Consider the following 113160-nt stretch of genomic DNA (forward strand, 5'->3'; position numbering starts at 1 on the left):
CACCTCCGCGGTTCCGCACTAGGGTTCCGGAACTTGGCCAACTACATCGCCAGATCCCTACTCGAGACCGGCGGATTCAGACCCCAGCTACACCCTCGATTGTGAAGAGCCGGTTTACTAATCACAGGGATGTGATTACTATCTGTAGTGCTGGTTCATTGCCTAGCCCACAACATGTTGTGGTCAGGGTGGTGAGACAACAGGGAACCCGGTGTGAATCCGGGACTGCCCCGCAGCGGTGAGAGGGAACGACCGGCGGCAACAGCACTGGCCAACTGGCTGGGAAGCGTCGCCCAGTAGGACCACGCCACACAGGCGCCCGCCCTCGAGTCCGAATACCTGCCAGCGGCCGGGTCCGCCCGGTTCGTCCGACCAACGGTCTCGCGGGAAGACCGGGCGCACCTGCCGTGCTCCCTCTCCTCGCAAGTCCCTGCTTCGAGGAGAGAGCAAGTGTCAATCACCGTCTACACCAAGCCGTCGTGCGTCCAGTGCACGGCCACCCACCGAGCGCTCGACAAGTTCGGACTCGACTACGAGGTGGTCGACCTCGCCGAGGACGAGTCCGCCCTGCTGGAAGTGATGGCCATGGGGTACCAGCAGGCCCCCGTCGTCGTCGCCGGCGAGGAGAACTGGTCCGGCTTCCGCCCGGACCTGATCCGGGCCGCCGCCGCCCGCGCCCGGGCCGCCTGAGGCGTGCGCCTGGTCTACTTCTCCTCGGCGTCGGAGAACACCCACCGCTTCGTCCAGAAGTTGGACCTGGACGCCGTCCGCATCCCGCTGCGCCGCGCCGACGAACCACTCACCGTCAGCGAGCCGTACGTGCTGCTCCTGCCCACCTACGGCGGCGGCGCCACCGGCGGAGCGGTCCCCAAGCAGGTGATCCGGTTCCTGAACTACCCGGACAACCGTGCCCTGATCCGCGGCGTGATCTCCGCGGGCAACACCAACTTCGGCGAGGCCTACTGCCTGGCCGGTGACATCGTCGCCGCCAAGTGCCGGGTGCCCCACCTCGACCGCTTCGAACTCCTCGGAACGCCCGACGACGTCGCGCGCATCCGCGAAAGGCTCACCACACCATGACCATCCTCACCGACACCGGCGCCGAGACCCTCGGCGACCGGGCCGACTACCACGCCCTGAACGCGATGCTGAACCTCTACGACGCGGAGGGCAGGATCCAGTTCGACGCCGACCGCCGCGCCGCGCACCAGTACTTCCGGCAGCACGTGAACCGCAACACCGTCTTCTTCCACTCGCTCGCCGAGAAGCTCGACTTCCTCGTCGCCGAGGGCTACTACGAGGCCGACGTCCTTGCGCGCTACGACTTCGAGTTCACCAAGAGCCTGTTCAAGCGGGCCTACGCCGTCAAGTTCCGGTTCCCGACGTTCATGGGGGCCTTCAAGTACTACACCTCCTACACGCTGAAGACCTTCGATGGCACCCGCTACCTGGAGCGCTTCGAGGACCGGGTCTGCATGGTGGCCCTGACGCTGGCCGCAGGTGACCGGACCCTCGCCGAACACATCGTCGACGAGATCCTCTCCGGCCGGTTCCAGCCCGCAACCCCCACGTTCCTCAACGCAGGCAAGGCGCAGCGGGGCGAGCTGGTCTCCTGCTTCCTGCTGCGGGTGGAGGACAACATGGAGTCAATCGCGCGCGCCATCAACTCCTCGCTGCAGCTGTCGAAGCGGGGTGGCGGGGTGGCGCTGTCGCTGACGAACGTCCGCGAGTCGGGGGCGCCCATCAAGCAGATCCAGAACCAGTCCTCGGGTGTTAACCCGGTGATGAAGCTGCTCGAGGACTCCTTCAGCTACGCCAACCAGCTCGGCGCGCGGCAGGGCGCGGGTGCCGTCTACCTGAACGCGCACCACCCCGACATCCTGTCCTTCCTGGACACCAAGCGGGAGAACGCGGACGAGAAGATCCGAATCAAGACCCTCTCACTCGGCGTCGTCGTCCCGGACATCACATTCGAACTCGCCCGTGCGGACGAGGACATGTACCTGTTCAGCCCCTACGACGTGGAGCGCGTCCACGGCGTCGCGCTCAGCGAGATCTCGGTGACGCAGATGTACCGGGAGCTGGTCGACGACAAGCGCATCACGAAGAAGAAGATCAACGCCCGCAGGTTCTTCCAGACACTCGCGGAGATCCAGTTCGAGTCGGGCTACCCGTACCTGGTGTTCGAGGACACGGTGAACCGGGCCAACCCGATCGACGGCCGGATCACCATGTCCAACCTGTGCTCGGAGATCCTGCAGGTCTCGACCCCGTCGACCTACAACGAGGACCTGTCCTACGACCACGTCGGCAAGGACATCTCCTGCAACCTCGGTTCGCTCAACATCGCCAGGACCATGGACTCGCCGGACCTCGCGCACACCGTCGAGACCGCGGTGCGGGCCCTGACGGCGGTCTCCGACCAGTCGAACATCGCCTGCGCGCCCAGCATCGAGCACGGCAACGACCGCAGCCACGCCATCGGGCTCGGACAGATGAACCTGCACGGCTACCTGGCACGAGAGGCCATCCACTACGGCTCCGACGAGGGCCTGGACTTCACCAACATGTACTTCTACACCGTCACCTTCCACGCGGTGGCGGCCTCCTGCAGGATCGCGCGGGAGCGCGGCGTCCGGTTCGAGGGATTCGAGCGCAGCCAGTACGCCACAGGTGAGTACTTCGCCAAGTACGTCGAGGGGGAGTGGCTGCCCCGCACCCCTCGCGTGGCCGAGCTGTTCGACGTCGCGGGCATCGCGATCCCCACCCGCGACGACTGGCGGGCGCTCGCCGCAGAGGTGGCCGAGCACGGTCTCTACAACCAGAACCTGCAGGCCGTGCCGCCCACCGGTTCGATCAGCTACATCAACCACTCGACCAGCTCGATCCACCCGATCGTCGCGAAGGTGGAGATCCGCAAGGAGGGCAAGCTCGGCCGCGTCTACTACCCGGCGCCCTACATGACCAACGAGAACCTCCAGTACTACGCCGACGCCTACGAGATCGGCCCCGAGAAGATCATCGACACCTACGCCGAGGCCACCAAGCACGTCGACCAGGGGCTGTCGCTGACGCTGTTCTTCCCCGACACCGCCACCACCCGGGACATCAACAAGGCCCAGATCCGCGCCTGGCGCAAGGGGATCAAGACCCTCTACTACATCCGGCTGCGGCAGCTTGCGCTCGCCGGCACCGAGGTCGACGGCTGCGTCAGCTGCATGCTCTGACACGAGAAAGCGAGAACGAACAACATGACACAGGCAATCCCGCTGCTGCGCAGCATCCAGGCCATCAACTGGAACCGGGTCACCGACGAAGTGGACCAGGACGTCTGGGACCGGCTCACCAGCAACTTCTGGCTGCCGGAGAAGATCCCGTTGAGCAACGACATCCCGTCGTGGCGAACCCTGAAGCCGCTCGAGCAGCTCATGACCACGCGGGTGTTCACGGGGCTGACGATGCTTGACACCATCCAGGGCACTGTCGGCGCCGTCTCCCTGATCCCGGACGCCAGCACCCCGCACGAGGAGGCGGTCTACACCAACATCGCGTTCATGGAGTCCGTGCACGCGAAGAGCTACAGCTCGATCTTCTCGACGCTCATCTCCACCGCCGAGATCGACGACGCGTTCCGCTGGAGCGAGGAGAACGAGCACCTGCAGCGCAAGGGCCGCATCATCCTGGACCACTACCACGGAGACGACCCCGCCAAGCGCAAGGTGGCCTCCACGATGCTGGAGTCGTTCCTGTTCTACTCGGGCTTCTACGCGCCGATGTACTGGTCGAGCCGGGCGAAGCTCACCAACACCGCAGACCTGATCCGGCTGATCATCCGCGACGAGGCCGTCCACGGCTACTACATCGGCTACAAGTACCAGCGGGCCCTGGCCTCGACCTCCGCCGAGCGGCGCGCCGAGCTGAAGGACTACACGTTCTCGCTGTTGTACGAGCTCTACGACAACGAGGAGGCCTACACCGAGGACCTCTACGACCCGCTCGGGCTGACCGAGGACGTCAAGATGTTCCTGCGCTACAACGCCAACAAGGCGCTGATGAACCTGGGCTACGAGGCGCTGTTCCCCAAGGACGCCACCGCCGTCTCGCCCGCGATCCTGTCGGCCCTGTCCCCGAACGCGGACGAGAACCACGACTTCTTCTCCGGCTCCGGTTCCTCCTACGTGATGGGCAAGGCCGTGAACACCGAGGACGAGGACTGGGAGTTCTGACCGCTCCAGCCATCGGACCGATCGATGGGCCCAGCGTGACCTTGTTGCGCACGGACGGGGCGATCCCGGCGGTCATGAGTGTGACTGACCAATGACTGCATGCGCTTGCAGTCGCACCAAATGTCAGTTGACAAGGTATTCAAGGCGGCATGGAGGGAGGGGTGGATGACGATAGTTGTCTGACGTCACGAATCGGTCACTCCCATTGACCTCACCTGCAAGCGCATGTAGCGTTTCGGTCACCGCACAGGGCAGTGCGGAAAATGAAACGCACGGGGAGGTGTGTTCACTTGGCAGCCACTGCAGACGACGTGGCCCGCGCAGCGGGCGTCTCGGTTTCCACCGTCTCGCGTGCCCTCTCGGCGCCGCAGAAGGTCGCCCCGGACACCCGGCTGCGAGTCGTGCAGGCCGCGGAGACACTGCGCTACCGCCCCAGCCGTGCGGCGCGGGACCTGGCCACGGGGCGCACGAACAACATCGGCCTCGTGATCCCTGACCTCGAGAACCCGTACTTCTCCTCGCTCACCAAGGCGTTCCAGTCGGGGGCCCACATGCAGGGCTACCAACTGTTCGTCATCGACACCGACGAGGACGCCACCCGGGAGCCCGAGGTCCTCGGGAGGCTCGCGGGCGACGTCGACGGCATCATCCTGTGCTCGCCGCGGGCCGCCGACGACCAGCTGCTCGCGGTGGCATCCGAGGTGCGTGTGGTGACCACCAACCGCAGGATCCCCGGCATCGCGTCGGTCCTGATCGACGAGGCCGGCAGCATGGGCCAGGCCATGCGCCACCTGGTGGCGCTCGGGCACCGCCAGATCGCCTACGCCGGCGGCCCCCTCACCTCCTGGTCCGACCAGCACCGCCGGGCGGCCTTCACCGCCTTCGGGGAGGCGGACGACGGCGTCGCCCTCCACGACCTCGGCTCGTTCCTGCCCTACTTCTCCGGCGGGGTGGCGGCGGCAGACCTGCTGCTGGCCACACCAGCGACCGCGGTCATCGCGTTCAACGACCTGATGGCCCTCGGACTGCTGGACCGCATCAAGAGCCGTGGCGTCGAGGTGCCCCGGCAGATGTCCATCGCGTCCTTCGACAACACCATGTTCGCCTCCGCGGTGACCCCGCACCTGACCTCGGTGGACTTCCCGAGGCGGATGCTGGCCCGCCACGCCCTCGAACTGCTCCTGTCCCGAGGCCGCCCGGCCGCGGGAAGCGCCGGGGAAGAGTCCCCGAGCAAGACCCTGACCACCCAACTCACCATCCGGGCCAGCAGTGGCCCTGCACCAGAAACCACCCGGAGCCCACGCACCGAAGCGTGAGCCGACGAAAGGTTGTCCTGAAATGACTCGTCCATCAATCCTGCGGTTCGCAGCCATCGCGTCCGCCTTCACCCTGGCCCTCACGGCCTGCTCCGCGCCGGACACCGGCGGGGGCGACACCGAGCCCGACACCGGCGGGGAGACCACCTCCGCCACCACCGCCGACGGCGTCGACACCGGCGGCGAGGTGCCCGAGGCCCCGTCGGAGCCGGTGACCCTGAACATCCTCGACGTCGCGGGCAACATCAAGCTCACCGAGGGCATGATCGACAAGTTCGTCGAGGAGCACTCCGACGTCATCTCCGCCGTCACCTGGGAGTCCGGTGGCGCACCGGACCTCGTCGGCGCGGTCAAGCCGCAGGTGGACTCCGGCAACCTCTCGATCGACCTCGTCCTGACCGGCAACGACGGCCTCTCCGCCGGGCTCGACCAGGACCTGTGGATCCCGCTCGTCGACGAGTACGGAGACCGCCTGACCAACCAGGAGAACTACCTCGAGCCCGCCGCCGCGATGCAGGAGCTCGCCCAGGGCCACGGCGTCGTCGTCACCTACTACCCGTCCGGCCCCCTGCTCCAGTACGACCCGGAGGTCGTCACCGACGTCCCCAGCACGCCCGAGGAGCTCCTCGCCTGGGCTGAGGCCAACCCCGGCAAGTTCGGCTACGCCCGCCCGGCCAACTCCGGACCGGGCCGCACCTTCCTGATGGGCCTGCCCCACATGCTGGGCGACGAGGACCCGGGTGACCCGGAGAACGGCTGGGACAAGACCTGGGAGTACCTCAAGGAGCTCAACCAGTACGTCGACAACTACCCGACGGGCACCGGCCAGGTCATCACCAACATGGCCGACGGCACCTGGAGCCTGATCCCGACCACCACGGGCTGGGACATCGAGCCCCGCGCCGACGGCCGCGAGCCCGCAGGCATCGAGGCGGCCGCGTTCGACGACTTCACCTGGGTCACCGACGCGCACTACGCCGTCATCCCCAAGGGTCAGAGCCCGGACAAGATCGCCGCGATCCTGCAGCTGCTGCAGTACATGCTGACGCCCGAGATCAACGCAATCGCCTACGACAACGGCTACTTCTACCCCGGGCCCGCCGTCGAGGGTGCCACCCTGGACCTCGCCCCGCAGGACTCGCAGGACGCGATCGCCGAGTACGGGCGCGACTGGTACGACGCCCTCATCGAGGAGAAGCCCAAGACGACGCCGCTGCCGCCGGACCAGATGGTGCTCGCCTTCGACATCTGGGACCGCGAGATCGGCGCCGGAAAGTACTGACATGGCAATTCAGGCAGGATCGTTCCGGACCCTGGAGCTGACGGACGTGGGCCGCAGCTTCGGTGGGCACAACGCCCTGACCGACCTCAACCTGACGATCCGGGCGGGCGAGTTCATCGCCCTGCTCGGACCGTCGGGCTGCGGGAAGTCGACAGCACTCAACTGTCTGGCAGGGCTGCTGCCCCTCACCCACGGCACCATCAGGATCGACGACGAGCGCATCGACACGCTGCCCGCAGAGAAGCGTGGCTTCGGGATGGTGTTCCAGAACTACGCCCTCTTCCCGCACCTGTCGGTCGAGAAGAACGTCGCCTTCGGGCTCCAGATGCGCAACGTCCCGAAGGCCGAGCTCAAGAAACGGGTGGCCGAGGCCATCGCGCTGGTCAAGCTCGAGGACCACGCCAGGAAGCTGCCCGGGCAGCTCTCAGGCGGCCAGCAGCAGCGCGTGGCGATCGCCCGCGCCATCGTCCTGGAGCCCCGGCTCGTGCTGATGGACGAGCCGCTGTCCAACCTCGACGCGAAACTGCGCCTCGACATGCGCACCGAGATCCGCAGGATCCACCAGAACCTCGGCCTGACCACGGTCTACGTCACGCACGACCAGGAGGAGGCGCTGTCCATGGCCGACCGCCTCGTGGTGCTGCGCGAGGGCCGGGTGCAGCAGGTGGGCAGCCCCGAGGAGGTGCACACCTCGCCGGTCAACTGGCACGTCGCCGACTTCATGGGCTACCGCAACATGCTGGACCTCGAGGTGGCCTCGGCCGACGCGGACCGTGTGGTGGTCGCCGGCAGCGGCCTGAGACTGCGCGCCACCGCGGTGGAACGCGTCGCCGTCGGGGACAAGGTCCGGCTCGCGATGCGCCCGGAGGACGTCAGGATCGCGCCCGACGGTGCGGCCCCGGCCGAGTCGATCCCCGCGACGGTGGCGGTGGTGGAGTACCACGGCCGCGAGTTCGCCGTCGGGGTGAGCACGGCGTCGGGGCTGACGCTGCACGTGCGCAGCGACCACGCGCCGCAGGTGGGCCAGGAGGTCGCCCTCGTGGTCGCGCCCGAGCGTGCGCTGGTGTTCCGCTCCTCCCTGGACGCCGCGGACCTCTCCGAGGTCGAGCGGGACCTGGAGGAGGTCCGGACATGAGCACCGTCGCCCCCGCGCGGACCCCCGGGTCCCGTAAGGACGGGCGCAGCACGGCCAGCCTGCAGCACAGGCTCGCCGAACGCGGGATCGACCGCTCCCTGCTGATGCTGCTGCCCGCAGTGCTGTTCACGTTCGCCCTGTTCGTCTACCCGTTCGCCTACGGCATCGGGCTGACGGTGCAGCCGAACCCGGACGTCGTCGAGAAGTGGGGCGGCGGGATCTTCGCAAACTACGTCGCCTTCTTCTCCGACCCGTTCTTCCGCGACTCCGTGTGGATCACCATGCGGCTCGCGCTGCCGGCTGCGCTGTTCAACGTGCTGGCCTCGGTGCCCGTTGCGTTCAAGCTGCGGGGCAAGTTCCGCGGCAAGCGCGCGCTGACCACGCTGCTGGTGCTGCCCATCACGCTCGGCACCGTCCTGACCGCCCAGGGCCTGCTGATCTTCGCCGGTCGGCAGGGCTGGCTCAACCGGTTCCTGATGGACGTCGGCCTGATCCAGGAGCCGTTCCAACTCGTCATGAACTACACGGGCGTGTTCCTCTCGCTGGTCATCTCCGGCTTCCCGTTCGCGTTCCTGCTGATCTCCTCCTACCTCTCGGGCATCGACCCGTCCCTCGAGGCGGCTGCGACGACACTGGGCGCGAGCTGGTTCCAGCGGTTCCGCAGGATCATCCTGCCGCTGCTGGCGCCCGGGCTGGCCACCACCTTCATCCTCACGTTCGTGCTGGCGTTCTCGGTGTTCCCGTCCGCCCGCCTCGTGGGTGACGCCACCGGCGAGACGCGCGTGATGGCGCTGATGGCCTACCGCGCCTTCGGCGAGCAGATCGACTACCCGATGGCCTCCACCGTCGCCATCCTCATGGGCGTCATCGAGCTGGCCGTCATCGCGCTGGTGCTGCTGTGGCGATCCACTTTCTACAAGGGTTCGACTGGAGGCAAGGGCTGATGGCAACCATCGAGAAGGTCGAGACCCCCGAGGGCACCCGCCGCAGGGTGGCCGCGAAGCCGAGCACGTGGGTGGTCTGGTTCCTGGTGGCCGTGTTCTTCGTGTTCCTCGTGGGGATCCTGAGCTCCGTCGTCGTGGACTCGTTCGCCAAGCAGTGGTTCGGCACCTGGCTCCCGCCGGAGTTCACCGCCGACTGGTACGCGGCGGCCTGGGACCGCTTCGACCTCACCCACGTCATGGGGGTCACCCTGTTGGTGGCAGTGGCCGTCGTGGTGCTGTCGGTGCTGATCGGTGTGCCGGCCGCGTACCTGCTCGCGAGGCGAAACTTCCCCGGCAAGCGGCTGATCACGCTGCTGTTCCTGATGCCGATCATCATCCCGCCCATCACCTACGGAATCCCACTGGCGACGGTGATGTACAACTTCGGGCTGGGACGCACCGTGCTGGCGGTGGTGCTGGTGAACCTCGTGCCGTCGGTGCCGTTCGTGATCATGACGATGACCCCGTTCATCGAGCAGATCAACCCCGCCATCGAGAACGCCGCCCGGATGTGCGGGGCGACGATGAAGGACGTGTTCCTGCGCATCCTCGCGCCGCTGCTGATCCCCGGGATCCTCGCCGCGGCAATCCTGGTGCTGGTGCGCACCGTGGGCATGTTCGAGTTGACGTTCCTCGTCTCGGGGCCCCGCTCGGACACCCTGGTGGTGGCGATCTACCGGGCCATGACCTCGGCCGGTGGTGCCGAGGCGCGGCAGCTCGTGTCGTCGATGGCCGTGCTCTACACCGCCACGATGCTGGTGATCCTGGTGATCGCGCTGCGGTTCATCAACCCTACCCAGCTGGTGGCTCGGGTGAAGGACAGCAGCGACGACTGACCGCGACGTGGCGACCGACGCCCTCACCCGAACAGGGAGGCCGCGTGCCCGCCACCGCTCCGGGGGACCTGCCCGAAGCGGTGGAGGGTGCGGCTGACGGACTGTTCCCTGAGCAGGCCCAGCAGTTCCCTGTGGCCGTTCGCGAGCACCGGTCCGGTCCGGGTGTCGACGCCCAGCGCCGCCAGTTCGTCGGGCAGGGCGCCGGGCTCGCCGACGATCCGGACACGGGTGCCGACCACGGCGGCGGCCACCCAGCCGGTGATCGGACCCTCCGGGACCCGGAGCAGGGGCTCCAACTCGTCCCGCAGCCGGCGTCCCGGGCCGGTCGCGGCCAGTCGGCGCTCCAGCGCCGCCGAGACCGACGGCGAGAGCGAGATCCGCGTCGTCGTGCCCGTCAGCTCCGCCGCGAGCAGCAGGCGGGCGATCTCGACGGGTCTGGTCCCCTCCGCGCAGTGGAGCACCAGCAGCGGCACGCTGCGGCAGCGGAACTCGTTGCGCTCCGAGCGCAGCCCGGCCTGCTCGTGCACGAGGCCGAGATCTGTCTCCCAGGCGAAGGCGTCGCTGCCGATGGCGGCCTCCAACCAGTCCCGGGCGGCGTCGTCGACCAGCGGCGCCAACCGGGCGGCGAGCTCGCGCACCCGCGGCCGGGGCGTGCGTCGCATCCGGGGGAGGCCGTCGGGCACCCAGCTGCCAAGGCTCGCCACGTAGTTCGGGCCGCCGGCCTTCGCGCCCGGCCCGACGGCGGAGTCCTTCCAGCCGCCGAACGGCTGTCGGCCCACGACGGCACCCGTGGTCACCCGGTTGACGTACGCGTTGCCCACGTCCACCCGCTCCAGCCAGGTGGCGACCTCGTCCTCGTCGAGGCTGTGGATGCCGCCGGTCAGGCCGAACCGTGTGGCGTTCTGCCAGTCGAGCGCCTCGTCCAGGCTGCGCGCCCGCATCAGACCCAGCACCGGGCCGAACACCTCCGTGTTGTGGAGGAACGAGCCCGGCCGCACCCCGGTGCGCACCCCCGGGCGCCAGAGCCGGCCGGTGTCGTCGAGCGGCGCCGGTTCGACGAGCCAGCGCTCGCCGGGCTCCAGACTGGTCAGGGCGCGCCGCAGCTTCCCGGTGGGGGCCTCGATGAGGGGGCCGACGGCGGCACCCAGGTCGTCGGGCCAGCCCACGCGCAGCGAGCGGACGGCGTCGACCAGTTGCCGCTCGAACCTCTCCGACTCCCCGACGGAGCCGACGAGGATCCCGAGCGAGGCCGCCGAGCACTTCTGGCCGGCGTGGCCGAAGGCGGACCTGACAAGGTCGGCCACCGCCAGGTCGAGGTCCGCCGCAGGGGCGATGACCAGGGCGTTCTTGCCGGAGGTCTCGGCGTGCACCGCGGGGCCGTCGGGCCGGCCGGTGCGCCAGGACTGGAACAGGCGGGCGGTCTCGATGGCGCCGGTCAGCACCACCAGGTCGACGTCGGCGTGGGACACCAGGCGCCTGCCGGCCTCGCCCTCGTCCGTGCGCACCACCTGCACCACGTCGTCGGGGACACCCGCTGCCCACAACGCCTCCACCGCCACCTCGGTGCACCGCTCGACGCCGGGCGCGGGCTTGATGACCACGGCCGAGCCCGCGGCCAGTGCGGCGAGGACGCCGCCGATCGGGATGGCGACGGGGAAGTTCCACGGCGGTGTCACGAGGGTGACCCGCGGTGGGACGAACACGGCGCCGTCGGTCATCGCACGGCCCCGGGCGAGGTCCTCGGCCGCATCTGCGTACCAGCGGGCGAAGTCGACGGCCTCGCTGACCTCGGGGTCCGACTGCTCGATGGTCTTTCCGCCCTCGGCCGCCATGGCAGCGACGAGTTCCCCGCGGCGCGCCTCCAGTTCTCTCGCCGCCCTGCGCAGGTGGTCGGCCCGGCGGGTTGAGGACTCGGCCGCCCAACCGGCGGCTGCGGCCCGGGCCGTCGCCACCACGGCGTCGACCCCTTCCGGTCCCGTCTCGGGGCTCATGGGCTCGCCCGGGTCGCCCAGCACCGCCTCCCGGCCCCACTGCCTGGTGGTCTCGAGGGCCGGGTCCGAGTCCGGGGTGTTCGCGAACCGTTCCCCGATCTCGGGTCGCTGCGCGGTCCGGCGTGGCGTCGACGGGGTTTCTGTGATGGCGGCCAAGGACTCGCGGAACCGGGCCTCCTGCCGCGCGATCGGCGAGTCCGCCCCCGCGTCCTGGCTGAAGGCGGCGTGCAGGTAGTTCTGGGGCTGCGCATTCTCCTCCAGCCGTCGCACCAGGTAGGCGACGGCGACGTCGAAGTCCGCGGGCGCCACGATCGGCGTGTAGAGCACCATCGACCCGACGTCGTCGCGCACCACCCGCGCCTGGGCCGGCGCCATGCCCTGCAGCATCTCCGCGTCCATCCGGTCGGCGACGCCACGGCGCCGGGCCAGCAGGTGGGCCGCCGCGACGTCGAACAAGTTGTGGCTGGCGACCCCGATCCTGAGCACAGACGTGGCGTCGGGGCGCAGGAGCCGCTCCACCAGGCGCAGGTAGTTGGCGTCCACGTCCGCCTTCGAGTCGTAGGGGGCCTGCTGCCAGCCGTGCACCTCGGCCTCGACCGCCTCCATGGCGAGGTTGGCACCCTTCACGAGCCGGACCTTGATCCCCGCCTGCCCGGCGGCGCGGCGTCGGGTCGCGAGGTCGACCAGGCGCTCGGCGGCGGCCACCGAGTCCGGCAGGTAGGCCTGCAGCACGATCCCGGCCTCGAGCCTGGCGAACTCCGGCTCGCCGAGCAGCTCCTCGAAGACCCCGAGCGTGACGTCGAGGTCGCGGTACTCCTCCATGTCGAGGTTCACGAACGCGTGTGGCCGACTGCTCGCGGCGGCACGCAGCACCGGCCGCAGCCGCTCGGCCACGCGGGCCACGCTGCCCGGCAGGTCCCAGGCGGAGATCTGCGAGGCAAGGGCGGAGACCTTGACCGAGACGTAGTCGACGTCGTCGCGCTCCAGCAGCGCGACGATGCGCGCCGCCCGGTCCGCAGCCTCCGACTCGCCCAGCACGGCCTCCCCGAGCAGGTTCACGTTCAGGCGGAAGCCGTCGCGGCGCGCCCCGGCCAGGTGGCGTGCCAGGGCCGGGTCACGAGCGTCCACCACCAGGTGGCCCACCAACTGCCGCAGCCGGCGGCGGGCCAGCGGCACCACGATCCGGGGAGCGAGCGGCGCCAGCCTCGCGCCCAGGCCGAGCAGCAGGCGGTCGAGCGGCGGCAGGAACCCGGCGTCGGGCAACCGGAGACCCGCGAGGGCCTTCGCGGCGGCACCCACGTCCTCGGGGCGGGCGACCTCGTCGACGAACTTCACGGCCAGCGCCAGCCCGGACGGGTCCCGCAACAGGTCTGCCAACCGGGCACCCGTGGCCCGTTCGCGCTCGGTCTCGCCGGCCGCCGCGCGCTCCCGCCACCGCGTCGCGAGCCGAACGGCGTCGTCGGCCAACTGCGTCAGCTCCGTTGCCTCCATGCCTCCAGTCTCACCCCAACTGGGACCTGTCGGTGGGGACTGGCAAAGTTGGTCCGTGGACTGGAACTGGCTGCTCGAGCGCGACGAGGTGGTTTCGTCGCGCCGTCGCGAGGCCACCGGCGGCGCCACGGGGCAGTGGCCGGACTGGCTGCCTGCGGCAGCGAGGGAGGGCATCCGCGCGGCCGGGATCGACAGTCCGTGGCAGCACCAGACCGACTTCGCGGAGCTCGCGTTCGCCGGCCGACACGCGGCCATCTGCACCCCGACGGGCTCCGGCAAGTCGTTGGCGTACCTGATGCCGGTCCTCGCCGCCACGACCGAGGGCCGTTTCGGGTGGGAACTGCCCGAGGCGCGCAGCTTCGCCAAGCCCCGCCACACCGCGCTCTACCTGGCTCCCACCAAGGCGCTCGCGCACGACCAGCTCCGCGCCGCACGGGAACTCGCGCCCAAGGGCTGGCGCGTCGGGGCGCTGGACGGCGACTCCGAGCAGGGCGAGCGTCGCTTCGCCCGCGAGCACGCGCAGTTCCTGCTCTCCAACCCGGACATGCTGCACTTCTCCGTGCTCGCGAACCACGAGAAGTGGGCGCGGTTCCTCGGCGGGCTGCGCTACGTCGTCGTCGACGAGGCGCACCGCTACCAGGGCGTCTTCGGCGCGCACGTCGCCGCGGTCCTGCGGCGGCTGCGCAGGCTGTGCGCCCTCTACGGCACCAACCCGACGATGCTGCTGTGCTCGGCCACCGCCCCCAACGCCGCCGAGTTCGGGGGCGCGCTCATCGGGGAGGAGACGGTCGAAGTCGTGGACGTCTCCACCGCGCCCGCCGCCGCGCGCACCGTCGCGCTATGGCAGCCGAAGGGTTCACTCAACCACGACACCTCGCAGCTGCTCGCCGGGCTCTCCGACGAAGGTGCCCAGACCCTGGCGTTCGTGCCCAGCCGCGCGGGCGCCGAACTGGTGGCCGTGGGCGCCCAGGAGGAGGCACTCGAACCCGAGCGGATCGCGTCCTACAGGGCCGGCTACCTGGCGTCGGACCGCCGAGCCCTGGAGGCCGCCCTCCAGTCCGGCCAGCTGCGAGGGCTGGCCACCACCAACGCGCTCGAGCTCGGGGTGGACGTCTCCGGGGTCGAGGCCGTCCTGGTCTCCGGGTACCCGGGCAAGCTCTCGTCCTTCTGGCAGCAGGCGGGCCGCGCCGGGCGTGCCGGGCAGGAGTCCCTGGTGGTGCTGCTGGCACGGGAGAACCCCCTCGACACGTACCTGCTGGCGCACCCCGAGCTCATCTTCGACGCACCCGTGGAGCACGCCGTCTGCCACCCGGGCAACCCGCACGTCCTGGGCCCCCACCTGGCCGCCGCCGCGCAGGAACACCCGCTGACGAGGGAGGACGAGCGTTGGTTCGGGCCGCAGACGCTGCCGCTGCTGGAGCAGCTCACCGCGCAGGGGGTGCTGCGCGACCGTGGCGGCCGATGGTTCTGGACCCGCCCGGACCGGGCCGTGGACTTCATCAACCTGCGCGCCACGGGGCCGGCGCCCATCGAGATCATCGAGCGCGAGACGGGCCGGGTGCTGGGCGTGGTCAGCGACGAGGCCGCGGACCGCACCGTGCACCCCGAGGCCGTCTACCTGCACCAGGGCGAGACCTGGGCCGTCACCGACCTGGACCGCGCGGAGGGGCAGGCGCTGGTCACGGCCGTGCGGCCCCACTACTACACGCAGGCCCAGTCCACCTTCGACATCGAGATCCTGCGCCAGGCCGGCCGCCGGGACCTCGGTGTGACCGAGGCGGGCTTCGGTGACGTCCTGATCACCTCTCGGGTGGTTGGCTACCTGCGCCGCGACGAGGTCACCCACGACGTCCTCGACGCCTCCGAACTCGACATGCCCAAGCGGCAGCTGCGCACCCAGGCGGTCTGGTGGACGGTCCCGCAGGAGCTGGAGCGCGTGCTGCGCTGGCCCGCGCTGCGGATGGGGGCGGCGGCCCATGCGATGGAGCACACCGCCATCGGGCTGCTGCCCGTGTTCGCGCCCTGCGACCGCTGGGACATCGGCGGCGTCAGCACCGCCGCCCACCCGGACACCGGCCTCCCCACGATCTTCGTCCACGACGGGATGGACGGCGGCTCCGGCTTCGCCGCGCGGGGGTTCGAGGTGCTCGACGAGTGGCTGGCCGCCACACTGGAGCGGCTCGAGACCTGCCGCTGCGACGACGGCTGCCCGGCCTGCGTCGTCTCGCCCAAGTGCGGCAACGCCAACCAGGTCCTGGACAAGGCCGACGCCACCTCCCTGTTGCGACAGCTGCTCGCCGCCAACTGAGGCACCGCCCCGCGATTTCGCCCCCTCCCCGGGCACTTCTCCACAGCCCCAGGTCGCCGTGACGGATCACCCGTCCCCACAACCAGAGTGTGGGTTGCCGGCGGGTGATGGGCACCCGGGCACCTTGGAGAAAGGGCATCACAATGACCAACCACAACATCGACGACGAGGCGGGCGCCCTCGAGGCCGCACCCCGCAGGGCAGCGGTTCGCAGGCTCGCCGAGCGGGGCCTGACCACCATCGAGTACGCCATCGGGCTCGTGGCGGCGGCCACCGTCGCACTCACGCTGCTGCGCATCTTCAACGACAACCGGTTCTTCGAGATCCTCTGGGAATGGGTCGTCGGCATCTTCGACATGCTGGCCGCATGAGCACCGGGCCCGGGGAGGCGCCGGTGGGCGTCGCCCCACGCCGCCTCCCCGGGCTCCGCGAGCGGGGGCTGGTCACCGTGGAACTCGCAGTGGGTTTCGTGACGGCCACCCTGCTCGCGGCGGTGCTCGTCGGGGTGGTGCTGCTCGGGGTCTCGCAGGCCGCGGCCGCGCGCACCAGCTCCGAGGTCGCGCGGCAGTTGGCCCGCGGTGACGCCGTCGCCGCGCGGCTCGCGGAGGCGCAGGCCCCGGACGGGGCGAGCGTGGCGGTCCGCGACGTCGACGACGGCGTGGAGGTAGCCGTCGCGATCCCCGTTGACGTCTTCGGCATCGGTGTGGTCGACGTCACGGACAAGTCGTGGGCCCGCTACGAGACGGGGGCTGGGTCGTGAGCGGCGATGACGAGCGGGGCGTCGGCACCGTGCTGACCGCCGGCGTCGCCATGGTGCTAGTGGTGGCGGCAACCGCGGCGTCCATCCTCGCCACCTGGCTGGCGCAGGTGACCGCCACACAGGACGCCGCCGACCTGGCGGCGCTGGCCGGTGCCTCGGCGATGGCGGAAGGATTCGACGGCTGTGCCGCAGCCGACGTTGCCGCCGACGCGAACCAGGCGACCCTGATGGAATGCGACGTGCGCGGTGACGAGCGCGCGTTCGTGCTGGAGGTCAGCGTCCGCGCGGTCCTACAGCCGCGCCTTCCCGGGCTCCCCGAGGAGGTGGTGCGCACCGCGACGGCGGGCACCGGCTGAGGCGGTTCAGCTCCAGTCGATGCGCACCACACCGGCGGCCGCGTTCCCGGCCTGCTCGAGCAGGTGCGCGAACTGGTCGTAGCCCTCGAACATCTTGCGGTGGGTGCCGATGCCGAGCTCGTAGATGATGCGCTCGTCCGCCTTGGTGAGGATCTTGGCCGAGCGGTTGATGAACTCGCCCGGCGGCTTGATTTGGATCACCTTGAGTTCGGAGTAGTTGAAGGAGCGGTCGTCGAATGCCACCCAGGTGGGTGCGACGACGATCTGGCTCGGCAGCTTCGCGGCGCGTCGCCGCATGACCAGCAGGGGGGTGAGGACCAGCAGGGCGAACAGGATGAACGCGCCCAGCACCAGCCACGCGACGTACGCCTCGGTGTCGGGGTCAGTGCTGATGCCCCAGGCCGCGAGGGCGCCCAGCAACACGAGCACCGCCGCGACTACCCAGAGCGTGACGTAGAACTTGCGCAACGGCGCCCGGGTGATCTCGAAGCGCTGCGGCTGGAACTCCAGCGGCCGCCGAGCGGCAACGCCGGGCACGGGGGAGGGGGCGCCGGGAGCCTGCGGGGACGCGGGTGGTACCCCCATCGAGCGGCCGGTCAGCCGGTGGATGAGTTCGTTGAACTCGTCGGCCTCGAATCCGATGACGTGCGTGTCGGTGCCGTGCGGGCCCATCACCTCGAGCGCTCGGGTGGTGCCGACGTGCTGTCCCCGGTTCATCTGGTGCGTGACCTTGGGCGCGAACTGGTTCTCGCCCAGGCGGTACTCCTTCGTCGCCCCCGAGAGCAGGTGGATGCGCAGCGACTGGTCGTCGAGTTCGATGCGCTTGATGGTGCCGAACAGCGTGTTGAGCACCATGGCCACGGCCACCACGGCCCCGATGCCGAGGGCGAGCGGCATCACCCGGGTGGCGGTCCAGTTGCTGAACTGGCTGATCAGGCCGTAGCTGACGAGCACGGCAGCCAGGCCCACCCCGACGGCGACGGCGAAGCCGAGGGCGATCCTGCCGGGCTTGGCGACGAGTTCGAACGTGTTCACCGCGGCATTGTGGCATCCGGCGGGTTCGCCGTGCGGAGCGCCGAAAGCGGGCGGGGCTGCAACTAGTGTGTGGCCCATGCAACTGGACACCACCTCCCTGCGCGAGCGACTCACCGCGGCCGGCTACACCGTCGACTCTGTCCTGGACCGGATCGGCGAGGCCGGCCAGGAGGCACTGGGACGCAACACGACCGTCGCCGCCGACGTCGCGCTGGCCGGAGCGATGGACCCGCTGGCCGTGCTGGTCCGCCTGTTCCTGCTGCAACAGGCCGTGCCAGCGGCGCGGGCCGAGGCCGCCCTCGACGTCGAGGACCTGGTGGCCGGCGGGGTGCTGCGCCGCGACGGCGACGACGTGGTGGCGCTGCTTGACCTTCGGCCCTACGACTCGCCCGACGACGGCGCCTCTGGCTTCCTCGCCAGCGACCTCACCCCCGGGATGGACGCGGCCACCTCGGCCACCCGGTCCGACTACGTGCTTGGCGCCTCCCCGGCGTCGCTCACCCTCGCGCAGCTGGTCGTGCGTGACGAGGTGGGCTCCGCCCTGGATCTCGGCACCGGCTGCGGCGTGCAGGCGCTGCACCTGGCGCGGCACTGCGAGCGCGTGGTCGGCACCGACCTCAACGAGCGCGCGCTCGAGTGCGCCCGGTTGACCGCCGAGCTGTCCGGTGTCGAGGTGGACCTGCGGCACGGCTCCCTGTACGAGCCGGTGGCGGGGGAGCGGTTCGACCTGATCGTGTCCAACCCGCCCTACGTGATGAGCCCGCCCAGTGGGGGCGACGCGCGCCTCACCTACCGCGAGGGCACCCACACCGCGGACGGTCTCGTCGAGGCCGTCGTCCGCGGTTCGGCCGACCACCTCAACCCCGGCGGCACCGCCCAGTTCCTCGTCAACTGGGCGGTCACGGCCGACCAGCCCTGGCAGGAGCGGCTGCGCGGCTGGGTGGAGGGCACCGGCCTGGACTGCTGGGTGATCGAGCGCGAGCGCCTCGACCGGTACTCCTACATCGAGCTGTGGCTCACCGACGCCGGTCTCGCCGGCTCCGAGGAGTGGCTGCCCGCCTACCGACGCTGGCTGGACTACTTCGACGAGCTCGGGATCGAGGAGGTGGGCATGGGCTGGATCATGCTCACGGCTGCCGGGCGCGCCGAGCCGCAGCTCCGGTTCGAGAGCTGGCCCCACGCCGTCGTCCAGCCCGTCGGGATCGCCTTCGCGCAGGCCCGCGACGCGATCGATGCCTCGCTGCTCCCGCTCGACGAGCTGCTCGCCGCCGCACCGCGCCTGGCCGACGTCAAGCAGGAGACCATCGGCGAGCCCGGCGCAGCGGACCCCCAGCACATCGTGCTGCGTCAGCGCAGCGGACTGCTCCGGGCCATCGAGGTGGACACCGCCGAGGCCGCCGCCCTGGGCGCGCTCGACGGCGACCTCACCGTCGGCCAGGTGCTGGCGGCGGTGGCCCAGGTCCTCGATCTGGACCCCGCCGAGCTGGCCGCCGGCGTGATTCCTGTCATCCGCGACGCCCTGCGCGACCAGCTGCTCGTGCTCGGCGGGTCGGGGGAGGCCGTCGAGGAGGAACCACACGTCGTCGGCGCTCTCAATTAAGTCTTGACTTAAATAAGTCGCTGCTTAACAATGGTTCCATGCACGCTCTGGACGTCCTCGGTGACCCGGTGCGGCGGCGGATCCTCGAACTGCTCGCCGACGGTGAGCTCGGCGCGGGCGACGTCGGCCGGAGCGTTGGCGACGAGTTCGGCATCAGCCAGCCCGCGGTCTCGCAACACCTGAAGGTGCTCCGGGACAACGGGTTCGCGAGCGTGCGGGCACAGGGGACCCGTCGGCTGTACTCGGTCGACGGTCGTGGGCCAGAGGAGGCGCGGCAGTGGCTGAGCGCCTTCGAGCGCTTCTGGGTGCCCAAGCTGGACGCGCTCGGCACCGAGCTGGCAAGAGGGCGACGCAGGCGTCGCCAGGACGAACAGGACAAGGAGAACTGACATGGTCGACGTGATCACACAACTTGGAGCCGTCTCCCGGGCAGTGGCGGAGGAGGAGCGCGAGGGTGAGCCCTCCCGCGTGCAGAGCCTCGAACAGACCTATCCGTCGCCGATCGACGACGTCTGGGAGGCCGTCACCAGCGCCGAGCGCATCGAGCGCTGGTTCATGCCCGTCGAGGGCGAGCTCGCGCTGGGCGGGCGATACCAACTGGTCGGCAACGCCGGCGGCAAGGTGCTCGAGTGCGAGCCGCCGTCGGAGGGGACCGCCCGCTACCGGATCACCTGGGAGTTCGGCGGCGGCATGAGCTGGGTCACGGTCAGTCTGGCCGAGCAGGGCGCGGAGACCCGCCTCGTGCTGGAGCACGTGGCCCGCGTCGCCGACGTGCCCCAGGAGATGTGGGACACCTTCGGCCCGGGCGCCACCGGCGTCGGCTGGGACGGCGGCCTGCTCGGGCTGTCGCTCCACCTCGGAGGCATCCACGGCAAGCTCGCCCCAGAGGAGGCGGAGGCCTGGGCGGCAACCGCCGAGGGCAGGCAGTTCTACCGGGGAGCCGCCGACGCGTGGGCGGCCGCGCACGTCGCCTCCGGGGCCGACGCCGGCGTGGCGGCCCGCAACGCCGACGCCACCTTCGGCTTCTACACGGGCGAGCCCGGCTGATCCCTGCGCAACAGTGTCGCGCCGGGCGCCGAGTGCCGCGCCCAGCGCAGCATTGTTTGCGCTGGCGCCACGGTCTCGCCGGGCCCGGTGGGCAAGGACCCGGTCGGTGGAGTGCGAGACGTCGGCTAGCATTCCAATCGTCCTGCTCCCACGAATGGAAGAAGTTGCATGGCCGACAAGCTGAAGCGACTCGTGATCGTCGAGTCGCCCACGAAGGCGACCAAGATCGCCGGATACCTCGGTGACGGGTACATCGTGGAGTCCAGCCGCGGCCACGTCCGTGACCTGCCGACCGGTGCCGCGGAGGTGCCCGCCAAGTACAAGGGCCAGCCGTGGGCGCGGACCGGGGTCAACGTCGACGAGGGGTTCCAGCCCCTCTACGTGGTGGCGGCCGACAAGAAGGCGACCATCAAGGACCTGAAGTCCAAGCTCGCAGGGGTCGACGAACTCCTGCTCGCCACCGATGGTGACCGCGAGGGCGAGGCCATCGCGTGGCACCTCCTGGAGGAGCTGAAGCCGAAGGTCCCCGCGCTGCGGATGGTGTTCCACGAGATCACCCCCAGCGCCATCGAGGAGGCCGTGAAGAACCCGCGTGCCCTGGACACTGACCTGGTGGACGCGCAGGAGACGCGCCGGATCCTGGACCGCCTCTACGGCTACGAGGTCTCCCCGGTGCTGTGGAAGAAGGTCATGCCGCGCCTGTCCGCCGGCCGCGTGCAGTCCGTGGCCACCCGCCTGGTGGTGGACCGCGAGCGCGAGCGGATCGCGTTCGTGCCGGCCTCCTACTGGGACCTCGACGCGGTCCTCGACGGCGGAGCCGAGGCCGATCCCCGCAGCTTCCCCGCCCGCCTGACGACCGTCGGCGGCAGCAAGATCGCCCAGGGCCGTGACTTCGACGCCTCCGGCCGGGTCACCAACCAGACCGCCGTGATCCTCGACGAGGCGGGTGCCAAGTCCCTGGCCGAGGCCATCGAGGGCGGCAGCCTGGCCGTCGCCTCGGTGGAGGCCAAGCCCTACACCCGCCGCCCGTACGAGCCCTTCCGCACCACCACCATGCAGCAGGAGGCCGGCCGCAAGCTCGGATTCACCGCGCAGCGTGCGATGTCGGTGGCGCAGGAGCTGTACGAGAAGGGCTTCATCACCTACATGCGTACCGACTCGGTGACACTGGCGGCCTCGGCCATCCAGGCCGCGCGGGCGCAGGTCGCGGAGCTGTTCGGCGAGTCCTACCTGCCGGAGAAGCCTCGCTACTACGCGTCGAAGGTCAAGAACGCCCAGGAGGCCCACGAGGCCATCCGCCCCGCCGGTGACGCATTCCAGCACCCGGACCGCACCGGTCTGGTGGGCGACGCGTTCAAGCTCTACCAGCTGATCTGGCGTCGCACGCTCGCCTCCCAGATGGCCGACGCGCGCGGCGAGCAGATGACCGTCCGGATCGACGCCAGGCTGGCGGCGCCGGTCGAGCTGGCCACGGGCACGGTCACCGAGGCCGAGCTGACGGCGTCGGGGCGCACCATCGTGTTCCACGGCTTCCTGAAGGCCTACGTCGCCGGTTCCGACGACGCGGCCGCGGCCTCCGACGACTCCCAGGCGCGCCTGCCGCAGTTGACGCAGGGCCAAGAGGTGCACGCCGAGTCCGTGACCGCCGCCGGCCACGAGACCAAGCCGCCGGCGCGCTACACCGAGCCGTCGCTGGTGGCCAAGCTCGAGGAGCTGGAGATCGGCCGCCCGTCCACCTACGCGTCGATCATCCGCACCATCACGGCCCGGGACTACGTGTTCAAGAAGGGTTCGGCGCTGGTGCCGACGTGGCTGGCGTTCGCCGTCACGCGCCTGCTGGAGGAGCACTTCTCCAAGCTCGTCGACTACAAGTTCACCGCAGAGTTGGAAGAGCTCCTCGACGAGATCGCCGCAGGTGACGCCGACCGGCTGGAGGTCCTCACCGAGTTCTATCGGGGCCCGGACGGCTCCGAGCACCAGGGGCTGCACGCGCTGGTGAACGAACTCGGTGAAATCGACGCCCGCGAGCTGTCCACCTTCCCCATCGCCGACTCCGGCATCAACGTGCGGGTGGGACGCTACGGCACCTACGTCGAGGACTCCGAGGGCAAGCGGGCCAACGTCCCGGAGGACGTCGCCCCCGACGGCCTCACCGTCGAGTACGCGCAGGAGCTGTTGAGCCAGCCCCTCGACGCCGAGCACGAGCTGGGCGTCGACCCCGACACCGGGCTGATGGTGGTCGCCAAGAACGGCCGCTACGGGCCCTACGTCACCGAGGTGCTGCCGGAGGACGCGCCGAAGTCGCGCAAGCCGCGCACCGGTTCGCTGTTCAAGTCGATGTCGCTGGACAGCGTCGACCTCGAGACCGCCAAGAAGCTGATGGGCCTGCCGCGGGTGGTCGGCGCCGATGCCGAGGGCGTGGAGATCACGGCCCAGAACGGCCGCTACGGCCCGTACCTGAAGAAGGGCACGGACTCGCGTTCGCTGACGTCGGAGGAGCAGATCTTCGACATCACCCTCGACGAGGCGCTGGCGATCTACGCCCAGCCCAAGCAGCGGGGGCGCGCGGCCGCGGCGCCGCCGCTCAAGGAGTTCGGCGAGGACCCGGTCTCGGGCAAGCCCACGGTGCTCAAGTCGGGCCGCTTCGGCCCCTACGTCACCGACGGCGAGACCAACGCCACCCTGCGCCGGGACGACGACCCCGACGCGGTGACGCCGCAGCGTGCGTTCGAGCTGCTGGCGGAGAAGCGCGCCAAGGGACCTGCCAAGAAGCCGGTGCGCAAGAAGGCACCCGCCAAGAAGGCGCCGGCGAAGAAGGCCACCACTCGGAAGACGCCGGCCAAGAAGACCACCACCGAGTGAGCTGAGGACCTCGCATGGGCAAGAAGCACAAGTCAGCGATGCGGTTCCACGTCCCGTTCACGGCGACTGCGCCGCCCATGACCTCGAGGGCCGTCGGCATCGTGCGGCTGACCCAGCGTCGCGCAAGCGGGACCTCCACCGACGTCACCATCATCGACTCGCCGGACAACCGGCTCCTGCGTTCCGGGGTGACGGTCTCCCACCGCGTCTGTGAGGGCTTGGGCCACTGGGTGCTCGAGGCGCCCGCCTGGGCGCCCAGGCTCCCCGCCCACCGCAGCGAGCCCGTAGGGGCGACGGCTGAGCTCCCGCTCGAGTACGCCATGCTCGTGCGCCCGATCGCGCGCGGAGCCGTGCTCGGGCCGGTCGCGGCCCTCGACATCGAGCGCACCGAGTACACGATGCTCGGGCCCGAGGACGCCCCAGTGGCCGCCATCGTCGACGAGCAGGTCGCGGTCCGGCGCGGCGGCGTCACCACCGCCCGCTACCGCGAGACCACCATCACCCCCACCGTTGAGTTCACGCCGCAGCAGCGCGAGTTCGTGCTCTCCTCCATGCTCTCGGTCTCCGCCACCCCGGTGGACTCGTTCCCGTCGCTGCAGCAGCGCCTCGGGCCGCCCGCCACGGGCATGACCGACTTCCCACAGCCGCAGCCCGTGCGGCGGGACTCGACGCTGGAGGAGCTGGTCACCGCCGTCTTCGCGCGGGACCTGCACGACCTCGTCGACACGCTGCTCGACCTCGCCTCCGCCCGCCCCGACGACGTCGCCGTCCTGAACTCGCAGCTCGCCACCGTGGCCCGCGACGTCCGCGGCTTCGCGCACGCCCTGGACCCACAGTGGTGCAGGTCCGTCCAGGAGCTCGTCTCCGGTGCCCCGTTCGGCAGCATCGGCGACGCCGTCCCCGTCGCCCTGCGGGTGGCCGACACCCTGGTCGGCGCGGTGCACGCGCCCCGGCTCGGCGACACCTCGCACGACCTGGCTGCGCCGCTGCTCCACCGCCGCGCCCAGCAGGGGGTCTACATCCTCGCCGACCGCTGCCGCGCACTGGAGGAGTCCTCACCCGACAAGCAGTGGGAGGGCGCGCTCCAGGCGGCCGAGCAGTTGGCCGTTTCCGCCGCCGTCGCGTCGCTGCTGCCGGGCAAGCCCCTGACCAAGATCGTGCGCCTGCTCGACGAACTGAGCACCCACCTCAGGTCCTGCGTGGCGCCCCCCGACGAGCCGGTCGCGCTGGAGGGGTTGACGCTGGAGGAGGCGTTCCGCGAGGGCGCCCGCGCCGAGCGGCGACGCTTCACCATGGTCAATTCCCGCGCCCGGTTCGTGGCGCAGTGGCCCGAGCGGATCGCCAAGCTCCGCAAGTACCAGGAGAAGGCGAAGAAGAAGCGATGACGGGAGCCTTCATCGTCCTCGAGGGTGGCGACGGCGTCGGCAAGTCCACGCAGGCGGCCGCGCTCGTCGAGTGGCTGACCGCCCGCGGCACGCCCCACGTCCACACCCGGCAGCCGGGCGGCACCCCACTCGGCGCGAGCCTGCGCAGCCTCGTCCTCGACCCGGCGACCGGCGACGTCGCGCCCCGCGCCGAGGCCCTCATCTATGCTGCTGACAAGGCCCAGCACCTGATGCAGGTGGTCGAGCCCGCACTCGCCGAGGGGCTCGTGGTGGTGTGCGACCGCTACGTCGACTCGATGATCGCCTACCAGGGAGCCGGCCGCGCACTCGACGTCGCCGAGGTGGAGCAGGTGGCCGACTGGGCCACCGCCGGGCGCCGCCCCGAACTGACGATCCTGCTCGACGCGGCCCCCGGCGACGCCGTGGCGCAGATCGCCGAGAAGGACCGGCTCGAGGGCGCAGGGGACGAGTTCCACCGCCGCGTCCGGGCACACTTCCTGCACCTGGCCGAGGCCGCTCCGGAGCGCTACCTGGTGGTTGACGCCCGGCTCCCGATCACCGAGGTCACCAGCGCCATCACCGCCCGGGTCGAGCAGTTGCTCGACGGTGACTGAGCCGGTTGTCGGTGCCTGCTGGCAGGATGGGCACCGTGACTGTTTGGGATGAGCTGATCGGCCAGCACAAGGCCGTCGAGGTGCTGCAACGCGCCACCTCCGGCGGCCGCCACGCGATGACGCACGCGTGGCTGTTCGTCGGCCCTCCCGGATCCGGCCGCTCCAACGCTGCCAAGGCCTTCGCTGCGGCGCTGCAGTGCGAACGCGGCGGCTGCGGCGAGTGCAACGACTGCCGCACCTCCCTGTCCGGCGCGCACCCGGACGTGACGCTGCTGCGCACCGAACAGCTCTCCATCGGCGTGGAGGAGGTCCGCCAGTTGGTCGGCCGGGCCAACGTCTCGCCCGTCAACCGGCGCTGGCAGGTGGTCATCGTCGAGGACGCTGACCGAGTCACCGAGCGTGGCGCCGACGCCCTGCTGAAGGCGATCGAGGAGCCGGCCCCCCGAACGGTGTGGCTGCTGTGCGCGCCCAGCGCCGACGACGTAATCGTCACCATCCGCTCCCGCTGCCGCAAGCTGCAACTGGTCACCCCCGGGATCGACGCCGTCGCCGACCTGCTCGTCACGCGCGACGGGATCTCGCCGGCGCTCGCAGCCCACTGCGCCCGCGCCGCCCAGGGCCACGTCGGACGCGCCAGGATGCTGGCCCGCTCCGACTCCGCCCGCATCCGGCGCAACGAGATCCTCACGCTCCCGGGCAGGCTCCGCTGCCTCACCGACTGCCTGACCGCCGCGGAGAACCTCGTCGCCGCCAGCGCCGACGAGGCCGCGCAGGCCACCGCCGACGTCGACGCAAAGGAGCTCGCGGAGCTGCAGGCCGCGATGGGCATGGGCGGACGCGGCGCCAAGCCCCGCTCCGCGCAGGCGGCCGTCAGGGAACTCGAGGACCAGCAGAAGATGCGTGCCAAGCGGATGCAGCGCGATGCCCTGGACAACGTCCTGACCGAGCTGACGGGCTTCTACCGCGATGTGCTCGCCCTCCAGACCGCACCCGGGGTGGAGCTCATCAATGCGGACCTGACGGACCAGATCAGTCCGATCGCGCGGCGCTCCACCGGCGAGCAGACCATCCACGCGCTCGACGCGATCCTCGAGGCGCGCACGGCGCTGGAGACCAACGTCGCTCCACAGTTGGCGATGGAGGCGCTGATGGTGAGCCTGGCCGAGGCCGGCCGCACCACTGTCTGAGCCCCGCAGGCGTGCCGCACCACCCGCGCGACCCGCCGACGGCGTGTGCCGCCGCCGCTGTGGCCGCTCGGATGGGAGGATGATCCCAACTCACCCGGAGAAGGAACCACCATGTCCACACCAGAAGAACCCGATTGGGTGCGTCAGGGAACGCCCCGCGACGTCGATGCCGAATGGAACGATGAGCAGAGCGAGTACGGGACCACAGTGAGCCCGGTCGAGTGGGACGACTACTCCAGCGAGCAGTCCGTGCCTGTCGAGCGGCCGCGCCCAGTCGCGCAGCCTCCGGTAACTGACCAGGGCGCCGCGGCGGGGGCGGAGACGGCCGAGGACGACTTCGCGGCACAGCCCCAGGCCACCCCGCCCTCCGAGGACGGTCTTCCCGAGACCCCGCAGGAGCCCATTGACACCTCCGACGACGCCGCCGTCATGGGTGCGCCGATCGAGGACCAGCCCGTTCTCCCAGAGGACGACGCCGATGCAGGGCTGGAGCCGGCCGTCACCGACGAGCCCGACGTCGAACCCGTCGACGCTCCCGTTGCCGGCACGACCGACACCGGTCGGCCGGTCGCCGCCGAGGAGCCGACGGCGGAGGAGTTCGGCGCCTCCGAGCCGCGCGAGGGCCTCGCCCCCGGCACCGACATCCCCGCACCGGTCCCGGCCGGCTCGAGCGACCTCGAGGACTCCGAGGAGGAGTCATTCGAGGAGGAGAGCCTCGACGAGCCCTCGATCGACGACTACGACGAGCCCCATGACGACGAGACCGTCGCCGCGGTGCCCGAGGACGACGTCCGGGACGAGGAGTACGACCCGGACGCCACCCGGGTGAGCCCCGCCGTCGGCTCGGACGCCGACGCCACCGACGACACCCTCGCCCGGGACGACCGGGTGGCCGACGACGACGCGACGCGCGTTGTCCCCGTCGCTGTGGGCGCGGCCGGAGCCACGGCGGTGGCCGGCTCCTCACCGCTGCCGGACGACCTCTACCGCACCGGCGAGACCGCGGTGATCGACGACCGTGAGGCGCTCGCCGCCCGTGCCCGTGAGGCCGACGAGGCCGAGGCCAGGGAGCGCGAGCTCCAGGCCCAGCTCGACGCCGAACGCCGCGCCCGTGACGAGCGGCTCGGGGTGGTCGCCACCTCCTCGGAGAACGAGGTGCGTGACCCCGCAACCGCCTACAAGGTCTCCACGGACCGCTTCTTCGGCAGCCTCGGGCTGTTCGTCCTGCGCCTCGTGACGGCCACCATCCTGGGCGTAACCGGCTACCAGGTGCTCACCAACGTGGACCGCACCACGGAGTTCCTCTCCCAGACAGCCATCCCCGAGCCGCGGCTCGTGACTTGGATCGTCGGCTTCACGCTGGGGACCCTGGCGCTCCTGCTCGTGATCGGACTGGTCCAGCGGGCGGTCGGCGTCGTCCTGCTGCTGCTGAGCATCGGGTCGCTGGTGTTCATCCGCTGGGGTGCGTTCAGCCCCTTCGTCCAAGGCCGCGAGGGCTTCCTGGGTGACAAGACGCTGCTGCTCGCCGCCGTCGGCTTCGTGCTGATCGGCGTCGGGGGCGGCCTGTGGGGCGTCGACGGCGCCTTCCGCCGCGCCCGTGCCGCAGCCAGGGCTGACAAGGGCTGAGCCAGGCCACAGCCACCCCCGTGAACCCGCCCGTCGTCACTCGCGACGGGCGGGTTCCCGCATCCACCGGCCCTGAGTGCCTGTGACGAATCAACAAGTGGTTCGGAGCCCGTTCTCGGGCACTGAACCACTTCTCCGGCTGGGAGCCCCGTCTGGGAGGGCGGGCGGTGGTTGAGTCGTCGGGCAGAATGAACACGGACGCGACGCCTGCCATGGGAGAGCAATGAAGAAACGACGCAACTGGGTGAACTGGGCACAGGTGCTGTGCGTCGTGATCGCCGTCGGTCTGGTTGCGTCATTCTTCGTCGGCGGCCTCTTCACCGGCGGGACCCCCGCCGACGAGCCCGTGGAGCCGCAGGAACCCACCACCCAGGCGGGCGAGCCAGTCGACGAGGGGGACCCGCAGCCGGGCGTCCCCGCCGTCCCCGTGGCGGAGCACGAGGTCTGGGAGCTCGAGGAAGAGGTGAACCCGGACCGGCAGCTCGACTACCAGCCCGAGGGCGAGCCCGACGTCGAGTTCCAGGACGCCCCCGGGGAGGATCTGGCCGGCTACTGGACGCAGAGCATCGACTGGCAGCCGTGCCACGACGGCGACCTCTGCGCCACCGTCCTGACCCCCCTCGACTGGGAGGACCCAGGCACCGCCGCCATCCAGCTGAAGGTGCGCAGGTCTCCCGTGGAGGACCCGACGCAGGACCCGATGTTCCTCAACCCGGGTGGTCCCGGCATCGGCGGCCAGTACATGGTCGACAGCGTCGGGGACCGCTGGCCCAGCTACGACAAGATCGCATGGGACCCCCGGGGCACGGGCGAGTCCACGGCCGTCCAGTGCGGCACCACCGAGGAGATCGACGAGGCCTACGAGCTCGACGGCTCGCCGGACGACGCAGCCGAGGAGGAGGCACTCGAGGCCGGTTGGGGCGAGTTCGCCCAGGACTGCCGGGACGCCTCCGGGGCGCTGCTGGACCACCTGAGCACCATCGAGGTAGTGCGGGACCTGGACCTGCTGCGCCACCTCGTCGGGGCGGAGAAGCTCAACTATCTCGGCGTCTCCTACGGCACCTACCTGGGCGCGATGTACGCGGAGCTGTTCCCGGAGCGCACCGGCCGGATGGTGCTCGACTCGGCGGTCAACATCACCGACGACGAGGGCGCCCCGAACCAGATCGAGGGCTTCGAGCTGGCACTGCGCAACTACGCCGAGTGGTGTGCCGGTGAGGACCGCTGCGTCTTCGGCGAGTCCCGCGACGAGGTCATGGCAACCATCGGGGACTGGCTGTCCGGACTGGACGCGAACCCGATCACGGTGGGGGAGCGGGAGCTGACCCAGACCCTCGCGACGGTGGGTGTGCTGTTGTTCCTCTACTCCGACGAGGAGGCCTACGAGGGCCTGACGTACGTGGTCATGGAGGCCATGGAGGGCCGCGCCGAGGAACTCCTCAAGGCCGCCGACAGCCTCAACATGCGCGGTGACCCGGCCATCGGAGCATTCCCGGCGATGCGCTGCGCCGACTGGCCCGACGAGGGCGTCGACGCGGCCTACGAGTGGTTCGAGGAGGTCAAGCCCCTCGCGCCCACCCTCGCCCCGAACTCGGGCATGGACCTGGTCTGCGAGACCTGGACCGCGGACTCCGCGCCGCCGCTCAAGCTGACCGGCCAGGGGGCCGCCCCGCTGTTGGTCATCGGGACCACGGGCGACTCCGCCACCCCCTACGAGCACGCCGTCGCAATGGCCGAGCAGCTCGACTCAGGGGTGCTGGTCACGTTGGACGGCGCCGGTCACGGCTCCGCCACCGGTGACAACGAGTGCCTCCAGGACGTCCTGACCGCGTTCTACGAGGATGGCACCGTCCCGGACGAGGGCGTCACCTGCAGCTGAGGGCGCCTGGGCGGAGTTTCTTTCCTGCGCCCGGCGCCGCTATAGTTTCTGCGTGCTGCCGCCCTAGCTCAGTAGGCAGAGCGACGCTCTCGTAAAGCGTAGGTCAGGAGTTCGATTCTCCTGGGCGGCTCCAGAACCGGAGAACCCCGGCCCCTCGTGGGTCGGGGGTTTTCCATCTTCCGGCGTTGTCAGCCCAGTTCAGGTGGGTGGGTCGGGATGTGCGTCAGGACGTTTGCTGCGAGTAGGGTGGTTCGTCCGTGTCCGAACCGAGGGGCGGCTTCGGCGGGTCGGGACCCGCCTTGTACTCTGGTTGGGTCAGTGCGGATGTCGCACCGGTGCTCTAAACGAGGAGGGGACATGTTCGACTGCGCCATCATCGGGGCTGGTCTGGCGGGCCTGACTGCGGCCCGGGATCTTGTCCGGCGTGGCCTGGACGTCGTCGTCATCGAAGCCAGGGACCGCGTTGGGGGACGGGTCGAGAACGGGATCCTCGCCGACGGACAGTACGTCGAGCTCGGTGGCCAGTGGATCGGCAGCGGCCACGACTCGATCGCCGAACTCGTGAACCACTACGGGCTCAAGACCATCGGCAACCCCTCCACCGGACACCTCATGGTTCGCCTGCGCGGCAAGGCCAAGGCGCTGCCGTCGTCCGAGGAGACCTCAGAGCTCACCCCGTTCGAGGTCGCTGACCTCGGCAGCGGGCTGGTCAGGCTGCGCCGCCTCGGCCAGCGCCTCCGGGAGGACGAGGCCTGGGCCAAGGCCAACCACGTCTGGTTGTCGCAGGACCTCACCCGCTGGGTGAAGACCAACCTGCGCACCGTCGGCGCACAGAAGCGATTCAAGAAGGTCTACCAGACCGCCTTCGGTCCGCTCGAGGAGGGGACCACCCTCCAGGAGGGACTGATGGAGGTCAACTCCGGTCCCGACCTCGAGGGCATGCTGGCCTCCAACGGCGGCCTCAACCAGCTGCGCGTCGAGGGCGGCGTCCACGCCCTCACCGAAGCCATGGCCGACGAGCTCGGCGACCGCGTCCGACTGGGCAGCCCCGTCGTCAGGGTCGAGCACGGCCCCGAGTCGGGCACCCTCGTGCTGGCCGACGGCGAGCGCGTCGAGGCCCGCCACATCATCTCCACCCTGCCGCCGAAGCTCGCGGTCAAGCTCGAGCACGAGCCCCCGCTGGCGCCGTGGCGCGCCGAGACCGCGGAGAAGGTTGCCAGCGGCAACGTCATCAAGGCCTACCTCGTCTACGACCACCCGTTCTGGCGCGAGGGCGGCCTGTCCGGCCAGTCCAGCGCCGACGACGGCCCCGTCCGCGTGACGTTCGACACCACCACCGGCGAGAACCGCCGCGGCCTCCTGATGGGATTCTTCGAGGGCGCCGACGCCGACTCGCTGTCCAAGCGCTCGATCACCCTGCGCAAGCGCGCGTTCGTGGACTCCGTGGTGCGGACCTTCGGCGACGTCGCGGCCGAGCCGCTCGAGTACGTCGAGCGGGACTGGTCCGCCGAGGACTACACCGGCGGCTGTCACGGCGCGCACTTCGCTCCGGGCGTGTGGACCGCAAACGGTCCCGTTCTCTCGGAGTCGGAGGGTGTCCTGCACTGGGCGGGTGCCGAGTACTCCGGGCGCTTCAACGGCTACATGGAGGGGGCGGTCCGCTCGGGCCTCGACGCCGCAGCCGTGGTGGCGCTCCACCTGGCCTGAGTCGTCGCGCTCAGTCGCTGACGAAGGGGAAGGCGTCGAACAGGCGCGCCAGTTGGGGCCGCAGGTCGTCGGGGACGGGCGAGAACTCGGTCAGTTCCAACTGCCGATTCGAGGGTCTCCCGCCGCGCTTCCACACCCCGAGCACGACACCGTCGACCACGAGGCTGCGCCCGAACACCCCGTTGTTGCCAGGGACCAGTCGCTGGTGCTCCTCGGCTGACATGGCGAACAGGCGGTCCTGGTAGCCCAGGATGAACTCGTCGAACCCCGGCAGGAGCAGGGGATTGGCGACGGCGTCGCCAAGCGCCGCCACCTCGTCGCGCAGCCCGGGGCGCCAGTAGGTGGGATCGGCCTCGTTTCCCTCCTCGAACTCGTCGGCCACCAGGTCAAGCGCCGCACGGGCCTCCCGCAGGGTGAGCTTGGTCCACCAGCCGAAGTCGCGGATGGTGGCGGGACCGTGGCTGCACAGGTAGCGCCGCAGGAGCTCGGCCGCTGCCGCGATCCGATCGCCGTTGAATCGGCCCTCCAGCCCCGAGCCCACCGGCACCCAGCCCTCGGCGAGGACCACGTTCTGGTCCTGGCCGTTCCAGGGGCCGAAGAACAGGAAGGTCTCCGAGATCATCCGTGCCAGCAGGTGGTAGCCGGGGCCGCCCTTGGTGGGCTGGCCGTCGGCCTCCCAGAGCGCGAACAGGTCCGCGCGGGACAGCCCCTGCGGCGACCGGGAGAGCGCCTCGAAAGCCACCTCCCGCGCCCTGGCCATTCGGGCGTCGTCGAGCCCGAGTTGGTGCTGCCGGCTGCGGGCCGCCCTCAGCGCCGGCGCCGCGCACAGCTGCCCCATCCACGACGCGTCGGCTGCGGGCAGCAGCAACAGCGTCCCACGCATCGGGTAGCCGCGCACCACCAGACCCGCGTCCATCGCGTCAGTGACGGCCGAGACCGAGTTCGACGGCGTCCGCAGCGCGGTCGACGCGATCACCCCGGGCAGGTCCTGGCCCTGCATCGCACCCTGGGCCGTGACCACGGCCAGCGGATCGGCGTGCGGGCGGGTCAGGAGGCCCTGGGCGACGAGGCGGGCGCGGCCGAGCAGCTTGTCAGTCATGGGAGTACCTAACCAGAGGAAGGGGACACCCCCCGTCCGCCACCCGCCCTGCGCGACGCTGTCACGCTGGCGCGGACCGCCCCACGCCGTCGCCGGGGTCTGCCAGACTTGCCCCGTGACCCAGAACACCGCCGCCAGGCGCGCAGCAGGTGAAATCACCGTCCGCGAGCGGCTGACGTTCGCGGCAGGTGACGTCTTCGCGGGAGGCGCGTCGTCGCTGATCGCCGTCATGTACCTGATCTTCCTCACCGACGTCATCCGGCTCGCCCCCGGACTGGCAGGCACCGCGGTGCTGGTGGCGAAGCTCTGGGACGCGGTCAACGACCCCCTCATGGGCGCCATCTCGGACAGGGTGCGCACGCGCATGGGTCGACGCCGCCCGTTCATCCTGGGCGGGGCCGTACTCCTGATCCCCATCATGGCGCTGCTGTGGCTGCCGTTCCCGGTCCTCGACTCCCAGTTGGGCAAGATGGCGTGGGCGATGCTGTCCTACATCGGCTACAACACCGTCCAGACCGTGATGGCCGTGCCCTACGCGTCCATGTCGACCGAGATCACCACCGACTACGACGAGCGCAACAAGGTCAACACCACCCGACTGCTGTTCTCGACGGTGGCCTCGGCGACGGTGACGCTGCTCGGCGCCTGGCTGTTCGACCAGTACCGCAGCGGCGAGATCGGGCTGTGGCCGATGTACCTGGCCATCGTCCTGGGCTTCGGGACGGTGTTCATGCTCGTCATGCTGGGGGTGGCGCTGTTCACGCGAGAGCGAGCCCCCATCCCGCCGCGGGCGCAGCGCTTCGAGGTGCGCACGTTCGTCGCACCGCTTCGGACGAGTTCCTTCCGCAAGCTGCTGGGCATGTACCTGAGTCAGGCGCTGGCTTTCGACATCATCTCCGCGACGGTCCTCTACTACGCCCTCTACGTGGTGGTGGGCGCCAACTCGCAGGTGTTCCTCGGCATCTTCATCGGGGTCAACGTGATCGCCTACCCGATCGTCACCTGGCTGGTGGGGCGAGTCTCCAAGCACCGCGTCTACATGCGGCTGATCCCGCTGGCACTGGTCGGCGCGGCGGCGGTCGCGGTATTCCCGGGCGACGGTCCGGTGCCGCTGGTCTACGTGTTCGCCTTCATGCTGGCCGCGGGCATGGCCGGCGCCCAGCTGATGTGCTGGGTGATGTTCCCCGACGTCCTCGACGATGCCGAGCTGGCCACCGGGCAGCGCAACGCGGGCTCCTACTCCGGCCTGATGACCTTCACCCGCGGCATCGCCTCGGCCATCGTGATCCAGGCGCTCGGGCTCGTGCTGCAGTTCAGCGGCTACGTGGCACCGGTGACCAACGAGGTACCCCTCCAGCCCGACTCGGCGGTGCTCGGCATCCGCCTGTTCATGTGGATCGGCATCACGGCCCTGCTGGTCCTCGGTTGGACCATCGCGCGCCGCTACCCGCTCACCCGGACCGTCGCCCTGTCCAACCAGGCCGAACTGGACCGTCGGCGTGGAAAAGTCGTCTCCGGGGAGGAGCTCGCATGATCACTTCGCTGACACTGTGGCTGCGCTCGCTCGGTCGCGAGACGACGCCGCCGCAGCCCGACGACCCGGGCATGGCCGTGAAGATGTCCCCCTCGGGCATCCGGGACCTCGACAAGCTGGTGGCGGGCGAGCCCATCGACGAGGCCCCCGTCCACACCATCTGCGACTTCGTCGACATCCGGTTCGACTGCGCGGACTTCCGAGTCCTGACACTGCTGCGGATCGCCTACTCGGACAACCCCAACGTCTCCGACGACCTCCGCAAGCGCATCCGCACCAGCCTGCTCGGTTTCCGGTACTGGATGGACGAGCAGGGCGAGGACTCGATGTGCTTCTGGTCCGAGAACCACCAGGTGATCTTCGCCGCGTGCGAGTACCTCGCCGGGCGGCTCTACCCCGACGAGGAGTTCACCAACCCCGGACCCGACGGCCGGCGGCTCACCGGCCGCGAGCGGGAGGCGCGCGGGCGACGTCGGCTCGAGACCTGGTTCGACCACCGCTTCCGCTACGGCTTCACCGAGTGGAACTCCAACACCTACTACGAGGAGGACGTCGCCCCGCTGGCGCTGCTCGTGGACCTCTCCGGCGAACAGGAGATGGTGCGGCGCGCCACGACGATGCTGGACCTGCTGCTGCTGGACATGGCCCTCCACCGGTTCGAGCGCTACTTCATCTCCTCGGCCGGCCGCGCCTACGAGGCGCAGAAGAAGGATCCCCGCCGCGCCGACGTCAACGACATCGTCGACCACGCCTTCGGCCGCGACTTCCGCCCAACGCTCGACAAGGCCGGCGGGTTCTTCGTCGTCAGCTCCTACGAGACCCCCGAGGTGCTGCGCCGCATCGCCGCGGCCCCGGGGGAGCTGCTGCTCAAGGAGTCGTTCGGGCTGGACGTCGACGAGGTGGTAGGGGAGGTCGGGCCCGCCCGCGACGTCGAGACCACGGGGCTGTTCTTCTGGTTGATGGAGGCGTTCACCACACCGGAGTCCATCAGGATCACGGTGGACATGGTCGAGCGCTGGCGGATGCACACCAACCGCTTCCTCGAGCCCCTCGGGGCGTTCCGGCGGCTGCCGCGCGCCCTGCTGCCGGGGCTCGTGAGACTGCTCAACCCTGCGACCCAGGGCGTGGCGATCCAGCGCGCCGACGTCCAGACCTTCCGCACCCCGCACCACCTCCTCACCAGCGCGCAGGGCTACCAGCCGGGTGGTTTCGGTGACCAGCAGCACCTCTGGCAGGCGATCCTGCCCGGCGGCGTGCCGGTCTTCGCCGTGCACCCCGGCGCCCCCATGTTCGACGAGACGGCGCGCAACTTCTCACCCGCCTCCTGGGTGGGCAACGGCATCAACCCGCAGGTGGGGCAGGACCGCGGCCTGCTGATCGCCCTCCACGACCTGCGGCTGCGCGGCGGTTTCCTCGAGCGAGAACGCCTCCGCTTCACCCACCTGTTCTGGCCCACCGAGCGCTTCGACGAGCACACCATGGGCCTCCACCCCGGCGGCGGCAACTGGCTGGCGGCGCGCTGCGGCGAGGGCTTCATCGGCGTCGTCTCCATGCGACCCCTGCAACTCGGGGCCGAGCCCGAGCCCCAGTCCGTGGTGCAATCGGGCGACGTCACGGGCTGGGTGGTCCTGATGGGCTCTGCCGACGAGGGCAGCTTCGCGGCGTTCTGCGAGCGCGTCCGCACCATGCCCGTGACCCACACCGTCGGTCGCAGGCCGCGCGAGGGCAGCATCACAGCCACCCTCGACGGCGTCGCCCACGAACTGCGCTGGGACGGCGGCCTCCACCGCGACGGCGTGCGCCTCGCCACCGACTACCCCCGCCTCGACACCCCCTTCGTCAGGGCCGAACGGTTCCCGACGCGGCTGCACGTCAGCCACGACGGCCACACCCTCGACCTGGACTGGGGCGCCGGCACCCGGGTGGTCGGGGCCGACGCGGACGCGACGCAGGAGGTGGCCTCATGACAGCCCTCGAGGTTGCCGTCGAGTTGTGCGACGACATCGCCGCCATCCACCGCGACCGGCGGGTGCTGCCCTGGATGTGGGGCCCGGCCCTGCTCGGGTTCGCGCTCGCGAAGCTGGACGAGCACTTGGGCGAGGACCGCTACCTCAGCTGTCTGGAGCGCTACGGCGACCACTACCTCGCCAACCCGCCGTCCATCACCTACTCCGACCACGTGGCCCCCGCCCTGGTCACGTGGACGCTGGAGCGCAAGGGGATGGACCGGTTCGCGCCCCTGACCGCGCGCGCCGTCGACTACATCCGCAACGCTCCGCGCGCCGTCGACGATGCGGTCAACCACCTCGGAAGATCACCCTGGAACTGGATCTACCCGCGCTCTGTCTGGGTGGACTCGCTGATGATGTTCTCCGTCTTCCCCGCCATGTACGGCAGGATCGAGGGCGACCGCTACCTGCTCGACGTCGCCGCCCGACAGCCGGCGCAGTACGCCAGGCGCATGTTCGACGAGGAGAGCGGCCTGTGGCACCACGCCTACTGGGTGCGCTTCGGACCGTTCCCCAACGTGTTCTGGGGCCGCGGCAACGGCTGGGTGGTCGCGGCACTGCCGATGATCCTCGACCAGCTTCCCGACGACCATCCCGAGCGGGAGCAGATCCTCGGCCTCCTCGGCCGCACCAGTGCCGCGCTGCTGCCGCTGCAGTCCGAGGACGGCACCTGGAAGACCGTCCTGAAGGACCGTCGCCGCTGGTTCAAGTCGCGCGGTGGCTACCGTGAGCTCTCCGCGACGGCCCTGGTGGCCTCGGGTTGGTTGCACGGCGTCAGGGTCGGCTACCTGGGTGAGGAGTACCTCGACCCGGCCCAACGGGCGCTGGCCGCGGTCACGGGCGCGGTCCGACGGCGCGGCGGGCACGTCGAGCTGCCTGAGATCTCCGGCCCCACCATCCCGCTGCCGTTCGCCCCGCGACTGGGATACCTGATGACGCCCAAGGGCTCGAACCATCCCTACGGCGTGGCGGCGTTCGTGCTCGCCGCCATCAACCAGGACCTGCTGGAACGGGCCTGAACCCGTCCACCGCGAGGCTCAGGACGGATCCGGGAGCGCGAGGTAGACCGTCTCCAGGTACTCCTGGATCCCCTCGTGGGAGCCCTCTCGCCCGATCCCGGACTGCTTCACGCCACCGAACGGCGCGGCCGCGTTGGACAGCACGCCGGTGTTGATCCCGATCATCCCAGTCTCCAGCAACACCCCGAGCCGCTGGATGCGGTCCGGGTCACGCGTGTACGCGTAGGCGGCCAGCCCCATCCGGGTGGCGTTGGCGATCCGCAGGGCCTCGGCCTCGTCGCGGAAGCTGGTCACGACCGCGACGGGACCGAAGATCTCCTCGCCGAGGATCGCGGCGTCGTGCCCGACCCCGGCCAGGACGGTGGGCGGGTAGTGGTGGCCGGGCCCGTCGGGGACCTCTCCTCCGGTCAGCAGCTGGGCGCCCGCAGTGATCGCGCTCGACACCAGGGAGTGGACCTGCTCTCGGGCGTCGGCGGAGATCAGCGGGCCGACGTCGGTGCCCTCGGCGAGTGGGTCGCCCACCTCCAGCCTGGAGAACTCCGCCGCGAGCCTGCGCGCGAACTCCCCGGCGATCGACTCGTGCACGATGAAGCGGTTGGCCGCTGTGCACGCCTCGCCGATGTTGCGCAGCTTGGCGGCCTTCGCGCCCTCGACGGCGGCGGCCAGGTCCGCGTCCTCGAACACCAGGAACGGTGCGTTCCCGCCGAGTTCCATCGACGTGCGCAGGACGCCGTCCGCGGCCTGCCGCAGGAGTGCCTGACCCACCTCGGTCGAGCCGGTGAACGACAGCTTGCGCAGCCGGGGGTCGGCGATGACGGCGTCCGTGACGTCGTGCTCGGTGGAGGTGATGACGTTGACCACGCCGTCGGGGATCCCGACGTCGGCCAGCACCCGCGCGAACAGCAGCGTGGTCAGCGGCGTCACCGAGCTGGGTCGCAGCACGACGGTGCACCCCGCGGCCAGTGCGGGCGCCACCTTTCGCGTGGCCATCGCCAGCGGGAAGTTCCACGGCGTCAGCAACAGGCACGGTCCCACGGGCCGCTTCATCACCAGGCCCCGCAGCGTGCCCTCGGGCAGGATGCCGTAGCGGCCCTCGATCCGGACCGCCTCCTCGGAGAACCAGCGCAGGAACTCGGCCCCGTAGGTGACCTCGCCGTCCGACTCGGGCAGCGTCTTGCCCATCTCGAGCGTCATGGTCCGGGCGAAGTCCTCCCGTCGTGCGACCACGGCCTCGAAGGCCGCGCGCAGGAGCTCGGCCCGGGTGCGGGGCGGGGTGGCGGCCCAGCCCGGGCGGGCGTGGTCGGCAGCGGCGAGCGCGGCGAGACCCTGCTCCACGTCGGCGTTGGCGACGGTGGCGAGCAGCTCCCCGGTGTCGGGGTTGGCGACGGGAGTGGCGGGACGGGCACCGTCGACCCAGGCGCCCCCGATCCACAGCTGCGTGGGGAGGTCCGAGGGGAGGCTGTGCTCATCCATGCGGCCACGTTACTCCGCCGCGGACGCACCGGGGCCCCGCCTGCACGGCCGCAGGCGGGGCCCCGGGCGGGGGGATCGGGGCCTCAGACGGCGGCGGCGCCGGTCTCCCCGGTGCGGATCCGCACCACCTCGTCGACCGCCGTGGACCAGACCTTGCCGTCGCCGACGGAGCCGGTGCGGGCGGAGGCGAGGATGACGTCGATCACGCCCTCGGCCTCGTCGTCGCCCACGAGCACCTCGATCTTGGCCTTCGTCAGGAAGTCGATCATGTACTCCGTGCCGCGGTAGACCTCGCGGTGCCCGCGCTGGCGGGCGTAGCCGGCGCACTCGGTGACGGTCATGCCCGCCACCCCATGTTGGGCCAGCGCCACCTGGACGGCGTTGAGCATCCCGGGCTGGACGATTGCTGTCACGAGCCTCATGCCACACTCTCCTCTTCACGGACGGGGACGACGATGGTCTGCCTGACCGAGTGCGACGAGTAGGCGACGTGGCTGAGGTCGTAGCCGGTCTCGGCATGCTCGGCGTTGTCGATGCCGGCGGTCTCGGCGGTCTCGGAGACGCGGATGCCGATCGTCACGTCGAGCACCTTGGCGATCGCGAACGTCACCACGAAGCTGTACGCCAGCACCGCGGCGGCGCCGAGGAACTGGGCCCACATCACGGCGAAGCCGCCGCCGTAGAGGATGCCCGCCGCGGCGGTGGGGGAGGCGGGGTCGGCGAGAAAGCCGATGGCCAGAGTGCCGATGAGGCCACCGCCCAGGTGCACGCCGACGACGTCGAGTGAGTCGTCGTAGCCCAGCTTGTTCTTGAGGCCGATCAGGAAGGCGCAGCCCACACCGGCCAGCAGGCCGATGGCGAGCGCACCGAGCGGGCTGACGGCGGCGCAGGCGGGCGTGATGCCCACGAGGCCGGCCACGATGCCCGACGCCGCGCCCAGGGTGGTGGCGTGGCCGTCGCGGAGGCGCTCCACCACGAGCCAGCCGATCATGGCGGCGGCCGCACCGGCGAGGGTGTTGACCCAGGCCACGCCGGCGGTGCCGTTGGCTGCCAGGGCGGAGCCGCCGTTGAAGCCGAACCAGCCGAACCACAGCAGGCCCGCACCGAGCATCACCAGGGTCAGGTTGTGGGGACGCATCGGCGTCCTGCCCCAGCCCAGGCGCGGGCCCAGGACGACGCACAGGGCCAGGGCGGCGGCGCCGGCGTTGATGTGGATCGCGGTGCCACCGGCGAAGTCGATGGCGCCGATGGTGTTGGCGATGAAGCCGCCGGTAGCCGAGACGCTGTCGTCGAAGGCGAAGACCCAGTGGGCGGCCGGGAAGTAGACCAGCAGCGCCCAGACGGCAGCGAAGACGATCCAGGCGGAGAACTTCATGCGGTCCGCCACGGCGCCGCTGACCAGTGCCACGGCGATGATCGCGAACGCGCACTGGAACCCGGCGAAGACCATGGTGGGGATGGTGCCGACCATCGCGTCCGGGCTCATCAGCGACGACAGCCCCGCGAAGGTCAGCGGGTTGCCGACCACGCCGCCGATCGAGTCCCCGAAGGCCATCGAGAAGCCGACGAGGATCCACAGGACGCCGACGACCGCCATGGTGATGATCGACATCATGAGCATGTTGAGCACGCTCTTGGCGCGCACCATGCCTCCGTAGAAGAAGGCCAGGGCGGGCGTCATCAGGAGTACCAGCGCGGCGCTGGCAAGTACCCAGGCGGTGTCGCCTGCGGAGAGTTCCAGAAGGTTCATGGTCACGATCCAACCGAGTCAACGTTTCGGCAGGACCGTCGCCCGGTAACGAACCGTCCCTCGCCCGTTGCTGTTCGGTTGCTCCGTGGTTACCGACCGATTACGGAGTCCTCACTAACCGGTCCATGGCGTAGTCAGCCGCGGTTCACGCGCTCGAGCCGGACGTGCTCCAGGTTGTCGCGCTCCAGGTCAGCCCAAGACCCCTCGAAGGTGAACTCGGCGAAGGCGGAGGTGGGGAACCAGCACTGCAGGTCATCGGCCTCCTTGGGGGAACCGGCGTAGCTGAGCTGGGCCGACAGGCTCGGGATGGTGGGGGCGTGGCCCACCACGAGCAGACCCGTCACCGCGTCATCGGTCTCGGCGATCCGCTGCAGCATCGTCTCGGTGCCGTCCTCGTACAACGCGCGCTGGTACTCCACGGGGATGTCGAGTCCGAGTGCGGTGAACGTCTGTCGGGTACGCGTGGAGGTGGACACCAAGGCGTACTGCAGGCCCAGGCCGGCCAGCACCTTGCCGGTGTCCTGCGCGGCCTGCACACCGCGGGGGAGCAGCTCTCGGGCGTGGTCACCGCCCGGGTTGTTGCCTTCGGTCTTGGCGTGGCGCATCAACACGAGTCGTCTCATGCACCGAGTCTAGGAGGCTGCCGGACGCTGCCCGCTGATTCTGTGACCGGGAACCGAATCCGGGCCAACTTTGAAACGTGCCAAAAACCGTTCCCGGTAGCAGAATCAGCGGAACGGAAAGGGAAGGCCGGATCAGGGCTTGGTGGCGACCATCAGGTCGCGCCGGATCGAGGAGTCCACGCGGTGCGCGAAGCGATCCCAGGCCCCGCCCTCGTTGACCACGAGGCCGGCCGCCTCCATGACCGAGGCGAGGTCCTCGCGCGGCATGCCGAGCGTGTTCCAGGAGAGCCCCAGCGCGCCGCCGTGCACCAGCTGGCCGGCCCAGACGGGTACGGCCTCCTTCAGCAGGCCGGCGGGGGTGCGGTCCCTGCGCCCGGAGTGGCCGACGACGTCGGTGTGCGAGCCGTGCACCACGCCGTAGGGGGCGTCGACGACGACGGCGTCGAACTTCTTCTTCCCGAACAGGTCCGCGGCCGCCCGGGTGTCGCCGGTGAAGGAGGTGAGCTGTCGCTCGCCAAGGGCGGTGGTGATGGTGGCGTCGAACCGCTTGCCGATGGACTTGCCGTCGCGGCGCACGGGCGTGGTCCTGGTCTTGTGCTTGATCCGCTTGCGGCGCAGCCAGGTGCTGTAGAACGCGGCCATCTGCTCGAACGCCTTCGTGTCCGCCTCCACGCCGAAGGCGTCGTGGCCGGCGAGCAGGGCGGTGGACAAGGTGGTGCCGCGGCCGGCCATCGGGTCCAGCACCTGCCGGGGTCCGGTGGCCTCCCGGGTGACGGCGGCCAGCGTCACGTTCAGCAACAGCCGCGTGAACTGCTCGTTGGTCTTGCCCTGGTACTTGGGGATGGTGACGAGGTCGTCGTCGAGCGCATCCACGGCGGGCAGGGCGACCGGCCGCAGCAGGTCACCGGAGCGCTCGAACAGCGCGAACGCGGTGGACTGCGAGGCGATGGTGGCCGACGCGGCGTCGTCGAGTCCGGGTGCGCTGAAGGCGAGGTAGCCGACCCCTGCGAGCTCCTGGTCGGAGGCCCCGGCGGTGAACGGTGCGGTCAGCTCGAGTTCGGCGACGCTCAGCGTCGCCGCCTCACCGGCGTAGACACGGTTGGCGGAGGGGGAGCGCAGCAGCAGGTACTCGGGCATTGGACAAGTGTCGCAGACCCGCGGGGGGCCGCGGTGTCAGGCCAGGTTGACGTGGTGGTGCTCGAAGGGAGTGCCCTTCGCGCGGTCGAAGGAGGCCTTGATCTCGTCCTCGGCGTCGACCTTGCCGGTCCACGTGGCGCCCTCGACGGACTTGCCGGGCTCGAGGTCCTTGTAGACGGAGAAGAAGTGCTCGATCTCCAGCAGCATGTGCTCGGGGACGGTGTCCAGGTCCTGCACGGCGTGACGGCGCGTGTCGGCGGTGGCAACGCACAGCACCTTGTCGTCGCCGCCCATCTCGTCGGTCATGCGGAACATGGCGACGGCGTAGCACTCGATCAGGCAACCCGGGAAGGTGGGCTCGGCGCCGATCACCATGGCGTCGAGGGGGTCCCCGTCCTGGCCCAGCGTGCCCTCGATGAACCCGTAGTCGTACGGGTACTGCGTCGACGTGAACAGCGTGCGGTCCAGCCGGATACGACCCGTGTTGTGGTCCATCTCGTACTTGTTCTTGGTTCCCTTGGGGATCTCCACGGTGACATCGAACAGCACCCGTCGGTCCGCAGGCAGAACCTCGATGTTCTCGACGACGTCTTCGCTCACTGAACGCGCTCCTATGATTGAGGGCAACCCGCCGGTGCGGGTGGATGTGTTGCACAATACCGCGTCTGGAGCATGAATGAGGTCATCGGGCAGGGCCCTGCAGTGGCTCGCCGTCTGGATCGTCCTGGGGGTGCTGCTGGCGCTGGGGTTCGTCGGCGCCGTGTTCCTGCGCCCGGCCATGGTGGCCCTCGGGGCGGAGACCACGGGCGCCCCGACCACCGTCCCCCCGACCCTCTTCGAGCCGCCGCCGGTCGAGCAGGTGGAGCCGCCGATAGGCACCGGCCTCGTGGGCCCGGCGGCCGTTGCGGAGCCCGGGACGGAGCCGTCACGGGAGGTGCTGGAGGCCAGGCTCGCCGCGCTCGACACCACCGCCCTGGCCGCCGGCGCCGAGGAGGGACTGCTGCTCGGGCTGGAGGTGCTGGACGTCGAGACGGGGGAGGTGCTCGCCGCCCGCAACGCGGACCAGCCCCTCATCCCTGCCTCCAACACGAAGCTGTTGACGGTCGCGGCGGTCATCAACGCCTTCGAGGACGAGGACACCTTCGCCACCACCGTCGTCCAGCCCGAACCCGGCCGGATCGTGCTCGTCGGCGGTGGCGACCCGCTGCTCACCAGCGTCCCGGTCGAGCCCGGCACCTACCCGCGCCCCGCCTCCCTCGAGGAGCTCGCGGCCGCCGCCGCCGAGGCGCTCAGCGCCGCCGGCCAGTCGTCGGTCGCCGTCGGCTACGACGCCTCCCTCTTCGAGGAGGAGTGGAACCGGACCTGGCCGGGCAACTACGCCGACCAGGTCACCCGCATCACCGCACTCTGGGCCGACGAGGGTCGGCAGGCCAACCGGGTGCGCAGCAACACCCCGGCCGAGCTGGCGGCACAGACCTTCGCCGCCCAGCTGACTGCCGAGGGCATCACCGTCACCGGCGCGCCCGTGGCCGCCCTTGCCGAAGGCGAGGAGATCGCGCGGGTGGAATCGCTCCCGGTCCACGTCCTCGCGGAGCAGGCCATGCTCCGGTCGAACAACTCCTTCACCGAGGTGCTCGGCATGCAGCTGGCGCTGCGGACGGGGCACCCTGCGACGTTCGCGGGCGCCGTCGCGGCCATCGAGGAGGAACTGGCTGGGCTGGGCCTCTGGGACGATGCTGCGGTGATCCACGACGCCTCCGGCCTGTCCCGCAGCAACGCCGTCCCCGCCGCGATGCTGGCCGCCACGATGCGCCACGTGGCCACCGAGCCCCGACTCACGGTCGTCCTGGACGGCCTGCCGGTAGCAGGCGTGACCGGCACCCTCTCCGGTCGCTTCGACGACCCGGTCTCCAGCCCCGCACGCGGGGTCGCGAGGGCCAAGACGGGCTCGCTCACCCGCGTGGCGACTCTGGCCGGGACCACCGTCACCGCCGACGGCCGGGTGGTTGCCTACGCGTTCATGACCAACGGGTCCGCCGACGGTTGGGCCGCGCGGATCTGGACCGACCGCTCCGTCGGCACGCTCACGGGATGCGGTTGCTGATGCAACTGCGCCCCCACGTCGACTGGTCCCTCGCGAAGAAGCTCGCCGGACGGCTCCTGGCCGACCTGCCCGACGCCACCCGCCCGGAGGCGCACCAGAGCGTCGGGTCGCTGCGGGTGGCCGCCCGCCGCGGCGGCGAACTGGCCGTTCGATTCAGCGGCCTCGACGGCGAACCCGCCCCGAGGGTGGCGGTCACCGACCGCGACGGCTGGGCGCACGGCATGACGGTGATGGCCGACGCCGTGATCGGAACTCTGCCGATGCGGACCCGCAGCGAAGGGCTCCGCAAGCGTCTCGTCGGTCTTGGGTACGGCAGCCTCTCGGGGGTGGCGATGGGGTTCGTCGGCCGCCAGTTGCTGGGCCAGTACGACGCCTTCTCGCCCGAGCCCACGCTGTACCTGATCGCGCCCAACATCGTCGCCATGCAGCGCGCCAGGCGCCTCGTCCCGAAGGACTTCCACCTGTGGGTGGCGATCCACGAACAGACCCACGCCGTCCAGTTCAGCGCCGCCCCGTGGTTGGGGGAGTACCTGCGCGAGCGCTTCGTCGCGATCGCCACCGACGACCTGTCCGCCTCCGGTGCCCTGCGGAACCTGACCGCCGGCCGCGGTGCCGCCTCGGCCGTCGCGAGCCCCGAGGGGCACAGTGCGCTGGACGAGATGTCGGCCGCCATGACGCTCGTCGAGGGCCACGCCGACTTCGTCTCCGACGCGGTCGGCCGGCGCAACGTGCCCACCGTGGCCCAGCTGCGCAAGGCCTTCGCCCGCGACGCCGGGCCGTCCCGGCTGGCGAAGCTCATGCCCGCCGTCGACAAGACCGCCCAGTACCGCGACGGGCTGGCGTTCTGCCGCAAGGTGGCCGGACGGGTGGGGCGCCGCGGCCTGGCCAGAGCCTTCGAGGCGCCCGAGAACCTGCCCACGGCCGCGGAGATCGCGGACCCGGCCGAGTACCTGCGGAGGGTCCATGGCAAGGCGTGAACTCGGGCCCGCGGCCCTCGAGGTGGCGCAGGCGGTGGCGGCGCTGCTGCCCGCCGGCGAGGTGGTCGTCGGCGTTTCCGGTGGTGCCGACTCCCTGGCGCTGGCGCTCGGCGCCCAGTGGGCGGCCGCCCGGTCGGGGACGGTGGTGCGCTGCGTCGTGGTCGACCACGGGCTCCAGGCCGGCTCCGCCGACGTGGCGGCCGCAGTGGTGCGCCGGTTGGACGACCGGGGCGTGCACGCCGAGGTGCGCCGCGTGGCCGTCGACCTCGCCGCCGGCGAGGGCCTCGAGTCCGCCGCCCGCGACGCCCGCCTCGATGCCCTCGCGGCTGACGGGGTGCCCGTGCTGCTGGGCCACACCCTCGACGACCAGGCCGAGTCCGTGCTGCTGGGACTGCTGCGGGGCTCCGGCGTCCGCTCGCTGGCCGGCATGGCGCAGGTCCGGCCCCCGTTCCTGCGCCCCCTGCTCACGATCCGGCGTGCCACGACGCACCTGGCGTGCCGGGAGTGGGGGATCGAGCACTGGTCCGACCCGCACAACACCGACGACCGCTTCGCCCGAGTGCGCGTGCGCAACCACGTCGGAGCCCTGGGCGAAGCGCTTGGTCGCGACGTCGCACCGGCACTCGCGCGCTCCGCCGCCCTGGCGCGCATCGACGCCGACTACCTGGACGGGCTCGCGCTCGGCGTCGGGGCGAAGGCGCTCGACGGGCGCGACCTGCGGGCCGACGTGGCGGACCTGCCCGACGCCATCCGGCTGCGGGTCGTCCGCGACTGGCTGGCCGCCCACGGCGTCGAACCGTTGGGCATGGTGCACCTGCAGGCCGTGGACGCGCTGGTCACGTCGTGGAAGGGCCAGGGGCCGGTCGACCTGCCCGGCGCGCGGGTGCACCGCTCCGACGGCACGCTGCACGTGACCCGGGTCTGAGCGCCCGCTCCGCCCGGGTGTCCCAGCGAGCTCCGACGGGCGCTAGTCTGTGGGGGTGGACGCTGCAGATGTGAGAGATGACCTGTCCGAAGTTCTCTACACCTCGGACCAGATCGCGGAGCGGATCGCCGAGGTGGCCGCCCAGATCGACGAGGACTACGCCGGGCGGGAGGTGCTGCTGGTCGGCGTCCTCAACGGCGCCGTCATGGTGGTCGCGGACCTGCAGCGGGCGATGAAGAACCACGTCCAGATGGACTGGATGGCCGTGTCCTCCTACGGTTCCGGCACTCAGTCAAGCGGAGTGGTTCGGATCCTGAAGGACCTCAGCAGCGACCTGGACGGTCGCCACGTCATCGTGGTCGAGGACATCATCGACACCGGCCTCACGCTCAGCTACCTCATGAGCAACCTCGCCTCCCGCAACCCGGCGAGCCTCGAGATCATGACCATGTTCCGCAAGCCCGAGGCGTCGCGGATGGAGGTCGACGTCAAGTACGTCGGCTACGACATCCCGAACAAGTTCGTGGTGGGCTTCGGGCTGGACTACGACGGCCGCTACCGCAACCTGCGTGACCTGGCGATCCTCTCCCCGCACGTCTACTCCTGACGCTCCGATCAGCGGGCCTGCCCGTATTTTGTCCGAGCCTCAATAAATTGCCGTTTCCGGTCTCGCAAGCGGTAGCGTTCCACGCATGAGCACCAACTCCCGCGACGCGCTGCGACCCTCCGCCGATCCGCGCCCCGCACCCGAGGCACCCACGGGCGCGACGATCACACGCAGGACGGTCACGATCCCGGCCGCGGACGTGGGCCCGGAAGGGCTGCCCCTCCTGCGGTTGCAGCACGAGACCTCCATCACCGACGCCGACCGCGAGCTCCTCGGGGAGCAGCCCGGGCGGCGCCTCGTCGAGCGGCCGACGTGCATGCTCCCGTACCGCGCCCAGGACCGCTATGGCCGCACGGTGACCGAGCGCGCGTTCGACACGGTCGAACTCGCCAACGAGCACCTGCGCGCGACGTTCCTGCCCGAGCTCGGCGGCAGGCTCTGGAGCCTCGTGGACCTGGCCTCGGGCCGCGACCTGCTGTTCCAGCCGGACGCGATCTGGTTCGGGAACCTCGCACTGCGCGACGCCTGGTTCGCCGGGGGCATCGAGTGGAACCTCGGCATCACCGGGCACTGGGGACTGACGGCCTCGCCGGTCGGGGCGGGGATCGTCGAGGTGGACGGGCAGCAGATCCTGCGGATGTGGGCCTTCGAACGCCTGACCAGCCTCGTCTGGCGGCTCGAGGCATGGCTGCCCGCCGGCTCCCGGCACCTGTACACCAGCGCGCGGATCGCGAACCACCACTCCTATGCCGTCCCCTTCTACTGGTGGTCCAACGCCGCCGTCCCGCTGGCCGACGGCGCGCGCGTGCTCACCGAGGCCACCAGCTCGTTCCACAACGACTACGAGGACCGGCTGATTCGCATCGGCCACCCCGACACCGGCCGCGACGTCGACTCCAGCGCCCCGCTCAAGGCGCCCCGCGCCGCTGACTACTTCTTCGACACCGCCCGCGCTGGGGGCGAACCCGCCGCCACGCCGTGGGTCGCCATCCGCGACGACGAGGGCCCCGGAACCCTGCTCGCGTCCACCTCCGAGCTGCGCGGCAAGAAGCAGTTCGTGTGGGGCAACACCAGGGGCGGGCACCGGTGGCAGTCCTGGCTGAACGGCGAGGGCCGCTACCTCGAGCTCCAGTCCGGCTACGCCCGCACCCAGAAGGAGCACATCGCGCTGGAGCCCGGGCAGCGCGTCAGTTGGGTGGAGGCGTTCGGCGCCGTCACCGGCGAGCGCCCCGAGGACTACGAGGCGGAGGTCCGCGCCGTCGCGGCCCAGCTGCCCGAGCGCGGCCTGGAGCGGGCCCGCGAGGTCTTCGACGCGGCCGCCGACATCGCACCCGAGGTGTGGCGCAACGCCGACGGCTGGGGTCGCGTCGAGGTCGAGGCCGGTCACCTGCCGGCGGACCCGGCGGTGCCGTTCTGTGCCGAGCTGGACCCGGAGCAGGCCGCGTGGGTGGCCGTTGCAGGCGGGGCCGAACCGGAGCCGCTGCTGGCCGGCTCGCCGCAGGTCGGTCCAGAGTGGCTGGGCCACGTCGAGCGGGCCTCCGACGGCTGGCTGAAGGAGCTCCTGCTCGGCTACTGCGCCTGGGCCGACGGCGAACCCAGCAGCGCCGTCGCGCACTGGGAGGCCTCGGTGGCCGCCGAGCCCAACGCCGCGGCCCTGCACTGCCTGGCCGCCGTGACGGAGGATGGCTGGGACTCGTTCGACTACGCCGAACGGGCCTGGGAGGCGCGTCCGGAGGACGACAACCTCCTGATCGACTACCTCACCCGCGCGCGCTCCGTGCCGAGCCTGGTGCTGCGCGTCATCGACCGGCTCCCACCCGAGCGGCAGCAGCTGCCCCGGGTGCAGCTGGCGCTGGCGAACGCGCTGGTGGCGGAGGGTCGACTGGTCTCGGCCCGCGCAGTCATCGACGAGCTCGTGCTGCCGAACCTGCGGGAGACCAGCAACGAGCTCGAAGACCTGTGGCGCAGCTACACCACGGCGGCAGGGACGCTGGACCCGCTGCCCGAGCACCTGGACTTCCGGATGTTCTAGATCACAGGGGCTGCCGCCCCCTGACCCCCGCAAGGGCGACGGGCTCCCTCCGCCAGCACGATTTGTCTGTTCCGACGAACAAGCTCCTTCGTCGCGTTCGTCGGCGCTGGTAACCTTCCCTTGCCCACCATTGTTTTCCAGATCGGCGTTGTTCGTTGCAGAAACTCATGAAGAGCCCGTTCGGGTGGTTGACCTGGATCATCATCATCATCCTGGTCTTCACACTCGGCAGCCAGCTCGTGTCCTCGCTCGTGGGGTACCAGACGAAGCCCACCTCCGAGGTGCTCGCCCTGCTCGAGGGTGACACCAAGCTCAAGGAAGTCATCCTCGTCGACGGCGAGCAGCTGGTCCGCGTGACCACGGCCGCCGGGGAGAAGGTCGAGACGGCCTGGGTCGGCAACCAGGTCGACGACATCGTCTCCATCCTGAACGAGCGGCAGCAGTCGGGCACGCTCGAGTCCTGGGTGGCGCAGAACCCGAGCCCCGGGTTCCTGTCGACGCTGCTCTACACCGGCCTGCCTTTCCTGCTGCTGGCGATCGGTTTCTTCTTCGTGATCCGGATGATGTCCAGCGGCGGCTCGGGCGGCCCCCTCTCCTTCGGCAAGTCGAAGGCAAAGCTGGCCAGCAAGGACACCCCGAAGTCCACCTTCGCCGACGTCGCGGGCGTCGACGAGGCCGTGGAGGAGCTCCAGGAGATCAAGGAGTTCCTCGCCGAGCCCGCCAAGTTCCAGAAGCTCGGCGCCAAGATCCCCAAGGGTGTGCTGCTCTACGGCCCGCCCGGGACCGGCAAGACCCTCCTGGCCCGCGCCGTCGCGGGCGAGGCGGGCGTCCCGTTCTTCTCCATCTCCGGCTCGGACTTCGTCGAGATGTTCGTCGGCGTCGGCGCCTCCCGCGTCCGCGACCTGTTCGAACAGGCCAAGGAGGCCGCACCCGCCATCGTCTTCATCGACGAGATCGACGCCGTCGGCCGCCACCGCGGCGCCGGCATGGGCGGCGGACACGACGAGCGCGAGCAGACCCTGAACCAGCTCCTCGTGGAGATGGACGGGTTCGACGTGCGCGGCGGCGTCATCCTGATCGCGGCCACCAACCGACCCGACGTCCTGGACCCGGCGCTGCTGCGTCCCGGCCGATTCGACCGCCAGATCTCGGTGGAGGCGCCCGACCTCGACGGCCGCGCCCACATCCTCGGCGTCCACTCCAAGGGCAAGCCCCTGACCGCCGACGTGGACCTGCACTCCATCGCGCGCCGCACACCCGGCTTCTCCGGCGCAGACCTGGCCAACGTCCTGAACGAGGCCGCTCTCCTGGCGGCCCGCATGAACCTCGACGCGATCGGGCAGGCCCAGCTCGACGAGGCCATCGATCGCGTCATCGCCGGCCCGCAGAAGCGCACCAGGCTGATGAACGACCGCGAGCGACTCATCACCGCCTACCACGAGGGCGGACACGCCCTGGTGGCGGCGGCGATGCCCGGCAACGACCCGGTCCAGAAGGTCACCATCCTGCCGCGCGGCCGTGCGCTCGGCTACACGATGGTGATGCCGGACCAGGACAAGTACTCCCAGACCCGCGGCGAGTTGCTGGACCAGATGGCCTACATGATGGGCGGCCGCGCCGCCGAGGAGCTCATCTTCCACGACCCCACCACCGGTGCCTCCAACGACATCGAGAAGGCCACCAAGGTGGCCCGGGCGATGGTGATGCAGTACGGCATGAGCGAGCGCATCGGCGCCATCCAGCTCGGCGGCGGCGACTCCGAGCCCTTCATGGGGATGCGCGGCTCCCAGCCCAGCAAGGACTTCTCCGAGCACAGCGCCGCGATCGTCGACGAGGAGGTGGCGTCGCTCATCCACGCCGCCCACCAGGAGGCGTTCGACGTCCTCGAGGAGAACCGTGACGTCCTCGACGAGTTGGTGCGCCAACTGTTCGCCAAGGAGACCCTGAACAAGGCCGAGGTGGCCGAGGTGTTCAAGCCGCTCAGGCGCCGCGAGAAGCGCCCCGCCTGGACCGGCTCAGAGTTGCGCGTGCCGTCGGACATCCCGCCCGTCGAGGTGCCGCCGTCGCCGAGTCGGCCGAACGTGATCGGCCCGCCGGCGGACCCGCACCCGCACCCCCAGCCGCCGACCCCGGGGCCCGTGGACCCGCAACCCCCCGTCCGGCCGGGCGGGGAGCAGCCGCCCACGCCGGGACCGGACACCTGGGAGCCTCCGCAGTGGCCCAACCCCGGGTCGGGCCGCTGACATGGCCGTCGACCAGGCCCGCATCGAGGCCGCCGTGCGGGAGATCCTGATCGCCGTCGGGGAGGACCCGGACCGTGAGGGGCTCCAGCAGACCCCGGCCCGCGTCGCGCGCGCCTACGAGGAGCTCTTCGCCGGGCTCTCGCAGGACCCCGAGACGTACCTGGGCACCACCTTCGACATCGCCCACGACGAGCTCGTGCTCGTCAAGGACATCGAGGTCACCAGCACCTGCGAGCACCACCTGCTCCCGTTCGTCGGCGTCGCCCACGTCGGCTACATCCCCAGCTCCGACGGCCGCGTCACCGGCCTGTCCAAGCTGGCGCGCCTCGTGGACGTGTACTCCAGGCGGCCCCAGGTGCAGGAGCGGCTCACCACCCAGATCGCCGACGCCCTCGTCGAGCACATCGAGGCCCGGGGTGTGATCGTCGTCATCGAGGCGGAGCACATGTGCATGACCATGCGCGGTGCCCGCAAGCCCGGCAGCAAGACCGTGACCAGTGCAGTGCGCGGCCAGCTCCGGGACCCCGCCACCCGCGCCGAGGCCATGGGGCTGATCACCGGGCGGCGGTGACCATGACGCTGGTCATGGGAGTGGTGAACGTCACCACCGACTCCTTCTCCGACGGCGGTCGCTACGTCGACACCGACGCGGCCGTGGCGCACGGGCTGGAACTCGCCTCCCAGGGTGCGGAAATCGTCGACGTCGGCGGTGAGTCCACCCGCCCCGGAGCGCAGCGCGTCGATGCCGAGGACGAGTTGGCCCGCGTCGTTCCGGTCGTCCGCGAGCTGGCGGGCCGCGGGATCACCGTCTCGGTGGACACCATGCGCGCCCGGGTCGCCGAGGCGGCCATCGCAGCTGGTGCGGCAGTGATCAACGACGTCTCCGGCGGACTCGCCGATGCCGACATGCTCGACGTCGTCGCCTCCTCCGGAGTCGATTACGTCCTGATGCACTGGCGGTCCCACTCCGAGACCATGCAGTCCGACACCGCCTACGACGACGTCCTGGCCGACGTCGTGGCTGAGCTGGTGGTGCGGCGCGACGCGGCGCTGCGCGCGGGGATCCCCGGCGAGCGCATCGTGTTGGACCCCGGCGTCGGGTTCTCCAAGACCTGGGACCAGAACTGGGACCTGCTCGCAGGTCTGGAACGCTTCGAGGCGCTGGGCCACCGCATCCTCGTCGGCGTCTCCCGCAAACGGTTCCTCGGGGAGCTGCTCGGCGGCCGTGAACCACTCGGCCGGGACGCCGCCACCGCTGCCATCAGCACCTGGTGTGCACTCGCCGACGTGTGGGCCGTGCGGACCCACGAGGTCCCCAGCCAGCTCGACGCGATCCGTGTCGGCCAGCGGCTGCGGGCTGCGCGCCTTGCCCGGAGCGGCGGGGTCGGACCTCAACCCGGCCCGGTGACCGCCTGATGGGTTGGGGTAGAGTCACACCCGTCGCAGAAGAGAATTGGGGGTGAGCAGCTTGGACAGCATCACATTGACAGGGATTTCAGCAACGGGATTCCACGGGGTTTTCCCCGAGGAACGACGTGACGGCCAGACCTTCGTCGCAGATGTCGAGTTGGGGCTGCAGCTCGAGACCGACTCCGACGACCTGGCGGACACCGTCAACTACGCGGAGATCGCTGGACTTGTCGAGGCTGTGCTGAGTGGTGAACCCCAGAACCTCATCGAGACGGTGGCCGGCCGGATCGCCGCGGGCTGCCTCGAGCACGACGACCGGGTGGAGACGGTGACCGTAACCGTCCACAAGCCCCAGGCACCGGTCCGGCAAGCCTTCACTGACCTGTCCGTCACCATCACCAGGAGCAAGAATGTCCAACGGCCCCTTTGACATCGACGTTGACACCCTCGGCAACCTGCGACCGATCTCGAAGGTCGTCTTCAGCCTCGGTTCGAACCAGGGCGAGTCGGCGTCCATCCTCGCGGAGGCGGTCGAGTACCTCGCCGAGACCCCGGACCTGATCCTGGTGGACGTCTCGCCGGTGTACGAGACGAAGCTCGAGGGCGACGGGCCCCCGCAGCCGGACTTCCTGAACCTCGTCGTGGTCGCCGAGTCGACGCTCGAGCCCCTGACCCTGCTGGACCGGGCACTGGCCATCGAGGAGAACTTCGGCCGAGTGCGCGAGGTGCCCAACGGCCCGCGCACGCTGGACATCGACATCATCATGGTGGGCAAGCGCATCAGCGAGGCCGAGATCGAGCTGCCCCACCCGCGCGCCCACGAGCGGGCCTTCGTGCTGGTCCCGTGGCTGGACATCGACCCCGACGGCGAGATCGCGGGTCACGGCCGGATCGCCGAGCTCGTCGAGGACGTGGACGTCAGCGGGGTGCGTCGTCGCGACGACATCATGATCTCCGCGCCCACCGGGTTCTGAGCACCCCTTGGCAGAGCACCCGGAGCCGCCCCGGCCGAAGCTGGGGCTGACGACCTTCAGGCAGGTGCTGGTGGCGGCCCTCTCCGGTGCGCTCCTGGCCGCGTTCCTGCTGAGCATCTACGACCTCCTCGAGGGGTTCCCGCCCGTCGTCCCTTGGACCGTCCCCGCGATCCTCGTCGTGATGGCGGTGGCCGCGTGGATCTACTCCCGTGGCCTCTCCCGGAGGGTCGCCGAGCGCTCGGTCTCCGGCGTCGAGGCGGTACGCGCCCTGGCCATCGCGAAGTCCGCGATCATGGCCGGCGCCGTCCTGGCGGGCATGCACGCCGTCTACGTGGGCCGCTGGATCGGCCAGCTCGACGCCGCCCAGCCCGCCCAGCGGGTCCTCCTCGGATCCGTGACCCTCGTCACCGCCATCCTGTTCACCGGCGCCGGGCACCTGCTGGAGAAGGCGTGCGTGACCCCGGACGACGAGGACGAGGACGAGGACCCGGGGGAGGGCCAGGGCCAGGCCGGGCGACACGCGGAGTGATCGACGGCGCGGCTCCCGCAGTTGTGGCATCCCCGGGATATCCTGTGCGCATGGCTGGTCGACACGTAGCAACCCCTTCCCAAGAACGTCGGATCGCACTGACGATCCTCATCGTCGGCACCGTGGTCTCCCTCGCTTCCCTCCTGGGCGGCGTGTGGGTGGTCCGCGCCGGAGTCCTCCTCGCGATCGCCATGGCCTTCGCGGCCGTGGCGGTGGCTCGCAAGCAGCTCGAGCGAGAGCGTGTCGAGCATGCTGAGGAGATCAAGGAGCAGCTGGCCGCGCGCGTCGCCCTCTCCGAGAAGCACCACGCTGACTCCGTCGCGATGATCGAGCGCTTCGGTGCCCGCACCGACAACCTCAAGGCGGTCATCGCGAACCTGCGCCGCCAGCTGGGCGCCGCGAACGCCGAGCTCAGCAGCATGCGCGGCAACGCCGTTTGGCTGCGCGCCGAGGTGGCCGAGCGCCAGGCCCGCATCGACGCCCTCACCACCCGCATTGCGGAGCTGGAGGCGGAGCACAGCGAGAAGCTCGTCATGCTGCCCCGTCGCGGCTCGGCCGCGGCCCTGCACCCGAGTGCCGAGGACATCTGGGGCGAGGACGAGCACCCCACCATGGTTGACCTCGCGAAACTCCAGCTCGACGGACTGCCCGAGATCCGCAGCGAAGTCGGCTGATCCGACCGCGCTGCGGTTTTGGCGAGCGCTACTTGTCCAGGTCCCCGATGGCGTAGCCCATGGAGGCGACCACGTCGGCGACCTGGTCGGTGCGGGCACCCACCAGCAGGCGCTCCAGCGCCGAGACGTTGGCGAAGGTGGGCGTCCGCAGCGCCAGCCGCCAGGGCGTCGGCCCGCCGCGAGAGACCAGCAGGACGCCTGCGGTGCCCCAGGGTGCCTCGACCTCGCTGAAGTGCTCGCCCTCGGGCACCTTCAGGCGGCGGGACAACTTGGTGGCCACCGGGCCCTCCGGGACGCCCTCGGCGAGGCGCGAGACCATGGCGCAGCTGGTGTCCAGCTCGTCCACCAACAGGGCGAGTCGGGCGTGGGCGTCGCCGGCGGTTCGCACGGGTGCGGGTTCGAAACAGCTGCCGTAGTCGAGCAGGCCCGATCTCCGAAGGTCGAGGTCCAGGCCACAGGAGCGAGCCACGGGACCCGAAAGTCCATATTCGTGACAGATAGTTGGATTCACGACGGCCAGGCCGCGGAAGCGCTCTGAGGTGTTCTCCAGCGATCCACGCAGTTGCCCCGCCAACGTGGACACCCGCCCGAGCAGCGTCCCAAGGGAATTCAGCCAGCCCTCTGGAACGTCGGTGGACAATCCGCCGACGCGGCACAGCATGGGGTGAACTCGGTTCCCGCTCCAATGCAGAAGTCCGTTGCGTAAATCGTCCACCGTTGCCCACAGCGAGGACACGAATTCCTCCTCGGCGACGTAGGAGAGGTAGGAGAGGTGGGAATGCAGCCTTGCGTATTCAGCGAGCAGTGTGCGCAGGCGGGTGGCCCGCGGGGGTGGGGTCAGGCGCATCGCTGACTCCACTGCCAGCGTGGTCACGAGTTCACCGGAGAAGCTCGCCATCCAGTCGTGCCGGTCGGCGAGCATGATGAGTGAACGGTAGTCACGGACCTCGAAGAGTTTCTCAGCCGCCCGGTGCAGATATCCCGGTTGAATACTGACTTCGGTGATGACGTCTCCGGAGGTGCGGAAATCGGCGGCAATGGCACCCACATGGCTCGGGTGGCGCTCACCCAGTGAGATGTGATATCTACCGGGCAGGGGAATGCCGCCGATGGCCACTTGAAAATCGGTCACACCATTTCCTTCGAAATGAAACCCGGACGAAGTAAGGTATCCATGATCGCACATGACCGGTCGAGCCCCGACGCTGGAGATCATGGTGTGACGAGCAACAATGAAGGAGCGTTCATGCGCAAGGTACAAGTAATTCTGATTGACGACATCGACGGCTCCGACGCGGACCGGACCGTGCAGTTCGGCCTCGACGGCACCACCTACGAGATCGACCTGAACAAGGACAATGCCGCCAAGCTCGAGAAGGCGCTCGCGCCGTTCGTCGAGAAAGCCACCAAGGTGTCCTCGGCACGGGCGGCCGGCGGCAGGGCGAAGCGCACCGCCAGCGGCCGGAGCAAGGCCGCCGAGGTGCGCGCCTGGGCCAAGGAGCAGGGCATCGCGGTGCCGGACCGCGGGCGCGTCCCCAACGAGATCCTCGAACAGTACGAAGCCGCACACTGAGCCCGGTTCGCGGACGGTGAACCCCGGAACCCTTGGACAACTCCGGTCGTTGGTTAAGCTGGACGAGTCGGGGATCGCCAGCACGCGCGTAGCCCCGGCGGGAGGGAAGAATTCATGTTCGAACGGTTTACCGACCGCGCCAGGCGCGTGATCGTGCTCGCCCAGGACGAGGCGAAGCTGCTGAACCACAACTACATCGGCACCGAGCACATCCTTCTGGGTCTCATCCACGAGGGTGAGGGTGTCGCTGCCAAGGCTCTGGAGTCCCTCGGGATCTCACTGGAGGCGGTACGGGAACAGGTGGAGGAGATCATCGGGCAGGGACAACAGGTCCCCACCGGTCACATCCCCTTCACCCCCCGTGCGAAGCGCGTGCTGGAGCTGTCGCTGCGCGAGGCGCTGCAGATGAACCACAGCTACATCGGCACCGAGCACATCCTGCTCGGCCTCATCCGCGAGGGTGAGGGTGTGGCGGCCCAGGCGCTGCTCAAGCTCGGCGCGGACCTCAACCGCGTGCGCACCACCGTCATCCAGCTGCTCTCGGGCTACCAGGGGAAGGAGGCGTCCCTGTCGGGCGCCCCCGAGGTCGGACCGGAGAAGTCGTCGTCACAGGTGCTGGACCAGTTCGGCCGCAACCTGACGCTCGCCGCCCGCGAGAACCGGCTGGACCCGGTCATCGGCCGCACCAAGGAGATCGAGCGCGTCATGACCGTGCTCAGCCGACGCACCAAGAACAACCCGGTGCTGATCGGCGAGCCCGGCGTCGGCAAGACCGCCGTCGTCGAGGGGCTGGCCCAGGCCATCGTCCGCGGCGACGTCCCGGAGACGCTGCGCGACAAGCAGATCTACACGCTGGACCTCGGCGCGCTCGTGGCAGGGTCCCGCTACCGCGGTGACTTCGAGGAGCGCCTGAAGAAGGTCCTCAAGGAGATCAAGTCCCGCGGCGACATCATGCTGTTCATCGACGAGATCCACACCCTCGTCGGGGCCGGCGCGGCCGAGGGCGCCATCGACGCCGCGTCGATCCTCAAGCCGATGCTCGCCCGCGGTGAACTGCAGACCATCGGTGCCACCACCCTCGACGAGTACCGCAAGCACATCGAGAAGGACGCCGCGCTGGAGCGCCGCTTCCAGCCGATCCAGGTGGCTGAGCCGTCGGTCAGCATGACCGTCGACATCCTCAAGGGCCTGCGGGACCGCTACGAGGCGCACCACCGCATCACCATCACCGACGAGGCCCTCTCGGCCGCGGCGACGATGGCGGACCGCTACATCCAGGACCGGTTCCTGCCGGACAAGGCGATCGACCTGATCGACGAGGCCGGTGCCCGCCTGCGCATCCAGCGCATGACGGCTCCGCCGGACCTGCGCGAGTTCGACGAGCAGATCGCCAAGATCAAGGTCGAGAAGGACGCCGCGATCGACGCCCAGGACTTCGAGAAGGCGGCGAAGCTGCGCGACGAGGTCCAGCGGCTGCAGGCGCAGCGGGCGGAGAAGGAGGAGGCCTGGAAGCAGGGCGACTCCGACATCCCCGCCGTCGTCGGCGAGGAGGAGATCGCAGTCGTGCTCTCCGGCACCACCGGCATCCCCGTGTTCAAGCTCACGGAGGAGGAGTCCGCGAGGCTGCTGCGCATGGAGGCCGAGCTGGGCAAGCGCTACATCGGCCAGGAGGATGCCGTCAAGGCGCTCTCCCGTTCCATCCGACGCACCCGCGCCGGCCTGAAGGACCCGAAGCGACCTTCCGGCTCGTTCATCTTCGCCGGCCCCTCGGGCGTCGGCAAGACCGAGCTCACCAAGGCACTCACCGAGTTCCTGTTCGGTGACGAGGACGCCCTCATCACGCTGGACATGTCCGAGTACTCCGAGAAGCACACCGCGTCCCGGATGTTCGGTTCGCCTCCGGGCTACGTCGGCTACGAGGAGGGTGGACAGCTCACTGAGAAGGTGCGCCGCAAGCCGTTCTCGGTGGTGTTGTTCGACGAGATCGAGAAGGCCCACCCCGACATCTTCAACTCGCTGCTGCAGATCCTCGACGAGGGTCGCCTCACCGACGCGCAGGGCCGGGTCGTGGACTTCAAGAACACGGTGATCGTGATGACCACCAACCTCGGATCCCGCGACATCAGCAAGGGTGTCAACCTGGGCTTCTCGCAGGCCGGGGACGCCGAGAGCAGCTACGAGAAGATGAAGGCCAAGGTCTCCGACGAGCTCAAGCAGCACTTCCGTCCGGAGTTCCTGAACCGCGTGGACGAGGTGGTGGTCTTCCACCAGCTCACGCAGGCCGACATCGAGCGGATCGTGGACCTCATGGTCGCGCAGGTCGAGGAGCGCCTCAGCGACAAGGACATGGGCATCGAGCTCACCCCTGCCGCGAAGACGCTCATCGCCAAGCGTGGCTTCGACCCGGTCCTCGGTGCCCGTCCGCTGCGTCGCGCCATCCAGCGCGACATCGAGGACATCCTCGCCGAGAAGATCCTGTTCGGGGAACTCACCGGCGGCCAGATCGTCCTGGTGGACGTGGCGGAGGAGGGCTCCGAGCTGCCGTTCAAGTTCACCGGCGTCGCGAAGGGCGAGGTGGACCAGCTGGCCCCGGCGGCGACCGACCAGGGCTGAGGCCAAACGCAGTAGTCGAAGACGGCGGCGCGTCCCACCAGGGGCGCGCCGCCGTCGCGTCGTGCTGGGCCGGCTCAGGCGAAGTGGCCCACCATGGCGAGCACGAACGCGAAGATCCCGGCGGCCACCACGGATGCGGAGATGAAGAACATCAGGAAGCCGTCGGCCAGGCTGCCGCGCTGGCTGGTCAGCGTGCGGTGGTGGTGCTGGTAGCGGCGATGCGCCCGCAGCCCCATGACCACGGCGAGCGCGATACCGGCAGCGGTCGGGGCCAGCGCCCACAGGCCCACGGTGGGGGAAATGATGCGGGCGTAGATGACGGATCCGACGGCGAGCGCCAGGGCGGTGCGTTGCCATGAGAGCGCCACCCGCTCCGGTTGGAGCCCCGGGTCGAACGGTTGCTGGGACATGGCGTTCAGCGCAGGACCAGGCCCAGCATCACCAGGCCGCCGGCGACGGCGACGGCCACCACCACGGGCAGGGCGAGCATCGGGTTCGGCAGGGGCGTGTTGTTGCGTAGTGCCCGCTCGTTGCGGGCCCAGCCGAACCAGGCCTGGACCGGGGCCAGGATCCCGGTCAGCATCAGCACCACCGAGGCCGCCAGCTGCAGGTCCGGCTGCAGGCCCAGCCCCAGCGCCTCGAGCGCGACGCCACCGGCCATCAGGGCCAGCGCCGTGCGGATCCACGCCAGGAACGTGCGCTCGTTGGCGAGGGTGAACCGCGCGTCGGGCTCCTCGCCGTGCGAGTACACCGACTGTGGGAACCGCTGTCTTGCCACTGACCACTCCTCCGTCGTAGACGGCCGCCCTCCGGCGCCGCCACAACTCTCGCACATCCGCCGGGGCCGACGGAAAGCGGCGCCCCCGGCAGCGCCAGGGGGCTCAGGTCGGCGCGTCCGCGGGAGTGACGGCACCGCCGACCAGCCGCACGCGCACGGTCTCGGCGCCGGCGCGTTCCTCGGAGCGCACCACCGCCCGCTGGCCGTTGGGCAGCTCGACGCCGATCTCGACGTGCCCCAGGTCGAAGCCCTCGTCGAGGACCTGCACGGGCACGCCGTCGGGGTGCAGCTCGAGGCTGCGGGGACCGACGCCGAGTACGTGGCCCGCCGGGAGGCTGCCGCTCCAGCCGAGCGCTCGCGCGTCGTCGGCCGTGAGGAAGGCCTTGTTGCCGAGGAACCGGGCCACCGCCACCGACGCGGGTTGCCGCCACAGTTCGTCGGGCTCGGCCCGCTGCAGCAGCCGTCCGTCGACGATCACGCCGACGGTGTCGCCCACCATGGAGGACTCCTCCTGGTCGTGGGTGACGTAGATCGCGGTGGTGCCCACCTCGCGCAGGATCCGGGAGACCTCGCCGGCGAGGTGTCGCCGCAGCCCGGTGTCCAGGGCGGAGAGCGGCTCGTCGAGCAGCAGCGCCCGGGGCGACGGCGCGAGCGAGCGCGCGAGGGCGATTCGCTGCGCCTCGCCGCCGGAGAGTTCGGTGGTCTTGCGCTTCTCGTAGCCCGCGAGGCCCACCAACTCGAGCATCTCGGCCACCCGGTCCTGCCTCGAGCCCTGCCACTTGCCCAGTCCGTAGGCGACGTTGCGGCCCACGTTCAGGTTGGGGAACAGCTGGCCGTCCTGGAACACGAAACCGAAGTTGCGCTTGTGCACCTTGACGGCCGAGAGGTCCTCACCGTTCCAGTGGATGCTGCCGGCATCCAGCTTCGCCAACCCCGCGATGGCCCGCAGCAGGGTGGACTTGCCGGACCCGGACGGGCCGAGCAGCGCCAGCACGTGGCCGGGCTGCAGGTGGAGGCTGACGCCGTCGACGGCGGTGACGTCCTTGTACCGGACCACGACGTCGCGGGCCTCCAGTCCTGCTACCACGTGGCGACTCCCTTCGGGCGACGGCCCTCGGCGGCGGCCATCACGACTGCGGTCAATACTGCCAGCAGGGTGGCTGCGGCCAGCGCCATGCCGTAGTTGTCGGCGCCCGGGCGGCCGAAGAGCCGGAAGATGACCACGGGCAGGGTGGGGTCGTCGGGCCGGGACAGGAACGAGGTGGCCCCGAACTCGCCCAGCGACGTTGCGAACGCGAACCCGGCGGCCAGCCCGAGGCCCTTGGCCAGTTGGGGGAGTTCGATGGTTGCCAGCACCCGCCAGTGGTTGGCGCCCAGGGTGCGGGCCGCCTCCAGCTGCCGCGAGTCGATGGCGTGCAGCGACGGCAGGAGGCTGCGCACCACCAGCGGGAGTGCGACCAGCGCCTGCGCGATGGGGATCAGCGCGAGGCTGGAGCGCAGGTCGAGCGGCGGCCGGTTGAGGGTGATCAGGTACCCGAAGCCGACGGTCACCGCCGACACCCCCAGCGGCAGCAGGAACAGGCCCTCGACGGCCCACAATGCCCGCCGCCCCCGCTGTGAGGCGGGGCGGCGCGAGGCCACCAGGGAGACCAGCACGCCGAGCGCGAGCGCGACGGTGGCCGCCACCAGCGCGATCCACAGCGAGTTCCACACTGCCCGCGAGACGGGCACCGACAGGGCAGGGTTCTCGGCGGTGAGAAGGGCCGCGTAGTTGTGCAGGCTCCAGCCGCCGTCGCGCCTCAGGGACCGCACGGCGAGATTCACCAGTGGCGTGAGCAGCAGCACCAGCACCACCGTCGCGGTCACGACGACGGTGGCCCAGTCCCGGCGCCAGGTGGCGGCGGAGACGCCCGTGTCGTCGGTGTGCAGGCGCCTGGCGTGTGTCGTGCGGCGCTGCAGGGCGTTGGTGGCAACCAGCAGCAGCGTCACGACCAGCAGCTGGGTGATGGACAGCGCGGCGGCTGCGGGCAGGTCCAGCAGCTGGGTGGTCTGGAACCAGATCTCGGTCTCGATGGTCGAGTACCTGACCCCGCCCAGCACCATCACGATCCCGAAGGAGGAGGCGCAGAACAGGAACGTCAGGGACGCGCCGGCGGCGATCGCCGGGCCGAGGGCGGGCAACACGACGGTCAGGAAGCCCCGCAGTGGCGAGGCCCCGAGGGTGTGGGCGGCCTCAGCGAGGCGCGGGTCCAGCCGCCGCCACATCGTGCCCACCGTGCGCACGATCACCGAGTAGTTGAAGAACACCATGGCGAGCAGGATGGCGATCCAGTGGTCGTCGAGTCCGAGGGGGCCGAACGGGCCGCCCGTGTCGAACAGGGAGCCGAACGCGACCCCCACCACCACCGTCGGCAGCACGAACGGCACCACCACCAGGGCACGGACGACGGCGCGGCCGGGGAACCGGCGCCGGTACAGCAGGTGCGCGCCGGGGATGCCCAGCAGCACGCACACGACCGTCGCGAGCCCCGCCATGCCCAGGGTGAACCCGAGGATGCGCCAGGTGCGTGGGGCGCTGAAGACGCGCTGGAAGCCCTCCAGGGTGGGCACGCCGTCGACGACGAAGCCCTTCAGCACCAGTGCGCCCGCAGGCCAGAAGAAGAAGACGGCGAGGAAGGCGGCCGGGATGACCCCGGCCACCACCCACGCCAACCGCCACAGTCGCAAGGTCAGCCGATCACCCGGGCGGTCCAGTCGGCGATCCACTGGTCGCGGTTGGCCGCGATCTCGTCGGCCGGGACGTCGATGGGGTCCGAGGACAGCGGGGCGAACGAGGCCCAGTCGGCCGGCAGCTCCACCTCGTCGTCCACCGGGTACATGTACATGTTCTCCGGGATCGAGGCCTGCACCTCGGGCGAGAGCAGGAAGTCGATGAACTCGCGCGCGCCCGGTTCGTTCTCGGCGCCCTCGATCACGCCCGCGTACTCGACCTGTCGGAAGCAGGTCTCGAGCAGGGCCTCGGTGGTGGAGGCGCTGCCGTCCTCGGTGAGGGTGAACGCGGGGGAGGTGGCGTAGGACAGCACGAGCGGGTAGGGGCCCTCGCCGTCGGCGCCGGAGAACTCCGTGTAATAGGCGTCGCTCCAACCGGAGACCACCTTCACGCCGTTGGCCACGAGCGCGTCCCAGTACTCCGGCCAGGCGTCGCCCTCGGCGCCCACGGTGGCGGCGAGGAACGCCAGCCCCGGCGAGGACGAGGCGGGGTGCGAAACCACCAGCAGGTCCTTGTGGGCGGGGTCGGTGAGGTCGTCGAGGGTGGCCGGCACCTCGATCCCGGCCTCCTCGAACCACTGGGTGTCGGCGTTGATGCAGACATCGCCCATGTCGACAGGCGTCAGGGACTCGATGGCGTACTGCGCCGCCGACTCCGGCAGTGCCGGCGACTCGTAGGGCGCGAACACGCCCTCCTCGACGGCGCGGCCGGCGAAGGTGTTGTCCACGCCGAACACGACGTCGCCCAGCGGGGAGTCCTTGGTGAGGATCAATTGGTTCACCAGCGCCCCGCCGTCACCGGGCGCCACGTAGGTGACGTCGTAGCCGGTGGTCTCCTCGAACTGCGCCTTGAGTTCGTCGGGCAGTGCGAACGAGTCATGCGTCACGACCGTCAACTCGTTGCCGGCGGCCCCGCCCTCGCCGGGGTCCTGACTGGGGTCGGCCGGGTTGCCGGAGCAGGCCGCGAGCGCTGCCAGCGCGAGCAGCGCGGTGGTCGAGGCGGTGGTCCTGCGTGCGAAAGACATGAGTCTCCTCCTGGTCCTCCGGGCTCGGCCGCGCACGACCGAGGAGATGTGTGCTCACTCCCTACGCCGGTGCTAGCCGGATCAGGTTTGAGGGTCTGCGGTTCCATCCGCACTCTCAGCGCACTGGTTGCGCTCCCCTGTGTGCCTGCCAGCCTACACCGCGTTGGCGGGGGACTCGGCCACGCTCTGTGCCGCGGACCCGCGGTGCAGGATCCGGTAGGGGCCCTGCAGGCGCAGTGCCGCCAGCAGCGGCAGCACGGCCGAGGCGAGGCCCACCAGCACCCCCAGCCCCACCAGGCCCCACAGGCCGCCCCAAGGGATCTCCAGGAAGGGGTAGCCCATCGTTGCGAGGCCGCGCTGCAGCCCCCAGCCGGCGATGGCGCCGGCCGCGGTCCCGACCAGGCCGCCGACGGTTCCCATCAGGACGGCCTCTAGGGCCACCATCGCGCTGACCTGGATCCGGTCCATGCCCACCAGCCGCAGCGCGCGGAACTCGGGCTTGCGCTCCTGGACGGCGATCAGCAGCGTGCCGGTGATGCCGATGATCGCGATCCAGGTGAGGAGTGTGAGCAGCGAGTCGACGGTGTCGGCGGCGGCGGCGAGGGCGGCGCCTCGGGAGTCTGCCAACTCGTCGATGTCCTGGACCCGCAGCAGCGGGTCGGTGCCGGCGATGTCGACCAGGGCGGTGCGGACGGCGCCGACGTCGGCCGCGCGGGCCAGCTCGAGGGCGACGAAGTCGTCGACGTCGGTGACCCCCCGGTCGGTGAACGTGCCGCGGGCGGAGATGACGGGCGGCAACTCCACGCCGCGGGCGGCCTGGAAGATCCCGACGACGCGGACCTCCACCCGCTGCTGGTTGACCACGACGTTGAAGGCGTTGCCGCGTTCGAGGCCGCTAGCGGCAGCGTGGTCCGCCGAGATCATGATCTCGTCGTTGGCGTCGACGTCGCGGCCGTCGGTGACCTCGTAGTTGACCACCGACTCCAGCGTTCCCGGAGCCGCCACCAGGACGCGCAGCGGGTCCCCGCCGTGCAGGGCCGTCTGGACGCCGTAGGAGGCTACCCGCTCGACGCCGGGCAGGGCTGCGGCCAGCTCGGCGACCTGGCGGTTGAACCCACCGTCGTCGGCCGACGAGGTGACGAACAGGTCCCCGTGGACGTTCTCAGGGAGGTCGTGGTGCGCCGAGGCCCTCCCCGAGGCACCCAGGACCGCGAAGGTGGCCACGAGACCCACACCCAGGACGAGGGCCGCAGTGGCCTTGGCGAACCGCACGGGGTGCCGGGTGACGTTGCGGGCGGCGATGGTGCTCACGTCGCGCAGCGCAGGCCTTCCGAGGAGGCCGACGAGCCGCACGAGGGGTGCTCCCAGCACGGGGGTGGCGATTGCCGTGCCCACCAGGACCACGCCGGCGCCCAGCAGGGCCCACGCCCACGGCAGCGGCATGCCGGGCACGATGGTGCCCACGGCGAGCAGGCCCACCCCGACGGCGACGAGGCCGACGCTGGTCCAGGCGGCGTCGCTGAAGTGCAGCCGGGGGCGGGGGATCAGGGGCCGGGGCGGCAGGGCCTGGGTGAAGGAGACGGCGGTGGCGTGCCGGTGTCCTGCCAGGACGGTGATCACGACGCCGATGCCGACGCACAGCCAGGCCTCGGTGGACGACAGGGCCGGGATGACGGTGCCCAGGGAGAGGCCGTGCTGGCGCCCGAGGTCGTTGAGCTCGGCGGCGAGCGCCTGCCCGATGGGCATGCCGATGGCCGAGCCGGCCAGTCCGAGCAGCAGGGCCTCGGCCAGGATGGGCAGCGCCACCCTCCCCGGGGAGGCGCCGAGCCTGCGCAGGAACGCGGCCTCGCCCCGTCGGCGCGCCACGAGATGGGCGGTGGTGGAGCTGATGAGGGCGGCCGCGATGCCGAGCGTGAGCAGTCCGGCGACCCACAGGCCCACCTGCGCCACGGTCAGCCGCGGGTAGAGCTGGAACTGGGTCGCCGAGGCCACCTGGGCGCCGTCGACGATCTGGTACTCGGAGGCGATGAGCTCACGCATCTCGGCGACCATGACCTCGACGTCGACCTCGGCGTCGTCGGCGACGTCCACCCAGATGCTGTTGAAGCCCTCCCTGCCGGCCTGGAAGTGGGTGCGGGCGGCGGCCTCGCTGAAGAGGGCGTAGCTGGCTCCGGCGGGTCGGTCCCCCTCGAGCGCGACCACTCCCACGACCGTCGCCTCGATCGACGGCGCGGGCCCGGTGCGCGCGAACGTGACCGTGTCCCCGAGCTCGTAGCCGCTGCGCTCCAGCGTGGGGCGGTCCAGGACCACCTCGTCCTCGCCCTCCGGGGCGCGGCCATCGCTGATCGCCATGTGGGCGCCGCCGTCGTCGTCGGTGGGCAGGAAGCTCCCGGTGATGGTGGGGGCCAGCTGTGGCTTGAGGAGTTCGCCGTCGCTGGTGATGGGGAACAGCACGTCACCGCGGATCTGGCCGCGGGCCCGGGCGACCCCCGGGATCTCGGAGACGTTGGCGACGGTGTCGGCCGAGAGCGGCGGCGGTGCGGAGACGGCGTCGACGGCGATCAGCGAGCCGGCCGGGACCACGGTGATGTCGGCCGCGGTGGCGGCGACGACGCCCTCGGTGGTGGTCCGCACCAGCGCGTTGAGGGAGATGGCCGCACTGACCGCGGCCACCGAGATGATGATCGCGCACAGGCACAGCAGCATCTGCCAGACGCGGTTGCCGAGAGTGTGGAGGCTGGCTTTCCACATGGTCAGCCCTGCGCCATGGCGGTGGCCCGGGCGTCGAGCTCGGCCAGCTTGGTCAGGACCTTCACGGGGGTGGGTGAGGGCATGTCGGCGACGATGTTGCCGTCGGTGAGCACGAGCACCCGGTCCGCCCGGGCGGCGACGATCGGGTCGTGGGTGAACAGCACGATCGCCTGCGAGGTCTCCTCCCGGGCCCACTCGAGCAGGTTCATCACCTCGTCACCTTCGCGGCTGCGCAGGCGGCCGGTGGGCTCGTCCGCGAGCAGGAGCGAGGGCCGGCCCAGCAGGGCACGGGCGGTGGCCAGCAACTGCTGCTGGGTGGGGGTGAGCGAGACCGGCGGGTGCTGGAGGAGGTCCTTCAGCCCGGCCGCGGCCACCACGGACTCGTACCAGGACTTCTCGGGCCGCTCGCCCGCCAGCGACATCGGGAGCAGCAGGTTCTCCCGGGTGGAAAGGGTGGGGACGAGGTCGGCGCCCTCGAGGACCAGTCCGATGTCGGTTCGGCGCAGCCGGGTCAGCTCGCGGTCTGAGAGGATCGCCAGGTTGTGGCCGCCGACGGTGACCTCGCCGCTGGTCGGTTGGTCCAGCCCGGCGAGGATGTTGCACAAGGTGGACTTGCCGGCTCCCGAGGGGCCGAGCACGGCGGTGACGACGCCGGCCGCGAAGGAGGCGGTGATGCGGTCGATGGCGAGGGTGTCCACACCGTCATTGCGGTGGACCTTGTGCAGGTCCAGTACGTGCGCCGTCAGGCCGGGGGAGGTGGATTGCATCGACATCATCCTGGGATCTTCTTCGGTGGGCGGCGGTCAGGTGACCTGGTCTGGGCGGGAGTAGGCGGCTTCCGTGACCCGCAGCAGCGCGTCGCGGATCAGCCTGGCGCGGGCCGTGCCCACGCCGTCGAGCTTCATGAGGTCCGCCACCGAGGCCCCGAAGAGCTCCTGCAGGGGGTAGCGCTCCACCAGCTTGTCCACGAGGTTCGCGGGGAGCCTGCCCACGGCGGTGAGCAACCGGACGCCCCTTGCCTTGATGGGGGTCTCGAGGTAGGCGTTGGGTCCGAAACCCAGGCGCTCGGCCACCAGCGAGGGGCTGAGCAGTTCGTCCGCGGAGAAGTTCTCGAGCCGCTCGAGCGTGAACAGCTCGGGCTCGGCCAGGTTGTGGGCGTAGTCCTCGCGCAGCAACTGCGCCAGGTCCCCGAAGCTGGCCATCAGCTCCTGGTGCTGCAGCGCCGTCAGTCTGCCCTCGACCCCGAGGGTGTCGATGTGGAACTGCATCTCCTGCGAGAGCCGGCGAACCATCTCGTATCGGTGCGACACCTGCACGAGGTCACGGATGGTGACCTGCTCGCCCACCTCCAGCGCGTTGAGCTGCTCCAGTACCGCGTCCAGACGGGTGACGACGCGGGCCAGCGTGGCCAGCGTCTGGTTGGCCCGGCTCGTCATCTGTCCCGTGGTCTCGATGACGTGGCGGTGGCTGTTGATGAACAGCGAGATCGTCGACATCGAGGCCGACACGGTGACCACCGGCAGTCCGGTCACCTGTGCGGTCCGGTCCGCGGAACGGTGTCGGGTGCCCGTCTCGGCGGTGGGCAGGTCACCGGCCGGAACGAGGTGGACGCCCGCGGCGACGATGCGGGTCAGGTCCGTGGAGAGGATGATGGCGCCGTCCAGCTTCGCCAGCTCGCGCAGCGCCTGCGGGGTGAACTCGACGTTCAGCTGGAAGCCGCCGCTGGAGACCTGCTGCACCTTGGAGTTGTTGCCGAGCACGACGAGGGCGCCCGTGCGGCCGTGCAGGATGCGGTCCAGTCCTGCGCGCAGGGGCGTGCCCGGCGCCATCAGGCGCTGGTACTGCCGTAGTTTCGGCCGTGACAACATCACTCCTGTTCGTGTGTCCGACGCTGGCTTCTGCGCAAGTCTAGGACCCCCAGCGCCTCGGCGAGGCTGCTAACCTCAACCACGCGCAGCCCGGCGAGTCGCGGCACCTTCACGGTGACGTCCCGCGAGCCCATCGGCACGAGCGCCAACTCGAAGCCGAGCCGCGCGGCCTCCGCCAGCCTGCGCTCCACTCCGGGCACCCGGCGCAGGTCACCGGCCAACCCCACCTCGCCGAGGGCGAGCAGGCGCTTGGGGAACTGCGTGTCCAGCGCGGCCGAGGCGACGGCGATGGCCACGGCGAGGTCCACCGACGGCTCCGAGATGCGCGCGCCACCCACCGTGGAGACGTAGACGTCCTTCTGTGACAGCGGCAACCCGGCCTTGCGTTCCAGCACGGCCAGCACCATCGCCATCCGGGAGGAGTCCAGTCCGTGGGTGGTGCGCTTGGGCGAGCCCCGCTCGGGCGACGGTGCCACCAGCGCCTGCACCTCCGCCAGCAGCGGACGACGGCCCTCCATGGTCACCGTGACGCAGGTGCCGGGGACCGGTTCGCTGTGGGAGGTGGTGAACAGCCCCGACGGGTCCGGCACCTCGACGATGCCGGTCTCGTTCATCTCGAAGCAGCCCACCTCGTCGGCGGGGCCGAAACGGTTCTTGGTGGCGCGCACCATCCGGAAGCCGGAGTGGCGGTCACCTTCGAACGTGAGCACGACGTCCACCAGGTGCTCGAGCGTGCGGGGACCGGCGATGGAGCCGTCCTTGGTGACGTGGCCCACGATCAGCACGGACATGTCCTCGCGCTTGGCGACGCGTGCCAGCGCACCGGTCACCTCGCGGACCTGCGTGGTGCCGCCGGGGGCGCCCTCGGCCTGCGCCGTCGCGATGGTCTGGACCGAGTCCACCACCAGCAGGGTGGGGCGGACCTGCTCCACGTGCCCGAGCACGGTGCCGAGGTCCGTCTCGGCGGCCAGGTAGAGCTCGTCGTGGAGCGCGCCGGTGCGGGTGGCGCGCAGCTTCACCTGGGACGCGGACTCCTCGCCGGAGATGTAGAGGGTGCGCTCCCCGGAGGCCGCCCACTTCGCGGCCACGTCCAGCAGCAGCGTCGACTTGCCGACGCCGGGCTCACCGGCCAGCAGCACCACCGCACCGGGGACGAGGCCCTCGCCCAGCACGCGGTCCAGCTCCGCGATGGTGGTGAGCCTGCGGCGGGCCAGGTCCGTGTTCACCTCGGAGATCGGCACGGCGGCCGCGGCGGGGGCCGACGAGGCCACCTGCTTCAGCTTGGGTGCACCGCGCTCGACGACGCTGCCCCACGTCTGGCACTCACCGCAGCGTCCGACCCAGCGCACGGTGGTCCAGCCGCACTCGGTGCACTGGTAGGAGTCCTGTTGTTTCGCCACGCTGAGACTCTACGTGGCCCCACCGACAGCGGCGGCCATGCCCCGGTCCCCCAGTGGTGGACCCGGCTCAGATGATGACTTCGCCCTTGGTGGGGGAGTTGAACTTCACCCGGTTGATGCCGGGGGCGCCGTTGGGGGCCACGAGCTTGAGCTGGATGCCGTCGAGCTCGTTCTCCACCGGGGTGTTGAGCCAGTCGGAGAGCCGCTCCGAGGAACCGGAGATCTCGATGGCGCGCAGGTCCACCTCCGCCGGGAGAGCGCTGGGGCGCAGGGTCTCGTCAGAGACCCACTTCAGGAAGTAGGGCAGCTGCGGATCAGCGATCAGGCCCTTGATGCCGATCTGCTGCCACTCCAGCTTGCGGCCGTCGGGGAAGTGGCGCGAGCCCGGCACCGACGAGCGCTCGAGGCGGGCCTCGTAGGGGGAGAGGTCATCGACGCTGACCACCCATCCGAGCCAGCCGCCGCCCATCTCGGAGCGGGCGCGCACGGCCTGCCCGAAGGGGGCCTTCTCCGCGGCGGGGTGCTCGAGAACCTCCACCACCTCGATGTAGCGCGCATCAGCCAGTGGGATGATGTGGTTGCGGGTGCCGAACCGAGGATGGAAGCCTCCATCCTTGAATTCCGTGCCCAGCTCAGCTGCGAGGCGCTCGGCGTCAGCTCTGAGACCGGCGGGCCCAACTGCGAAGATCAAGTGGTCCACATGCATGCCGCCATTGTGCCCCCACGAGCCCCACAAGTCCCAATCGAGCCGTGCCGTCGACGGTGCCCCGGCGGTCACCGGCGGCCACACGCCTCGAAGTAGCGGTCGAGCACCACCCGGGCCAGTCTGGGGTCCGGTGCCAGGGGCGCCGTGACCGCGTCCGCCCCGGAGCGCAGCAGTTTGTCGTGGAAGTGGCCGGGCGCCAGCAGGTAGGAGGCCACGACGATGCGCGCGCGGCTGCCGACGGGGTGCGGGACCCGTCGGCTGGAGCCGCGGGCGAGTTCCACCGCCTCGGCCACCGTCGGCCTGGCGATCGCCCCGAAGCCCACGTGCACCGGGCCCGGCCGACGGCGGCGCAGCGCAGCCGCCACCTCCTCCACGTCCCGGGCGGCACCGGGACTGCTCGATCCCGCGGCGGCGAGCACGACCGTGTCGAAGCCGCGGGTGCCGACCTCCGCGAGCCGGTCCACCAGGATGTCCACCAGCCGCGGATCGGGCCCCAGGGCGGCCGCGGCGCACGAGCGCCCAGCAGCGCCGCGCTGCTCGACCGCACGCGCGATGTCGACCCCGACGTGGTACCCGGTCGACAGCAGCAGCGGGACGACGACCGCCTCGCCCGCCTCGTCGGGGCCGTCGGCCACCACGTCGGCGACGACGTCGGCCACGCTCGGCCGCTGCACGTCCACGAAGGCCTCCAGCACCTCGAGGTCGGGGCGTGCCGCGCGGACGTCGTCGAGCAGCGCGCGGACCACGCGGCGTCCCACCGGATCGCTGGTGCCGTGCGAGCAGCCCACCAGCGCCGGGGCTGCCGGCACGGCGGCCGGCCAGGCCCGGGTGCTCACCCGCGCACCGGGCCCGGGGTCAGGGCGATGCCGACCGCGCCGTCGCGAACGCTCACGGGCCAGGTGGCCAGGTCCGCGGCCTGGCCGGCGACGGGGCTGCGGCCGCCGTCGTCGAGGCAGGTGCCGTCGACCAGGTCGAAGACCTGCTTGTACATCGGGCTGGTGACGGTGGGCCTGCCGGCCCGGCTGCCGACGATGCCGCGGCTGATCACGTTGGCGCCGGAGAACGGGTCGCGCTGCTGCACCGCCCGGACCGTGCCGTCGGCGAGGCGGAACAGTGCCACCTGCACGCCGTCGACGATCGCGGCCGCCCCTCGCTCGGGGAGCAGGTCCTGCAGTTGGCACACGCCCTGCCAGGTGTCAGTGGTGGTGTTGGCGGTCAGCAGGGTCATCGGCGGACCTCCAGTTGCGTGCCGGCGATCAGGACGGGTCCGGCGGGGACGGCGCCACCGGCGGCGCGGGTGGCCTCGACGGCTCGGCTGTGCTCTGCGGCCGTGGCCGGCCGGAGCTGGCCGCGCTCGCTGACGTGGGCGAGCTCGGGGTCGGCGGTGGTGGGGGAGTTGACGAAGGAGTTGAACCAGCGCAGCTTCTGCGGGTCCTCCAGGACCCCGCGCCACTCGTCGGCGTAGCCCGCGACGTGCCTGTCCATCGCGGCGTCGAGGTCCGCCCCGATCCCCAGCGAGTCCTCCAGCACCACGGCGCGGATCGCCTCCAAACCACCCTCGTACTCCTCGACCCAGGCCGCGGTGCGCTGCAGCCGCTCCGCGGTGCGGATGTAGTACATGAGGAACCTGTCGATGGTGCGCAGCAGGGTCGCGTCGTCGAGGTCCTCGGCCAGCAGCGTGGCGTGGCGGGGGGTGAAGCCGCCGTTGCCCCCGACGTAGACGTTCCAGCCCTTGTCGGTGGCGATGACGCCGACGTCCTTGCTGCGGGCCTCGGCGCACTCCCGGGCGCAGCCGGAGACGCCGAGCTTGATCTTGTGCGGGGAGCGCAGCCCGCGATAGCGCAGTTCCAGCTCGATAGCCATGCCAACCGAGTCCTGGACGCCGAAGCGGCACCAGGTGGAACCGACGCAGGACTTCACCGTGCGCAGCGACTTGCCGTAGGCGTGGCCGGACTCGAAACCGGCGTCCACGAGGCGTCGCCAGATGTGGGGCAGCTGCTCGAGGCGGGCCCCGAACATGTCGATGCGCTGGCCGCCGGTGATCTTCGTGTACAGCCCGAAGTCCTTGGCCACCTGCCCGATGACGAGGAGCCCTTCGGGGGTGATCTCGCCCCCGGGGATGCGCGGGACGACGGAGTAGGTGCCGTCCTTCTGGAGGTTGGCCAGCGCGTGGTCGTTGGTGTCCTGCAGTGCCGCCTGCTCGCCCTCGAGGACGTGCCCACCGTGCAGGGAGGCGAGGACGGAGGCGATGGTCGGCCGGCAGATGTCGCAACCGCGCCCGGCGTCGGCGGCCCCCTCCGGGACCAGCCCGAAACGGGCGATGATCTCGCTGAAGGTGGTGAGGCCTGCGACGCGGACGACGTCGAACAGTTGCGCGCGGGACAGGTCGAAGTGCTCGCACAGGGCGTTCGAGACCGCCACGCCCGCCCGCTCCAGCTCCGTGGTGGTGAGTTTCTTCACGAGCGGCAGGCAGGACCCGCAGCTGGTGCCGGCACGGGTGCACGCCTTCACCCCGGCGAGGTCGGTGCAGCCCTGCTCGGTGACGGCGCCGCGGATGGTGCCCGCCGTCACGTTGTTGCACGAGCAGACGGTGGCGTCGTCGGGCAGCTCCAGGTCGGGCGCATCCGCGGCGCCGGCGGGCGCGAGGAGGAGGCCGGGGTCCCCGGCCAGCTCGGTGCCCAGCAGCGGGCGCAGGGCCGGGTACAGGGAGGCATCGCCGACGAAGACGCCGCCCAGCAGCGTGCGGGCGTCGTCGGAGACGACGAGTTTCTTGTAGACGCCGGCCAGCGGGTCGGAGTGGACCAGCTCCACGGATCCCGGGGTCTCGGCATGCGCGTCGCCGAAACTTGCGACGTCCACGCCCTGCAGCTTCAGCTTCGTGGCGGTGTCCGCGCCAGGGAAGGTCGCCTCGCCGCCCAGCAGCCGGTCGGCCACCACCTCGGCCATCGCGTATCCGGGGGCCACCAGGCCCACGCAGCGACCGTTCACGCAGGCCACCTCACCGATCGCCCAGACGTGCTCGTCGGGGGTGCGGCAGGTCTCGTCGACGACGACGCCGCCCCGTTCGCCGACGGGTAGACCCGCCGCCCGGGCAAGCTCGTCGCGGGGCGTGATGCCGGTGGCGACGACGACGACGTCGGCGTCCAGGCGCCCGGCGCCGCCCAGGTCGAGGTGCCCGACGTTGCCGGTGCGGCGGGACGGCCGCACGGCGCGGGTGCTCGCGTTGCAGCGCACCGCGATCCCCATCGCCCTGATCAGTCGCCCGAGTGCCTCGCCGCCGCCCAGGTCGAGCTGCGCGTTCATCAGGTGGGTGCCCTGCTGGAGGACGGTGGCGTGTGCGCCGAGGGCCTTCAGGGCACCGGCGGCCTCGAGGCCGAGCAGGCCGCCGCCGATGACGGCGCCGCGCACTGGCCGCTCCCAGTCGCCCTCCCACGCCTCCGGGCGCCGGATCTTCTCCACCCAGCCGCGCAGGGCCGCGACGTCGTCGATGGTGCGGTACACGAACACCCCGGGGGTGTCGTTGCCGGGGATCGGGGGCATCGCCGCGCTGGAGCCGGTGGCCAGCACCAGTTGGTCGTAGGCGTGCACCCGTCCCAGCCGGTCCGTGACGTTGCGGGCGCCCCGGTCGATGGCGGTGATCGCGCAGCGGCTGTGGAACTCAACCAGCGGGTCCTCCCACAGCGCGGGGTCGCCCAGCGCGAGCTCGTCGGGGTCGCGCGCCGTGAAGTAGCTGGTCAGCGCCACCCTGTCGTAGGGGCGGCGCGACTCCTCGGCGAACACCGAGATCCGCCAGGTGCCGGCGGTGTCCCTCGCACGGAGCGCCTCGACGAGGCGCGCGGCCACCATGCCGCCGCCCACCACGACGAGGTGGGAGGGGTGCGGCTGCGGGGGTGTTCCGGTCACGGGTGACCTCCTGGCTGGGCTGACAAGGTGTCAAACACGCTATGGGCGAGCCGTTTCCGGGCCGTGTCCCACCTGTTGCCCGCCGGTAACGGTTCATTGCTCCCGCGTAACGGACTGCTCACACCCGGCCGCTGCCCCGGTTCGGGTACCGCTCCGCCGCCCGCGGTGCGCGTGTAGGGTTTGCTACGTGTCCACGTCGAAAGTGCTCCTGTCGACAACGTCGGTGTACCCGGAGTCGACGGCAAGTGCCTTCGAGCTCGCCGGCCGGCTCGGCTACGACGGCATCGAGCTGATGGTGGGCATCGACCCGCTGGCCGCCGACGTCGAGGCCGTGTCCAAGCTCGCCGACTACCACGGCGTCCAGGTCCACTCCGTGCACGCGCCCGTGCTGCTGGTCACCCAGAACGTGTGGGGGAGCGACCCGTGGGAGAAGCTGGAGCGCTCCGGCGAGGCCTGTCGCCAACTCGGCGCCGACACCGTCGTGGTACACCCGCCGTTCCGCTGGCAGCGTGAGTACGGGGCCGGGTTCGTCGAGGGCATCCGCCGCCTCAACGCGGACTACGACGACGTGACCTTCGCCGTGGAGAACATGTACCCGTGGCGCACGCCCGGCGGCAGTTTCCAGGCCTACGTGCCGCACTGGGACCCCACGGACCTCGACTACGACCACCTCACCCTCGACCTGAGCCACGCCTCGACGGCGCGGATGCAGTCGATGCAGCTCGTCCACAGCTGGGGCGACAGGCTGCGCCACGTCCACCTCACCGACGGCCGCGGCTCCTTCAAGGACGAGCACCTGCTGCCGGGCGAGGGGGACCAGGACGCGTGGGACGTGCTCGCCGAACTCGGCAAGGCGGGCTGGGACGGCCACATCTGCCTGGAGGTCTCCACGCGCCGCGCCCGCAGCCGCCACGAACGCGAGGTGCTGCTCGCCCAGATGTTGGAGACGTGCCGCAAGGTCCTGTCGAAGGGAGCCCCGGCCGATGCGTAGGATGCAGCGTCTCGTCCAGCGTGCCATCCGTTCGGAGCGGCTCAACAGGATCGCCCAGGAGACGGCCGTGCGCGACCTGGCGCTGGCCTACTTCGCGGGCGAGCACGTCGACGACGCCGTCGCCACCGCCGCCGACCTCAGGCGCAAGGGCCTGTCGGTCAGCTTCACCCACCTGGGCAGTGAGTGCGGCGACACCCCCGTCGAGTTGGGTCGGCTGCTCGACGCCCTGGGTGAGGGTGCAATCGGCGCGGAACTGTCGGTGCGGCCCTCCAGCATCGGCCTGCGGGAGTCCGTGGACCTGGCCCGGGGCACCCTCGTCGACCTCTGCGCCGCGGCCGACGACGCCGGCGCCAGCGTCACCCTCGAGATGCAGGGCCACCCGGAGTACACGCAGACCCTGGCCCTCTACCGGGGCGTCGTCGGACACCACCCCAGCCTCGGCATCACCCTGCCGGTGGACCTGCGCCGGGCCGAGCGCGACGCCCGCGACCTGGGCCGCGACGGCGCCCGCGTCCGTATCTGCATCGGCACCTACCCGGAGCCGAGGTCGGTGGCCATCCGCTCCGAGCACGAGAAGTCCCTCGCCCTGGTGCGCTGCCTGCGCATCCTCGTCGAGGCGGGCGCGCACACCCTCCTGGCCAGCCATGACCCGCGCGTCATCCACATCGCGCAGGAACTCGCGCACCGGGCCGACCGGACCACGGAGGACTTCGAGTTCCAGATGCTGATGGGCGTGCGGCCGCTGGAGCAGCGGCGCCTCGTGGACATCGGCATGCGCTGCCGCACCTACATCCCGTTCGGCCCGGCCTGGTACGAGTACCTCGCCGGCCGGATCGCCGCGCGGCCGCGGACCCTGTGGAACTACGCCCGGGCCATCCTCGACAAGCGATGACGGCCGGGGAGATGGAGACGGCCACCACGCCGTCGGGGACGAGTCGCATGCTGCGGATCGAGATCCTGGTGGTGCTGGGGATCTCGCTGGGCCAGTCCGCCGTGTACTCGGTGCTGCGCATCATCAACCGCCTCACCTACGAGGTGCCGCTGAACCAGCAGACCACCACCATCAACAGCTCGACCACGCCCGACCGGCCCTGGCTGGACCTCGCCTACCAGGTGGCCGGCACCGTGTTCCCGCTGATGCCCGCGGTCCTCGTGCTCTACCTGTTGTGGGCAGTCCACCGGCCAGAGGGCGGCCCGTTCGGCTCGATGGGATTCGACCTCGCCAAGCCGGGGCGCGACCTCGCCGTCGGGTTCGCCACCTTCGCCGGGATCGGCGTCGCCGGGCTGGCGTTCTATCTCGTCTCACGCGAGCTGGGCATCAATACCAACGTCGCCCCGGCCAACCTCGCCGCGGCGTGGTGGACGGTGCCTATCCTGCTGCTGCGCGCGGTCATGAACGGCATCCTCGAGGAGGTGGTGATGCTCGGCTACCTGTTCACGCGCTGGCGCCAGAGCGGCGGCGGAATCGTCGCCGTACTGGTCGGCAGCGCGCTGGTTCGCGGCGGCTACCACCTCTACCAGGGCTTCGGCGGCTTCATCGGGAATGCCGTCATGGGTGTCCTGTTCGGGTTGATCTACCTGAGGACGAAGCGGGTGATGCCGCTGGTGGTCTGCCACACCCTGCTCGACGTGTTCGCCTTCGTCGGCTACGCCCTGCTGGCGCCCCACCTCGCCTGGCTCTAGGGGGACCCACAGCCCGGGCCCGTGAGGGTTGTTTTACATCGCTGTCACGAGACGGCGGATCCGCGTAACACCTGCTTCCTACGTTGTGAATGGCACCTTCGCGACGACAGGAGAAGACATGACGCTGATCCAGGAGGACGTCCTCGGGACCGCCTCGGGTACCGTCCCGACCCGCGGTCGTGGCCGTTGGCTGCAGGGCTACGACCCCGAGGACCGGGCCCAGTGGGAGGCAGGTGGCCGGGCCATCGCGCGCCGGAACCTGTGGTGGTCGATCCTCACCGAGTTCCTCGGATTCGTCGTGTGGCAGCTGTGGGCCATCACCGTGGTGTTCCTGCCCGCGGCAGGGTTCGAGCTGAGCGTGTCGCAGAGCTTCTGGCTGATCTCCCTGCCCTCCCTGGTGGGGGCGACGCTGCGGATCCCGTACACGTTCATGGTGGGCCGCTTCGGCGGCCGCAACTGGACCGTGGTCTCCGGACTGCTCCTGCTGCTCCCGGCCGTGGGGCTCGGGCTGGCCGTGTCCAACCCGGACACCCCGTTCTGGGTGCTGCTGCTGGTGGCCGCCACGGCAGGCTTCGGTGGCGGCAACTTCGCCTCCTCGATGGCCAACATCTCGTTCTTCTTCCCGGCCCGTGAGAAGGGCTGGGCGCTCGGCCTCAACGCCGCCGGCGGCAACCTCGGCGCCGCCGTCGCGCAGCTCGCCGTGCCGCTGGTGATCTCCGTCGGGGCGGCCGGGGCGCTGCGACTCCCGATGGCCGGCTGGGTCTGGGTGCCGCTGGTCCTCCTGGCGGCACTGGGCGCCTGGTGGCGGATGGACAACCTCTCCGACGCGCGCAGCGACGTGGCCGGGTCCCTCGCCGCCGTCCGCCAACCGCACTTCTGGATCCTGGCGCTGCTCTACGTGGGCACCTTCGGCTCCTTCATCGGCTTCTCCGCCGTGTTCCCGAAGCTGATCGCCGACACTTACCCGCAGTACTCCACGTTCGCCCTCGGCGCGGCCTCCCTCTCGCTGTCCTTCCTCGGGCCGCTCGTCGGTTCGCTGGCCCGGCCGTGGGGCGGCCGGCTCGCCGACCGCCTCGGCGGCGCACGGATGACAGTCGGGGCGTTCGCGGCCATGTCCGCGCTGGCCCTGTGCGTGGTGTGGACCCTGCCGCTGCGCAACTTCTGGCTGTTCCTGGGCCTGTTCCTGCTGCTGTTCGTCGCCTCGGGGCTCGGCAACGGGGCGACCTACAAAATGATCCCGACCGTCTACGGGCTGCGAGGCCGGGCGCACCTGGCGGCACCGGCGCTGGGGCTGGTCTCGGCCGTCGGCGGCTACGGCGGCTTCATCATCCCCCAGGTGCTCTCGGCCGCCAAGCAGACCACCGGCGGCTACGAGCCGGCTTTCCTCGGCTTCGTCGGCTACTACCTTGCCGCGATGGTCCTGTGCTGGGCCGTCTACCTCAGGCGCGACGGCGCGATGGCTGCGCAGCGTGTCTGAGACCACCGCGCGGGAAGCCACCGCCACCCACTGCCCGTACTGCGCGCTGCAGTGCGCGATGACCCTCACGACCACCCCCGACGGCGTGCGCGTCGAGGGGCGCGAGTTCCCCACCAACCGGGGTGGCCTGTGCCGCAAGGGCTGGACCGCAGCCGAACTGCTGGACCGGCCCGACCGCCTGGGAACCCCGCTGCTGCGCACCGAGGACGGGACGTTCGAGCCGGTCGGTTGGGACGTCGCCCTGACAAGGTGGGTGCGCGAGCTCCGCGCCGCCCGGGCCACCCACGGCGCGGACGCCGTCGGGGTGTTCGGCGGCGCCTCGCTGACCAACGAGAAGGCCTATGCGCTTGGCAAGTTCGTGCGGCTGGGGCTGGGCTCCTCGCGGGTCGACTACAACGGACGGTTCTGCATGTCGTCGGCCGCGGCGGCGGGCAACCGCTCCTTCGGGGTGGACCGCGGTCTGCCGTTCCCCGTCACCGACCTCGACGACGCCCACACCGTGCTGCTGCTCGGGTCCAACGTGGCCGACACGATGCCCCCGTTCGTCCAGCACCTCGCGGAGGCTCGGGCGGCGGGCGGCCTGTTGGTGGTGGACCCGCGCCGCTCCGCGACGGCCGACCTGACGGCCGATGGCCAGGGCACGCACCTGCAGCCACTGCCCGGCACCGACCTGGCGCTGCTGCAGGGCCTGGCGCACGTGGTCCTCGCCGAAGGGCTGGCCGACCACGAGTACCTGGCGGCGCGTACCACCGGCCTCGCGCAGCTGCGACCCGCGCTCAACCAGTGGTGGCCGGAGCGGGTCGAGGCCGTCACCGGCGTCCCCGCCCACCGGATCCGGGAGGTGGCGCGACGGCTGGCCTCGGACCCGCGCGGCACCTACGTCCTGACCGGCCGCGGCGTGGAGCAGCACGCCGACGGCACCGACACGGCGACGGCCGCGATCAACCTCGCGCTGCTGCTCGGCCTGCCGGGCGGCGAGCGCTCCGGCTACGGGACCCTCACGGGGCAGGGCAACGGCCAGGGTGCCAGGGAGCACGGGCTCAAGGCGGACCAGCTCCCCGGGTACCGCAGCATCTCCGACCCGGCCGACCGGGCGGCGGTGGCCGCGGTCTGGGGCGTGGCGCCGGAGACCATTCCGGGTCCTGGGCTGCCGGCCGTCGAACTGCTCGCGTCCCTCGGCCGGCCGGGAGGGGTGCGGTGCCTCTGGGTCAACGGCTCCAACATCGTGGTCAGCGCGCCCGACGTCGCCGCCGTCGCCGCGGGACTGGAGCGCCTGGACTTCCTCGTGGTCAGCGACTTCTTCTTCTCCGAGACCGCGGCCCACGCCGACCTGGTGCTGCCGGTGCGGCAGTGGGCGGAGGAGGAGGGCACCATGACCAACCTCGAGGGGCGCGTGCTGCGGCGACGCAGGGCCGTCGCCCCACCGCCGGGGTTGGTGGGTGAACTGGAGATCATCGCAGAACTGGCCCGCAGGCTCGGGGTGGAGGGATTCACCGACGACCCCAGGGAGGTGTTCGTCGAACTCGCCGCCGCCTCGGCCGGCGGCCGAGCGGACTACTCGGCCATCACGTGGGACCGGCTGGACGCGGGCGAGGCCCTGCACTGGCCGTGCCGGCCCTCCGCGCCCGAGGGCAGCCCGCGCCTGTTCCTGGAGCGCTTCGCCCACCCCGACGGCAGGGCCCGGCTGGTGCCCGTGGGCGGCCCGACCCGTCGCCCGGCCCCCGGACCCGGCCCCGCGGGCGGCCTGGTGCTGACCACCGGGCGCTGGCTCGAGCACTACCAGTCCGGCACGCAGACGCGTCGCGTCGGGTCGCTGGCCGCCGCCCGGCCCGAGGCCCGCCTGCAGGTCCACCCGGCGACCGCGGCCGCGCGGAGCATCGCCGACGGCGACGTCGTCGAGGTCACCAGCGCGGTGGGCAGCGCCCTGGTGCGGGCCGAACTGTCCACGGCCGTCCGCCCGGACACCGTGTTCCTGCCCATGCACTTCGGCGGCGAGGCGACGGCCAACCTGCTCGTCGAGGCGCGCACGGACCCGGTCTCCGGCATGCCTGACTTCAAGGCCACCGCCGTCACGCTCCGTCGGCCCGTCGCCGGGGGGAGCGCATGATGCGGCACGCGCTGGACGTGGGCGACCGGCTGCTGGTGGTCGGCTTCGGGCCGGTTGCCGTGCGCCTGGTCGACGAGCTGCTGCCCGAGGTGGCCGCCGGCAGGCTGCGGGTCACCGTCGTCGGCGCCGAGGCGCGCCCCGGGTACAACCGGGTGCTGGTCGGGGAGTACGCCGTCGGCCGCACCGACCACGAGGCGCTGGAACTCGTGGACGAACCGGCCTGGCGGGGCGCCGGTGTGGAGCTCATCCTGGGCGCACCCGTGACCTGGGTCGACCGGTCCGCGCGCGTCGCGCACCTGGCGCCGGGCTCACCGGTGGAGGAGGTCGGCTACGACGCGCTGGTGCTGGCCGTCGGCGCGAGGGCGAACGTGCCCGTGCTGCGCGGCATCAACCCCGACCCGGCGGCCGTGGCGCACCTCCCCCGAGGGGTGACGGTGCTGCGCACGCCGGCCGACGGTGACCAGTTGCGGGCGGTGGTGGCGCGCAGGGGCCGCGTCGTCGTGCTCGGCGGCGGGGTGCTGGGGCTGGAACTGGCGCTGGCGGCCCACGAGCAGGGCTGCGACGTCACCGTCGTCCACCACCGGCCCTGGCTGCTGACGCGCTCCGCGGACCGGGCGGCGGGGGCGATGCTGGAGGCGGTCCTGGCCCGCGCCGGTGTGCACGTGGTCGCCGACGCGATCGCCAGGGAGGTGGTGCTGCACGAGGGCGGGGACTTCGCCGGGCTGCGCCTGGCCGACGGACAGCTGCTCGCCGGGGACCTGCTGATCCTCGCCTGCGGCACCACCCCGAGGACCGGCGTGGCAGCCGGGGCGGGGCTGCGGGTGGACCGCGGGATCCTCGTGAACCACGACCTGGAGGCGGACACCGAGGGGCGGGTCTTCGCCATCGGCGACTGCGCCGAGGTGCTGTGCGCGGACCCCACGTGCACGGTGTGCCCGCCGCGCAGGGGACGCGGCCCCGCCGGACTGATCGGGCCGGGCTGGCAGCAGGCGCAGTGGCTCGCCGCCCGGATCCGGCGGGAACTCGACTCCGACCCCGAGCCGATGGAGCCCCTGCCGAGCATCGAGTCCGACGTCATCCGGCTCAAGGCGCACAGCGTGGAGTTCGCGGCCGCCGGGGAGATCGACGGGGAGCCGTGGGAGTCGCCGTGCGGCCGCAGCGTTGCGCTGTGGGCCGATGCCGCCGCAGGCAGCCTCGCCAAGCTGGTGCTGCGCGACGACCGCCTCGTCGGTTTCATCGCGCTCGGCCTGCCCCGCACGGCCGCCGAACTCGGGCTCCGCTACGGCGACGGGGCCGAGGTCCCCGCGGACCTGAGCGTGCTCCTGCGCCTGGACGGTCCGGACGCGGTGGATCCTGGCTCGCCCTCGCCGACGGCGACGCTGTGCAGGTGCGCCGGGGTGCCTGCGGAAGACGTCACCGCGGCCATCGAGGACGGCTGCCGCAGCGTCGCCGAGATCGGGGCAGCCACCCGTGCCGGCACCGGCTGCGGCGGCTGCCGGCCGGTGCTGCAGCAGCTGCTGGACCGCGACGGTGCCGTGGCCCACTGATGCGCGTGGGCAGCCGTCCGGCGCAGCGACCGATCCGTCGTAGACTCCTCCCATGCGTGTTGGAGTCTTTGGAGCGACGGGCCAGGTCGGCGCCGTCATGCGATCCCTGTTGGTCGAGCGGAACTATCCCGTGGAGCAGATCCGGTACTTCGCCTCGGCGAGGTCCGCGGGCAGGACCCTGCCCTGGAAGGGTGAGGAGATCACCGTCGAGGATGCCGCCACAGCGGACTTCTCCGGGCTCGACGTCGCCCTGTTCTCCGCGGGTGGCAGCACCTCCAAGGCGATCGCGCCCCGCGTGGCCGAGGCCGGTGCCACCGTCGTCGACAATTCCTCGGCCTGGCGCATGGACGAACGCGTCCCGCTGATCGTCTCCGAGGTGAACCCGGGCGACGTCGACCGCGCGGAGATCGGCATCATCGCCAACCCGAACTGCACCACCATGGCGGCCATGCCCGTCATGAAGGCGCTGCACGACGCCGCCGGCCTCGCCGCCATGCAGGTCACAACCTTCCAGGCGGTGTCTGGCTCCGGCCTGGCCGGCGTGCAGACGCTCGCGACCCAGCTCGGCGAGATCGAGCAGGCAGAGCGCCTCACCCACGACGGCTCGCTGTTCCGGCCTGCCGACCTCGGCCCCTACGTCGAGCCGATCGCCTACAACGTCGTCGCCCTCGCGGGCAACCTCGTCGACGACGGCCTGAACGAGACCGACGAGGAGAAGAAGCTCCGCAACGAGTCCCGCCGCATCCTGCACCTGCCGGAACTGCGCGTGGCCGGGACCTGCGTGCGCGTGCCGGTGTTCACCGGGCACAGCCTCAGCATCCACGCCGAGTTCGACCGCGACATCACCCCCGAGGAGGCCACCGAGGTGCTCGCCGCGGCACAGGGCGTCGTCCTCGATGCGGTCCCCACCCCGCTGAAGGCCGCCGGCGGCGACGCCAGCATCGTGGGCCGGATCCGGCGGGACCAGTCGCGCGCCGACGGCCGTGGTCTGGTGCTGTTCGTCAGCAACGACAACCTGCGCAAGGGTGCGGCGCTCAACGCCATGCAGATCGCGGAACTGCTCGTCCGATGAGGATCGTGCTCGTCGGTGCCGGAGCCATGGGCGGAGCCCTGCTGAGCGGCTGGGTCGCCGGCGGGCAGGACCCCGCCGACGTCGTGGTGGTGGACTCCTACACCCCCCGAGTCAACGAGCTGGTGGCCGAGTTCGGGGTGCGCGGGGCGGACCTCAACGAGGCGGCCGAGGCCGACGTCGTGGTGCTCGCCGTGAAGCCGCACCAGATCCTGGGCGTGGCGAAGGCGCTGGACGGCGCGCTGCGCCCCGGCACCGTCGTCGTCTCCATCGCGGCCGGTGTCCCGCTCGCCAAGCTGGTCGACGCCCTGCCCGAGGGCCAGCCCGTGTTCCGGGTGATGCCCAACACCCCCGCGCTGCTCGGCAAGGGCATGTCCGGGGTGGTGGCCGGCCCCGGCACCAGCCAGGACCAGCAGCTCATGGTGGTCGGGCTGCTCGACGCCGTGGGCCGCACCGTCGTCATCGACGAGGACCACATCGACGCGCTCACCGGGCTGTCCGGCTCGGGACCCGCCTACCTGTTCTACGTAGCGGAGGCGATGGTCGAGGCCGGCGTGCACCAGGGGCTCACCCGCCCCGAGGCCACCGCGCTGGTCAACCAGACCTTCGTGGGGGCCGCGGCCATGCTCGACGAGTCCGGAGACAGCGCCACGCTGCTGCGCGAGCGGGTCACCTCGCCCGGGGGCACCACCGCCGCCGCGCTCCGCACGCTCGACGACCACGGCGTCCGCGCCGCCCTCCTCGCGGCCGTGGAGGCGTGCGTCGAGCGCGGTGCGCAGATGGCCTCGGACGGCTGAACCACCGCCCGGGCCGTGCCCACCGGAGCCATCGGCGAATTGGTTCCGGCCACGGCCGCGGGTTACCATTGGGAGTCCGCCAGAATCCTCCGGCGGCTCCGAACCCACCCCAGTCCGGGACCCGTCCCGGAAACCGAAAGGCAAACATGGGCTCTGTCATCAAGAAGCGCCGCAAGCGGATGGCCAAGAAGAAGCACCGCAAGCTGCTGAAGAAGACGCGCATCCAGCGTCGACGCGCCGGCAAGTAACCTTGCCAGTGCCCTCGCGGGTCCTGCTGCTGACCCGAACCGGTTGCCACCTCTGCGAGGAGGCTGAATCGGCGGTCGCGGCCGTCTGCGAGGAAGTTGGGGCCAGTTGGCGCCTGGTAGACGTCGACACCGACGCGAACCTGCGCGCGCACTGGACGGATCATGTACCGGTAACATTCGTCGACGGCGAGTTGCACGGGCGTTGGTTCGTCGAACCTGACAGACTCAAACAGGCACTGGCAACCGGAGTTCCCGACCCCATGCCTGTGGACTGGTTACCGTCCGCATCCGGCCCGCGCTGAGAGCAGGAGACATCTGTGAGCGAGTTCGAGTTCGACGACAACGATCGTGAACCCGTGGATGCAGCGACCGGTCCCGGTTCCGTCACGTTCGTCGGAGCCGGCGCCGCCGACATCAGTCTCGTTCCCATCGCGGGGGAGCGCGCCATCAGCCAGGCCGACCTCGTGGTGGTCGACGCGCCCACGGCCGCCGAGGCGCTCGCCAACTCAGGCATCCGGACGCGGGCCGAGGTGGTCTGCGTCGAGGACGACGAGGCCGCGCAGCTGATCACCGCCGTCGACGCCGGGCGCCACGTCGTGCGCCTGTCCGCCGGCGACTTCTACGAGAGCCGCTTCCGCGACGTCACCTTCCACGCCGTGCTGGCCAAGCACGGGGTGCGCACCCTCGTGGTGCCCGGTGTCAGCCGCTGGGTCTCCGTGCTCACCTACGGCGCGATCACCCCCACGTCTGCCTTCGCGTCGCTGGACGCCTCCCGCGGGGCGCGGTCCGAGGACTGGCCCACCGCGCCCACCACCATCGTGTGGACCAACGACGAGCACCTGGCGGCGATCGCCGCCCAGGGTGCCGAGCGCTTCGGCGCCAGGTCCGACGTGCTGGTGCTGACAGAGCTCGGCACCAACTCCCAGAAGGCCCGCCTGCACACCTGGAAGGAAGTCCAGTCGGGCAAGGCCGACGTCCGGGGGGAGTGCTACCTCGTCGTCGGCCCCGGCATCGCCGAGCGCGAGCGCGAGCGGCTCGACTGGTTCGCGTCCAAGCCGCTGTTCGACTGGCGCGTCGTCATCCCCCGCACCAAGGACGAGGTCGACGAGCTCACCGGGCACCTCACCGGCTACGGTGCAGCAACCGAGGTGGTCCCCACCATCGCCATCGAGCCGCCCCGCACGGAGCAGGCCATGGAGAAGGCCGTCCGCGGCATCGTCGACGGCCGCTACCTCTGGCTCGTGCTGACCTCGCCCCACGCAGTCGGGGCGATCATGGAGCGGCTGGCCGAGTACGGGCTCGACTCCCGGGCCCTGTCCGGCCTCAGCCTGGCCGCGGTGGGCCGCGGCACCGTCGAGAGCCTCGAACGCTTCGGCCTGCGCGCCGACCTGACTCCGATGGGGGACAACACGGTCTCCGGCCTCGCCCTGGAGTTCCCCGCCTACGACGACCTGATCGACCCCCTGGACCGCGTCCTGGTGCCCAGCGCCGACGTGAACGTCCAGCCCCTCATCGACGGACTCGTCCCCCTCGGCTGGGAGGTTGAGGAGGTCACCGCCTACCGCACCGTGCGCGCGCTGCCGCCGCCCCCCGAGACCCGGGAGGCCATCAAGACCGGCACGTTCGACGCCGTCGTGTTCACCTCCGCCACGGCTGTCCGCAACATGATCGGGATCGCCGGCAAGCCCCACGCCGCCATGGTGGTTGCGGCCATCGGGCCGGCCACCGCGCAGGCCTGCGAACTGCACGGCCTGAAGGTGGACGTCGTCGCCACCACCCCCACTTTCGAGTCCGTTGCCGAGGGCCTCGCGCGGTTCGCGCGCGCCCGCACCGCGGACCAGGTCGCCAAGGGCCTCCCCGTCAGGAAGCCCTCCGAACGCCGCCGGCGACGCCGGAAGGCCACCTCGCCGACCGAGTAGTCTGGCGGCGGTAGCTCAACAGGAGGTGGACCGTGGCCGACGAGGCACGCGTCGTGCACGTTATGAGGCACGGACAGGTGGAGAATCCCGACGGCGTCCTGTACGGCCGCATCCCCGGGTTCGGGCTGTCCGAGCTGGGGCGCAGGATGGCCCAAGAGATGTCACAGTTCTGGGCCGACGTGCCGCTCACCCACCTGCGCTGCTCGCCGCTGCAGCGAGCCCGGGAGACCCTCGAGCCAACTGCGGCCCTGTTCCCCCACCTCGACGTCGTCACCGACGAACGCGTGATCGAGGCGGAGAACCAGTTCGAGGGCATGGTCTTCGGCAAGGACAACAGGGCGTTGCGGGACCCCCGCATGCTCCGCCACGTCCTGAACCCGCTGCGGCCCAGCTGGGGCGAGGCCTACGTGGACATCGCCGCCAGGATGCGCGCCGCCATCATCGATGCCGCGGCGGCCGCCGGCCACGGGGGACAGGCCCTGGTGGTCAGCCACCAGCTGCCCATCGAGATCGCGCGCCGCGAAGCCCAGGGCCACCGCCTGGCGCACCACCCCGGCCGTCGCAGGTGCATGCTCACCTCGGTCACCTCGTTCACGCTGCGGGGTGACCGCGTCACCGGCGTCGACTACCGCGAGCCCGTCGCGCACCTCCTCCCACCCAAGCACGGCCGCAGGTTCCGGGTGGGCACATGAGGCGTCGGTCCTTCCTCGCAGCCCTCGCGGTGGTGCCGCTTGCCGCCTGCACCGAGGGTGGCGGCACCGGCGTCGACGACGACAGCATCGGCTTCACCACGGGCGACGGCTCGGTCCTCATCATCCCCGGCGACGAGCGTCGGCCGGCCCCCGAGCTCACGGGCGAGACCCTCGACGGCGAACAGCTCAGCACCGCCGACCACGCCGGCCAGATGCTGCTCCTCAACGTCTGGGGGTCCTGGTGCGCGCCCTGCCGCAAGGAGGCCCCCGCGCTCGTGGAGGTGGCCTCCCAGTACCCGGAGGTGCAGTTCATCGGCATCAACACCCGTGACCTCGACCCCGCCCCGGCGCGGGCCTTCGTCCGCGCCTTCGAGGTGCCCTACCCGAACATCTACGACCCGGACGGCGCGCTGCTGCTGGAGTTCGGCCAGCTGCCACCCAAGGCCATCCCCAGCACGCTGGTCATCGACGAGAGCGGTCGGGTGGCCGCACGGATCCTGGGTGAGGTGACGGCCGCGACCCTCGCCGGCGTGATCGACGACGTGCGGGGTGCCGCGTGATCCTGCTCGAGTCCTGGGTCAGCGGAGCCCTGTCCTCCTCACTGCTGCTGGCGGTCCCGGTCGCCCTGCTGGCGGGCCTGGTGTCCTTCGCCTCGCCGTGCGTGCTGCCGCTGCTGCCGGGGTACCTCTCCTACGCCTCGGGCCTGGGTGCCTCCGAGATCTCCGAGGGCACCGGCAACCGGCGGCTGCTGTTCCTCGGCACCCTCGGATTCGTCCTCGGTTTCGCCGCCATTTTCGTCGTGACCGGTGCGGTGCTGGGCGGTCTGGGCACGTTCCTGCTCGTCAACGAGCGCATCATCACCGCCGTCGCCGGGGCGCTGATCATCCTGCTGGGCCTGGGGTTCATCGGCTGGCTCCCGATGCCCGCCCAGTGGAAGCCGAAGGCCCCGAGGATGGGGGTGGCGGCCTCGCCGCTGCTCGGCATGGCGTTCGGTCTGGGCTGGACGCCCTGCATCGGACCCGCTCTGTCGGTGGTGCTCACCCTCGCCCTCACGGAGGGCTCCGCGGCGCGGGGCGGCCTGCTGGCCTTCGTGTACGCACTCGGACTGGGGCTGCCGTTCATCGCGTTCGCGCTGGCCTTCACCAAGCTGTCCGGGCACTTCGCCTGGCTGAAGCGAAACCAGCGCACCCTCACCGTCGTCGGTGGCAGTCTGCTGGTTGCCGTCGGCCTGGCGATGGTGTCGGGGCTGTGGACCTACGTCCTGGGCCACCTGCGCCAGTGGGCGGCGTCGTTCGGGACGATCCTGTGAGCCGGGAGGACCGGCCCGCCACGGAGACCAGGGCGATGTCCACCCGCGAGTTCCTGCGCTGGTGCTGGACGCAGCTGACCAGCATGCGCACGGCCCTGGCACTGCTGTTCCTCGTGGCGCTCGGCTCGGTGCCGGGCTCGATGTTCCCGCAGTACAACATCTCGCCGGTCGAGGTGCAGTTGTACAAGAACGACAACCCCGAGCTGGCCGCCGTCCTGGAGCCGCTGGGGATGTTCAGTGTCTACACCTCGCCGTGGTTCTCGGCGCTGTACCTGCTGCTGTTCATCTCGCTGATCGGCTGCATCCTGCCGCGGATCGGCGTGTACGCCCGCAACGTCGCCAAGCCGCCGCCGAGGCTGCCCGCGCGGCCCGAGCGGCTCGCGGAGCACCGCAGTGGCACCGTCGACGACGCCCCCGCGGCCATCGCCCGTGCCGACAGCTGGCTGCGCGCCAAGCGGTACCGCACCCTCGTGACCGCCGACGGCGTCAGCGCCGAGCGCGGCTACTCGCGCGAGGCCGGAAACCTGGTGTTCCACAGCGGGCTCGTCGTGCTGCTCGTGGGGCTGGCCTGGTCCAGCCTGCTCGGGTTCCACGGCAGCGCCGTCGTCGTCGAGGGCAACTCCTTCAGCAACTCCATCACGCAGTACGACGAGTTCAGCGCGGGCGGCCTCGTTGACACCGACCACCTGACGCCGTTCACCGTCGACGTGAACTCGTTCGTGGCCGAGTTCGAGACCGGCGACGTCCAGCGGGGCGCGGCCCGCCGCTTCGACACCCAGATGACCGTCCACCACGACGGCGAGACCTGGGACCAGCTGATCCAGGTGAACCACCCGCTGACCCTGCCGACGGGGGAGCAGGTCAACGTGATGGGCCACGGCTACGCCGCTCACATCACGGTCACCGACGGCAACGGCGACGTCGCGTTCGCCGGCCCGGTGGTGTTCCTGCCCCAGGACGGCAACTTCTCCTCGATCGGAGTCGTCAAGGTGCCCGACGCCCGCCCGCAGCGGCTCGCCTTCGAGGCCTTCTTCTTCCCCACCGCGGTGCTGGACGAGACGGGCCCGCACTCGGTGTTCCCCGACGCCCTCAACCCCGAGGTCTTCATGAACGCCTGGTCCGGCGACCCGGCCGTCGAGGACGGCGTCCCGGAGAGCATCTACGTGCTGGACACCGCTGGGCTGGCGCCCATCGAGGGCGACAACGGCGAGGTGCTGCGCATGCGGCTCGTGCCGGGGTCGGGCATGGAACTGCCCGACGGGCTCGGGAGCATCACCTTCGAGGGCTGGTCGCGCTGGGTGAAACTGCAGGTCAGCATCACCCCCGGCAACGCCCTGACGCTGGTGAGCCTCGCCGTCGCCGTCGCCGGGCTGTGCGTCAGCCTGTTCGTGCGGCCTAGGCGCCTGTTCGTGCGGATCACCGGGGACCGGGCCGCCGTCGCGGGCCTCGACCGGACGGACGCCGCGAGCGGTCTCGACGACGAGGTCACGGGCCTCGCCGAGGCGGTACTCGGAGGACCGATTACCCAGCCCACGACTGAGCAGGCAGAATGGGGCGGCGGCCTGAGTGCCGCAAGCCTGCAGGAGGAGGAGCTGAAGTGACACTGTCCGGAACCTCGGACACGGCGATGGTGATCGCCACCGTCGGGTACCTCGTCGCGTTCTCGCTGCACAGCCTCGAGTGGTCCGCCGCCCGCGGACTGGCCGGGGCGCGTCCTGCCGACGGCAGCGAGGACGCCCCGCGCCTGCGGGTGGACCTCTTCGGACGCCTTGCCATCGCCCTCACCGCCGTCACCCTGATCGTGCACGTCGTGGCAGTGGTGCTGCGCGGCGTCGCGGCGGACCGGGCCCCGTGGGGCAACATGTACGAGTTCATCACCTCCTCGCTCGCGTTCGCGGTCATCGTGTACCTGCTGGCGGTCTGGAAGCTGGGCGCCCGCTGGCTGGGACTCGGGGTGACCCTGCTGGGGACCGTGGGACTGGGCCTGGCCGTCACCGTGTTCTACGTCGACGTCGCACCGCTGGTTCCCGCGCTGCACTCGGTGTGGTTCATCGTCCACATCGTGGCCGCGGCCATCGCTGGCGCGGCGTTCAACGTCGCGGCGGTGGCAGCCATCCTCTACCTGCTCAAGGACCGTGCCGAGGCATCCGGGGCGCCCGCGCGCGGCTACCTGGCCCGCCTGCCCGAGGCGAGGCGGCTGGACCTGTTCTCCTACCGCCTGCACGCCTTCGCGTTCCCGCTGTGGACCTTCACCATCGCCGCCGGCGCCATCTGGGCCCAGTACGCGTGGGGTCGGTTCTGGAACTGGGACCCCAAGGAGACCTGGTCCTTCGTGACCTGGGTCATCTACGCCGCCTACCTGCACGCGCGCGCCACCGCGGGCTGGAAGGGCCGGCCGGCCGCCTGGATCGCCCTCGTCGGAGTGGTGTCGTTCTGGTTCAACTTCATCGGCGTGAACCTGCTGTTCAGCGGCTTCCACTCCTACGCAGGGATCTGACCGCGGGACACCCATGGCCGCACCGGATGCCGAGATCGAGCTCCTCGTAGACCTCTACGAGGAGCATGGAACGAGCCTCCACCGGCTCGCGGTGCTGCTCGGGGCCGAGGCGGCCTCGGGGCACATCATGCGCACGGCGCTGCTCTCGCTCGGCCGCCGCGTCAACAGCGTCGTCGACCCGGTCGAGCGCCTGGAGTACCTGCAGGAGCAGGTGGTGCACCAGTCCCGCAGCGCCCGTGGTTCCCACGGCTCGCTCAACCTGCCCGACGTCGAGGACGGCCGCCAGCAGGAGATCCTCGCCGGGATCCGGGCGCTGCCCGTCCGCGACGGGGAGGTGCTGATCATCAGCCACTACCTGTCCACCTTCGGCCCTGAACTCGCCGGCATCCTGCGGATGACCATCCGTTCCACCAACACCCGCCTCGAGGAGGCGCTCGACCGGCTCCGGCTCGTGGTGGGCGACCCCACCCAGGGATCCATGCCCGGCGTCATAGAGTCCCTGTCGCAGGAGGTCACCGCGGCGCTGCGGGCCTCCGCCAGATCCGTCCAACCCTCGGGAACGGACACCCTCGCGGCCGAGCTGCTCACGCTCGGTGACTCCTCCCAGCGCGGCGTCTCCCCGTGGCTGGTGGCGCCACTGGCCGCGGCTTCGCTGCTGCTGGGAGTGTGGCTCGCCACCGTGACCGCCGCCGGACAGCCGGGCCCGCCGCCGACCCCGCCGTCGGTCGGTCCGACGGTCAGCGCCTCCCCGTCACCGTCGGCCACGGCGTCCAGGTCCCTGCCGGCCGTCGTCCGGTCCGTCCCCGTGTTCTACGTGGGCCGTGCCGACGGGCAGCTCTTCCGCGAGCTTCGCGACCTGCCCTCGGGCCGCCACCTGATCTCGGCCGCGCTGGAGGCAACGCTGTCGCTCGCGCCACTGGACCCGGACTACGGTTCCGCCTGGGGCCCGGGCTCGCTGCTCAGCGCCGAGGTGACCGGTGACGTGCTCACCGTCGACCTCACGGAGGCGGCCTTCGACGGCATCGAGAGCAGCGCCCAGGCCCGCAGTGCCGTGAACCAGATGCTCTACACGGCCAGCGAGCTCAGCGGGAACCCCGACCTGCGGGTCATGTTCCTCTCCGATGGCGGACCGCCACCGGAGGTGCTCGCCCAGCCGGAGGAGGGCTTCGGGCGCACGGGCCTGAGCCCGATGCCGGCGCTGTGGTTGTCCTCGCCGAAGAACGGCGCCACCCTCCCCCCCGGGCAGGTGGTGATAGCCGGCACCGTGAAGCCGGGCGCCGAGTCGCCGCTGGTCACCATCACCGCCGAGGACGGCACCGTGATGGCCAGCGTGTCCGCGCAGACCACCACGACTGCCTCGTCCGACGGCTGGCGGGACTGGTCGGTCGTGGTGCCCCTCGAGGCTGGCGCCTTCATCATCACGGCGACCACGACCATCGCCCCCGAGGACGGCGGTGTGGAGCGCGGCTACCAGGAGACCAAGTCGATCACCGTCAGGTGAGTCCGCGCGTCAGTGCGTGACGACCCAGTTGGCGAGCCGGAGCGCCACCCTCGTCGGCACGAACCGGTTGGCGTGGGCGAGCAGCCTGTTGGCGACGCCGTCGACCACGTACGGCTTGCGCTGCCGGAGCCCCGCGAAGGTGGTGGCCACGACGTCGTCTACGCTGCGGCGCCTCGTCATGTTCTGCTCCGCCCCCGCGTTGCTCCAGAAGGAGGTCTCGGTGGGTCCCGGGCAGATGCAGACCACGCGCACCCCGGTGCGGCGGGTCTCGGCCCACAGCGCGTTCGAGAAGCTGAGCACGAAGGCCTTCGTGGCGGCGTAGGTGGCCATCTCCGGGATCGGCTGGAAGGCGGCGGTGCTGGCCACGTTGATGATGGCGCCCAGGTCCCGCGAGAGCATCTGCGGCAGCACGGCGTGGGTCAACTCCGTCACGGCAGCCACGTTGAGCTGCACCTCGCTCGCGATTCGGTCCCGCTCCAGGTCAGCCAGCTCGCCGTGGCTGGCGAAGCCGGCGTTGTTGACCAGGGTGTGGACCTCGAGGTGGTCCAGCCGGCCCAGCAGTTCGAACCGGTCGGCCGGGTCCGTCAGGTCGAACGGCAGCACCAGGGTCTGGACGCCATGGGTGCGCTCAAGGTCCACCGACACGTTGAACAGCTTGTCCTCGCTGCGGGCCACCAGCACCACGTTCGCGCCCTGCGCGGCCAGGTGGCGTGCGTACGCCTCCCCGAGGCCCGATGATGCCCCCGTCACAACCGCCCACGATGTAGTCATGTCGCCAGCCTAGTCTGCCGGGGCGCCGCCCGGCAGGGGGTGCTGTGTGCGTGCCATGATTGGGACATGCAGCACTTCGACGTGGCGGTTATCGGCTCCGGTTCGGGAAACTCCCTCATCGACGAGAGGTTCCAGGACCTGCAGGTGGCCCTCGTCGAGCGGGACGAGACCTTCGGCGGGACGTGCCTGAACCGGGGCTGCATCCCCACCAAGATGTTCGTCATCCCCGCAGACCTCGCCGCCAGCGTGTCCGAGGCCCGCCGGCTGGGGGTGGACCTGGAGTTCAAGCGGGCCGACTGGCCGGCCATCCGTGACCGGATCTTCGGCAGGATCGACCCGATATCCGCGGGCGGACTGGACTGGCGCGAGCGCAGCCAGAACGTCACCGTCTTCCACGGCGAGGCTCGTTTCGTCGATCCGCACACGCTGGCCATCGGGGAGGACCGGATCAGCGCGGACCAGATCGTGCTGGCCACCGGCTCCCGCCCCCGTCCCCTCGCGGTGGACGTGCCGGAGTCCCTGGCCGACCGCGTGCACACCTCAGACACCGTGATGCGCATCGACGAGCTTCCCCGCCGGGTGGTCATCCTGGGTGGTGGCTTCGTGGCAGCCGAGTTCGCGCATGTCTTCGCCTCCTTCGGCAGCGAGGTGACCCTGATCAACCGCTCCGACGTGCTGCTGCGGGGCCAGGACCACGAGATCTCGACGGCGTTCGCCGAGGCGCTCGGCAGGCGCGTCAACATCCGGCTCAACCAGGTGGTCTCCACCATCGAGGAGGAAGAGGACGGCTCGGTGCACCTGATCACCGTGGACCGCAACGGCGTGGAGTACGACTACTTCGCCGACCTGGTCCTCAACGCAACCGGCCGCATCCGCAACTCCGAGGCCCTGGACCTTGCGGCCGCCGGCGTCGACGTCCGTCCGGACGGCCAGGTGATGGTGGACTCCACGCAGCGCACGAACGTCGCCCACATCTGGGCGCTCGGCGATGTGTCCTCGGACCACCTCCTCAAGCACGTAGCCAACGCCGAGATGCGCACGGCCGCCCACAACGTCCTGAACCCGGACGACACGATCCAGACGGACCACCGCTACGTTCCGCACGCGGTGTTCTCGGAGCCCCAGGTGGCCGCCGTCGGGGCCACCGAGCAGCAACTGCGGGACTGGGGCATCCCCCACGTCATCGCCCGCCAGCGCTTCGGCGACGTCGCCTACGGCTGGGCGTTGGAGGACCAGGGCCACTTCGTGAAGCTGATCGCGGACCCGCGCAACTGGCGCCTGCTCGGCGCCCACATCATGGGCCCGCAGGCCTCGACCCTGATCCAGCCGCTGATCCAGGCGATGAGCTTCGACCTGTCCGTGCCGGACATGAGCCGGGGCCAGTACTGGATCCACCCCGCGTTGCCCGAGGTGGTGGAGAACGCCCTGCTCGGACTGCTGGCCGCCTACCAGCCCGACGAGATCGAGCATCCGCAGGCTGAGAACTTCTGAGTCGGCATGATCGACTACGCCCGCATCTATGCGGCCCAGCTCCTCGAACTGCTCAGGCCCTCCGAGCGAGCCGTGGACGCCATCTCGGTGGACTACGCCGCAGGTCGCGAGCGCCCCGACGATGACCATCCCGACGGTGGCGCCGGGTCGATGGCGGGCATGCTCGCAAAGGCGGCCCGCCTGACGCCCTTCCTGGTGCTGACCGAGCGGCGGCTGCTCGTCGTGGACGAGCTGGGAGACCCCGAGCGGCAGGCAGTGACGTGGGCGGTGCCGCTCGAGCGGGTCGCCGTCGTCAGGCACGACCCCCGCCCGCCCGTGGACCTCGGCCGGATCCTGGTGGGGTTCGACGACTCGTCGCTGGTGCGCCTCCGCGCCGGGCTGCTGCTCCCGTTCGCAGCGCGACGGTTCGCCCGGGCCTTCGCCGACCTGCAGGGAAACAGCCGTCCCCGCCGCGGGCGCGGCTAGGGTCGGGGACGTGGGATCTTTCAAGAAGGTGGCGTTCGCAGGCCTCGCGGGTCTGGCACTGACGGCCTGCGCCCCCGGGCCCGTAGTGACGCCCGAGGAGACCGAGTCTCCCGTGGCCACCACCAACGTGCGGCCGGCTACCAGCGAGCCTGCGTCCGCCACGCCCGAGCCCCAGAGCATGGAGCCGGGACCCGCCGCCTGCAGTGCCCTGGCTGCCGGGCTGTCGCTGCCGGCACAGGTCGGCCAGCTCTACATGGTGGGCGTCTCCACCGCCGGGATCGACGAGGCCACGGCGGCTGCCATCACCGAGGCGCAGGTGGGCTCCGTGGTGCTGCTGGGCAACTCCACGACGGGTCTGGCCGCCATCGCAGCGGTGACCGACACCGTGGCCGGGCTGGGCGCCGAGGAGCTGCCGATCATGGTGGCCGTCGACCAGGAGGGCGGCAGCGTCCAGCGGTTGCAGGGGGAGGGGTTCAGCGACATCCCCACCGCCGTCGAGCAGGCGACCCTGCCCGAGGGGGAGCTCACTGACGCCGCCCACGGCTGGGGCCTGGAACTCGTCGACGCGGGCGTCCACTTCAACCTGGCGCCCGTGGCGGACGTCGTGCCCGCCACGAAGCAGGACAGCAACGCACCCATCGGGGCCCTGCAGCGCAACTACGGCAACGACGCCGCCGCCACGGCCCGCGCGGTGGCCGAGTTCGTCTCGGGCATGGACCTGGCGGGGATCGCCACCTCCCTGAAGCACTTCCCGGGCCTCGGCCAGGTGACCGTCAACACCGACTTCGGCGTCGCCCGCGACACCGACGTCGTGCCCGGCGACTCCGACTGGACGGCCTTCACCGCCGGGATCGACGCCGGGGCGCGCTCGGTGATGGTGTCCTCGGCGGTCTTCGAGCTGATCGACCCGGCGAACGAGGGCGTCTTCTCCCGCACCATCATCACGTCCTACCTGCGCGAGCAGCTCGAGTTCGACGGCGTGGTGATCGCCGACGACCTGGGGGCGGCCGGTGCGGTGGCCGACACTCCACCGGCTGACCGTGGCGTCCGGTTCATCGCGGCCGGGGGAGACATCGTGATCAACGCGGACCCCAGCATCCTGCAGGAGATGGTGGCTGCCACCACGGCGAAGGCCGAGGCCGACGCTGCCTTCGCGGACCAGGTCACGGCCTCAGCCACCCGGGTGCTGGAACTGAAGTCCTGGCTGGGGCTGGTCGACTGCGCCTAGCCGAACCGGCCGGTGATGTAGTCCTCGGTGGCCTTCTCCTCGGGGTTGTGGAAGATCTTCTCGGTGTCACCGAACTCGATCAGCTCACCCGGCTGGCCCTGCGCCTTCAGGTTGAAGAACGCCGTCTGGTCCGACACGCGCGCCGCCTGCTGCATGTTGTGCGTGACGATGACGACGGTGTACTCCTCCTTGAGCTCGTGGATGAGCTCCTCGATGGCGAGGGTGGAGATCGGGTCCAGGGCCGAGCAGGGTTCGTCCATCAGGATCACGTCGGGGGACACGGCGATGGCGCGGGCAATGCACAGCCGCTGCTGCTGGCCGCCGGAGAGGCCGGAGCCGGGACGGTCCAGGCGGTCCTTGACCTCGTTCCAGAGGTTCGCGCCACGCAGCGACTTCTCGACCAGTTCGTCGCTTTCCTTGCGGCTCACCCGGGCGTTGTTCAGCCGCACCCCGGCGAGCACGTTGTCGCGGATGGACATCGTCGGGAAGGGATTGGGGCGCTGGAACACCATGCCCACCTGCCGACGCACGCGGACGGGGTCCACGTCGCGGGCGTACAGGTCAACGCCGTCGAGCAGGACCTGGCCCGTGACGTAGGCGCCTTCGATGACCTCGTGCATGCGGTTCAGGGAGCGCAGCACGGTTGACTTCCCACAGCCGGACGAGCCGATGAAGGCCGTCACGGCGCGGGGCTGGATGGTCATGTTGACCTGCCGCACGGCGTGGAACTTTCCGTAGTAGATGTCCACGTCCTGCAGCTCAATGCGCTTCGACATATCTGTGAGTTTCCTTCTGGCGGTGGTCAGCGACCGGGCTTGGGTGCGAAACGCCACGCGAGGAGGCGTCCGAAGAGGTTGAGGCCCATGACGATCAGGATGAGTGTGAGGGCGCCGGCCCAGGCACGGTCGTAGAACGGCTCCTGCGGGATGCCGGGCGTGACGTACTGGTAGTAGACGAACACCGGCAGGGTCGACATCTGCGTGTCGAACGGGTTGGTGTTCAGCGACGGGTTCAGCCCTGCGGTCACCAGCAGCGGCGCGGTCTCGCCGATGATGCGGGCGACGGCGAGGACGGCTCCCGTGATGATGCCGGCGATGGAGGTGGGCAGGACCACCTTCAAGATGGTGCGGAACTTCGGCACGCCGAGGGCGTATGACGCCTCGCGCAGCTCGTTGGGCACGAGCCGCAGCATCTCCTCGGTGGAGCGGACCACGGTCGGGATCATGAGGATGCACAGCGCGATCGCGCCGGAGAACCCGTTCCTGGTGCCGGCTCCGAAGAGCGCGGAGAAGATCGTGTACGCGAACAGGCCCGCGACGATGGACGGGATGCCCGTCATCACGTCGACGAAGAACCGGATGCTGCTCGCCAGGCGTCCCTGGCCGCCGTACTCCTGCAGGAAGATGGCGGTCAGCAGACCGATCGGCACCGAGATCAGGGTGGCGATGCCCGTGACGATCAACGTGCCGGCGATCGCGTGGGACGCGCCACCGCCCTCGCCGATGACGTTTCTCATGGAGTAGGTGAAGTACTGGAGGTCGAAGCGCTCCATGCCCTTGGAGACCACCTGCCACACCAACGACACCAGCGGTGCGAGCGCCAGCAGGAAGAACCCGACGAAGACGTAGCGGAACAAGCGGTCGACCGCCTTGCGGCGGCCCTCGACGGCACTCGACAGGGCGAAGATCGCAACCAGGAACAGCAGGGAACCGATGACGACGACGGCTCCGAGGGACATCACGGAACCGACGGCCAGCACCCCGGCGGTCACGGCGTACGCGAGCACCAGCAGCGCGAGCCACGTGAACCGGGGCAGCTGCCCGGCGGTCAGGGAGAGCTTGGACTCCCGGGAGCGGGTGGTGGTGGACATCAGTTGGCTCCCGAGAACTCGCGGCGGCGGGAGATCACCCAGCGGGCCCCCATGTTGACCACGAGGGTGATCACGAACAACACCAGCCCGGTGGCGATCAGCTGGTTGACGCCCAGCCCGTACGCCTCGGGGAACGCCAGCGCGATGTTGGAGGCGATGGTGTTCGGGTTGTCCGAGGTGAGCAGCTTGAAGTGGATCGTCTCGCCGGGGGACAGGACCATGGCCACGGCCATCGTCTCGCCCAGGGCACGCCCCAGTCCGAGCATGCAGGCCGAGATGATGCCGGGGGTGCCGAACGGCAGGACGGCCTGGCGGATCATCTCCCAGCGGGTGGCGCCGAGAGCGAGGGAGGCTTCCTCGTGCAGGCGCGGCGTCTGCAGGAAGACCTCGCGGCACAGTGCGGTGATGATCGGCAGCACCATCACCGCCAGCACCAGGGCGGCGGTCAGCACGGTGCGCCCGGTGCCGGACACGGGCCCGGCGAACAGCGGGATCCAGCCGAGGTTCGCCTCCAGCCAGATGAACAGCGGACGCACCAGCGGTGCGAGCGTGTTGATGCCCCACAGGCCGAAGACCACCGACGGCACTGCCGCCAGCAGGTCGATGATGTAGCCGAAGGTGGTCGCCACGCGCCTGGGTGCGTAGTGGGTGAGGAACAATGCGATCCCGATGGAGACCGGCACGGCGAACAGCATCGCCAGCGCGGCGGCCCACACGGTGCCGAAGGCGAAGGGCAGGACATAGGCCCAGAACTCGCCGTAGGGGAGGTCCTCCGGGTCCGCCAGGAGTGCCGGGACCGAGAGCCCGACGAGGAACACCGCCACAGCGGCGAGGATCACGAGGATCGTGATGCCGGATCCCGTGGACAGCGCCTTGAAAAGGGTGTCCCCGAAGCGCTTGGAGCTGTGCTTCAGCGCGTGGCGGGAGTCTTCCGGTGGGGTGCTTGTTGCCTCGGCTGGCGAGGTCGATGTCGACATTTTGCTCCTGGGAGGATCGCTGTCAGGTGCCAAGGGTCTTGAACGCGGGAAACCGCGCCCGCCCTCTGGGGAGCGGGCGCGGCTTTCAGCCTAGGCCAACTGTCACGAGATGGCGTCGATGGCGGCCAGGACCTGGCTGCCGAGCTTCTCCGACAGGGGCGCGGAGCCGGCACCCTCGGCGGCGACTTCCTGGCCCTCGGGGCCGGCGATGTAGCTGAGGTAGGACTTCACCAGCGCAGCCTTCTCGTCGTCGGCGTAGTCGGCGCAGGCCATGGCGTAGGCGACGAGCACGATCGGGTAGCCCGGTGCGTTGCGATCGATCTCCAGGGCCAGGTCGTGCTCCTCGCGACCCTCCTCGACAGGCGAGGCCTCGACTGCGGCGGCGGCGTCAGCCGCGGTGGGGCCGAAGAACTCGCCCTCGTTGCCGACCAGGGCGACGGACAGGTCGCCTGCCTGGGAGGCGTCGGCGTAGCCGATGGTGCCCACGCCGTTGGTGACGGCTGCGACGACACCGGAGGTGCCCTTCGCGGCCTCGCCGCCCTCGATCGGCCATTCGCCGTCGGCCTCATTGGTCCACACGTCGCCGGCTGCCTTGTTGAGGTAGTCGGTGAAGTTCTCGGTGGTGCCCGAGTCGTCGGAGCGGTGCACGGCGGTGATGGCGAGGTCGGGCAGGGTGGCGCCCTCGTTCAGCTCGGCGATCGCCGGGTCGTTCCAGTTGGTGATGTCACCGGCGAAGATGCCCGCGAGCACCGCGGGGGTGAGGTTCAGGTCCGAGACGCCCTCGACGTTGAAGATGACGGCGATCGGGGAGATGTAGACGGGGAGGTCGTAGGCGATCGACTCGGGGGTGCACAGTGCGAAGGCGCCGGCGACGTTCTCCTCGGGCTTGAACGCGCGGTCGGAGCCGGCGAAGTCGGCGCCGCCACCCATGAAGGCATCGCGCCCGGCGCCGGAGCCGTCGGGGGAGTAGAGGACGGTCGCGCCCGGGTTCGCGGTCTGGAAGCCGGCGATCCAGTTGGTCTGTGCGACGTTCATGGCCGAGGAGCCGATACCCGTGAGGTTGCCCTCGACCTGGGCCGGGGCCTCATCGGCGGTTCCCTCGTCGGTGGTGGTGTCGTCCGAGGTGGTCTCTTCCGCGACGGCGGTCTCCTCCGCGGCGGTGGTCTCCTGCTCAGCGGGCTGCTCGTTGGCGGCGCAGGCGGAGAGCAGCAGGGCGGCGCTCAGGCCGAGGGCTGCGGTCAGACGCAACTTCATTTGATTCCCTTCCGGGGTTCGACGTACTTGGTGGGCGGTGGCCCTGGAACATGCGTTTCCAAGACGTGAAGCTAGGCGGGCAAGATGACCGAACGGCCCTGTTCGGGTTAACAAGAGATGAACGAACGGCGAGTTCTTCCACGCCGTGGCCGAAATCGCGGTAGATCGTTATGGACTCGTGACCGGTTGCAGCTCACGCTGTCGGTTTCAGGATGTCAGAGCGGAGCACTGTGCCATCGGGCAGCAGGTGCACGGCCAGCACCTCGCCGACCACCATCGGGCGGGGCTCGAGGCCCAGGCCGGCATACATCGAGGGCAGCACCGGGCGGTGGCCGCACAGGGCCGTCGGGCCGTCCAGCGACGAGGCGAGCTGCGCCATGTACCGCGCCACCCGCTTGGGGTGCTTGGTGCCCTCCTCCTCGGTCAGGAGGTCGACGCCCTCGACCGACAGGCCCATCTCCTCGCCGTAGGGCCGCAGCGTCTCCACGCAGCGCACCGACGAGGAACTGGCCAGCCTGGAGACCCCGAAGGTCCCGAAGAGGCCGACGAGGTCCTTGGCCTGCCGCCGTCCCCGCCCGGTGAGACGCCGTTTCTGGTCCGGTCCGGACCAGTCCTTGCGGAGCATCGCCTTGCCGTGGCGCACCAGCAGCAGCACGTTCGTGTGGGGCTGCTCGAGCGCCTCGTGGATCACTTCGCGCTCGTCGTGGTAGGTGACCTTGGCGACGGCCTCCTCCGCCGGGTACCAGCGCGACTCCTGCACCTCGTCGTCGGGTGGGCGAGGGCTCTCGGTGAGCACCGTCGCGCGCCAGTAGTGCGTGATCTTGCTGCCCTTGGACACCTTGTAGCGGATGCTCGGCAGGCGCAGCCCGAGCTTGACCAGCACGCCCGTCTCCTCCAGCGTTTCCCGCACAGCGGTCTCCGGCAGGTACTCGTCCACCTCGCCCTTGCCCTTGGGCAGGGACCAGTCGTCGTAGCGCTTGCGGTAGATCAGGAGCACGTGCTGCTCGCCGTCGACCTCCTTGCACACGACGGAGCCGGCAGCGACGACCTTGGCCTTCTTGCTCATCGGGCTCGGCGGGACGCGGCCTGTTCGATCAGGGTCTGCTGCAGGTCCACCAACGGGTTCCCCTCGGCATCCTTCGTGTGGGCGGTCCAGGTGGTGTCCAGCAGTTCCCAGTGCACTGTGTCGGGTGCGAAGGCCATGTCGAAGAGTTCCTCGATGCGCCGGACGTGGTTGGGGTTGGTGAGGCCCACCACCGCCTCCACACGTCGGTCCAGGTTGCGGTGCATCAGGTCGGCCGATCCGATGCCGACGGTCGGTTTGCCGGCCCCGGCGAACCAGAACACCCGCGAGTGCTCGAGGAAGCGGCCGAGGATGGAGCGCACCCGGATGTTCTCGCTGAGGCCGGGCACCCCGGGGCGGATGGTGCAGATGCCGCGCACCCACAGGTCGACGGGCACTCCCGCCTGCGAGGCGCGGTAGAAGGCGTCGATGAGCTGCTCGTCGACCGCCGAGTTCACCTTGATCCTGATGCCGGCGGGCAGCCCGGCGGCCTTGTTGGCGATCTCGCGTTCGATGTAGGCCAACAGTCCCGACCGGATGCCGTGGGGCGCCACGAGCAGGCGACGGTAATTGGTCTCGGCGGTCATGCCCGAGAGGTGGTTGAACAGGCGCGCGACGTCATCGGTGATGATGGGATTGCTCGTGAGCAGGCCCATGTCCTCGTAGCCGCGCGCGGTCTTCGGGTTGTAGTTGCCGGTGCCGATGTGGGCGTAGCGCCGCAGGCCGTCGGACTCCTTGCGGACCACCAGGCACAGCTTGCAGTGGGTCTTCAGGCCCACCATGCCGTAGACGACGTGCACGCCCGCCTGCTCGAGCTTGCGCGCCCAGCCGATGTTGGCCTGCTCGTCGAAACGAGCCTTGATCTCGACGACGGCGAGCACCTGCTTGCCCACCTGGGCAGCCTCGATCAGGGCGTCGACGATGGGGGAGTCGCCCGAGGTCCGGTACAGCGTCTGCTTGATGGCCAGGACGCTCGGGTCGGCGGCCGCCTGCTCGACGAAGCGCTGCACCGAGGTGGCGAACGAGTCGTAGGGGTGCTGCACCAGCACGTCGCGCATCTTCAGCGCTTGGAACATGTCAGCGGGGCTGGCGCTCTCCACCTCGGCCAGGTCCGGGTGGGTGATGGGCAGGAAGTTGGGGTAGAGGAGGTCCTCGCGTGGGCTGTCGGACAGCGCGAACAAGCCGGTGAGGTCCAGTGGGCGGGGGAGGCGGAAGACCTCCTCGGTCTTGACGTCGAGCTCCTCCATCAGGAGGTCGAGGATCTTCTCGTCGATGTCCTCCTCCACCTCGAGGCGCACCGGCGGCCGTCCGACCTTGCGGCGCAGGAGCTCCTTCTCCAACGCGAACAGGAGGTTCTCCGCGTCGTCCTCCTCCACCTCGATGTCCTCGTTGCGGGTGACGCGGAAGGTGGTGTAGTTCAGCACCACCCGGCCGGTGAAGAGCTGGCCCAGATGCCGGCCGATGACCTCCTCGAGGGGCACGAACCGGCCGTCGGCGAGCTTGATGAAGCGCTCGAGGATGGGCGGCACCTTCACCCGGGCGAACTGCTGGGCGCCGGTGGTGGGGTGTTTCAGGAGCACGGCCATGTTGATGCTCAGGCCTGAGATGTAGGGGAACGGGTGCGAGGGGTCCACGGCCAGCGGGGTGAGCACCGGGAAGATCCGCTCTGCGAAGAGCGTGCGCATCCGGTCCTTCTCCGCCGCGGTGAGCTCGGCCCACGTCAGGATCTCGATGCCCTCGGCGCGCAGCTCCGGGCGGATCTCGTCCTGGAACACCCGCGAGTGCTCGCTGACCAGCTCGCCCGTGCGGCGCAGGATCGAGGAGTGCAGTTCACCGGGCATCTGGCCGGTGACCGTGCGCACCGCAACGCCGGCGTCGATGCGGCGCTTCAGGCCCGCGACCCGGACCATGAAGAACTCGTCGAGGTTGCTGGCGAAGATGGCGCAGAACTTGGCGCGCTCGATCAGCGGCACCCGCGGGCTGTCCTTAGCCAGGTCCAGCACCCGGTTGTTGAACTCGAGCCAGTCGAGTTCCCGGTCGGCGTAGCGGTCTGCGGGCAGGTTGGGGGAAGACTCCATGTCAGCCGTCCTTGCGTGCGTAGCTCGTGTCCAGGTTCACCTGGTTGAAGTTGGCGGAATTGTAGAGGCGCACGACGCGTTCCTGGTCCTCCTCCACGTAGAGGACCACCTGCGTGCAGCCGATCTCCGCGAGGTGGGCAAGCCCTGTCTCGAGCAGGACCCGGCCGAGGCCTTGCCCGTCGTGCTCCGGGTGGACTGCAAGGACGTAGACCTCGCCGGTCTCGGCGTCGTGTCGCTTGGTCCAGTGGAAGCCCGCCACCTCGGGCCCGTGGTGCGCGACGAACAGGCCGTCGGCGGAGAACCAGTCCTGCAGGGTCAGCGCGCGGAACTCATCCAGCGTGAGTTTGCCCTGCTCGGGGTGGTGCGCGAACGCGGCCGCGTTGACGGCCACCACTGCTGCCGCGTCCTCTCCGGCGAAGGGCCGGATCGTGTAGCCCTCGGGCACGGGGCCCACCGCCTCGTCGCCCAACCGCCGGCCGAGCTTGAGCAGCCCGCGCACCGGCGCCAGACCGAGGTGCTCGGCGAGGGCCGCCGCAGCGGGCAAGGTGCCGAACGCCCACACCGAGTGCCCGGGGTGTGCCTCCAGTGCCGCAGCGAGCAGGCGGGAGCCGATGCCGCGGCGTCGGTGCGAGGGCCGCACGGCGGCCACGACGGTGCGCTCGCGTGGGTCGGCGACGGTGAAGCCCGTGAGCAGGCCGTCTTCGTGGGAGAGGTGGAAGTCGCCGGGGCGCTCGCCGGCAACGATCAGAGCCGCCGACTCGTTCAGGGGGGAGGTCCCATCGACGGCGGCAGCCTCGTCCGCCAGCGCGAGGATGGCCTCGCGGTCCGCAGCCTCAGGCTGTTGGACCCTGGACAACCCGGTCCTGGTCATTGCGTCCCTCTCTGACACTGGTGAATCTGTAGCCGACGTTCCTGACAGTACCGATGTAGGAGTCGTACTGGCCGAGCTTGGCCCGAAGCCGACGGACGTGCACGTCGACGGTGCGGGTGCCGCCGAAGTAGTCGTAGCCCCAGACCTGACTGAGCAGGACCTCTCGGGTCAGCACCCGCCCGGGGTGCTGCATCAGGTAGCGGAGCAGTTCGAACTCGGTGTAGGTCAGGTCGAGGGGCTCGCCGGAGAGGGTGGCGTGGTAGGCGGCCTCGTCTATGCGGATGGGGCCGGCGACGAGGACCTTCGAGGCGTCCGCGGACTTCAGGAGGAGCCGGATGCGGGCGTCGAGCTCGGAGGGTTCGGAGTCCACCAGCAGGAAGTCGCTGAAGCCCCAGTCCCTGCCGATGAGCGCGAGACCGTTCATCGGGACGAGGAGCAGGATCGGTGCCTCCTCCCGCGCGGAGTGGAGGGTGCTGGTGATGGCGCGCGCCCAGGCGAGGTCCTCCCTGCCGTCGACCAGGACGACGTCGGCTCCGTCGATGTGTGCCAGGGCGGTCTCGGAGTCCGCCGCGAGGATGGAGGTGTGGCTCAGGAGCGCCAGCATCTCCGCCGCAGAGGGGCGCTGGGAGACGATGAGGACTGTGCTCATCCGGGCCTCCCTCCGTATCAACCGAGAACATCCTAGTGGAAACCGGGGCTCCGGTTCGCCAGGTGTCTGCCGTAGCATGGCCCCCATGCCCAAACGCCTTCCCGACGAGTTCTTCCGGGAACAGGCGTCCCCCGAATCCCCCGACGTGGGGGTGTCGCCCTCCGAGCCGCAGTCGGAGGAGGTCGAGGACCGGGCGACGCCGCCCAAACCGTTCGGCCGGGGCGTGCCGCCGAGGTTGGTGGTGGCCGGCGTCCTCGGCGCGCTGCTGCTGGGCTTCGGGATCGGCCGGCTCCTGGTGCTGGGCAACACGCCCCGCACGGAGTCGACACCGTTGCAGAGCCCGAGCATCTCCCAGGACTCGTCGCCGTCGCCCAGCACGTCGGCGGTGGCCACGCTGGTGCCCTACGACGGTCCGGTCAGCAACGTGACGGTGCTGGATGCGCAGGGGGCCTGCCAGCAGGGACCCACGCGCGACGAGCCGGCCAACCTGATCGACTCGAACCCGTCGACCTTCTGGCGCTGCCCCGGTTCCGGCGTGGGGGAGGAGGTCACGTTCACCCTCGATCCGGCGGAACCGATCGTCGGCGTCCGGGTGGTCAACGGCAACACGATCTGGACTGACAGGTACCAGGCCGAGCGCCGTATCCTGGCCATCCGCTGGACCTTCTCCGACGGCTCCTGGGTGGAGCAGGGGCTCGCCGGCAACGACCGGCTGCCGCAGGAGGTGCGGTTCCCGCCCATCGACGGTGCCCAGTGGGTCCGCATGACCATCCTCGACGCCACCGTCGTGGGTGCCACGGACGAGCAGAGCGACGCCGTGTCCATCAGCTCGCTGAACTTCCTCACCACTGCCTGAGCACAGGTTCCCGGGTCCCGGGGAAACGGCAGGCTCGGGTCGGCTCAGTAGTCGGGCTGGGCAGAATCGAGCCAGATGGTCACGGGGCCGTCGTTGACCGAGGCCACCTCCATGTGGGCGCCGAAGCGGCCGCGGTGCACCTCGGCGCCGAGCGCCTCGAGCTCCGCGCACAACAGTTCCACCAGGGGCGCCGCCTCCCCGGACGGGGCCGCGCGGCTCCACGACGGCACGCCGCCCTTCCGGGTGGAGGCGTGCAGCGTGAACTGGCTGACCACGAGCACGGGAGCCCCGGTCTGGGCGACCGAGCGGGCGCCGTCGAGGATGCGCAGCCGATGGATCCTGGCGGCCAACCAGCGGACCCGCGCCGGGTCCTCGTCGCGGGCGACGCCGGCGAGCACCAGCAGGCCGGGGCGGGGCAGTTCGGAGACGACCTCGCCGTCGACGGTCACGGAGGCGGTTGAGACCCGGGTCACGAGAGCGCGCATGACCCAATCTGTACCATTTCGGCCTTGTAGACTCGGGTCCCGTGGGCATCGTGAGCGTCTGGATCCTGATCGCGTGCTGTGGCGTGCTCGCAATCGCCGCGCTCGTCAGGGTGGGGTTCTCGATCGCCGCGGCGGTATCGACAGGGAGGCACAAGGATGCAGATTGACATCGAGGTCCCGGAGGGCCTGAACCCGAAGCTGACGGCCCTCGGCTGGCTGGTCGGGCGCTGGGAGGGCACCGGGAACGGCACCGACCACAACGGCGAGCCGTTCACCTTCGAACAACGCATCGACTTCAGCCACAACGGCGGCGACTACCTGCTCGGTTCCTCCCAGACGTTCCTGCTCGGGGAGGACGGCAAGCCCACCGCCCCGCTGGACATGGAGACCGCCTTCTGGCGCCCCGCGGCCGACGCCACCGTGGAGGTGGTCACCGCCAACTCCAACGGCTGGACGCAGGTACTGGTCGGCAAGATCCAGGTCACCCGGATCGACCTGCAGAGCGACGCCGTCGTGCGCGCGTCCGCGGCGGGCATCAGCCACTCCGCGGAGCAGCGCCTCTACGGGAAGGTGGAGGGCGACCTCATGTACGCGATCGACCGCGCCACCACGGAGCACGAGCTGCGGCCCCACATGTGGGCACGGCTGGCGAGGCGCTGACCATGGGGGTCCAGATCGACTCCGGGGTGGACGTCGGACTCATCCAGCACTACGGCAACCCGGTGGCCGAGGCCCGGGCGATGGCCGACGGCAGGGGCGTGGTGGCACTGGGCAATCGTGAGGTCGTCCAGGTCTCGGGCCCCGACCGGCTCGAGTACCTGCACAACATCACCACCCAGCACCTCGCCCAGCTGCAGCCGGGGACGGCGACCACGATGCTGCTGCTCTCACCCACGGGCCACATCGAGCACGTGCTGCACGCCGTCGACGACGGTCACCGGCTGCTCGGGTGGACCGAGCCGGGCCGCGGCGCCGAGCTGGTCGCGTTCCTGGACCGGATGCGGTTCATGATGCGCGTCGAGGTGGAGCTGCGCACGGACCTCGAGGTGGCCTGGTACGGACACCAGGTCCCGGCACCCGAAGCGGCGGTGGTGCGCGACAGCGAGCTCGGCGGCTCCGACGTGTTCCTGCCCGCTGGCACCCCGATGCCCCCCGAGGCCGTGCCCGTCGGCATGTGGGCGTTCGAGGCCGCCCGCATCGCGGCCGGGGTCCCGAGGATCTTCGTGGACACCGACCACAAGACCATCCCGAACGAGATCGGCCTGCTCGGTACCCACCTGGACAAGGGCTGCTACCGCGGCCAGGAGACGGTGGCGCGGGTCCACACCCTTGGTCGACCGCCCCGTCGGCTGGTGCAACTGCACCTGGACGGCTCGCTCGTGGAGCTGCCCCCGGTGGGTGCTGCGCTGGAGTTGGACGGTCGCGCCGTCGGGTTCGTCGGGTCGAGCGCCCGGCACCACGAGCTCGGACCGATCGCCCTCGGGCTGGTCAAGCGCAACGTCCCGGTCGAGGCCACGCTCACCGCCGATGGCATCCCGGCCGCGCAGGAGGTCCTGGTCGACCCGGAGGTCGGGCTGCACGTCCGCCCCGTCCTGCGCTGAGGCGCCGGGCGGCCAGATCAGCCGCGGACCTGCGCCAGTGAGGCCGCGATGCGGCCACGCGTGTCCTCGTCGGCTGACGCGCCGAGCATCCCGACGGCGAGGAACGCCGAGCCGACCACGCCGTCGGTGACCCGCAGCGCGGACTCACCCAGCTCGGCGAGGACCCGCCGTGCCACGGGACTGTTCGGCCCCATCACTCCGCCGCCCACCACCACCGGGCCCGCCCCGGAGCCGGGAAGGGCGGCTACCGCCTTCAGGATGCGGTCGGCCGCCTCGTCGCAGATCTGGCTGGCGACGGCGTCGCCCCGGTTCGCCTCCTCAAGCGCGAGCGGCGCGAGCCTGGCCAGCTGCACCGGCGGCACGCCGTAGGCCCAGTCGATCAGTCCCGAGAGCGCCGGCGGCCGACCGGGGACGTCGGCCTGGATGCTGCCGGTCATCTCCTCCACCCGCTGCGTGAGTGAGGAGGCGGGTCCGCGGTGGTCGAGGTGCCGGGCTGCTGCACGCGCCACCTGGTGCCCGATCCAGAAGCCCGCGCCGCCGTCGCCGAGCAACCAACCCAGCCCGTCGCGAACGGCGCTCACCCTGCCGTTGCTGATGCGAGCTGCGGTGGTGCCGGTGCCGACGATCAGGACGGAGCCGGTGGGGGAGGCGGTCGCGGAGAAGTAGGCGCTGAGCATGTCGGGCTCCAGTCGCACCAGCCCCTCGAGCCCCTGCTGGGACAGCGCCACGTGCAGTTCGGGGAACTCGCCACCGGTGGAGAGCATGCCCGCCGCCGTGATCACGAACAGGTCGGGCCAGGCGTCGGTCTGGTCAAGTGCGGCCACGCACGCCCCGACGATGTTGGCGGCCGCGGCGTCGCCGCCGACGGACCTCGGGTTGCCCGGGCCGCCGTACGCCTCCGCCAGGCAGGTGCCCGTCGAGTCGACGACCACGGCCCGGCTGGTGGTACCGCCGGCATCGACGGCGATGGCTCGGCGCTGTGACATGCCATACAGTCTCCCACCACGGGGACGCAAAAGGGGGCCGGACCCGCAGTCCGGCCCCCCACCTCTCAGGGTGCCTCAGGCGATCGCGGCGAGCGCGGCGTCGTAGTCGGGCTCCTGTGCGATCTCCGGGATCTGTTCGGTGTGGATGACCTGGCCGTCGGCGTCGATGACGACCACGGCGCGCGAGAGGAGGCCCTCAAGCAGTCCGTCGACCAGGGTGACCCCGTAGTCCTCGCCCAGCGTGTTGCGGTAGTCGGAGGCCACCACCACGTTGTCGATGCCCTCGGCGCCGCAGAAGCGGGCCTGCGCGAAGGGCAGGTCCCGCGAGACGCACAGGACGGTGGTGTTCTCCAGGTCCGCGGCGCGCTCGTTGAAGGTGCGCACGCTGGTGGCGCAGATGCCGGTGTCCAGGCTGGGGAAGATGTTCAGCACGAGCTTGCGGCCGGCGAAGTCGGAGCTCCTGACCGGGGCGAGGTCGGTGCCGACCAGTTCGAAGGCCGGGGCGACGGAGCCCACCTCGGGCAGTTCGCCGTGGGTGTTGACGGGGTTTCCCTTGTGAGTGATCTGTGTCATGGTCACGATCTTTGCCGATGCGACCAAATGTCGTCACGTCACGACGGCGGTTGGTCACCATTTGTTCACGCAGGGCTGACAGGGTTGTCCCATGAGCCAGAACCTGCGCGAGTTCATCGACAACATCCGCGACGAGGGCTACTCCGTCGGCGACGTCCACGGTGAGGACCAGTACCTGATCGACCCGCTGGGCAATGCTGTCGAGACGTGGCGGGACAAGTTCCCGTACGAGGAACTGCTGAGCCGCGCCGAGTACGAAGACGAGAAGCGGGCTCTCCAGATCGAACTGCTGAAGTTCCAGTACTCCGCCCAGGAGCAGGGCACCAAGCACATCCTGATCTTCGAGGGCCGTGACGCCGCGGGCAAGGGCGGCGCCATCAAGCGGTTCACCGAGCACCTGGATCCACGCTGGGCGCGGGTGGTGGCGCTGGCCAAGCCCACGGAGCGGGAGCGGGGACAGTGGTACTTCCAGCGCTACGTCCAGCACCTGCCGACCGAGGGGGAGATGGTCCTGTTCGACCGGTCCTGGTACAACCGCGCCGGGGTGGAGCGGGTGATGGGATTCTGTTCGGACGCGGAGTACGAGACCTTCATCCGGCAGGCGCCGCTGTTCGAGGAGATGCTGATCGAGTCCGGCATCTCCGTGACCAAGCTGTGGTTCTCGGTGACCCAGCGCGAGCAGCGCACCCGGTTCGCGATCCGCCAGATCGACCCGGTCCGACGGTGGAAGCTGTCCCCGATGGATCTCGAGTCGCTGGACCGGTGGGAGGCCTACACCGACGCCAAGGTGGCGATGCTGAAGGAGACCGACTCCCAGATCGCGCCCTGGTACCGGATCAAGTCCAACGACAAGAAGCGGGCCAGGCTGAACGCGATGAGGCTGTTCCTGGACCTCCACGACTACGAGGACAAGGACCCGTCGGTGATCCCGGCCACGGACCCGCTGATCGTCCAGCGTGGGCGCAGGTCTCGCACCGGCGCCAAGGCGCCGGAGCACGACGAGCAGTCGGAGCGCGACGACTGAGCCGACTCAGGGCAGTTCGCCCAGCGCGGCGACGGCGTCGGCGAGCACGCGCAGGCCGTTGCTGTTGACGCGCTGGGAGTTGGCCGAAGGGCTGATGCCCTCGCGCTGGGCGACGGTGGCGTTGTCGAGGCCGTCGAGGAGCCCCTGGAGGCTCCTCCTGGTGCCGGGGCGCAGGCCGGCCGCGGCGGCCTCGACAAGGCGTACCAGCGCGTCGGCCGCAGGCGTCGCCATCGGACGCTCGTCCCGCACGGCCGTGCGCACCGAGCGGTAGCCGGGGTCGTCGGAGAGGCCCTCCACCCAGGCGATCGCCTCCCGGGCCAGGTACCACGCGCTGCCGTCCTGGATGCCGCGCTCGGCGTCGACCACTCGCACCTCGCCGCCACCCAGGCCGAACCGGAGGTCGGCGACGTCCAAGAGGGCGGCCCGCAGGCTCCAACCGGCCCGGAACGCCTCCCCGAGGCTGCCGTAGATGCCCTGCAACTCGTCCCCGACCGTCACGCGGAGCGGGTCCAGGGCCGGGACGGCCGCGTTGGTGACCTCGATCGCGTCGAGCACGGCCGCGTGGCTGCGCGTCCGGTCACCGAGCCTGGAGCCGACGAGGTCGGCCAGCAGGGCAACACAGTTAGCGTATTCCTTCATCTTTGCCATGTGAAGATACTACCTTAATCCCACGAGCTTGAAGCCGCGCGCTGAAGGGTGGGTGTCGGTGTGCCGTGGGAGAATTCCTCGTAGACCGGAACCCGACCCGAGGAGGGACGTTGCTCGATCTCGTGCTGAAGTCGCTGGTCATTGCGGCCGGCTTCGGGCTGGCGGTGCCCGTCGGTACGCCCGCGGTCCGCGCCCTGCTGAAGCGGGTGGAGCGGCGGCAGCAGGCGCAGGAGGCGGGAGTGCCGGGGCTGCTGCTTGCGGAGAAGGAGCTCGCCGGTGGCTACTGGATCGGCCTGCTCGAGCGGGCGGCACTGTTCGCGTGCGTGCTCACCGGCTTTCCCGCCGGCATCGCCGTCGTGCTGGGTGTCAAGAGCATCGGCCGCTACCCCGAGCTGCGCACGCCCACCGGCAGGAAGGGTGAGCTGTTCATCATCGGCACGTTCGCCAGCATGCTGTGGGCATCGGCGTTCGCGGGGCTGGCCTACGGGGTGGTCCGGCTGTGGTGAGCGAACTCCTGCCCGGTGCGGTGGTCGACGAACTCCTGGAGCGATGGACCGAACCGCACCGGCACTACCACTCCACCAGCCACCTGCGCGCCGGTCTGGAGGCGCTGGACCTGCTCGGCGGCGGGCCGACGGAGCGCGTGGCCTTCTGGTTCCACGACGCCGTCCACTCCAACACCACACCCGCCGACGAGACCGCCTCGGCCGAGTTGGCCGGTTCCCTGCTCGCCGGGCACCTGCCCGCGGCCGAGATCGCCGAGGTGCGCAGGCTGATCATGCTGACCACCCACCACCAGCCGGACGTCACTGACCTGCCCGGCAGCCGTCTGTGCGACGCGGACCTGAGCGGCATGGGGTCGTCGTGGGAGGACTACCTGGTCAACATCGCGGGCATCCGGGCCGAGCTCCCCGTCATCGACGACGAGCAGTGGCGCCACGGCAGGTCCAGGTTCCTCGAGGGGTTCCTGGCCCCCGAGTGGCTGTTCCACACCGCTCGTGGCAGGGAGCTGTGGGAGGCCCGTGCCAGGGCCAACATGGAACGCGAGCTGGACCTGCTGCGCTGAGGCCCCCCGCGGCTGGCTGAAAGCGCATTCTCCAGGCGCTGCCCTCGGATGGTCAACGCGCCCAGGGAGCGCCGAGGTCGGTGAAGGAACGCAGTTGCGACGCCACCTGCTCGCACCAATGCTCAACCTCATGGACCACGGGGTGGCGGCCGGCGGAGTCGGTGCGCCACTCGACGTGCCGGTCCCCGATGGGCGTGGGGTCCGGTGCCGTGCGCACCGCCTCCAGCACCCGCATGAAGGCGCCGGAGTCCTCCAGTGAGCTGAGCAGTGCCGTCTCGGGGTCGGCGACGTGGTCCAGCAGGTTCTGCAACAGGGGCGTGGTGCTGCACTCGATGCGGCGGGTGCCGGCGGCGTTGGCGACCTCCACCACGTCCAGCTTGTAGTAGAACGTGATGGACCCCGACGAGCCGTGCACGACCACGCGGGGCTGGGTCTGCTCCGCCGCGCACAGCGTCAGGCCCGCCGCGATCCGGGTCCCGCGCGCGGTGGTGACCGCCACCGAGGAGGTGTCGTCGGCCTCGATGTCGTGGGCGCGGTACAGGTCGAGCGAGACCTCCGAGACGTCCTCGCTCCGGCGCGACCCGTCGATGCGCAGGGCGGTCGCGATCGCGTGTGACAAGGGGTTTGTCACCACTCCGTCCACCACTGGCAGCCCGCGGAACGTCCGCCGACCGGCCCAGGTGGAGCGCTCGTAGTAGGAGGTGGCCCGCAGCCAGGTACCGACGACGCCGATGCCGGTGACCTCTCCGATCTCGCCCGCCGCGATGGCCCGGTCGATCACGGCGTAGGACGACGACCCGAGGCTCTGGAAGCCCACCTGGACGGTTCGCCCGGTCTCCCGGACCACTTCGCACAGTTCGGAGAACTCCGCCAGCGACACGGTCGGCGGCTTCTCCAGGAGCACGTTGCTGCCGGCGCGCAGGGCCAGCTCGGCGAGGCCGCGGTGGGTATGCAGTGGCGTGGAGATGATGACAACGTCCGGGACGTCGTCGGCGAGCAGGTCCTCGAGCGAGGCGAACCGTGGGGTCGTGCCCACCAGTTCCTCCGACCTGCCGGTGGGTGGCGAGGGGTCGGCTACGGCCACGAGCCGGCAACGCCCGGCGCGGAGGAGGGGTTGCAGCGCCAACAGGTGTTGCAGGCCGAACCCGTTCACGCCCACCAGTGCAACGCTGCTGGCTGACGGGGGTGGCGAACCGTTTCGCCGGGTGCTAGTCTCACTCATGTTGAAAGCGGTTT

At 70.6% G+C, this 113160-nt stretch carries 104 protein-coding genes, 1 tRNA gene and 2 riboswitches; of the genes, 68 read left to right on the plus strand and 37 right to left on the minus strand.

The window, feature by feature from the left end; genetic code table 11:
- Positions 1-134: 134 nt before the first annotated feature.
- A riboswitch (cobalamin riboswitch) is annotated at positions 135-361 on the plus strand.
- A gap of 89 nt (positions 362-450) precedes the next feature.
- From nrdH to FOJ82_RS05215, 9 genes are all read left to right on the plus strand, one after another.
- Complete coding sequence (nrdH, locus tag FOJ82_RS05175; RefSeq protein WP_143937418.1) at positions 451-690, plus strand: glutaredoxin-like protein NrdH; 240 nt, start codon at positions 451-453, stop codon at positions 688-690.
- A gap of 3 nt (positions 691-693) precedes the next feature.
- Complete coding sequence (nrdI, locus tag FOJ82_RS05180) at positions 694-1080, plus strand: class Ib ribonucleoside-diphosphate reductase assembly flavoprotein NrdI (protein ID WP_143937419.1); 387 nt, start codon at positions 694-696, stop codon at positions 1078-1080.
- A complete protein-coding gene (gene nrdE, locus FOJ82_RS05185) occupies positions 1077-3227 on the plus strand; it encodes a class 1b ribonucleoside-diphosphate reductase subunit alpha (RefSeq protein ID WP_143937420.1) in 2151 nt (716 codons plus the stop codon). The genes nrdI and nrdE overlap by 4 nt, the downstream gene beginning before the upstream one ends.
- 24 nt (positions 3228-3251) lie before the next feature.
- Entirely contained in the window at positions 3252-4226 is a 975-nt protein-coding gene (gene nrdF, locus FOJ82_RS05190) for a class 1b ribonucleoside-diphosphate reductase subunit beta (protein WP_143937421.1), read from the plus strand.
- A gap of 290 nt (positions 4227-4516) precedes the next feature.
- Positions 4517-5542 carry a LacI family DNA-binding transcriptional regulator gene (locus FOJ82_RS05195; protein ID WP_185975638.1) on the plus strand — a complete coding sequence of 342 codons (1026 nt, stop codon included), beginning with the start codon at positions 4517-4519 and terminating at the stop codon, positions 5540-5542.
- Between the two features lie 22 nt (positions 5543-5564).
- Positions 5565-6824, plus strand: coding sequence for an extracellular solute-binding protein (locus tag FOJ82_RS05200; RefSeq protein WP_143937423.1), 1260 nt, complete (start codon positions 5565-5567; stop codon positions 6822-6824).
- A 1-nt stretch (position 6825) separates the two neighbouring features.
- Positions 6826-7959, plus strand: a complete 1134-nt coding sequence (locus FOJ82_RS05205) for an ABC transporter ATP-binding protein (protein WP_143937424.1) — start codon at positions 6826-6828, stop codon at positions 7957-7959.
- The gene (locus FOJ82_RS05210) at positions 7956-8903 is read left to right on the plus strand and encodes an ABC transporter permease (RefSeq protein WP_143937425.1); all 948 of its coding nucleotides are present in this window, start codon (positions 7956-7958) and stop codon (positions 8901-8903) included. Before FOJ82_RS05205 ends, FOJ82_RS05210 begins: the two co-directional genes overlap by 4 nt.
- A complete protein-coding gene (locus tag FOJ82_RS05215; RefSeq protein WP_143937426.1) occupies positions 8903-9778 on the plus strand; it encodes an ABC transporter permease in 876 nt (291 codons plus the stop codon). Before FOJ82_RS05210 ends, FOJ82_RS05215 begins: the two co-directional genes overlap by 1 nt.
- A gap of 23 nt (positions 9779-9801) precedes the next feature.
- On the opposite strand, the gene FOJ82_RS05220 is transcribed toward FOJ82_RS05215, so the two are convergent.
- On the minus strand, positions 9802-13260 hold the full coding sequence (locus tag FOJ82_RS05220; RefSeq protein WP_143937427.1) for a proline dehydrogenase family protein: 3459 nt from the start codon (positions 13258-13260) through the stop codon (positions 9802-9804).
- A gap of 55 nt (positions 13261-13315) precedes the next feature.
- On the opposite strand from FOJ82_RS05220, the gene FOJ82_RS05225 reads away from it, so the two are divergent.
- The 4 genes from FOJ82_RS05225 (at position 13316) to FOJ82_RS05240 (ending at position 16684) form a co-directional block, all read left to right on the plus strand.
- Positions 13316-15568, plus strand: a complete 2253-nt coding sequence (locus tag FOJ82_RS05225; protein WP_246099769.1) for a DEAD/DEAH box helicase — start codon at positions 13316-13318, stop codon at positions 15566-15568.
- A 143-nt stretch (positions 15569-15711) separates the two neighbouring features.
- Positions 15712-15939 carry a DUF4244 domain-containing protein gene (locus FOJ82_RS05230; protein ID WP_185975639.1) on the plus strand — a complete coding sequence of 76 codons (228 nt, stop codon included), beginning with the start codon at positions 15712-15714 and terminating at the stop codon, positions 15937-15939.
- Positions 15936-16328, plus strand: a complete 393-nt coding sequence (locus FOJ82_RS05235; protein WP_143937430.1) for a hypothetical protein — start codon at positions 15936-15938, stop codon at positions 16326-16328. The genes FOJ82_RS05230 and FOJ82_RS05235 overlap by 4 nt, the downstream gene beginning before the upstream one ends.
- Entirely contained in the window at positions 16325-16684 is a 360-nt protein-coding gene (locus FOJ82_RS05240) for an Rv3654c family TadE-like protein (protein ID WP_143937431.1), read from the plus strand. The genes FOJ82_RS05235 and FOJ82_RS05240 overlap by 4 nt, the downstream gene beginning before the upstream one ends.
- A gap of 6 nt (positions 16685-16690) precedes the next feature.
- Here FOJ82_RS05240 and FOJ82_RS05245 read toward each other — a convergent pair whose 3' ends face one another.
- Positions 16691-17719 (minus strand): hypothetical protein, encoded by a 1029-nt coding sequence (locus FOJ82_RS05245; protein ID WP_143937432.1) that lies wholly within the window; start codon positions 17717-17719, stop codon positions 16691-16693.
- 76 nt (positions 17720-17795) lie between these two features.
- On the opposite strand from FOJ82_RS05245, the gene FOJ82_RS05250 reads away from it, so the two are divergent.
- The 11 genes from FOJ82_RS05250 to FOJ82_RS05300 all read left to right on the plus strand — a co-directional run bounded on the left by FOJ82_RS05250 (position 17796) and on the right by FOJ82_RS05300 (position 31626).
- Positions 17796-19319, plus strand: coding sequence for a DUF7059 domain-containing protein (locus FOJ82_RS05250; RefSeq protein ID WP_185975640.1), 1524 nt, complete (start codon positions 17796-17798; stop codon positions 19317-19319).
- Positions 19320-19357: 38 nt separating this feature from the next.
- Positions 19358-19708: an ArsR/SmtB family transcription factor gene (locus tag FOJ82_RS05255; protein ID WP_143937433.1), complete on the plus strand. Its 351-nt coding sequence runs from the start codon at positions 19358-19360 to the stop codon at positions 19706-19708.
- Between the two features lies 1 nt (position 19709).
- On the plus strand, positions 19710-20366 hold the full coding sequence (locus FOJ82_RS05260; protein ID WP_143937434.1) for an SRPBCC domain-containing protein: 657 nt from the start codon (positions 19710-19712) through the stop codon (positions 20364-20366).
- A 168-nt stretch (positions 20367-20534) separates the two neighbouring features.
- Positions 20535-23228: a type I DNA topoisomerase gene (gene topA, locus FOJ82_RS05265; protein ID WP_143937435.1), complete on the plus strand. Its 2694-nt coding sequence runs from the start codon at positions 20535-20537 to the stop codon at positions 23226-23228.
- A gap of 14 nt (positions 23229-23242) precedes the next feature.
- Positions 23243-24613 (plus strand): CYTH domain-containing protein, encoded by a 1371-nt coding sequence (locus tag FOJ82_RS05270; protein WP_143937436.1) that lies wholly within the window; start codon positions 23243-23245, stop codon positions 24611-24613.
- Entirely contained in the window at positions 24610-25227 is a 618-nt protein-coding gene (tmk, locus tag FOJ82_RS05275) for a dTMP kinase (protein WP_143937437.1), read from the plus strand. The genes FOJ82_RS05270 and tmk overlap by 4 nt, the downstream gene beginning before the upstream one ends.
- A 26-nt stretch (positions 25228-25253) precedes the next feature.
- Positions 25254-26414 (plus strand): DNA polymerase III subunit delta', encoded by a 1161-nt coding sequence (locus FOJ82_RS05280; RefSeq protein ID WP_143937438.1) that lies wholly within the window; start codon positions 25254-25256, stop codon positions 26412-26414.
- A 111-nt stretch (positions 26415-26525) separates the two neighbouring features.
- Positions 26526-28040, plus strand: coding sequence for a DoxX family protein (locus FOJ82_RS05285; protein ID WP_143937439.1), 1515 nt, complete (start codon positions 26526-26528; stop codon positions 28038-28040).
- Positions 28041-28263: 223 nt separating this feature from the next.
- Positions 28264-29919, plus strand: coding sequence for an alpha/beta hydrolase (locus FOJ82_RS05290; protein WP_143937440.1), 1656 nt, complete (start codon positions 28264-28266; stop codon positions 29917-29919).
- A 57-nt stretch (positions 29920-29976) separates the two neighbouring features.
- Positions 29977-30052, plus strand: a tRNA-Thr gene (locus tag FOJ82_RS05295).
- Positions 30053-30276: 224 nt separating this feature from the next.
- Complete coding sequence (locus tag FOJ82_RS05300; RefSeq protein WP_143937441.1) at positions 30277-31626, plus strand: flavin monoamine oxidase family protein; 1350 nt, start codon at positions 30277-30279, stop codon at positions 31624-31626.
- Between the two features lie 10 nt (positions 31627-31636).
- Here the strand turns inward: FOJ82_RS05300 and FOJ82_RS05305 are convergent, their stop codons facing one another.
- Positions 31637-32725, minus strand: a complete 1089-nt coding sequence (locus FOJ82_RS05305) for a winged helix DNA-binding domain-containing protein (RefSeq protein WP_185975641.1) — start codon at positions 32723-32725, stop codon at positions 31637-31639.
- Positions 32726-32840: 115 nt separating this feature from the next.
- On the opposite strand from FOJ82_RS05305, the gene FOJ82_RS05310 reads away from it, so the two are divergent.
- The 3 genes from FOJ82_RS05310 to FOJ82_RS05320 are packed head-to-tail and all read left to right on the plus strand — an operon-like array spanning position 32841 to position 37287.
- Positions 32841-34259: an MFS transporter gene (locus FOJ82_RS05310; protein WP_185975642.1), complete on the plus strand. Its 1419-nt coding sequence runs from the start codon at positions 32841-32843 to the stop codon at positions 34257-34259.
- Positions 34256-36226, plus strand: a complete 1971-nt coding sequence (locus tag FOJ82_RS05315; protein ID WP_143937444.1) for a hypothetical protein — start codon at positions 34256-34258, stop codon at positions 36224-36226. The genes FOJ82_RS05310 and FOJ82_RS05315 overlap by 4 nt, the downstream gene beginning before the upstream one ends.
- Positions 36223-37287, plus strand: coding sequence for a glycoside hydrolase family 88 protein (locus tag FOJ82_RS05320; RefSeq protein ID WP_143937445.1), 1065 nt, complete (start codon positions 36223-36225; stop codon positions 37285-37287). Before FOJ82_RS05315 ends, FOJ82_RS05320 begins: the two co-directional genes overlap by 4 nt.
- An 18-nt stretch (positions 37288-37305) precedes the next feature.
- Here FOJ82_RS05320 and FOJ82_RS05325 read toward each other — a convergent pair whose 3' ends face one another.
- The 6 genes from FOJ82_RS05325 to FOJ82_RS05350 form a co-directional block, all read right to left on the minus strand.
- Complete coding sequence (locus FOJ82_RS05325; protein WP_143937446.1) at positions 37306-38760, minus strand: NAD-dependent succinate-semialdehyde dehydrogenase; 1455 nt, start codon at positions 38758-38760, stop codon at positions 37306-37308.
- An 83-nt stretch (positions 38761-38843) separates the two neighbouring features.
- Positions 38844-39182 (minus strand): P-II family nitrogen regulator, encoded by a 339-nt coding sequence (locus tag FOJ82_RS05330; protein ID WP_143937447.1) that lies wholly within the window; start codon positions 39180-39182, stop codon positions 38844-38846.
- Positions 39179-40510 carry an ammonium transporter gene (locus tag FOJ82_RS05335; protein ID WP_143937448.1) on the minus strand — a complete coding sequence of 444 codons (1332 nt, stop codon included), beginning with the start codon at positions 40508-40510 and terminating at the stop codon, positions 39179-39181. The genes FOJ82_RS05330 and FOJ82_RS05335 overlap by 4 nt, the downstream gene beginning before the upstream one ends.
- Before the next feature lie 134 nt (positions 40511-40644).
- Positions 40645-41133 carry a SixA phosphatase family protein gene (locus FOJ82_RS05340; RefSeq protein ID WP_143937449.1) on the minus strand — a complete coding sequence of 163 codons (489 nt, stop codon included), beginning with the start codon at positions 41131-41133 and terminating at the stop codon, positions 40645-40647.
- A gap of 132 nt (positions 41134-41265) precedes the next feature.
- Complete coding sequence (locus tag FOJ82_RS05345) at positions 41266-42270, minus strand: TRM11 family SAM-dependent methyltransferase (protein ID WP_143937450.1); 1005 nt, start codon at positions 42268-42270, stop codon at positions 41266-41268.
- Positions 42271-42306: 36 nt separating this feature from the next.
- Positions 42307-42846 carry an inorganic diphosphatase gene (locus tag FOJ82_RS05350; RefSeq protein WP_281279933.1) on the minus strand — a complete coding sequence of 180 codons (540 nt, stop codon included), beginning with the start codon at positions 42844-42846 and terminating at the stop codon, positions 42307-42309.
- Positions 42847-42946: 100 nt separating this feature from the next.
- On the opposite strand from FOJ82_RS05350, the gene dacB reads away from it, so the two are divergent.
- The 12 genes from dacB to FOJ82_RS05410 all read left to right on the plus strand — a co-directional run bounded on the left by dacB (position 42947) and on the right by FOJ82_RS05410 (position 54745).
- Complete coding sequence (dacB, locus tag FOJ82_RS05355) at positions 42947-44374, plus strand: D-alanyl-D-alanine carboxypeptidase/D-alanyl-D-alanine endopeptidase (protein WP_143937451.1); 1428 nt, start codon at positions 42947-42949, stop codon at positions 44372-44374.
- Positions 44362-45351 carry a zinc-dependent metalloprotease gene (locus FOJ82_RS05360; RefSeq protein ID WP_143937452.1) on the plus strand — a complete coding sequence of 330 codons (990 nt, stop codon included), beginning with the start codon at positions 44362-44364 and terminating at the stop codon, positions 45349-45351. The genes dacB and FOJ82_RS05360 overlap by 13 nt, the downstream gene beginning before the upstream one ends.
- Entirely contained in the window at positions 45338-46276 is a 939-nt protein-coding gene (gene tilS, locus FOJ82_RS05365; RefSeq protein WP_143937453.1) for a tRNA lysidine(34) synthetase TilS, read from the plus strand. The genes FOJ82_RS05360 and tilS overlap by 14 nt, the downstream gene beginning before the upstream one ends.
- Positions 46277-46331: 55 nt before the next feature.
- Positions 46332-46883: a hypoxanthine phosphoribosyltransferase gene (hpt, locus tag FOJ82_RS05370; protein WP_143937454.1), complete on the plus strand. Its 552-nt coding sequence runs from the start codon at positions 46332-46334 to the stop codon at positions 46881-46883.
- Positions 46884-46968: 85 nt separating this feature from the next.
- On the plus strand, positions 46969-48915 hold the full coding sequence (locus FOJ82_RS05375; RefSeq protein ID WP_143937455.1) for a DUF5107 domain-containing protein: 1947 nt from the start codon (positions 46969-46971) through the stop codon (positions 48913-48915).
- A 167-nt stretch (positions 48916-49082) separates the two neighbouring features.
- A complete protein-coding gene (gene ftsH / locus FOJ82_RS05380) occupies positions 49083-51158 on the plus strand; it encodes an ATP-dependent zinc metalloprotease FtsH (protein WP_143937456.1) in 2076 nt (691 codons plus the stop codon).
- 1 nt (position 51159) lies between these two features.
- Complete coding sequence (folE, locus tag FOJ82_RS05385; RefSeq protein WP_143937457.1) at positions 51160-51729, plus strand: GTP cyclohydrolase I FolE; 570 nt, start codon at positions 51160-51162, stop codon at positions 51727-51729.
- A gap of 2 nt (positions 51730-51731) precedes the next feature.
- Positions 51732-52574: a dihydropteroate synthase gene (folP, locus tag FOJ82_RS05390; RefSeq protein WP_143937458.1), complete on the plus strand. Its 843-nt coding sequence runs from the start codon at positions 51732-51734 to the stop codon at positions 52572-52574.
- Positions 52575-52617: 43 nt separating this feature from the next.
- Positions 52618-52998 carry a dihydroneopterin aldolase gene (folB, locus tag FOJ82_RS05395; RefSeq protein WP_143937459.1) on the plus strand — a complete coding sequence of 127 codons (381 nt, stop codon included), beginning with the start codon at positions 52618-52620 and terminating at the stop codon, positions 52996-52998.
- On the plus strand, positions 52979-53542 hold the full coding sequence (folK, locus tag FOJ82_RS05400) for a 2-amino-4-hydroxy-6-hydroxymethyldihydropteridine diphosphokinase (protein ID WP_143937460.1): 564 nt from the start codon (positions 52979-52981) through the stop codon (positions 53540-53542). Before folB ends, folK begins: the two co-directional genes overlap by 20 nt.
- 7 nt (positions 53543-53549) lie before the next feature.
- Positions 53550-54071 (plus strand): DUF3180 domain-containing protein, encoded by a 522-nt coding sequence (locus FOJ82_RS05405; RefSeq protein WP_143937461.1) that lies wholly within the window; start codon positions 53550-53552, stop codon positions 54069-54071.
- A 50-nt stretch (positions 54072-54121) separates the two neighbouring features.
- Positions 54122-54745: a hypothetical protein gene (locus FOJ82_RS05410; RefSeq protein WP_143937462.1), complete on the plus strand. Its 624-nt coding sequence runs from the start codon at positions 54122-54124 to the stop codon at positions 54743-54745.
- Between the two features lie 28 nt (positions 54746-54773).
- On the opposite strand, the gene FOJ82_RS05415 is transcribed toward FOJ82_RS05410, so the two are convergent.
- Positions 54774-55877, minus strand: coding sequence for an NADH-quinone oxidoreductase subunit D-related protein (locus FOJ82_RS05415; RefSeq protein ID WP_185975643.1), 1104 nt, complete (start codon positions 55875-55877; stop codon positions 54774-54776).
- A gap of 114 nt (positions 55878-55991) precedes the next feature.
- Here FOJ82_RS05415 and FOJ82_RS05420 point away from each other — a divergent pair, with 114 nt between their 5' ends.
- Complete coding sequence (locus FOJ82_RS05420; RefSeq protein ID WP_143937464.1) at positions 55992-56318, plus strand: histone-like nucleoid-structuring protein Lsr2; 327 nt, start codon at positions 55992-55994, stop codon at positions 56316-56318.
- A 114-nt stretch (positions 56319-56432) separates the two neighbouring features.
- Positions 56433-58931 (plus strand): ATP-dependent Clp protease ATP-binding subunit, encoded by a 2499-nt coding sequence (locus FOJ82_RS05425; protein ID WP_143937465.1) that lies wholly within the window; start codon positions 56433-56435, stop codon positions 58929-58931.
- A 74-nt stretch (positions 58932-59005) separates the two neighbouring features.
- Here FOJ82_RS05425 and FOJ82_RS05430 read toward each other — a convergent pair whose 3' ends face one another.
- The 13 genes from FOJ82_RS05430 to nirB form a co-directional block, all read right to left on the minus strand.
- Complete coding sequence (locus FOJ82_RS05430) at positions 59006-59341, minus strand: DUF202 domain-containing protein (RefSeq protein ID WP_143937466.1); 336 nt, start codon at positions 59339-59341, stop codon at positions 59006-59008.
- A 5-nt stretch (positions 59342-59346) separates the two neighbouring features.
- Positions 59347-59709 carry a YidH family protein gene (locus tag FOJ82_RS05435; RefSeq protein ID WP_246099770.1) on the minus strand — a complete coding sequence of 121 codons (363 nt, stop codon included), beginning with the start codon at positions 59707-59709 and terminating at the stop codon, positions 59347-59349.
- 103 nt (positions 59710-59812) lie between these two features.
- On the minus strand, positions 59813-60796 hold the full coding sequence (locus FOJ82_RS05440) for an ABC transporter ATP-binding protein (RefSeq protein ID WP_143937468.1): 984 nt from the start codon (positions 60794-60796) through the stop codon (positions 59813-59815).
- On the minus strand, positions 60790-62409 hold the full coding sequence (locus tag FOJ82_RS05445; RefSeq protein ID WP_246099771.1) for an ABC transporter permease: 1620 nt from the start codon (positions 62407-62409) through the stop codon (positions 60790-60792). The genes FOJ82_RS05440 and FOJ82_RS05445 overlap by 7 nt, the downstream gene beginning before the upstream one ends.
- A gap of 29 nt (positions 62410-62438) precedes the next feature.
- The gene (locus FOJ82_RS05450; protein WP_143937469.1) at positions 62439-63503 is read right to left on the minus strand and encodes a thiamine ABC transporter substrate-binding protein; all 1065 of its coding nucleotides are present in this window, start codon (positions 63501-63503) and stop codon (positions 62439-62441) included.
- A 41-nt stretch (positions 63504-63544) separates the two neighbouring features.
- Positions 63545-63652: riboswitch (TPP riboswitch) on the minus strand.
- Between the two features lie 4 nt (positions 63653-63656).
- Positions 63657-66254 (minus strand): FtsX-like permease family protein, encoded by a 2598-nt coding sequence (locus FOJ82_RS05455; RefSeq protein WP_143937470.1) that lies wholly within the window; start codon positions 66252-66254, stop codon positions 63657-63659.
- 2 nt (positions 66255-66256) lie between these two features.
- Positions 66257-67021: an ABC transporter ATP-binding protein gene (locus tag FOJ82_RS05460; protein WP_143937471.1), complete on the minus strand. Its 765-nt coding sequence runs from the start codon at positions 67019-67021 to the stop codon at positions 66257-66259.
- A gap of 36 nt (positions 67022-67057) precedes the next feature.
- Positions 67058-68122, minus strand: a complete 1065-nt coding sequence (gene disA / locus FOJ82_RS05465; protein WP_143937472.1) for a DNA integrity scanning diadenylate cyclase DisA — start codon at positions 68120-68122, stop codon at positions 67058-67060.
- Positions 68122-69522 (minus strand): DNA repair protein RadA, encoded by a 1401-nt coding sequence (gene radA / locus FOJ82_RS05470; protein ID WP_143937473.1) that lies wholly within the window; start codon positions 69520-69522, stop codon positions 68122-68124. The genes disA and radA overlap by 1 nt, the downstream gene beginning before the upstream one ends.
- A 67-nt stretch (positions 69523-69589) precedes the next feature.
- Positions 69590-70228, minus strand: a complete 639-nt coding sequence (locus tag FOJ82_RS05475; RefSeq protein ID WP_143937474.1) for a VOC family protein — start codon at positions 70226-70228, stop codon at positions 69590-69592.
- A gap of 68 nt (positions 70229-70296) precedes the next feature.
- The gene (locus tag FOJ82_RS05480) at positions 70297-71064 is read right to left on the minus strand and encodes a sirohydrochlorin chelatase (RefSeq protein ID WP_221933045.1); all 768 of its coding nucleotides are present in this window, start codon (positions 71062-71064) and stop codon (positions 70297-70299) included.
- On the minus strand, positions 71061-71456 hold the full coding sequence (nirD, locus tag FOJ82_RS05485; protein ID WP_143937475.1) for a nitrite reductase small subunit NirD: 396 nt from the start codon (positions 71454-71456) through the stop codon (positions 71061-71063). The genes FOJ82_RS05480 and nirD overlap by 4 nt, the downstream gene beginning before the upstream one ends.
- Positions 71453-74131 carry a nitrite reductase large subunit NirB gene (gene nirB / locus FOJ82_RS05490; protein ID WP_246099772.1) on the minus strand — a complete coding sequence of 893 codons (2679 nt, stop codon included), beginning with the start codon at positions 74129-74131 and terminating at the stop codon, positions 71453-71455. The genes nirD and nirB overlap by 4 nt, the downstream gene beginning before the upstream one ends.
- A 187-nt stretch (positions 74132-74318) precedes the next feature.
- Here nirB and FOJ82_RS05495 point away from each other — a divergent pair, with 187 nt between their 5' ends.
- From FOJ82_RS05495 to FOJ82_RS05575, 17 genes are all read left to right on the plus strand, one after another.
- Positions 74319-75122 carry a sugar phosphate isomerase/epimerase family protein gene (locus FOJ82_RS05495; protein WP_246099773.1) on the plus strand — a complete coding sequence of 268 codons (804 nt, stop codon included), beginning with the start codon at positions 74319-74321 and terminating at the stop codon, positions 75120-75122.
- Position 75123: 1 nt separating this feature from the next.
- Positions 75124-76014 (plus strand): proline dehydrogenase family protein, encoded by an 891-nt coding sequence (locus FOJ82_RS05500; RefSeq protein ID WP_143937477.1) that lies wholly within the window; start codon positions 75124-75126, stop codon positions 76012-76014.
- On the plus strand, positions 76011-76805 hold the full coding sequence (locus FOJ82_RS05505) for a CPBP family intramembrane glutamic endopeptidase (RefSeq protein WP_246099774.1): 795 nt from the start codon (positions 76011-76013) through the stop codon (positions 76803-76805). Before FOJ82_RS05500 ends, FOJ82_RS05505 begins: the two co-directional genes overlap by 4 nt.
- Positions 76806-76923: 118 nt before the next feature.
- Positions 76924-78282 (plus strand): MFS transporter, encoded by a 1359-nt coding sequence (locus tag FOJ82_RS05510; protein WP_143937478.1) that lies wholly within the window; start codon positions 76924-76926, stop codon positions 78280-78282.
- On the plus strand, positions 78275-80389 hold the full coding sequence (locus FOJ82_RS05515) for a molybdopterin oxidoreductase family protein (protein WP_281279928.1): 2115 nt from the start codon (positions 78275-78277) through the stop codon (positions 80387-80389). The genes FOJ82_RS05510 and FOJ82_RS05515 overlap by 8 nt, the downstream gene beginning before the upstream one ends.
- Positions 80386-81936, plus strand: a complete 1551-nt coding sequence (locus FOJ82_RS05520; RefSeq protein WP_221933046.1) for an FAD-dependent oxidoreductase — start codon at positions 80386-80388, stop codon at positions 81934-81936. Before FOJ82_RS05515 ends, FOJ82_RS05520 begins: the two co-directional genes overlap by 4 nt.
- Before the next feature lie 52 nt (positions 81937-81988).
- Entirely contained in the window at positions 81989-83008 is a 1020-nt protein-coding gene (locus FOJ82_RS05525) for an aspartate-semialdehyde dehydrogenase (RefSeq protein ID WP_143937479.1), read from the plus strand.
- Complete coding sequence (gene proC / locus FOJ82_RS05530; RefSeq protein ID WP_143937480.1) at positions 83005-83802, plus strand: pyrroline-5-carboxylate reductase; 798 nt, start codon at positions 83005-83007, stop codon at positions 83800-83802. Before FOJ82_RS05525 ends, proC begins: the two co-directional genes overlap by 4 nt.
- Before the next feature lie 146 nt (positions 83803-83948).
- Positions 83949-84050, plus strand: a complete 102-nt coding sequence (locus FOJ82_RS05535) for a 30S ribosomal protein bS22 (protein ID WP_002550589.1) — start codon at positions 83949-83951, stop codon at positions 84048-84050.
- An 8-nt stretch (positions 84051-84058) separates the two neighbouring features.
- Positions 84059-84352 carry a glutaredoxin family protein gene (locus FOJ82_RS05540; protein WP_143937481.1) on the plus strand — a complete coding sequence of 98 codons (294 nt, stop codon included), beginning with the start codon at positions 84059-84061 and terminating at the stop codon, positions 84350-84352.
- Positions 84353-84367: 15 nt separating this feature from the next.
- Positions 84368-85969, plus strand: coding sequence for a uroporphyrinogen-III synthase (locus tag FOJ82_RS05545; RefSeq protein WP_143937482.1), 1602 nt, complete (start codon positions 84368-84370; stop codon positions 85967-85969).
- Between the two features lie 62 nt (positions 85970-86031).
- The gene (locus FOJ82_RS05550; RefSeq protein WP_143937970.1) at positions 86032-86661 is read left to right on the plus strand and encodes a histidine phosphatase family protein; all 630 of its coding nucleotides are present in this window, start codon (positions 86032-86034) and stop codon (positions 86659-86661) included.
- Positions 86658-87221: a TlpA family protein disulfide reductase gene (locus FOJ82_RS05555; RefSeq protein ID WP_143937483.1), complete on the plus strand. Its 564-nt coding sequence runs from the start codon at positions 86658-86660 to the stop codon at positions 87219-87221. Before FOJ82_RS05550 ends, FOJ82_RS05555 begins: the two co-directional genes overlap by 4 nt.
- Complete coding sequence (locus tag FOJ82_RS05560) at positions 87218-87970, plus strand: cytochrome c biogenesis CcdA family protein (protein ID WP_143937484.1); 753 nt, start codon at positions 87218-87220, stop codon at positions 87968-87970. Before FOJ82_RS05555 ends, FOJ82_RS05560 begins: the two co-directional genes overlap by 4 nt.
- A complete protein-coding gene (resB, locus tag FOJ82_RS05565; RefSeq protein ID WP_425472480.1) occupies positions 87940-89571 on the plus strand; it encodes a cytochrome c biogenesis protein ResB in 1632 nt (543 codons plus the stop codon). The genes FOJ82_RS05560 and resB overlap by 31 nt, the downstream gene beginning before the upstream one ends.
- Positions 89568-90467 (plus strand): c-type cytochrome biogenesis protein CcsB, encoded by a 900-nt coding sequence (ccsB, locus tag FOJ82_RS05570; protein WP_425472481.1) that lies wholly within the window; start codon positions 89568-89570, stop codon positions 90465-90467. Before resB ends, ccsB begins: the two co-directional genes overlap by 4 nt.
- Before the next feature lie 13 nt (positions 90468-90480).
- Positions 90481-91968, plus strand: coding sequence for a GerMN domain-containing protein (locus FOJ82_RS05575; RefSeq protein WP_143937486.1), 1488 nt, complete (start codon positions 90481-90483; stop codon positions 91966-91968).
- A gap of 9 nt (positions 91969-91977) precedes the next feature.
- Here the strand turns inward: FOJ82_RS05575 and FOJ82_RS05580 are convergent, their stop codons facing one another.
- Entirely contained in the window at positions 91978-92739 is a 762-nt protein-coding gene (locus FOJ82_RS05580; protein ID WP_143937487.1) for an SDR family NAD(P)-dependent oxidoreductase, read from the minus strand.
- Positions 92740-92805: 66 nt separating this feature from the next.
- Between FOJ82_RS05580 and FOJ82_RS05585 the strand changes: the two genes are divergently transcribed.
- The 3 genes from FOJ82_RS05585 to FOJ82_RS05595 are packed head-to-tail and all read left to right on the plus strand — an operon-like array spanning position 92806 to position 95923.
- Entirely contained in the window at positions 92806-94230 is a 1425-nt protein-coding gene (locus FOJ82_RS05585) for a mycothione reductase (RefSeq protein ID WP_143937488.1), read from the plus strand.
- 6 nt (positions 94231-94236) lie between these two features.
- Positions 94237-94695: a hypothetical protein gene (locus FOJ82_RS05590; RefSeq protein ID WP_143937489.1), complete on the plus strand. Its 459-nt coding sequence runs from the start codon at positions 94237-94239 to the stop codon at positions 94693-94695.
- Between the two features lie 10 nt (positions 94696-94705).
- Positions 94706-95923, plus strand: a complete 1218-nt coding sequence (locus FOJ82_RS05595; RefSeq protein ID WP_143937490.1) for a glycoside hydrolase family 3 N-terminal domain-containing protein — start codon at positions 94706-94708, stop codon at positions 95921-95923.
- Here FOJ82_RS05595 and pstB read toward each other — a convergent pair.
- The 8 genes from pstB to FOJ82_RS05635 form a co-directional block, all read right to left on the minus strand.
- Positions 95920-96699 carry a phosphate ABC transporter ATP-binding protein PstB gene (pstB, locus tag FOJ82_RS05600; protein WP_143937491.1) on the minus strand — a complete coding sequence of 260 codons (780 nt, stop codon included), beginning with the start codon at positions 96697-96699 and terminating at the stop codon, positions 95920-95922. The two genes, FOJ82_RS05595 and pstB, sit on opposite strands and share 4 nt — an antisense overlap.
- 26 nt (positions 96700-96725) lie before the next feature.
- The gene (gene pstA, locus FOJ82_RS05605) at positions 96726-97793 is read right to left on the minus strand and encodes a phosphate ABC transporter permease PstA (RefSeq protein WP_143937492.1); all 1068 of its coding nucleotides are present in this window, start codon (positions 97791-97793) and stop codon (positions 96726-96728) included.
- Positions 97793-98770 (minus strand): phosphate ABC transporter permease subunit PstC, encoded by a 978-nt coding sequence (gene pstC, locus FOJ82_RS05610; RefSeq protein ID WP_143937493.1) that lies wholly within the window; start codon positions 98768-98770, stop codon positions 97793-97795. Before pstC ends, pstA begins: the two co-directional genes overlap by 1 nt.
- A 102-nt stretch (positions 98771-98872) precedes the next feature.
- A complete protein-coding gene (pstS, locus tag FOJ82_RS05615) occupies positions 98873-100024 on the minus strand; it encodes a phosphate ABC transporter substrate-binding protein PstS (protein WP_143937494.1) in 1152 nt (383 codons plus the stop codon).
- Positions 100025-100217: 193 nt separating this feature from the next.
- The gene (locus tag FOJ82_RS05620; protein ID WP_143937495.1) at positions 100218-101090 is read right to left on the minus strand and encodes an NUDIX hydrolase; all 873 of its coding nucleotides are present in this window, start codon (positions 101088-101090) and stop codon (positions 100218-100220) included.
- Positions 101087-103165 (minus strand): RNA degradosome polyphosphate kinase, encoded by a 2079-nt coding sequence (locus tag FOJ82_RS05625; RefSeq protein ID WP_143937496.1) that lies wholly within the window; start codon positions 103163-103165, stop codon positions 101087-101089. Before FOJ82_RS05625 ends, FOJ82_RS05620 begins: the two co-directional genes overlap by 4 nt.
- A 1-nt stretch (position 103166) precedes the next feature.
- Complete coding sequence (gene mshD, locus FOJ82_RS05630) at positions 103167-104036, minus strand: mycothiol synthase (protein WP_143937497.1); 870 nt, start codon at positions 104034-104036, stop codon at positions 103167-103169.
- Positions 103999-104685: a response regulator transcription factor gene (locus FOJ82_RS05635; RefSeq protein ID WP_143937498.1), complete on the minus strand. Its 687-nt coding sequence runs from the start codon at positions 104683-104685 to the stop codon at positions 103999-104001. Before FOJ82_RS05635 ends, mshD begins: the two co-directional genes overlap by 38 nt.
- Positions 104686-104770: 85 nt before the next feature.
- On the opposite strand from FOJ82_RS05635, the gene FOJ82_RS05640 reads away from it, so the two are divergent.
- Complete coding sequence (locus FOJ82_RS05640) at positions 104771-105541, plus strand: discoidin domain-containing protein (RefSeq protein WP_143937499.1); 771 nt, start codon at positions 104771-104773, stop codon at positions 105539-105541.
- Positions 105542-105585: 44 nt separating this feature from the next.
- Here the strand turns inward: FOJ82_RS05640 and dtd are convergent, their stop codons facing one another.
- Positions 105586-106026 carry a D-aminoacyl-tRNA deacylase gene (gene dtd / locus FOJ82_RS05645; RefSeq protein WP_143937500.1) on the minus strand — a complete coding sequence of 147 codons (441 nt, stop codon included), beginning with the start codon at positions 106024-106026 and terminating at the stop codon, positions 105586-105588.
- 41 nt (positions 106027-106067) lie between these two features.
- Here dtd and FOJ82_RS16855 point away from each other — a divergent pair, with 41 nt between their 5' ends.
- From FOJ82_RS16855 to ygfZ, 3 genes are read left to right on the plus strand one after another with little or no spacing between them, the layout of a single operon-like run.
- Entirely contained in the window at positions 106068-106193 is a 126-nt protein-coding gene (locus FOJ82_RS16855; RefSeq protein ID WP_281279930.1) for a hypothetical protein, read from the plus strand.
- On the plus strand, positions 106183-106686 hold the full coding sequence (locus tag FOJ82_RS05650; RefSeq protein ID WP_143937501.1) for a heme-binding beta-barrel domain-containing protein: 504 nt from the start codon (positions 106183-106185) through the stop codon (positions 106684-106686). Before FOJ82_RS16855 ends, FOJ82_RS05650 begins: the two co-directional genes overlap by 11 nt.
- Complete coding sequence (gene ygfZ / locus FOJ82_RS05655) at positions 106683-107627, plus strand: CAF17-like 4Fe-4S cluster assembly/insertion protein YgfZ (protein ID WP_425472491.1); 945 nt, start codon at positions 106683-106685, stop codon at positions 107625-107627. The genes FOJ82_RS05650 and ygfZ overlap by 4 nt, the downstream gene beginning before the upstream one ends.
- Positions 107628-107644: 17 nt before the next feature.
- Here ygfZ and FOJ82_RS05660 read toward each other — a convergent pair whose 3' ends face one another.
- A complete protein-coding gene (locus FOJ82_RS05660) occupies positions 107645-108613 on the minus strand; it encodes an N-acetylglucosamine kinase (protein WP_143937503.1) in 969 nt (322 codons plus the stop codon).
- 75 nt (positions 108614-108688) lie between these two features.
- A complete protein-coding gene (tpx, locus tag FOJ82_RS05665; RefSeq protein ID WP_143937504.1) occupies positions 108689-109186 on the minus strand; it encodes a thiol peroxidase in 498 nt (165 codons plus the stop codon).
- Positions 109187-109277: 91 nt separating this feature from the next.
- On the opposite strand from tpx, the gene ppk2 reads away from it, so the two are divergent.
- Positions 109278-110210: a polyphosphate kinase 2 gene (ppk2, locus tag FOJ82_RS05670; protein ID WP_143937505.1), complete on the plus strand. Its 933-nt coding sequence runs from the start codon at positions 109278-109280 to the stop codon at positions 110208-110210.
- Positions 110211-110216: 6 nt separating this feature from the next.
- Here the strand turns inward: ppk2 and FOJ82_RS05675 are convergent, their stop codons facing one another.
- Positions 110217-110858: a SatD family protein gene (locus FOJ82_RS05675; RefSeq protein WP_143937506.1), complete on the minus strand. Its 642-nt coding sequence runs from the start codon at positions 110856-110858 to the stop codon at positions 110217-110219.
- A gap of 110 nt (positions 110859-110968) precedes the next feature.
- Between FOJ82_RS05675 and FOJ82_RS05680 the strand changes: the two genes are divergently transcribed.
- Both FOJ82_RS05680 and FOJ82_RS05685 read left to right on the plus strand, forming a co-directional pair.
- Entirely contained in the window at positions 110969-111364 is a 396-nt protein-coding gene (locus FOJ82_RS05680) for a hypothetical protein (RefSeq protein WP_143937507.1), read from the plus strand.
- Positions 111361-111924 carry an HD domain-containing protein gene (locus tag FOJ82_RS05685; RefSeq protein ID WP_143937508.1) on the plus strand — a complete coding sequence of 188 codons (564 nt, stop codon included), beginning with the start codon at positions 111361-111363 and terminating at the stop codon, positions 111922-111924. Before FOJ82_RS05680 ends, FOJ82_RS05685 begins: the two co-directional genes overlap by 4 nt.
- A gap of 52 nt (positions 111925-111976) precedes the next feature.
- On the opposite strand, the gene FOJ82_RS05690 is transcribed toward FOJ82_RS05685, so the two are convergent.
- Positions 111977-113083: a Gfo/Idh/MocA family protein gene (locus tag FOJ82_RS05690; protein WP_246099775.1), complete on the minus strand. Its 1107-nt coding sequence runs from the start codon at positions 113081-113083 to the stop codon at positions 111977-111979.
- Positions 113084-113160: the final 77 nt, after the last annotated feature.

It is taken from the genome of Tessaracoccus rhinocerotis (assembly GCF_007197885.1).
Classification (GTDB): Bacteria; Actinomycetota; Actinomycetes; order Propionibacteriales; family Propionibacteriaceae; genus Arachnia; species Arachnia rhinocerotis.

What these genes read in the sequence shown, in the direction of transcription:
- FOJ82_RS05235 (WP_143937430.1), top strand. Translation starts at nt 15,936, where the DNA reads ATGAGCACCGGGCCCGGGGAGGCGCCGGTGGGCGTCGCCCCACGCCGC.
- FOJ82_RS05625 (WP_143937496.1), bottom strand. Translation starts at nt 103,165, where the DNA reads ATGGAGTCTTCCCCCAACCTGCCCGCAGACCGCTACGCCGACCGGGAA.
- topA (WP_143937435.1), top strand. Translation starts at nt 20,535, where the DNA reads ATGGCCGACAAGCTGAAGCGACTCGTGATCGTCGAGTCGCCCACGAAG.
- FOJ82_RS05345 (WP_143937450.1), bottom strand. Translation starts at nt 42,270, where the DNA reads ATGCCCGAGTACCTGCTGCTGCGCTCCCCCTCCGCCAACCGTGTCTAC.
- FOJ82_RS05335 (WP_143937448.1), bottom strand. Translation starts at nt 40,510, where the DNA reads ATGAACCTTCTGGAACTCTCCGCAGGCGACACCGCCTGGGTACTTGCC.
- FOJ82_RS05420 (WP_143937464.1), top strand. Translation starts at nt 55,992, where the DNA reads ATGCGCAAGGTACAAGTAATTCTGATTGACGACATCGACGGCTCCGAC.
- FOJ82_RS05330 (WP_143937447.1), bottom strand. Translation starts at nt 39,182, where the DNA reads ATGAGGCTCGTGACAGCAATCGTCCAGCCCGGGATGCTCAACGCCGTC.
- FOJ82_RS05320 (WP_143937445.1), top strand. Translation starts at nt 36,223, where the DNA reads ATGACAGCCCTCGAGGTTGCCGTCGAGTTGTGCGACGACATCGCCGCC.
- pstS (WP_143937494.1), bottom strand. Translation starts at nt 100,024, where the DNA reads ATGAAGTTGCGTCTGACCGCAGCCCTCGGCCTGAGCGCCGCCCTGCTG.
- tilS (WP_143937453.1), top strand. Translation starts at nt 45,338, where the DNA reads ATGGCAAGGCGTGAACTCGGGCCCGCGGCCCTCGAGGTGGCGCAGGCG.
- FOJ82_RS05260 (WP_143937434.1), top strand. Translation starts at nt 19,710, where the DNA reads ATGGTCGACGTGATCACACAACTTGGAGCCGTCTCCCGGGCAGTGGCG.
- FOJ82_RS05475 (WP_143937474.1), bottom strand. Translation starts at nt 70,228, where the DNA reads ATGCATGTGGACCACTTGATCTTCGCAGTTGGGCCCGCCGGTCTCAGA.
- FOJ82_RS05200 (WP_143937423.1), top strand. Translation starts at nt 5,565, where the DNA reads ATGACTCGTCCATCAATCCTGCGGTTCGCAGCCATCGCGTCCGCCTTC.
- FOJ82_RS05305 (WP_185975641.1), bottom strand. Translation starts at nt 32,725, where the DNA reads ATGACTGACAAGCTGCTCGGCCGCGCCCGCCTCGTCGCCCAGGGCCTC.
- FOJ82_RS05635 (WP_143937498.1), bottom strand. Translation starts at nt 104,685, where the DNA reads ATGAGCACAGTCCTCATCGTCTCCCAGCGCCCCTCTGCGGCGGAGATG.
- proC (WP_143937480.1), top strand. Translation starts at nt 83,005, where the DNA reads ATGAGGATCGTGCTCGTCGGTGCCGGAGCCATGGGCGGAGCCCTGCTG.
- FOJ82_RS05585 (WP_143937488.1), top strand. Translation starts at nt 92,806, where the DNA reads ATGCAGCACTTCGACGTGGCGGTTATCGGCTCCGGTTCGGGAAACTCC.
- FOJ82_RS05450 (WP_143937469.1), bottom strand. Translation starts at nt 63,503, where the DNA reads ATGTCTTTCGCACGCAGGACCACCGCCTCGACCACCGCGCTGCTCGCG.
- FOJ82_RS05500 (WP_143937477.1), top strand. Translation starts at nt 75,124, where the DNA reads ATGCAGCGTCTCGTCCAGCGTGCCATCCGTTCGGAGCGGCTCAACAGG.
- FOJ82_RS05650 (WP_143937501.1), top strand. Translation starts at nt 106,183, where the DNA reads ATGCAGATTGACATCGAGGTCCCGGAGGGCCTGAACCCGAAGCTGACG.
- FOJ82_RS05580 (WP_143937487.1), bottom strand. Translation starts at nt 92,739, where the DNA reads ATGACTACATCGTGGGCGGTTGTGACGGGGGCATCATCGGGCCTCGGG.
- FOJ82_RS05270 (WP_143937436.1), top strand. Translation starts at nt 23,243, where the DNA reads ATGGGCAAGAAGCACAAGTCAGCGATGCGGTTCCACGTCCCGTTCACG.
- dacB (WP_143937451.1), top strand. Translation starts at nt 42,947, where the DNA reads ATGAGGTCATCGGGCAGGGCCCTGCAGTGGCTCGCCGTCTGGATCGTC.
- FOJ82_RS05410 (WP_143937462.1), top strand. Translation starts at nt 54,122, where the DNA reads ATGGCTGGTCGACACGTAGCAACCCCTTCCCAAGAACGTCGGATCGCA.
- FOJ82_RS05325 (WP_143937446.1), bottom strand. Translation starts at nt 38,760, where the DNA reads ATGGATGAGCACAGCCTCCCCTCGGACCTCCCCACGCAGCTGTGGATC.
- FOJ82_RS05455 (WP_143937470.1), bottom strand. Translation starts at nt 66,254, where the DNA reads ATGTGGAAAGCCAGCCTCCACACTCTCGGCAACCGCGTCTGGCAGATG.
- FOJ82_RS05575 (WP_143937486.1), top strand. Translation starts at nt 90,481, where the DNA reads ATGGCCGCACCGGATGCCGAGATCGAGCTCCTCGTAGACCTCTACGAG.
- FOJ82_RS05230 (WP_185975639.1), top strand. Translation starts at nt 15,712, where the DNA reads ATGACCAACCACAACATCGACGACGAGGCGGGCGCCCTCGAGGCCGCA.
- FOJ82_RS05555 (WP_143937483.1), top strand. Translation starts at nt 86,658, where the DNA reads ATGAGGCGTCGGTCCTTCCTCGCAGCCCTCGCGGTGGTGCCGCTTGCC.
- FOJ82_RS05340 (WP_143937449.1), bottom strand. Translation starts at nt 41,133, where the DNA reads ATGAGACGACTCGTGTTGATGCGCCACGCCAAGACCGAAGGCAACAAC.
- FOJ82_RS05300 (WP_143937441.1), top strand. Translation starts at nt 30,277, where the DNA reads ATGTTCGACTGCGCCATCATCGGGGCTGGTCTGGCGGGCCTGACTGCG.
- FOJ82_RS05620 (WP_143937495.1), bottom strand. Translation starts at nt 101,090, where the DNA reads ATGAGCAAGAAGGCCAAGGTCGTCGCTGCCGGCTCCGTCGTGTGCAAG.
- FOJ82_RS05205 (WP_143937424.1), top strand. Translation starts at nt 6,826, where the DNA reads ATGGCAATTCAGGCAGGATCGTTCCGGACCCTGGAGCTGACGGACGTG.
- pstC (WP_143937493.1), bottom strand. Translation starts at nt 98,770, where the DNA reads ATGTCGACATCGACCTCGCCAGCCGAGGCAACAAGCACCCCACCGGAA.
- FOJ82_RS05255 (WP_143937433.1), top strand. Translation starts at nt 19,358, where the DNA reads ATGCACGCTCTGGACGTCCTCGGTGACCCGGTGCGGCGGCGGATCCTC.
- tmk (WP_143937437.1), top strand. Translation starts at nt 24,610, where the DNA reads ATGACGGGAGCCTTCATCGTCCTCGAGGGTGGCGACGGCGTCGGCAAG.
- FOJ82_RS05375 (WP_143937455.1), top strand. Translation starts at nt 46,969, where the DNA reads ATGAGCACCAACTCCCGCGACGCGCTGCGACCCTCCGCCGATCCGCGC.
- FOJ82_RS05675 (WP_143937506.1), bottom strand. Translation starts at nt 110,858, where the DNA reads ATGGCAAAGATGAAGGAATACGCTAACTGTGTTGCCCTGCTGGCCGAC.
- FOJ82_RS05525 (WP_143937479.1), top strand. Translation starts at nt 81,989, where the DNA reads ATGCGTGTTGGAGTCTTTGGAGCGACGGGCCAGGTCGGCGCCGTCATG.
- folK (WP_143937460.1), top strand. Translation starts at nt 52,979, where the DNA reads ATGTCCAACGGCCCCTTTGACATCGACGTTGACACCCTCGGCAACCTG.
- FOJ82_RS05430 (WP_143937466.1), bottom strand. Translation starts at nt 59,341, where the DNA reads ATGTCCCAGCAACCGTTCGACCCGGGGCTCCAACCGGAGCGGGTGGCG.
- FOJ82_RS05590 (WP_143937489.1), top strand. Translation starts at nt 94,237, where the DNA reads ATGATCGACTACGCCCGCATCTATGCGGCCCAGCTCCTCGAACTGCTC.
- FOJ82_RS05210 (WP_143937425.1), top strand. Translation starts at nt 7,956, where the DNA reads ATGAGCACCGTCGCCCCCGCGCGGACCCCCGGGTCCCGTAAGGACGGG.
- nirD (WP_143937475.1), bottom strand. Translation starts at nt 71,456, where the DNA reads ATGACCCTGCTGACCGCCAACACCACCACTGACACCTGGCAGGGCGTG.
- FOJ82_RS05280 (WP_143937438.1), top strand. Translation starts at nt 25,254, where the DNA reads ATGGGCACCGTGACTGTTTGGGATGAGCTGATCGGCCAGCACAAGGCC.
- dtd (WP_143937500.1), bottom strand. Translation starts at nt 106,026, where the DNA reads ATGCGCGCTCTCGTGACCCGGGTCTCAACCGCCTCCGTGACCGTCGAC.
- disA (WP_143937472.1), bottom strand. Translation starts at nt 68,122, where the DNA reads ATGTTGTCACGGCCGAAACTACGGCAGTACCAGCGCCTGATGGCGCCG.
- folP (WP_143937458.1), top strand. Translation starts at nt 51,732, where the DNA reads ATGACGCTGGTCATGGGAGTGGTGAACGTCACCACCGACTCCTTCTCC.
- folE (WP_143937457.1), top strand. Translation starts at nt 51,160, where the DNA reads ATGGCCGTCGACCAGGCCCGCATCGAGGCCGCCGTGCGGGAGATCCTG.
- FOJ82_RS05290 (WP_143937440.1), top strand. Translation starts at nt 28,264, where the DNA reads ATGAAGAAACGACGCAACTGGGTGAACTGGGCACAGGTGCTGTGCGTC.
- FOJ82_RS05520 (WP_221933046.1), top strand. Translation starts at nt 80,386, where the DNA reads ATGATGCGGCACGCGCTGGACGTGGGCGACCGGCTGCTGGTGGTCGGC.
- FOJ82_RS05360 (WP_143937452.1), top strand. Translation starts at nt 44,362, where the DNA reads ATGCGGTTGCTGATGCAACTGCGCCCCCACGTCGACTGGTCCCTCGCG.
- ppk2 (WP_143937505.1), top strand. Translation starts at nt 109,278, where the DNA reads ATGAGCCAGAACCTGCGCGAGTTCATCGACAACATCCGCGACGAGGGC.
- FOJ82_RS05285 (WP_143937439.1), top strand. Translation starts at nt 26,526, where the DNA reads ATGTCCACACCAGAAGAACCCGATTGGGTGCGTCAGGGAACGCCCCGC.
- tpx (WP_143937504.1), bottom strand. Translation starts at nt 109,186, where the DNA reads ATGACACAGATCACTCACAAGGGAAACCCCGTCAACACCCACGGCGAA.
- FOJ82_RS05425 (WP_143937465.1), top strand. Translation starts at nt 56,433, where the DNA reads ATGTTCGAACGGTTTACCGACCGCGCCAGGCGCGTGATCGTGCTCGCC.
- FOJ82_RS05535 (WP_002550589.1), top strand. Translation starts at nt 83,949, where the DNA reads ATGGGCTCTGTCATCAAGAAGCGCCGCAAGCGGATGGCCAAGAAGAAG.
- FOJ82_RS05640 (WP_143937499.1), top strand. Translation starts at nt 104,771, where the DNA reads ATGCCCAAACGCCTTCCCGACGAGTTCTTCCGGGAACAGGCGTCCCCC.
- FOJ82_RS05510 (WP_143937478.1), top strand. Translation starts at nt 76,924, where the DNA reads ATGACGCTGATCCAGGAGGACGTCCTCGGGACCGCCTCGGGTACCGTC.
- FOJ82_RS05215 (WP_143937426.1), top strand. Translation starts at nt 8,903, where the DNA reads ATGGCAACCATCGAGAAGGTCGAGACCCCCGAGGGCACCCGCCGCAGG.
- nrdE (WP_143937420.1), top strand. Translation starts at nt 1,077, where the DNA reads ATGACCATCCTCACCGACACCGGCGCCGAGACCCTCGGCGACCGGGCC.
- FOJ82_RS05220 (WP_143937427.1), bottom strand. Translation starts at nt 13,260, where the DNA reads ATGGAGGCAACGGAGCTGACGCAGTTGGCCGACGACGCCGTTCGGCTC.
- FOJ82_RS05660 (WP_143937503.1), bottom strand. Translation starts at nt 108,613, where the DNA reads ATGTCACAGCGCCGAGCCATCGCCGTCGATGCCGGCGGTACCACCAGC.
- mshD (WP_143937497.1), bottom strand. Translation starts at nt 104,036, where the DNA reads ATGACCAGGACCGGGTTGTCCAGGGTCCAACAGCCTGAGGCTGCGGAC.
- pstB (WP_143937491.1), bottom strand. Translation starts at nt 96,699, where the DNA reads ATGTCGAAGCGCATTGAGCTGCAGGACGTGGACATCTACTACGGAAAG.
- pstA (WP_143937492.1), bottom strand. Translation starts at nt 97,793, where the DNA reads ATGTCCACCACCACCCGCTCCCGGGAGTCCAAGCTCTCCCTGACCGCC.
- FOJ82_RS05550 (WP_143937970.1), top strand. Translation starts at nt 86,032, where the DNA reads ATGAGGCACGGACAGGTGGAGAATCCCGACGGCGTCCTGTACGGCCGC.
- FOJ82_RS05250 (WP_185975640.1), top strand. Translation starts at nt 17,796, where the DNA reads ATGCAACTGGACACCACCTCCCTGCGCGAGCGACTCACCGCGGCCGGC.
- FOJ82_RS05505 (WP_246099774.1), top strand. Translation starts at nt 76,011, where the DNA reads ATGACGGCCGGGGAGATGGAGACGGCCACCACGCCGTCGGGGACGAGT.
- FOJ82_RS05460 (WP_143937471.1), bottom strand. Translation starts at nt 67,021, where the DNA reads ATGCAATCCACCTCCCCCGGCCTGACGGCGCACGTACTGGACCTGCAC.
- ftsH (WP_143937456.1), top strand. Translation starts at nt 49,083, where the DNA reads ATGAAGAGCCCGTTCGGGTGGTTGACCTGGATCATCATCATCATCCTG.
- FOJ82_RS05315 (WP_143937444.1), top strand. Translation starts at nt 34,256, where the DNA reads ATGATCACTTCGCTGACACTGTGGCTGCGCTCGCTCGGTCGCGAGACG.
- nrdF (WP_143937421.1), top strand. Translation starts at nt 3,252, where the DNA reads ATGACACAGGCAATCCCGCTGCTGCGCAGCATCCAGGCCATCAACTGG.